Genomic DNA, 115,343 nt, shown 5'->3' on the forward strand with positions numbered 1-115,343 from the left:
GGTAGAGCTTATCAATGATAGGTTTGGGGGTGCCGGCAGGTGCGAATAGGCCGAACCAAGCGGTTACCTCAAAGTTGGGATAGCCTGATTGAATCATTGTGGGAACATCAGGCAACTCCGCAACGCGATTTTTGCTGGTAACCGCTAAAGCGCGTAATTTTCCAGCTTTAATGTATTGCATAGAGCTGGGTAGATTGTCTACCATCATACTAGTCTGGCCAGCCAGTAGATCTGCCAGTGCGGGGCCGGCTCCCTTATAGGGCACATGAATAATGTCAATGCCAGCCTGTGTTTTGAACAGCTCCCCGGACATATGGATTGACTGACCGCGGCCAGATGATGCAAACGAATACTTGCCGGGATTCGCTTTGGCTAATGCCACAAGCTCGGCTACCGTTTTAGCGGGAACCTCTGGATTAACTACCAATACATTTGGATTGGCAATCACAATCGTTATCGGCTCCATATCTTCCATTTTGTATGGGAGATTTTTATAGAGACTGTAGTTGATCGCATTTGGACCAATATTACCCATCGCTATCGTATAACCATCTGCTGGCGCGGAAAGTAGCGCTTGAATGCCAATAATGCCTGCTCCACCCGCTTTATTTTCCACAATCACGGTCTGACCAAGCTCTTTACCTAGAATATCAGACAGCGCACGCGAGGCAATGTCGGTCGTTCCGCCTGGAGCCGCAGTCACAATAATTTTGATCGGCTTATTAGGAAAGGGTTGGGCGAGGGCTGATTGACTCGCCAATAGGGGGGCTACAAATAAGGCAGCACTAAATAAACATGCACATCTAACAAAATTAAGTCTAAACATAGTCGTCTCCAACGCGGGTCGGTGTAATAGTAATAACGCGATCTTGAAAGCCCGCTAGCTCAATATTAAACACATATGGCTATTCATTCAATCCTCCTACAATATCTTTTCTAGGTGCGGCGGTAGAAAAATTACCTTAAGCACTATTGAGTCAGCGCTTCTCAGGCTGACTCAGTCCTCGCTGAAATGCATTATTTCCTAAAGATAGTTTTTGGACTGGCGACATTGTGGCATTGACCAATTCCATGTAATAAAACATATCTAGAATAGTTCAATCGTTGAGTGCTGTAATCTAGACCGCCGTTAAAACGCGTACCTAAGCAATAGGGAGGTTCATTGCTGGCAGAAAATCGATCATCCTAGAATTTTTGGGACTGGATTGGAAGATTTAATGGAGGCCTCAGAGGTAGTGCGTGCCAATGAACTACTATCCTCATTTAATGCTACGATTATTCTTTTTCATTTTAAATTCATGCGTAAATTATTTTGCACCTCTTTAATACTAGCAATTAATGTTTTGCTGGTGAGCCTTTCTTATGCGGCTGATATTCAGGTAATTACATCCGGTGCCTTTGCTGAAGCATTAAAAGATCTAGCCCCTGAATATGAAAAGCAATCCCCCAATAAAGTCATCATTTCATATGGGTCGTCAATGGGCGCTGCACCCGACTCAATTCCATCGAGACTGGCTAGAGGCGAGCAGTTTGATGTCTTAATTTTGGCTGCACCTGCATTGGATGGCTTTGTAAAGAGCGGGACTGTTCAATCGGGGACCAAGGCTGATTTAGTTGCTTCGGTCATGGGTGCGGTAGTCAAGGCAGGTGCACCAAAGCCTGATATCAGCACTATGAATGGATTGAAGTCGGCTCTATTAAACGCGAAGTCGGTTGCTTATTCAGCAAGTGCTAGCGGCGTTTATTTATCAACTGAACTTTTCCCAAAAATGGGAATCTCCGAGCAGATGGATAAAACTGCACGAAAAATTTATAGCGAGAGAGTTGCCTCAGTTGTAGCCAGAGGAGATGCTGACTTGGGCTTTCAGCAAGTAAGTGAGTTGCTGCCTATTCCTGGGGTAGACTTTATTGGTGAGTTGCCGCCAGAAGCGCAAAAGACAGTGCTATTTTCTGCAGGCATTACTAGCGATACACAGAATCTCGCTGCATCAAAAGACTTGATCAAGTATTTAGCTTCAAAAAAAGCAGTTGCAACGATTCAAAAGGCTGGATTAAAACCGGTGTTGCCAGCATTACCTTGGTAGGATAAGGATTATATAAATGAAGTGTTTTGCTAAAGCTGTTCTGATTACATTCTTATCTTTAGTATTTGGATCGGCGTTTGCTGCGGATCCTTGGCCTAATCACCCCATTAAATTTGTAGTTGGGTTTGGTCCTGGCGGTGCTAACGATACTGTTGCTAGAGTGGTTGCTGAGGCTGCATCTAAGCAACTAGGTCAACCAATCATCGTAGAAAATAAACCAGGCGCTGGATCTATATTGGGCGCAGATTTTGTTGCAAAGAGCGCGCCAGATGGCTATACCTTCTTTGTAAGTGCCGGTGGAATCGTTACTAACCCAATGATTAAGCCATCCATGCCATACAAGGAAGGCGATTTAGTGCCCGTTGGGATGCTTGCTATAAGCCCATCTATTATTGTCGTTTCAGCAGACTCCAAAATTAATAATATGAAGGATTTGCTGGTGCTGGCCAAAGATCCTAAGGGGCTTAACTTTTCGACTGCCGGTACCGGGAGTACCCCGCACTTCGTAGCGGAGATGTTGAAAGTAAAAGCAGGCGGTAAATATGAAATCATTCCTTACAAGAGCGGTTCCGAAGGAATGGTAGCCGTTATCTCCAATCAAGTTGATGCAACCTCAGAGGCAAGCGTTGTTGTCATTCCGCAGATTCAAGGCGGCAAATTAAAAGCAATTGCTTCCACCTGGAATAAAAGAATTGCTGCTCTGCCTGATGTTCCAACAACCAAAGAGCAGGGATACCCCGAGGTTCTGATTGGACACTGGGCGGGCGTCTTTGCTCCTAAGGGAACGTCTGATGCTATCTTGGAGAAAATGAATCAAGCAATTAATGCAGGCCTGAAGACCGCTGCTGTTCAAAGCCGTCTAACGCCACAGGGCATTGAACCGTCACCTGGAACTCGAGCTGCTTTTACTAAATTCCTCGCGGATGAAAAAGCTAGACTAGAGCCAATAGTAAAGCGCGCCAATATGAAAGAGGATTAAGCTAATTTTTTAAGGGCTTCTAAATACTTCTCTGGGTTGAGTGGCTGACCTTCACGCTGCGCCTCCCACATCACTTGCCCTAGGCATTCCATCATGACGTGTTGTGCTTCATGTACTGAGCCGAGTTTTTGCGATAGTTTGTCTGCGATTTCTTTGATTCCTGGCGGCTGATTTATTGAGATCTGCTCACTGATTGACAGATGCATTGATAGATGCAGGAATGGATTGGTTTCGCCTCGTTCTGGCGTGTAATCTTGGCTTAGGGCGCCTTCTGGATCGGCAAGTAAGTCGTGATATTCAGGATGCTCAACCATCCAATCGCTTGCCAATGTCTCCATGGGGTCAAGGATATGATTCTCGGTCTTCTTTATCCAGGTATCGCAGAAAAAGCGACGCACTTCTTCACGGGTTGGATTAAATATCGCCACGAACTTTTCCTTTGCCAGTTTTTTGTTTAAAGCCGCATAGTGGTTCTACTATGCATTGTGCGCAATCTGGGTTACGTGCCTTGCAGGTATATCGACCATGCAGAATTAGCCAGTGATGAGCATCTAATAAGTATTCTTTAGGTACACGCTTAAGTAATTGCTGCTCCACCTTGAGAACGTCCTTGCCTGGTGCTAGGCCAGTTCGGTTCGATACTCTAAAGATGTGGGTATCCACAGCCATGGCGATTTGTCCAAAGGCGGTGTTGAGGATGACGTTGGCTGTTTTTCTGCCAACACCTGGAAGAGCTTCTAATTCTTCACGTGTTTGAGGAACTTCTCCCCCATGTTTTTCTAGGAGCAGTCGACAGGTTTCCTGAATATGTTTGCCTTTAGAGTTAAACAAGCCAATATGCTGAATATAGGGCCTGACACCTTCTTCGCCAAGATCTAAAAGGGCTTGCGGGGTATTGGCCACCTTGTAGAGCTTGCGCGTTCCCTTGTTGACTGAGATATCGGTTGCTTGTGCTGATAGTAATACTGCAATTAATAACTCAAATGGCGAGTTGTATTCCAACTCCGTTTTTGGGCTGGGGTTGTTTGCTTTGAGTTGCTCAAAAAAAGCACGACGCTTTTCTAGATTCATCATTTCTTTTGTTGGGCTCGCGCAATTGCTGCTGCAATGATGGCACGCTTACGCTCTTGTTCTTTTAACTCATCAGCAGATGAAGGGCTTTCTGCATTGACTGCAGTTAGTTTCGCGGCAGCCTTTTTGGCCAGGCGACCATCATTATCTTTTTGTTCTCTATCTAGTCTGATTTCTCGATCGTGATAGCGCTGACGGGAAATATCTGCCAACTCTTGGGACCAAGCATCCCAGCCAGTTTTATTTTTGGTGACATCAATCATGCTGATGCAATCAACCGGGCAGGGCGGAATGCAAAGATCGCAACCAGTACACCACTCAGTTAGAACCACATGCATTTGTTTAGAGGCGCCAACGATCGCATCAACAGGGCATGCCTGAATGCAGAGTGTGCAGCCAATACACTTCTGCGGGTCTATAAAAGCAACTGGTCTGGGGCGCTCAACTCCACACTCTGGATCTATGGTTGGATGAAGCTCAAATGCATCTTGGGGGTATATGGGTATCAGAACCTTGCTCAGGCGCTCAATACCCTCAACCCCACCAGGCGGGCAGCGATTTGGGAGCGCTTCACCAGAGGCCATTGCCTGGGCATATCCACGGCAATCTGGATAGCCGCATTTAGTGCATTGGGTTTGCGGAAGAATATCCTCAAGTTGGTCGATGAGGTTATTGGCTTGGCTCATGGAAATGGCTGATTGCATTCTTCTTAAAATTAAAGGCTCCGAAGAGCCCTTAATTTATGCAGACTTGGTAGTCCGTGTAGCAGTTTTCTTCGTGTTTTGATGCTCACGAATAAACGTCTTAATCTTTGGATAAACCTTCTCACGCCAACGACGACCAGCAAAGATGCCATAGTGACCTGCACCCATCACTTCGTAGTGATCCTTATCCTGCTTTGGGATGCCTGCGCACAAAGCATGTGCAGAGCGCGTCTGACCACTTCCAGAGATGTCATCAAGCTCGCCTTCAATGGTGAGGAGGGCAGTTTTTTTAATATCTTGTGGTTTTACAAGCTCACCAGAAACTTCCCAAGTGCCATTCGGCAATGAGTAGTCTTGGAAAACAGTCTTAATAGTGTCGAGATAAAACTTAGAGTCCAAATCCAATACTGCGTTGTACTCGTCGTAAAAACGAATATGTGATTCCGCATCTTGTTCGTCGCCACGCACTAAGTTTTGGAAGTAATCCCAATGAGACTGTAAGTGGTTCTGTGGGTTCATGGCGATAAAGCCAGTGTGTTGCAAGAAGCCTGGGTAAACACGACGACCAGTGCCTGGATAGTTAGGAGGCACGTTATAAATCACGTGACTCTCAAACCACTCAAAGGACTTCTGATCCGCTAGGTTATTTACCGCAGTTGGTGACTTGCGTGCATCAATTGGGCCGCCCATCATGATCATGGAGGCTGGCGTTGCTTCACCAGCAGAAGCCATCAATGAGATTGCGCCTAAAGTTGGAACCGTAGGTTGGCAAACAGAAATCACATGTAAATCTTTAGCGCCGATGGTGCGAATGAATTCTTGCACGTAATGAACATAGTCATCAAGACCAAAGTCACCATCTTCAATCGGTACCAAACGAGCATCAATCCAATCGGTGATGTAAACCTTATGGTCTTGCAAGAGGGTGCGTACTGTGTCACGCAGCAAAGTGGCATGGTGACCAGACATTGGAGCAACAACTAGTACGGTTGGGTCTTCTTTGAGGCTCTTGATGGTTTCGACATCATCAGAAAAGCGCTTAAAACGAATCAGATTACAGAAAGGTTTTGCGATGATCGTTCTTTCATGAATCGCAACTTCGTGACCATGTGCTTTAACAGAGCGAATACCAAACTCCGGTTTTTTATAGTCCTTACCTAAGCGATAAAGGAGTTCATAGCTAGCAGCCAATCGGTCTGAACCTGGCACCTTAGAGGCGGGGTTGGAAGAATTAATAAAAGCTTCTGAAGCAGCACGTGCCCAGGAGCTCACTGGTTGAAGTAAGGCTTTTTGAAATTCGTGTAACTGATATAGCATGGTACCTCCGATAATTCAGTGTATCCGCTTATTACGCCAATACGCGGGCGATTGCTTTAGCCACTTTATCAATATTTTTGGTATTGAGGGCCGCAACACAAATGCGTCCAGTCGAGAGCGCATAAATGCCATCCTCTTTCTGTAAGCGATCAACTTGCTCAGCTGTTAAGCCTGAGTAAGAAAACATGCCACGTTGCTTCTCGATAAAAGCAAAATCTTGCTTCACACCAGCAGCAGCGAGTTTTTCAACCAGGCCATGACGCATCGCTTTAATACGATCACGCATTTCTGCCAACTCATCTTCCCAGAGCTTACGTAATTCTGGTGAATTCAAAACGGCGGCAGCAATTGCAGCGCCGTGAGTTGGGGGATTGGAATAGTTTGTGCGAATGACACGCTTTAATTGGGAAAGTACGCGAGTAGATTCATCTTTGCTTTGTGTCACGATAGACAGGGCACCAACACGCTCACCATAGAGCGAGAATGATTTGGAGAAAGAGCTTGATACAAAGAAAGACATCCCTGAATCAGCAAAGAGGCGAACTGCAATACCGTCTTTCTCAATCCCATCAGCAAAACCTTGGTAGGCCATATCCAAGAAGGGGATGAGACCTTTGTTCTTGCAGATATCAATCACTTGGCGCCATTGCGCTTCTGTAATATCTGCACCAGTTGGGTTGTGGCAGCAAGCGTGTAACAACACGGTTGTGTTCTTTGGGAAAGACTCTAAGGACTTCACCATACCGTCAAAATCTACGCCACGAGTTTTGCCGTCAAAGTAGGTGTACTCGACAACATCAAAACCAGCAGATTCAAAAATGCCGCGATGGTTTTCCCAAGTCGGGTTGCTAATCGCGCAAGGTGCATTGAGGTTCAAGCGCTTGATGAAGTCGGCGCCTACGCGCAATGCACCGGTACCGCCGAGACACTCAGCAGTGACAACGCGACCATCCTTAATGAGCGCAGAGTCAGCGCCAAACAATAAATTTTGCACTGCACTGTTATATGGGTTTGGTCCTTCGATTGGAATGTAGCTACGTGGCGAGTGCTTTGCAACAATCGCCTCTTCAGCTTTAATCACAGCCTTAAGAAGTGGCACCTTGCCTTCGTCCGTGTAATACACGCCAACACCTAAATTTACTTTGTCAGCGCGCTGGTCTGCAACGTAGGCTTCTGTGAGGCCAAAAATAGGATCTTTAGGGGCTAGCTGGACTGAGGCAAACAGGGTCATTTGAGGTCGAAAGTGATGGTTAGAGGGTAATTGGGGGCGGTTTTATGGGTTGTTGACGTTAAATTCAGTTTAATTGTCGGTTTTGAAGCCAGAATCAACTATTTCCTAAGAAAAACGGCAAAATCATTGTTTGTACAAAATTCGCTGTGAAGAAGTCTCACAGGTGAAATGATAGCCGAGATGCCCCCTAAGTTGCCCAAAACTGGTTCAAAAGCCGAAGTAAAAGAAGTGCCAAAAACCCCTGTGGCAGATCCCTTGGGTGAGGCTGGCCACGACCTCGATCCAGCCAAATTTGTAACCTTCCCAGACTCCCCTTATCAGCTCTATCAGCCCTTCCCGCCGGCTGGGGACCAACCCCAGGCTATTGATGCCCTGGTAGAGGGTATTGAAGACGGATTGACCTTCCAGACGCTTTTAGGGGTTACAGGGTCCGGAAAGACCTTCACGATGGCCAATGTCATCGCTAGAACGGGTCGTCCAGCCATCATTTTTGCCCCCAATAAGACCTTGGCCGCTCAGCTTTATAGCGAATTTAGGGAGTTTTTCCCAAGAAACGCTGTTGAGTACTTTGTTAGCTATTACGACTACTACCAGCCTGAGGCCTACGTTCCGCAGCGGGACCTCTTTATTGAAAAAGACTCCTCCATTAATGAACACATCGAGCAGATGCGTTTGTCGGCAACGAAGAGTTTGTTAGAGCGCCGTGACGTCATTATTGTTGCAACCGTTTCCGCAATTTACGGTATTGGTAATCCGGGCGACTATCACAGCATGGTGATGACATTACGTCCTGGTGACAAGATGAGTCAGCGCGATATTTTGATGCGACTGATCGCCATGCAGTACGACCGTAATGAAACCGATTTCAAGCGCGGCGTATTTCGAGTGCGTGGCGACACCATTGATATTTTCCCAGCTGAGCATAATGAGTTAGCAGTGCGCGTTGAACTCTTTGATGATGTGATTGAGAGTTTGCAATTTTTTGATCCGCTGACTGGAAAGATTCGCCAAAAGATTCCACGCTTTACTGTATACCCAAGCTCACATTACGTTACACCACGCGATACTGTTTTAAAGGCAATTGAAACCATCAAGACGGAGTTGCGTACTCGCTTAGATGAGTTTGTGAAGGATGGCAAACTGGTTGAGGCGCAACGCCTTGAGCAGCGCACGCGTTTTGATTTAGAGATGCTTAATGAGTTAGGTTTCTGCAAGGGCATTGAGAATTACTCTCGTCACCTCTCCGGAGCCGCTCCTGGCGAGGCACCGCCTACGTTAGTGGATTATCTGCCTAACGATGCTTTGATGTTCCTCGACGAGAGCCATGTACTGATTGGGCAGCTCAATGCCATGTATAACGGGGATAAATCTCGCAAACATACTTTGGTGGAATTTGGGTTCCGTTTGCCTTCGGCGATGGATAACCGTCCACTCAAATTTACTGAGTTTGAAACCAAAATGCGTCAAACCATTTTTGTTTCTGCAACGCCAGCTGATTATGAGAAAACACATCAAGGTCAAGTAGTCGAGCAAGTAGCAAGACCAACTGGTTTGGTTGATCCAGAAATTGAAGTATTACCAGCAAGTACACAGGTTGATGATTTGTTGGATCAAATTCATGCACGTGTCAAAGTACATGAGCGAGTTCTGGTTACCGTATTGACGAAACGAATGGCGGAGCAATTAACAGACTATCTTTCAGACAATGGCGTGAAGGTGCGTTATGTTCACTCCGATATCGATACTGTTGAGCGTGTAGAAATTTTGCGTGACTTACGTTTGGGCGTCTTTGATGTGCTGGTCGGCATTAACTTATTGCGCGAAGGTTTGGATATTCCTGAGGTATCTCTAGTGGCCATTTTGGATGCCGATAAAGAAGGCTTCTTACGTTCAGAGCGCAGTCTGATACAGACTATTGGTCGCGCTGCTCGTAATGTTCGTGGCAAGGCGATTTTGTATGCCGATCGGATTACCGACTCTATGAAACGCGCCATGGGGGAGACCGAAAGACGGCGAACCAAGCAAATTGCCTTCAATAAGCTTCATGGGATTGAGCCTAAGGGCGTCAAAAAGCGCATTAAGGACATTATTGATGGTGTCTATGACGTCAAAGAGAAGCGTCAGGAGATGCAGGTTGAGCAGGAGCGGGCTCATTATGAAGATATGGGTGAGAAGGACTTGGCGGCCGAAATTAAGCGCCTGGAGAAGCAAATGAACGCTGAAGCCAAGAATTTGGAGTTTGAAAAGGCTGCCAGCACCAGGGATAGACTCACTAAGGTTAAAGAAATGGCTTTTGGGGCCAGATCTAGGGACTCTGTCTAAAGATTGAGCAGTCAATTCCTGGCTTGCATTGAGGTTTTTTGGGATAATTCCCGAGCAATTTGATAGGGAATATGGTAAAGTTGAGTGGAATGGTCGGGTATTACCCGCCCGACTGTTAGCTGTCCATAACAATCCATTACCAAGGTGACATATGAGACTTACAACCAAAGGTCGTTTTGCAGTAACCGCAATGATTGATTTAGCCCTGCGTGAAACGCATGGCCCCGTAACTTTGGCCGGAATTAGCCAAAGACAAAAGATTTCCCTTTCTTACCTCGAGCAATTGTTCGGCAAATTACGCCGTTTCAATATCGTGGAGAGCACACGTGGTCCTGGTGGTGGTTACACCTTGGCACGTCCGTCCTCTGAGGTGAGTGTGGCTGACATTATTGTTGCTGTTGATGAACCTCTCGATGCAACCCAATGTGGTGGCAAAGGTAACTGTCATACCGACGAAGAAAATCATGGCCGTTGTATGACGCATGATCTCTGGAGCAATCTCAATTCCAAAATGGTTGAGTACCTGAGTTCGGTGAGCTTAAAAGATTTAGTTCATCAGCAAGAAGGGCGCGGCATTGTGATTCAAGATATGCGTCAAAAGAAAATTAAAGTTGAAAGCTCTAAAGCAGATAAGCCTGCTACAGCACTTGCAGCTAAAAAAGAAGTAGCGCCTAAAGCGCCATTAGTGAATTCCGTATTCAATTTGGCGCGCCAAAGTTAATAACGTATTACCTACCGATAAATAAACCATGAACGCACCACAAGACCTTCCGAAACAACCGGTTCCTATGTTTAGCCCTAAGCACTTTCCGGTGTATATGGACTATTCAGCTACAACGCCGATTGATCCGCGTGTGGTCGACAAAATGTTGCCTTATTTGCGCGAGCAGTTTGGTAATGCTGCTTCCCGTAGTCATGCTTATGGCTGGGCTGCAGAAGAAGCTGTTGAGTGGGCGCGTTCAGAGGTTGCTCAGTTGGTGCATGCTGACCCTAGAGAAATTGTCTTTACTAGCGGCGCCACTGAAAGTATTAACTTAGCATTAAAAGGCGCAGCGCATTTTTACAAAGATCGTGGCAATCACATTATCACTGTTAAAATCGAGCACAAGGCAACTTTAGATACTTGTCGTGAATTAGAGCGCGAAGGTTACGAAGTAACTTACTTGGATGTGTTGCCAAATGGTTTGATTGATTTTGCTCAACTTGAGGCTGCAATGAAGCCAGGTACGATTTTGGCTTCAGTCATGTATGTCAACAATGAGATTGGTGTTGTGCAAGATATTCCTGCCATTGGTGAGCTGTGCCGTTCACGTGGCGTGATTTTGCATGTAGATGCAGCGCAAGCAACTGGCAAAGTAGATATTGACCTAGAAAAGATCAAGGTGGACTTGATGAGCTTTTCTGCGCACAAGACTTATGGCCCTAAAGGTATTGGCGCCTTGTTTGTACGTCGTAAGCCACGTATTCGTATTGAGGCACAGATTCATGGCGGTGGTCATGAGCGCGGTATGCGTTCTGGAACCTTGGCTGTTCACCAAATCGTTGGCATGGGCGAAGCTTTCCGCATTGCTCGTGTTGAGATGATCGAAGAGAATAATCGTATTCGTGGACTGCGTGATCGCTTACTCAATGGTTTGAAAGATATTGAAGAAGTCTATGTCAACGGTGATATGGATGATCGTGTTCCGCATAACCTCAACATTAGTTTTAACTATGTTGAAGGCGAGTCCATGTTGATGGCGTTGAAAGATTTGGCAATCTCTTCTGGTTCAGCCTGTACCTCAGCATCCCTAGAGCCTTCTTATGTATTGCGTGCGCTGGGTCGCAACGATGAGTTGGCGCATAGTTCAATTCGCTTTACCTTGGGTCGCTTTACGACTGAAGAAGAAGTCGACTTCACTATCAAGTTAGTAAAAGAAAAGATTGCCAAGTTGCGTGAGTTATCTCCGCTCTGGGAAATGTATAAAGACGGAATCGATATCAGCACGATTCAATGGGCTGCACACTAAAAATATTTAAAGATAAAGAAATTTAAGAGGAAATACCATGGCATATAGCGAAAAGGTCATCGACCACTACGAAAATCCCCGCAACGTTGGCTCATTTGAGAAGGGCGACGACAGCGTAGGTACCGGCATGGTTGGAGCCCCAGCCTGCGGCGACGTAATGAAATTACAGATTCGCGTGAATGATCAAGGCGTGATCGAAGATGCAAAGTTTAAGACTTATGGTTGTGGTTCTGCGATCGCTTCATCTTCTCTGGTAACAGAGTGGGTTAAGGGTAAGACATTGGATCAAGCGCTAGAGATTAAGAATTCACTCATTGCTGAAGAGTTGGCTTTGCCTCCTGTAAAAATTCACTGTTCTATCTTGGCTGAAGATGCCATCAAGGCAGCGGTGGCGGATTACAAAGAAAAGCATCCAGCGAAGTAAGAGTAAAAAAGAAAAAGAAGTGGATAACTATGGCAATTACCTTAACTGATAAAGCAGCTGCGCACGTAAATCGCAACCTAGAAAAGCGCGGCAAAGGTTGTGGCTTGCGCTTGGGTGTGCGCACAACAGGTTGCTCCGGCTTGGCTTATCAACTTGAATATGTTGATGAACCTGCAGCTGAGGACCAGGTATTTGAGTCCAATGGCATTAAGGTATTTATAGATCCAAAAAGCTTGGCTTACTTGGACGGTACAGAGCTAGACTTTGTGCGTGAGGGTTTGAACGAGGGATTTAAGTTTCAAAATCCAAACGTAAAAGATGAGTGTGGTTGTGGCGAATCCTTCCGCGTCTGACGATTACTTCCGCTTCTTTGGTTTAAATCAGCAATTCAAAATCGATTTGCCTGCTCTAGAGCAGGCATACCTGGCGATTCAAAAAGAAGTGCACCCTGATCGCCATGCGCGTGGCAGTGATGCGGAGCAACGCCTTGCCATGCAGATGGCTACCCTTGCTAACACTGCTTTGCAAACATTGAAGAACCCAATCCAACGCGGCCTCTATATTTGCCAGCTTCATGGCGTGGATGCAAAATTAGAAACCAATACTGCAATGCCTGCCGCTTTTTTGATGAGGCAGATGGAGTGGCGTGAAAGTCTCGATGAACAAGCGGAAGATTTGCCCGCTTTAGAGGCTTTGATGGCCGAGGTAGAAGAATCAAAGGCAGATACCCTAGCTGAAATCGCCCAGGCTATTGATGGGGCTAAAAATTATCAGCGCGCAGCAGAATTGCTACGTGGTTTACTTTTCATTGATAAGTTTGCGGTTGAACTTGATGACACCATTGCGGCCTTAATCTAGTCTCAATCAAGCTAAACTCTATCTCCTATGGCCTTATTACAAATCTCTGAACCCGGTAAATCGTTAGCGCCCCATCAGCGCCGCATTGCCGTGGGCATTGATTTGGGAACTACGAATTCATTGGTAGCGATTGTGCGTGATGCCTTGCCTAAGGTCTTGCCAGATGCGCAGGGTAGAGAGCTACTTCCATCAGTCATCCGTTATCTGCCAAATGGCAGAACTCAAGCGGGCTTTGAGGCGCTTGAGAGCGTCGTAATTGATCCTAAGAACACGATTGTTTCCGTAAAGCGTTTCATGGGCCGTGGCTTGCTGGATGTGGAACATATTGAAAGTGCTCCCTATGACTTTGTTGATCAGCCAGGAATGCTTAAGCTGAGAACCGTTGCTGGCGATAAGAGTCCTATTGAAGTTTCCGCAGAAATTCTGGCGCGTTTACGTCAGTTGGCAGAAGATTCTGTCTCCGATGAAATCGTGGGAGCAGTAATTACTGTTCCCGCTTATTTTGATGATGCGCAACGTCAAGCCACAAAAGATGCTGCCAAGTTAGCAGGCATTGAAGTGCTGCGCTTACTGAATGAGCCTACAGCTGCCGCAATTGCTTATGGACTAGATAACGCCTCAGAAGGCGTCTATGCCGTCTATGACTTAGGTGGCGGAACATTTGATATCTCGATACTGCGTATGAGTCGCGGTGTCTTTGAAGTGCTTTCTACTGGTGGTGATTCCGCTTTAGGTGGTGATGACTTTGATCATCGTTTGTATTGTTGGGTAATTGAACAAGCCAAGCTTCCACCGCTATCGATTCATGATCATGCAACGCTCTTGCAGGCTTGTAAGCACGCCAAAGAGCAGTTGAGTCACAACCCTCTGGCGCGCGTTCATGAGACCCTTGCTGATGGCACGGTGGTCAATGTTGGCGTAAGCCAGGCACAGTTCTTTGAGATTACTCAGAATTTAGTAACCAAGACTTTGATGGCTTGTAAAAAAGCTTTGCGCGATGCAGGCTTAAAAGCCGAGGATGTTAAAGGCGTAGTAATGGTCGGTGGTTCAACACGTATGCCGAATGTACAGCGCGCAGTTGGTGAGCTCTTTGGCACACAGCCATTAAATAATTTAAATCCTGATCAGGTAGTCGCCTTAGGCGCTGCGATGCAAGCCGACCTGTTGGCCGGCAATCAAAGTAAAGATGATGAATGGTTGCTCTTGGACGTCATTCCGTTATCACTTGGTGTTGAAACCATGGGTGGCTTAGTAGAAAAAATCATTCCACGTAATACACCGATTCCAGTCGCTAGAGCACAGGATTTCACAACCTTTAAAGATGGTCAGACTGCGCTAGCAATACAAGTAGTCCAGGGTGAGCGTGAGTTGGCTCAAGACTGTCGGTCTTTAGGTAAGTTTGAGCTGCGCGGTATTCCGGCGATGGCCGCAGGTGCTGCGCGTATTCGAGTGACCTTCCAGGTGGATGCCGATGGATTGCTCTCAGTTAGCGCAACCGAGCAAGGCTCCGGCGTAAAAGCCTCGATTGATATCAAGCCTTCCTACGGTTTGACCGATGCCGAAATTACTCGCATGCTGCAAGATGGTTTTTCATCTGCAAAAGAAGATTTGCTTTCTAGATCATTGCGTGAAGAGCGGGTTAATGCACAGCGCCTTCTAGATGCGGTGCAGACCGCGCTTACAAGCGATCGTGCTTTATTGAGTGCAGATGAGCAGAAGGTCATTGATCAAGAGATGGCAACGCTTCAAAAGATCTTAAATGATGAAGCAGATAGCGCGGTGGTTCGTAAAGCAGTGGATCATGCAGCAAAAGCAACCGATGACTTTGCGCAAAAACGGATGAACGCTAGTATTCAGAAGGCTTTATCTGGCAAGAATGTTGCTGAGATTTAAAAATATATAACCCAAGAACGAATTCAAAAAATTCAAACTGAACCCAATAGAAAAGAATCATGACTCAAATCGTCGTACTACCGCATAGTGAGTATTGTCCTGAAGGCGCAGTGGTTGAGGTTGCTCCGGGCACGTCGATTTGTGAGGCTTTATTAGAGAATGACATTCCAATTGAACATGCTTGCGATATGGTGTGTGCTTGTACTACCTGCCACGTGATTGTGAAAGAGGGCTTTCAGAGTTTGAATCCTCCTGATGAGAATGAGGAAGATATGTTGGATCGTGCATGGGGGCTAAATCCTCAGTCTCGTTTGTCTTGCCAGGCTATTGTGGCAAAGCAGGATCTAGTGATTGAAATCCCCAAATACTCAATCAATCATGCCAAAGAGAACCATTAACGCACCAAAATGAAGCATTAATGCCTGCAATCATGCAAATGACACAAGTCAGAGGTTTCTAGAGGATTAATATGAATTCGTAGTTCATTCTTTAGGTAGTACCTCCAAAAAAATCTTTTAAGCCATCCTTCGGGGTGGCTTTTCTTTTTGGTAAATGAAAAGGCCCCGCATCGCGAGGCCTTTTGTTCCTTAATGCAGATTTAGCAATTACTGTGCTGTGGCCTCACGAATCATTCCGGCTGCCACTGTGTGATTGGTAGCTTCATCGATCAAGATAAAGGCACCAGTACGCTGGGATTGATCAAACAAGTCTGCAACAATTGGTTTTTGCAGAATGAAATCAACACGGCCAATCTCATTGGTGGAAAGTGCATGCACATCACTAGCTTGAGACAAGGTTTGAACATCTAAAACTTGTTGAATGTTCTTCACTTTTGCACTAACGGTATTGGTGGTGTGTCGTAAAGCATATTTACGACTCAATGAGAGTGGTTCGCTATCTAACCAGCATAAATCAGCAGAAAGTTGCTTGCTCAATACTGGTGGATGACTATCTTCAGCGCTAATAAATAAAGAGCCGCGCGATATATCAATATCTTCAGATAATTGAATAGCTACCGCTTGACCCGTTTCAGCAGATTCCACCGCATTGTTTCCATTGGTTTGCTTGTCGCTTGAGCGATTGCCTAAATAAATCTCGGTAACAGTTGCCTCAGAGCCGCTTGGCAGAACTTTAATCTTTTGGCCCTTGCGGATGCTGCCGGACTCTATTTCTCCAAGGTAGCCACGGAAGTCATCGGAAGCACTGCCATCTTGGCGTGCAACATACTGGACTGGGAAGCGGAGCGCTAGCTTTTCGGACTCGGGGCTGGTATCTAAACTCTCAAGCCACTCTAAAAGAGTAGGCCCTTTATACCAAGGTGTATTTTTGCTGGCAGTAACAACATTCGCGCCGAGCAAAGCTGAGATTGGAATCAAAGTTGGCTTTGGTAACCCAATTTTTTGAGTCAGATCTTCAATCGCAATCTTGATGGTATTGAAGACTTTCTCGTCAAACTCATATAAGTCCATCTTATTGACGGCAAATACCACATGACGCAGACCCAATAAATGCACAATCGCCGCATGACGTTTGGTTTGCGCCAATAGAGTGGCTGGAGTGGTGTTGAGATCAACGCGTGTTGCATCAACCAAAATGACTGCAACATCAGATTGAGATGCACCAGTTACTAAGTTGCGAGTGTATTGCTCGTGACCTGGAGCATCAGCAACAATAAATTTACGCTTTGGCGTAGAAAAGTAGCGGTAAGCCACATCAATCGTAATGCCTTGCTCGCGTTCAGCTTCTAAGCCATCGGTGAGGAGAGCCAAATCAACGCCTGCATCAGATGAGGTGACGCGTGCATGTTTCGTTTTGGAGAGTGACTCCAATTGGTCCACCAAAATGGATTTGGTGTCATAGAGTAAACGTCCAATTAAAGTGCTCTTGCCGTCATCTACGCTACCTGCAGTGATAAAGCGAACAACGTTTTGATTTTGATTGATAGTCATCAGAAGTAACCTTCTTTCTTGCGGCGCTCCATGGAGGCCTCATTAGTTTGGTCGTCCATACGGGTTGCACCGCGCTCAGTGATTTCGGTAATGGCGGTTTCGGCAATGATCTCTAGTGGAGTTGCAGCAGTGCTTAAGACTGGGCAGGTACAGCTGATATCACCAACGGTACGGAATCGAACACTCAGAACTTCACTAACATCCCCGGGTGCCTTAGGTGTTACATCCGTTACTGGAACGAGTAAGCTATTTTTCTTCACTACTTCACGCTGGTGTGTGTAGTAGATGCTTGGTAGCTCCAATTTCTCACGTGAGATGTATTGCCAGATATCGAGTTCTGTCCAGTTAGAAATTGGGAATACGCGCATGTTCTCGCCTTTGGCGATTCGGGCGTTATAGAGGTTCCAGAGTTCAGGGCGCTGAGCCTTAGGATCCCATTGGCCAAATTCATCGCGGAAGGAGAAGATACGCTCTTTAGCGCGGGCTTTTTCTTCATCGCGACGTGCACCACCCATCAGAGCATCAAATTCATGCTCTGCGATGGCTTCTAGCAAGGTAACGGCTTGAGCAGCATTGCGTGAATCTGTTTCTTTACGTAAACGTACAGTCCCCTTTTTGATGGAGTCTTCAACGTGACCCACAATCAACTTCACACCAGTTTTCTCTACAACAGCATCGCGATAGGCGATTACTTCTGGGTAGTTGTGGCCTGTATCAATATGCAAAATTGGGAAAGGCAATTTCACCGGGCGATCTCCAAATTGAAATGCCTTGCGCGCCAAATGGAACATCACAATGGAGTCTTTGCCGCCAGAAAACAGCATGGCCGGGTTAGAGCACTGGGCTACCACTTCACGAATGATGTAGATCGATTCGGCTTCAAGCCAATCTAAGTGATCATCAAGTAATTTTTGTTCTGACATTCTGTAAGTTATTTCTACTAAGTATTGATATTGAATTCGAATTATTTATTAACGTGCAAGCCACATTCTTTACTATCGCTTTGCAACCACCACCAGCGACCAGCGCGAATGTCCTCACCCTTCTTCACCTGACGGGTGCAGGGCTCGCAGCCAATGCTGGGGTAGCCCTTAAGGTGCAGAGGATGAATAGGAACGTTTTCTTGTTTGATATAGGCCCAGATATCAGCTTCAGTCCAATCGAACAGGGGGTTGAATTTGGCGATACCTCTTGCATCGTCCAACTCTTCTAAATTAAGTTCAGTGCGTGTAGTAGATTGTTCACGACGCTGGCCGGTGATCCATGCATCCGCACCAAGTAATGCGACATTAAGCGGTTTAATCTTGCGCGCGCCACAACAAGCCTTCTTGGGCTCTTCACCATCGTAAAAACCATTCATGCCATATTGCTCAATAAAAGCTTGAACATCGCCTTCTTGAGGGTAGACCTTTTCAATCGAAACGCTATAGCGATCTTCAGTGGTCTTCACCATATCTACAGTCTCTTGGTGTAAGCGACCGGTCGCTAATGTAAATAACTTAATCTTGGCGCCAGCCTTAGCAATAGCATCGGTAACCACCATGTCTTCTGCAGCGAGGCTGGTTGCAAAGCGAACATCAGAGAAGCGTGAGGAAATGTCAGCTAAACGCTGCTTTAAAACGGCAGACTTTTCGGCAAGCTCCGCAGGAGTAAGGGTGCTTAATGGAGTGGACCAAAATTCTGGAGTAATCATGATGAAACTAACTTGATTCCAACCAAAAATAGGGTTACGGCAAGGGTATTTCTAGTTGTTCGCTCTGAAAGAGTGCTTGAGAGTCTTGCGCCCAGCCAGATGGCGGGAACGGATCCCAGCAAGAGGCCAAAAAGCAAGTCAAAGTGAACATTACCAAGCCACCAATGCCCTATTCCAGCAAGAGCAGTAAGAGGAACGGCATAGGCAATATCGGTACCAGCCACTTCTGCAGGTTTGAGATGTGGATACAGAATCAATATCAAGGTTGCGCCAATTGCACCTGCACCGATTGAGGATACTGTTACTAGAACGCCAATTACAGCACCTACAACAATGGTTGCTGCTTTTAAGTTTGAGCCGCTGGGTAAAAAATTTGGGTTTGCTTGAACCCATTTCAAGATCTTTGCTCTAAACAGTAACGAAACAGCAGTTAATAGAACGGAAACGCCAATGGAGATGCTAATAAAGTGATTAAAGTTTTTTGAAACGGGGCCAATGATCTTTAGTGCCAATATAGAAATAATGGCAGTAGTAATGCTGCCAATGCAAAGTAATTTGACGATATCCCAGCGTACGTTCCCATGTAGGCGGTGTGCTGCAGTACCAAAGCCTTTTGTAATAGCAGCAAATGCCAAATCAGTTCCGACCGCCGTTTTTGGAGCGACGCCAAAAATAATTGTTAACAAAGGAGTCATCAACGATCCTCCGCCAACGCCTGTCATTCCAACCAGCAAACCCACTAAGGCGCCAGAAATAATAAATTGGGAAGAGTCTTGAAAAAATTGCAACATGATCTATATCCCTAATTAGGCGAATGACTGCTCAAACTCTTCGAGTTTGATGGCGTTCATGAGAAATAGAATTTGACGCTGAAAGCTTTTGCGCTCTGCGACCTTTTCGTGGGGGAGTCGGTCATGCTCACGCAATAATTGGGTGATTACAGGGTTGTAATGCTCTCGAACGGGGGACATCAAAATTCCTTGGTAAATATCTCGTTAAGGCGAATTTACCAAGCCGCCTATATATCCACAAGGAATATATAGCGATATCTAAATGACTTTTAGATATATAGAACTAAACTGATTATTTTTCTACGAATGCGCGTTCAAAGACATAGTCACCCATTTGACCAAGGCTTGGTGAGACTTTAAAGCCTTTGGCATCAAGCATCTCAGAGGTTTCTTTTAGCATAGAAGGGCTACCGCAAATCATGGCGCGATCCACTGCTGGATCAAGCGGTGGCAAGCCAATATCTTTAAAGAGTTGACCAGATTCAATCGCAGTAGTGAGGCGGCCTGTGTGTTTGAAAGCCTCACGTGTCACTGTTGGGTAATAGATGAGTTTTTCACGAATGAGCTCGCCCAAGAATTCATCTTGAGTGAGTTCATCGCGAATGTAATCTGCATAAGCTAACTCGCTTACTAGACGCACTCCATGAATCAACACAACCTTCTCGAACTTTTCATAAGTCTCTGGATCACGAATGATGCTCATAAAGGGGGCTAGGCCAGTACCGGTACTAAACAAGTAAAGATGCTTACCTGGATTTAAGTCATCCAACACCAGGGTGCCAACAGACTTCTCGCTGACGAGAATCGGATCGCCAACCTGAATCTTCTGTAGGCGTGAAGTTAAAGGACCATCTTGAACCTTGATACTTAAAAACTCGAGATGCTCTTCATAGTTTGGGCTGGCAACGCTATAAGCACGAACCAATGGCTTACCTTCAACTTCTAGACCAATCATCAAGAAGTGACCGCTACGAAAGCGTAAGCCTTTGTTGCGAGTAGTAGTAAAGCTAAATAGAGTGTCGTTCCAGTGGTGAACGGTGAGGACTGTTTCGGTGTTGTATGCGGCCATAAAAGCGTATTAATTAGGTGATAGCAAAAGGGTGATTATCCCATTCTTAGGGCGCTAAATTGAGGCTAATCCCTCAAAAAATAGGACTCTGTAGTGATATAGATCAGACTTTTAGTAATAAAGAAGCGACTTACTAGCTCAGTTATGCCTATTAGCTATCATCTAGATATGAAAAAAAGCCATTACTTACTTTTATCGCTTCTAAGCTTTGGCTTGGTGGCGTTTGCTGTTGTTCTTCAGCAGGTAGGGTATCAGGGGGTCAGTTTTTTGCCATGCCCACTCTGTGTTTTGCAAAGAGTGGGTTATTTAGGTGTCGCTATTTCATGTCTTTTAGCTGCCGGCATTCCTCCGTTGAGAAAGTGGTTTCATAGTCTGGCAATATTAGCTGCTGGATATGGGGTGGCAGTAGCCGGGCATCATGTTTGGCTTTTATCTCATCCAAGTGAATCTTGTGGAATAGACCCTTTAGAAACCTGGATTAATCAGTTTCAATTTGTACAAAACCTACCTTGGTTATTTAAGGCAGACGGCTTATGTTCTGCAAAGCTCCCAGCTATTTTGGGTCTGCAAGTTCCGGAATGGTCCTTGTTATGGTTTGTGGCGCTCACACTAGTATTGTTGGTAACCTTTTTTAAGAAACCCTAATCTATAGACGCTGAGATTGTTAGTAAATAACAATTACATCTTTTACAAGTCCCGCCTTAACCCATAAGATCTCTATCAAACCCATTTTTTGCACTAAGGAATATTGATGACTTACTTTGCTGATAACTCACTAACCATTGGTAAGACACCATTGGTGCGTCTTAACCGCGTAACCGACGGTGCAAAGGCGACCGTTCTGGCCAAGATTGAAGGCCGCAATCCTGCTTATTCGGTTAAGTGCCGTATTGGCGTTGCGATGATTAATGATGCTCAAGAAAAAGGGCTCTTAGGTCCTGGTAAAGAGCTTGTTGAGCCTACCAGTGGTAATACCGGTATTGCTTTGGCCTTCGTGGCGGCAACTCGTGGTATTCCGCTGACGCTCACCATGCCGGAGACTATGAGTATGGAGCGTCGTAAGTTACTCACGGCTTTGGGTGCCAAGATTGTGTTGACCGAAGGCCCCAAGGGTATGAATGGCGCAGTTGCTAAAGCGAAAGAGATAGCTGAATCTGACTCTAAATATGTTTTGCTTCAGCAATTTAGTAATCCATCCAATCCGGCGATTCATGAAAAGACAACTGGCCCAGAAATTTGGGAAGACACCGATGGCAAGATTGATGTGTTTGTTGCCGGCGTAGGAACTGGTGGAACAATCTCTGGTGTTGCTCGTTACATTAAGAACGTTAAGAAAAAGAATATTGAAGTGGTTGCGGTTGAGCCAACTACTAGTCCTGTGATCACACAGAAGTTAAATGGCGAAGAAATTAAACCTGCCCCACATAAGATTCAAGGTATTGGCGCTGGGTTTATTCCGGATAACCTCGATTTATCGGTGGTGGATAAGGTGGAGCAAGTCAGCAACGAAGAAGCAATTGAGTTTGCCCGCCGTATTGCCAAGGAAGAGGGTATTTTGGTGGGCATTTCCTGTGGTGCAGCTGCTGCAGTAGCGGTACGTCTGGCTAAGAAGCCTGAGTACGCTGGAAAAACCATCGTGGTGGTTCTACCTGATACTGCTGAGCGTTACTTGAGCTCTGCCTTATTCGAGGGAGTGTTCGATGAAAAAGGTTTGCCAGCATAAGCGCCGTTATAAGCACAGCTACTTTTAAATAGGTTGGCAATAAAAAAGGCACCCTAGGGTGCCTTTTGATATTTCGAGAATGCTTACTCTTCTTCGCGACGCAAATGCGGAAAGAGAATCACATCACGAATGTTGGGTGCATCAGTAAGTAGCATTACTAAGCGATCGATACCAATGCCGCAGCCGCCAGTTGGAGGCATGCCGTACTCGAGGGCGCGGATGAAGTCATGGTCAAAGTACATCGCTTCTTCGTCGCCCGCTTCTTTTTGCTCTACTTGCTTGCGGAAGCGATTTGCTTGGTCTTCCGCATCGTTTAATTCTGAGAAACCATTAGCGATTTCGCGACCGGTGATAAAGAGCTCAAAACGCTCAGTAATGCCTGGGCGGGTATCGGACTCTCTAGCGAGTGGGCTGACTTCGATTGGGTAATCAATGATGTAAGTTGGCTCCCACAGATGTTCTTCAGCAACCAATTCAAAGAGGGCGAGTTGGAGTGCACCAATGCCGGCATTCTTAAGGGTAGGGGCATCTGGATTTTCGCCGCCCTTTTTCAATTCAGCGCGAATGAAGTTGATGTCATCCAATTGAGCGGCTTCATAGTTCTTGCCTGACTGACCGCAGTACTTGAGGATTGCCTCCGTAATAGTCAAACGCTGGAATGGTTTGCTCAGATCGAGTTCGCGACCTTGATGTGTCAATACCGCAGTACCTTGGGCATCAATAGCTGCCGCACGAATCAAGCCTTCTGTGAAATCCATTAGCCAACGATAGTCTGTATATGCCGCATAAAACTCCATCATTGTGAATTCTGGATTGTGACGTGGGCTTACACCTTCGTTGCGGAAGTTGCGATTGATTTCAAAGACACGCTCAAAACCACCAACCACTAAACGCTTGAGATAGAGCTCAGGTGCAATACGCAAGAACATTTGCATATCAAGTGCGTTATGGTGAGTGATGAACGGCTTAGCTGCTGCGCCACCAGGAATCGGATGGAGCATCGGTGTTTCCACTTCCATGAAGTCGGCATCCAACATATGGCGACGTAAGGATGCGATTGCGTTACTACGTGCCTTGAAGGTATTGCGACTTTCTGGATTAACAATGAGGTCCACATAACGCTGGCGATACTTAGTCTCTAAGTCTGATAGACCGTGGAACTTATCTGGTAATGGGCGCAATGACTTACTAAGGAGGCGCAAGTTGCTGCACTCAACAGACAGCTCGCCTTTATTGGTCTTGAACAGGTTACCTTCAGCAGAGATAAAGTCACCCATATCCCAATGCTTAAAGGCGCCATGCACATCAGCACCGCTAAGTTCGTCATTGATGTAGAACTGAATCTGGCCACTACGGTCTTGAATGGTTGCGAAGCTTGCTTTACCCATCACACGCTTAAGTACCATACGTCCAGCTACTTTGACGTGAACTTTCTTGGCGGCTAATTCTTCTTTAGTAAGACTGTCATAGTGAGCATGTAAATCTGCTGCCAAATGTGTTGGCACAAAATCATTTGGGAATGCGACTCCGCCAGCACGAAGCTTGGCAAGTTTTTCACGGCGCTCTGCAATGATGTGATTCTCATCAACTACTTCAGTAGCTGGGGCTGTGTCTAAATTGGTTTTATCGTTCATATCTATAGTGACGCGGTAATGGGTGTTAGTTTTATACGCCTTGTTTCAGGCTAGCTTCAATAAAGGCATCGAGATCGCCATCCAATACTTTTTGGGTATTCGAAATCTCAACGTTAGTTCGTAAATCTTTAATACGGCTTTGATCCAATACATAGGAGCGGATTTGATGACCCCAGCCCACATCAGTCTTGCTGGCTTCTAGTTTGTCCTGCTCAGCGCGACGCTTTTGTATCTCGTGTTCGTAGAGACGTGACTTAAGCATGCTCATTGCTTCAGCGCGGTTACGGTGTTGACTGCGGTCATTCTGACACTGCACCACAATCCCAGTGGGGATGTGGGTTAAACGAACTGCAGAGTCGGTTTTATTAATGTGCTGACCACCCGCACCAGAGGCGCGGTAGGTGTCGGTGCGAATATCGGCTGGATTAACGTCGATCTCAATTGAGTCATCAATCTCTGGGTAGACGTAGATAGAGGCAAATGAAGTATGGCGTCCATTTGAAGAGTCAAAAGGTGATTTACGTACTAAGCGGTGCACACCAGTTTCTGAGCGGAGGTGGCCGTAAGCATATTCACCATCCACTTTAATGGTTGCACTCTTAATGCCAGCAACGTCACCATCAGATTCTTCAAGAATTTCAGTTTTATAGCCTTTGCGTTCGCAATACTTGAGGTATTGACGATAGAGCATGCTGGCCCAGTCGCAGGCTTCAGTACCGCCAGCGCCTGCTTGAATATCAATAAAGCAATTGCACGAGTCCATCTCATTGTGGAACATGCGGCGGAACTCGAGGTCGCCAACAATCTTGCTGTAGTTCTCAACATCCTGCTCGATAGCAGCGATTGTTTCAAAATCGCTTTCTTCTTTAGCCATGTCAAACAGCTCAAGAGCGCTAGTAATGTTGGTATTGAGATCAGTAAGAGTGGCAACTACGCCATCGAGCAATTTCTTTTCTTTGCCGAGTGCTTGTGCTTTCTTTTGATCATCCCAAATCGTGGGATCTTCCAGAATTGAATTAACTTCAGTAAGGCGACGTGACTTTACTTCGAAGTCAAAGATACCCCCGAAGAGCTTGCTCACGAGTGAGCAGGTCGGACAAGGTATTTGAAATAGTGTTTAGTTGTTCAGCTTCCATCCCCTAATTATAAGGGGGTTATTGTCCCGAACCCTTAGGCGATGCTCAGTTGCCAGGACCCTCATCATGGGCTTCAATCATCAGCTGCACGCGGGCTTGACCTTGGTAGCGGTCAGTCACGAGGCGGTAGGCCAGCCTGGCTTTGGCGGGCAGGCTTTGTGTGCGGTTAAACCAAACAGCGGTGATTGGTTTATTGCTCGCTTTGAGCTCAGAATCGCCGATCGGGCGGACCATGAGACGCAAATGCTTTTCTTTCATGAGGCTTTGCTGGGCAATCTCAAATTCCCCATAGAAAACCGGCTGAGGGAAGCCTTGGCCCCAGATTTCTTCGGCTAGTAAGTCACCAATTTCAGGGGTGAATTCAGAAAGCTCCAATGCGCCGTCATGTGCATGGCGACGTTCAAGTAATTCATCTGTGAGTAGACTGCTCGCTACTTCCTGAAAGCAGGTATCAAACTTTTCAAAATCACTTTTACGTATGGTTAAGCCTGCAGCCATTGCATGACCGCCAAATTTGAGAATGAGCCCAGGCTCACGTTTAGAAACAAGATCTAAAGCATCTCTCAAATGAAAGCCAGTGAGTGAACGACCGGAGCCCCGTAATTCTTCGCCCGTGCTGCCATCGGCAGGCGCAAACACAATCGCTGGACGATTGAAGCGTTCCTTTAAGCGTGAAGCAACAATACCAACGACTCCTTGATGCCACTCTGGATTCCATAAGCAAATACTGGTGCGCTCTGCCATAGTGCCCGCTAATTGATCTTCAGCAAGATGAGAGAGGGCGGTTTCCTGCATGCCTGTTTCAATTACACGGCGTTCGCGATTAATGCGGTCGAGTTCGTGAGCTAAATTTAAGGCTTCATCAGCGTTATCAGTAAGAAGTAAGCGAATACCTAAGGTCATATCCGCTAGACGCCCAGCAGCATTGAGTCTGGGGCCAATCGCAAAACCTAAATCAAATGTATTAGCCTTGCGTGGATCTCGGGTTGCCGCCTGAAACAGCGCTTGAATACCGGGCTGTGAGATACCTGCGCGAATGCGTTTTAAACCATTGGAAACTAATACGCGATTATTGCGATCAAGTTGAGCAACGTCCGCAACTGTTCCTAAAGCAACGAGGTCGAGAAGATTTTCTACCTTAGGCTGAGTCTCATTAGTAAATTTTCCGCGCTTACGAAGTTCTGCACGCAATGCAACGAGCATATAAAACATCACGCCAACACCAGCAAGTGCTTTACTAGGAAAGCTGCAGCCTGGTTGATTGGGATTAACGATTGCTAAAGCCTTGGGTAAGCTATCTCCGGGCAGGTGATGGTCGGTCACAATGACTTCCATTCCTAACTCACGGGCGCGATCAACACCAGCTTCACTGGCAATCCCGTTATCTACGGTAATGAGGTATTTCGGTTTTGGGTTTTGTTGTGCAGCTAGCTCCACTACCTCTGGCGTCAGACCATAGCCCATCGTGAAGCGGTTTGGAACTAGAAACTGAATTGGGGTCTCAGGCCCGCCCAGCATGCGTAAGCCCCGTACGCCAACGGCGCAGGCAGTCGCACCATCGCAGTCGTAGTCCGCAACGATGAGCATTGGCTCTTTTTTCTCCAGAATATCTGCAAGCAGTGTTGCCGTGCTGATGCAATTTTTGAGCTCAACAGGTGAAAGTAGTTGCTTTAAATCGAGCGAGAGTTCTTCAGGAGATTGCAGACCCCTTGCGGCATAGAGTCGAGCTAGTAATGGATGTAATCCACTCTGTGCTAACCAAGTGGCAGTGCGTTCTGAGAAAGGGCGTTGAGAAAATAGACTCATATAAAGCTCATGCACCACTCATAGCTGAGTAATTTCTTTCCAAGTTAGTAGCTCTGCTTTTTTCCAGAAGGCCCAAGATTTTTTGGAAAGGTTTTTAGCGGTAAATGTTCGCTCACGCACTTTACCTTTTGGAAAGTCGATGATGACTACTTCATCTAGCTGTTTATCAAGCAGGGCTGCGCTTAATTGTGGCCAAGCCAGTTGAGGCTGCTCCAGCCACGCAAAGGCGCCGACTAAGTTTTTCTCATCTAAAGTGATTTCATGGGGAAGGCTTAATAGCTTTGCCAGGCCAGCTAGCATAGGATGCGGGCCAAAGAGGCGCTGCGATTGCTTTAATGGTGTTGGCACTTGCACATCATTGAGTTTGCCAATGCCGCTAATCCAAAGTGAGTTAATGCTGGGCATTCCACGCTCTGCTCGTTCTTCATTAACCGAACCAATATGCCAAAGCATTTGGATTTCATTTTGAAGTTTTCGCCATCGTTTGGCGATACCTTCTTCTTTGGAATCGCGTGGCATCCACCAGTCAATATTACGACCATGGGCTTGATCAACGCTGTAACTTTCTAAGCTCGCAAAAGGTCCTGCAGGAATAAACCAATAGTGTTGATTCTGAAATAAAACAACACTCTGAAAATCTTCTTCGATAAAAGGAAGGGCTGCGTTAAGAAGTTCGGATGACTCTTTTTCCGTCAGATCAATCTGACTTTGTCCCATCAAAATGAGGTGATCACGTGTGGCATGCAGATGAACTGGCTGTAGGCAGGCAATTATTTCATTTGGGTTGACTGCTAGATTGGATTGCCCCAGAAGTAAAACGGGGGCAAGCGGCACCTTTTCTCCCAGCAGAAAACGTTCATGAGGAAGTCCTTGCTGAGGGCTATCTCTGGTTTCAAGCTCATCTAAGGCATCTTCCCCAGATAGCATCAGGGTAAAGCGGCGCGGCAAAGCTCTAGAAGGGGTGGAATTGACAGTCATTCCCCTGATTTTAGGTGGCATTTGGGTAATCCGCCCGCATGCCTGTGTGATTCACTAAACTGTGAGTATGTTGAGACTTCCTATTGAGCTAGAAATTGGCCTGCGCTACACCCGATCTAAGCGTCGCAAGACGGTAGGTAAGCGCGATGGCTTCCTTTCCTTTATTTCTGGTATTTCCACTGCGGGCATCGCTTTAGGCGTTGCCTCGCTAATTGTGGTGCTTTCTGTCATGAATGGCTTTCAGAAGGAGGTACGTGATCGCATGTTGTCCGTCCTTTCTCATGTGGAAATCATTTCTCCAGATGGGTTGGTAAATTGGGAGCCGCTGGCACTGAAAGTGGCGCAGCAACCACACGTCGTTGGTGTAGCACCAATGGTGAGTTCACAAGGTTTGTTAAGTCGCGACAACATGATGCGTGGCGTATCTATTCGGGGCATCTTACCAAGTGAGGAAGGCAGGGTTTCCGATCTGCCTAAACAATTTGTTGCGGGAAGTATTGAAGACTTAAAGCCTGGAAGCTTTGGTGTTGCCCTAGGAGCACAACTTGCTGCGATTGTTGGCGCACACGTTGGCGATCGCATTAACTTGATTGTTCCTGAAAGTGACTTAACGCCAGCGGGTGCAATGCCGCGTATGCGTACGCTTCAGGTAGTGGGCATTGTCGATAGCGGTCATTATGAATACGACAGTTCTTTAGCCATCATGCATTGGAAAGATGCTGCAGCCTTACTGCGCTTGCGTGACCCGTCTGGCCTACGTGTCAAGGTGGATGATATGCAGCGGGCCCCTGAGGTTGCTAATGAGTTAGCGGCAATTGTTCCTCAGGCACTTTGGGTGACTGATTGGTCAAGATCAAATCGCAATTGGTTTGCCGCTGTTCAGACCGAAAAGAAAATGATGTTCATCATTTTGACTTTGATTATTGCGGTGGCTGCTTTTAACTTGGTCTCTACCTTGGTGATGACAGTCAATGAGAAACAGGCTGACATAGCGATTCTGAGAACGATGGGTGCGAGCCCTGGACTCATTCAGAGAATATTTTTAATTCAGGGGCTGGCAATTGGTTTATTAGGCTCTTTAGCTGGAGTGCTGCTGGGTTTATTGATTGCACTCAACATTGATGTGATTGTTCCAGTGATTGAAGCGATCTTCCGTGTGCAGTTTTTGCCACGTGAGGTGTATTTCATTAGTGAGTTGCCATCCGACGTGAGGGCAAATGACGTGCTGACAGTGGGTTTAATGGCTTTTGGCCTCTCAGTATTAGCTACGCTGTATCCAAGTCGTCGTGCCGCCAAGGTGCAACCAGCGGAGGCCTTGCGCTATGAGTAACTTAGATACGAATAATTTAGATAAGTTAGTGCTTAAGGCCAGAGGCCTTGCTAAGACTTATGGTCAAGGACCTACTGCGGTTGAGGTTCTGAAAGCGATTGATTTGGATGTAGCTCCCTCAGAAAAGGTGGCTATTGTTGGGTCATCTGGATCCGGCAAGAGCACCTTACTTCATTTATTAGGCGGCCTAGATAGTCCAAGCGCTGGTTCAGTCATCTTGGCTGGCTCTAATTTGAGTGACTTGCCAGTCAAAAAATTGGATCAACTACGCAACCATATTCTTGGCTTTATTTATCAGTTTCATCACCTCTTGGATGAATTTAGTGCTGCAGAAAATGTAGCATTGCCTTTACGTATCCGTGGCCTTAGTAATGATGAGTCTATGGAGCGTGCTAGCAATATGCTTAAAGCAGTAGGCTTGGCTGCACGCGAGTTGCATACTCCTGGCGAGCTCTCCGGCGGAGAGCGTCAGCGTGTTGCGGTAGCCCGCGCCTTAGTTGGTAATCCAGCTTGCGTTCTAGCGGATGAGCCAACGGGTAACCTCGATACTGAAACTGCCGATGGTGTATTTGATTTGATGCTTGATATCGCTCGTGATCAAGGTACCGCCTTTGTGATCGTGACGCATGATCCAATTCGCGCTAAACGTTGTGATCGTATTTTGCATTTAGAGCGTGGAGTATTAAAGACATTTTCAGCATGAGTGGACATCCCATGTGGATCGATACCCATTGCCATCTAGATGCTCCTGAGTTTGAAGGCTCGCTGGATGCAGTTATCCAAAGAGCTTCAGATAAGTACGTCAAGGCTATTCTGTTGCCGGCTGTAAAAGCGGCAGACTGCGCTTCCGTCAAAGCACTATCTCATCAATACAGTCAGCAAATTCCTGGCCTGGTCTACACCCTCGGAATACATCCGCTATATACCAATCAAGCGCAAGAAGGTGACATCCAAATCCTGGAGAATCATATTGTTGATTCACTTTCTGACTCTCGCTTTGTTGGTGTTGGTGAAATTGGCCTAGATTATTTTGTAGAAGACTTAGATCCCCATCGGCAAGAATACTTTTTCAATGCGCAATTAGATTTGGCCCAGAAATACCAGCTACCCGTAATCTTGCATGTTCGTAGATCGCAAGATGCCATTCTGAAAGCGTTGCGTCGTCGTAATATCCCCAGTGGAATAGCGCATGCTTTTAATGGCAGCTTTCAGCAGGCAGAGCAATTTATCGAGCTTGGTTTTAAGTTAGGCTTTGGTGGTGCAGCGACTTATGAGCGTGCGCTGCAAATCCGTAGGCTACTTAAAGAGTTGCCGCTCGATAGCATCGTTACCGAAACAGATTCGCCGGATATCCCGCCAGCATGGCTCAGGGGAGAAGGCATTGTATTTAATGAGCCTGCTTTTCTACCTCGGGTTGTCAAGGAGCTTGCCTTAGTTCGAGGCATTAGTGATGCTGAGTTTGCTTCAGCCGTATGGCGTAACGCCATGCAAGTATTGCCGCGTTGGTCTGCATTATGCGCAGACATTCCTAGCCACAACCTAGCCCCTTAATTAATTGCGCTTAGCTATTGCGGCGTTTATCGCCGGGGGATCGCTCCTTTTCTTTTTGCCGAAAGTTCCCGAATATTGGTTATATGCCTGCATAGCTACAGCTGTAGTGTGTTTATTCACAATTTGTTTTTCTCGTAACTATGGCATTTCTAAAAAACTGGCAATCATTGGCTTGCTGTTTACGATGGGCTTTGCATGGAATGCGCGCTATGCCGAAAATCGCCTAGAGAATATTCTTCTTATAGACCTAGAGGGTAAAGAATTTTCTCTTGAGGGTAGGGTAGCTGCACTACCGCAAAGTAATTCATCTGGTGCCAAGTTTGCATTTGAGGTGGATCGTGCTAGCGCGGGTAGAGAAAATCTTGATCGCTTTCCAAAGCGTATTTATTTAAGTTGGCAGCCCGCCTGGAGAAATCCTCAAGACATTCCCGAAGTCATTCCTGGTCAGCGTTGGAGGTTTAAGGCAAAGCTCAAGCGACCCTATGGCTCTCTAAACCCTCATACGTTTGATTTTGAGCGCTGGTCTTTTCATCAAGACTTTGGCTCTAGTGGTTCAGTCCGATCGGGTGAGTTATTGATCGATAGAGATATTGCTTGGGATGAGTTTGAATTGCGTATGGAGCTTGCGCGCTGGCACTTGCGCAAAAAGATACGGTCAATGTTGTCGGAGGATGCGAGATATGTAGGTGTATTGATTGCATTGGTGATGGGGGATCAAAATGCGATTAATCAAGATGACTGGCAAGTATTTAATGCAACAGGAATTGGACATCTCATTTCAATATCGGGACTACATGTAACCATGTTGGCAGGTATTGGTGCTTCATTAGCTGCTTTTATTTGGCGTCGGCGTACATGGCCCCTCATTGCGCCAGTGAGCAAGGTAGCGGCGGTATCGGGATTTGCGACAGCATTTATTTATGCGTGGTTAGCGGGTTTTCAGATTCCGGCACAAAGAACAATGTATATGGTTGGCGTAGTGGCATTTGCATTGTGGACCGGCAGAAATCCAAGATCTTTTGATATTTGGTGGTGGGCCTTAGCTTTTGTATTGTTGATTGATCCAATGGCTCCCTATACACCAGGCTTTTGGTTATCTTTTGGCGCAGTGGCTGCCATCCTTTATGCCATGGGCGACTCCTCTGGCTTATTGGGCATCCCCAATGGGAAAGAGCTGGAAGTGCATTGGATGCAGCGCATGTCGCATGCTTTGCGAGAGGCATGCCGTGTACAAACCGTTGTTACATTGGCATTGTTACCGTTTACTTTATTTTGGTTTTATCAAGTCTCCATTGTTTCGCCATTGGCTAATGCATTTGCTATTCCGCTAGTGAGTTATATCGTGACGCCACTCGCAATCGCTGGAGCCTTGCTCCCTGAATTTATTGGACGTTGGTTGTTATTGCCGGCTCATGCATCCATGGAATATCTGGCTGCCATCCTGGAGTGGATGGCGGGCTGGAGTTGGTCGGTAATTTGGTCAAGGCAACCAGCGTGGTGGATGTTGGTGATATCTGGGTGTGGAATTGTGTATGCCATTCGCCCTGGTGATATTGGTGAAACATGGAAGTGGAGATTGCTTGCCATCACCTTATTAGTGCCTTTATTTGTTTGGCCAACTCAACTCAATTCAACTCTTAATCAAGGGGAATTTAGGGCGATTGTTTTGGATATTGGACAAGGCACTGCAGTACTTATTGAAACTGCCAATAGAAGATTGCTCTATGACACGGGGCCCATTCAAGGCAAGAAAGATGATGCAGGGCAACGAGTGATTCTTCCTTATTTACGTGGACGAGGAATCGATCGCATTGATCGCATGGTGATCAGTCATAGTGATAGCGATCACATTGGCGGTGCTGCAAGCTTGCTAAAACAGATTCAGTTTGATTCTATGATGGGTTCATTACCCAGTACCAATCCGCTGCTCCAGAATTTGCAAGCAAGGAAAATACCCGCTATCCCATGTCGTTTTGGTCAGCGCTGGGAGTGGGATGGTGTGGAATTTGTAATTTGGCATCCCCATGAAGAAACTATATTTGCCGATCAATACCCTGGTAAACCCAACGAGATGAGTTGCGTACTTGAGGTGCGCAATCAGCAAAGCTCCCTTTGGTTAACAGGCGATGTTGAGAGGCAGGGTGAAGCTGAAATTACTGAGCGCTTAGATGAAAAAATGTTGCAAGAAATTGGCGCCAGGGAGTTGATTTTTATGTCACCACATCATGGCAGCAAAACATCCTCTTCTTTGGCGCTTCTAAAGCAACTAGAGCCCAATCAGGCATTTGTCCAAAATGGCTATCGTAATCGCTATGGCCATCCACATCCAGATGTGACGGCACGTTATCGAGGTCTTGGAATTCCGTTTTATCAGACTCCAGAAACAGGTGCCCAGACTTGGTTGTTTAAAAATAACGCAAAGTCTTCGACACAGTTTTTGAGGCATGATATAAAACGACTATGGCATCGGTTGATGTGAAATTGAGGGAAAGGATTCTGCAAATGAATAAGCTACTTACTCTATGTACTCTGGTTGTCGCCATCACAGTTGGTTGCGCCGGTGCGAACGTGCGCCCCCTGGTGGACATGAAGGGTGTCAATGAGTCTGCATATGAAAAGGATTTAAGTGAGTGCCAGGCTTATGCCCAACAACAATCGGGTATGGGTGAGACTGCTGCTAAGGGTGCTGGTGCTGGAGCAGTGGTGGGTGGCTTGTTGGGACTTGTCACTGGCGGGAATAAAACGGGCATTGTGCAGGCCGCTGGTGCAGGTGCTGTGATTGGCGGTGCTGGCGGTGCTTTTACCGGTAATCAAGCACAAGAGGCTGTTGTAAAGAGGTGTTTGAGTGGTCGTGGATACAGGGTTTTGAACTAAACCCACTCGGAAATAGCTAAAAAGCCCGAGAAATCGGGCTTTTTTAATTCCCAGAAAAGCAAAAAGCCCTTAAAAATAAGGGCTTAGAGCATCAATCTTGGTTGCGGGGGCAGGATTTGAACCTACGACCTTCGGGTTATGAGCCCGACGAGCTGCCAGACTGCTCCACCCCGCGTCTGAAGCTGAAATTCTACCATTTTTTGGGGGTCTCTGTCGAGGTATTCATGCAAATAACGCATAAATAAGGCGTTTTATTGAAGAAATTCTCGTTTTAATGAGTGCCGGCAAGGAGTAACATATTGCCACGCAACATCACGTTAAGGCTTATTAATGTCAGTTAGCAATCCAGAGTTTTCAGAGTCATCCTTACTAAGGCCCGTAGAGATTTCTCGAGAGGACCATCCGCATAAGAAGGGTGCCTCTATCTCTCTTATGTTCGCGGCGATTGGCGTGGTCTTTGGCGATATTGGTACCAGCCCTCTATATGCATTAAAAGAATGTTTTAGCCCTGAGCATGGCATCCCCTTTTCTCCTGATGCAGTTTATGGCGTTATCTCAATGGTGTTTTGGGCTTTTGCGATTGTGGTTTCACTGAAGTATGTTTTATTCGTGATGCGCGCAAACAATCATGGCGAGGGCGGTATTTTGGCTCTGATGGCACTTGCATTAAGAACTGCGCCTGCAAATTCAAAGCGTTCCTTGTTGATCATCATGGCCGGTGTATTTGGCGCATGCATGTTCTACGGCGACGCAATCATCACCCCTGCGATTTCAGTTTTATCTGCGGTTGAAGGTCTTGAAGTGATATCAAGCGACTTAACCCGTTTTGTCATACCAATCACGATTTTTATTTTGGTGATTCTCTTTTTTATTCAGAAGACAGGCACCGATCTAGTGGGAAAGCTATTTGGTCCAATCATGATGGTCTGGTTTATTGCTATCGGGCTCATGGGCGTGCATCAAGTCATTCAGAACCCTGCTATTTTTGCAGCCATTAATCCACTGCATGCTATTCAATTCTTAATTGAACATTCCTTGCAGGGCTTTATTGTTTTGGGTGCAGTCTTCTTGGTATTGACTGGTGCTGAAGCTCTGTATGCTGATATGGGTCACTTTGGACTTAAGCCAATACGTATGGGTTGGTTTTTTATTGTGATGCCTTGTTTGCTCTTGAACTATTTCGGTCAGGGGGCAATGTTCTTAAGTAACCCTGAAACCATCACTAATCCATTCTTTTTGATGGTGCCCGAATTTTTAGTATTTCCTTTGGTTATATTGGCTACAGCGGCAACGGTTATTGCCTCTCAAGCAGTGATCTCAGGCGCTTTTTCAATGACGAGCCAAGCAATTTTGTTGGGCTTTGTACCGCGCATGAAGATTCGCCATACATCTGATAGAGAAATTGGCCAGATCTATATGCCGCTTGTGAATTGGGTGCTGTTGGTTCTCGTTATCGCCGTTGTTTTAGCATTTAAAAAGTCTGAGAACCTGGCGGCTGCCTACGGTATCGCGGTTACTACCACCATGATTGTGACTACATTCTTGGCGGCAATCGTCATGCGTGTGGTGTGGCGCTGGAATACTCTCTTTGTAACCTTAGTAATAAGCGCATTCTTGATTGTGGACTTGGCTTTCTTGACGGCTAATCTTTTAAAGATCATGGAAGGTGGATGGTTCCCATTACTTTTGGGTGCTGTTTGCTTCATGTTCTTAATGACTTGGTTCCAAGGGCGCAAGATACTGCGTCAAAATGCCATGAACAATGGTATTGAGCTAAAGAGTTTCATCGATTCATTGATGATGCATCCTCCGCATCGCGTAGAGGGCACAGCCATATTCTTGACGGCACACGTAGATTATTTGCCGGTCTCATTCCTGCACAACCTTAAACATAACCATGTACTGCATGAGAGGGTATTTTTCTTAAAGGTCAGTATTTGGGATGTGCCTTACGTAAAAGATAGTGAGCGTATTACTTTGCGTGACCTTGGTAATGGCATTTATGTAGTTCGTGCTGTGTATGGATTTAATGAAACCCCAGATATGGGACAGATTATTGAGTTGATTGAGAAGTCATCCGATCTAAAGTTTGATTTGATGAATACCTCATTCTTCTTATCGCGTGACACGATTGTTTCTACCGAGATTCCGGGGATGGCCTTGTGGCGTGAAAAATTATTCTGCTGGATGTATCAAAATGCTGGACGTCAGTCGGATTTCTTCAAGATTCCTGCAAATCGTTTGGTTGAATTAGGCGCAAAGGTCGAGATTTGAGAAATAGTCTCTCTCTTCGCTCAAAGATATTCATTTCAATATTTTTGTTGGTCACTTCCTTGAGTGGGGTTGCGTTAGCTACTCCCGCGGAAGAGGCTGAGCTCGAGCAATTAGATAGGATTGAGCAAGAGTTAGAGCTTCAGCGCGAGTGGTCTAAGTATCGCTGGGGTAAAGCATCTTCTGAGTGCTACCAAAATTATTGGGTTAATAGTTGTATTAAGGATGCGCGAGCCCAATATCGAAAAGAAATCGATCCTATTCGTGAGCAAGAGGTGGCTTTGCATGAAGTGCAGCGCAAACTACGTGAAAGCCTCAAGAATCAAGAAGATATTAAGCGTGCAGCCGAGCGTGCTTCACCAGAAAAAGCTGCTGAGCGAGAGGCTAACCAGCGAGAGTATGAGCAAAAGCAAAAAGATGCAGCAGCAAGAGCGGCAGACTTAGAGCAGCGTCGTAAGGATGCCCCTAAGCGCGCTCAAGAAAATAAAGCGGGCACACAGCTCGATTAATTTTTCTCCAATTTACTTTTTTATTTAATTAGGCAATCCTTGGCTAAAGTCAAAACGGTTTATATCTGCCAGTCATGTGGCGGCACTTCTGCTAAATGGCAGGGACAATGCCCATCTTGTCAGGCTTGGAATACCTTAGAAGAAGGTTTACCAGAAACCACTTCTAATTCTCGTTTTCAGGGTTTGGCGCAATCTCTACCAAGACAAAAGTTATCTGCGATTACTGCAGAGGATTTACCTAGATTTAGTACGGGTGTTGAAGAGTTTGATCGGGTGCTCGGCGGAGGCTTGGTGCCGGGTGGTGTTGTGTTACTCGGCGGCGATCCCGGCATTGGCAAATCCACATTGCTATTACAGGCCTTGGCTGAGATGAGTGCTGCTGGTATGAACGTGCTCTATAGCAGCGGTGAAGAGTCTGCTGCGCAAATTGCATTACGTGCAAAACGGATTGCACTGGATGCCCCGCAACTTGAAGTGCTAGCAGAGATCCAATTAGAAAAGCTCATTTCTATTATGGATACCGTCAAGCCACAAGTATTGGTGGTGGATTCGATCCAGACTTTGTATTCAGAAGTGTTGAGTTCCGCTCCAGGCTCAGTGGCTCAGGTGCGTGAATGTGCTGCGCAATTAACTAGAGCCGCAAAATCCAGTGGAATCTGCGTATTGATGGTCGGCCACGTCACTAAAGACGGACATTTGGCTGGCCCTCGAGTGCTCGAGCATATTGTGGATACCGTTTTGTATTTTGAGGGCGACACCCATTCTTCTTTCCGTCTAGTGCGCTCCATTAAGAATCGTTTTGGTGCAGTCAATGAGTTGGGTGTATTTGCGATGACCGAGAAGGGTCTTCGTGGCGTTACTAATCCTTCCGCAATATTCTTGTCGCAACACGAGCAAATGGTTCCAGGTGCCTGCGTATTGGTTACGCAAGAAGGCAGCAGACCTCTCTTGGTTGAAATTCAAGCGCTAGTTGATACGGCGCACGTGCCAAATCCACGTCGCTTAGCCGTTGGTTTGGAGCAGGCACGTCTAGCAATGCTCTTGGCTGTTTTGCACCGCCATGCTGGCGTCGCTTGTTTTGATCAAGATGTTTTCTTAAATGCTGTTGGTGGCGTCAAAATTTCTGAGCCTGCTGCTGACTTAGCTGTTTTGCTAGCCATACAGTCTTCAATTCGTAATCGTGCATTGCCAAAAGAGTTGATAGTCTTTGGTGAGGTTGGTTTGGCGGGAGAGATTCGTCCTTGTCCGCGCGGTCAAGAGCGCTTGAAAGAGGCGGCTAAGTTAGGCTTTACAGTAGCCATCATTCCGAAGGCAAATATGCCCAAGACCAAGATTCCAGGGTTGAAAGTAATTCCGGTGGAGCGAATTGATCAGGCAATCGCAGCTGCGGCCGAACTGAGTTAATTTCTTAGCTAAGTTTTCACTTGCTTAGCGCAAGTCTTCAGCTTGAATCAGCAAGACTTGCTCTTCGCCGGCAGATACTTCCATCCAGATTGCTGGAATTTGCGGGAAAGCCTTTTTGAAGTTCTCATACTCATTGCCAATCTCAAGCAAGATAGCGCCACGCTCGGATAGGTAGTCTGGCGCTGAAGCAATGATGCGTCTAATGATATCCATGCCATCGTCACCACCAGCCAAGGCAAGTTCTGGCTCAGCATGATATTCCGCTGGTAATGCATTCATTGAAGTGGCATTTACATATGGTGGGTTGCAGATGATGAGATCAAAGAGGTTATCTTCATTAGGTTCTGGCAATGCATCCCAAAGATCGCCATTCAATAGCTCAACTTGAGAGTTCAGGCTATGACGATCCACGTTGCGTGCCGCTACGGACAGTGCAGGCATGCTGATATCGCAAGCACTCACATGAATATCTGGACATGAAAGAGCTAGGAGAATAGCTAAGGAACCGTTGCCGGTACAAAGATCCAGTGCTTTGCCATCAGCTGGTAGCCAAGGCTCTAGCGAGCCATCAACAATAAGCTCTGCAATCCAAGAGCGAGGAACAATGCTTTGCTCGCTGCAGAAAAAAGGCACGCCCATGAGCCAGGCTTCACCTAGGATGTATGCAAGTGGCTTGCGAGTAGAGATTCTGATATCTGCAACGACTGCTGCTTGTTGTTGGAGCTCTGCTGAAATAGTGTCATCTAAGTGATCAAGAGCTTCTGTAGGGCTGAGATCAAGTTGTTTGCTGACAAGCCACAAGGCTTCGCTTTGCGCATCAATTGCCCCATGGCCGTAATGCAGATTAGCTGCGTCAAGCTTTTGTGCAATCTGATCGATGCACTGGTTAACTGTAATTTGTTGCTGAGGCTCAGGGTCCATGATGGAAGAGGTCTTTTGAGAAAAGGGCGGCACGCAATTAAGCGACTAGGCAACTAAGTGCTTAGGCAATTAACTGCTCGAGAGTCTTGCGATAGATATTTTTGAGTGGCACTACATCATTGACGATCACACACTCATCGATTTTGTGGCTAGTCGCATTAAGCGGCCCAAACTCCACAACTTCTTTGCAGATCTTGGCGATGAAGCGGCCATCACTCGTACCGCCAGTGGTGGAGAGCTCTGTATCAATCTTGGTTTCTGCTTTGATTGCTGTGCGGAGTGCACCAGCTAATGCGCCGTCGCCTGTAATGAATGGGCTGCCACCCAATACCCAGTCAATCTCAAAGTCGAGACCAGCATTTTTGAGGATGTCCTCAAGACGCTCGCGAAGCTGTTCTGGCTTGCTCTCGGTAGAGAAGCGAAAGTTAAAGTCAATTGTCAATTCACCAGGAATGACGTTATTCGCGCCAGTGCCAGCATGTACATTCGAAATCTGAAAGCTTGTAGGTTGGAAATATTCATTGCCTTTATCCCACTCGGTTTCTACTAATGCAGAAATTGCTGGTGCAGAAAGATGAATTGGGTTCTTGCCTAGGTGAGGGTAGGCGATATGCGCCTGAATACCTTTTACCTTGAGCTTGCCAGACAGAGATCCACGACGACCGTTTTTAATCATGTCGCCTAGTTGATCGACTGAAGTTGGTTCACCGATCACGCAGTAATCCAAGCGCTGACCTTGTTTTTGCAGGCGGTCGCACATGATCACTGTGCCATCGTTAGCGGGACCCTCTTCATCGCTAGTGATCAAGAATGCAATAGAGCCTTGATGATCTGGGTGCGTAGTGACGAATTCTTCTGTGGCAACCACAAAACCTGCGAGGGATGTTTTCATATCCGCTGCGCCACGACCATAGAGCATGCCGTCACGAATGGTTGGAGTAAAAGGATTGTTGGTCCACTTCTCTAATGGGCCTGTAGGCACCACATCGGTATGGCCTGCAAATACTAAGACTTTGCCTTGATCGCCGGACTTACCCTTTTTAATAGCCCACAAGTTGGTTACCTGGAAATTTTCAGGACCACTCACCACGCTCTCGGTATGAAAACCAATTGCTTGGAGACGTTTGGCAATTAAATCTTGGCAGCCACCATCAGCCGGCGTTACAGAATGGCAAGAGATGAGAGCTTCGGTTAGCTCAAGTGTGGCGCTCATAGATTTAATTTAGTCGCGAAGTAATTCGTTGATGGCAGTCTTAGCTCTGGTTTGAGCATCAACTTTCTTCACAATGATTGCGGCATACAAGCTGTATTTTCCGCAAGCAGAAGGAAGTGAGCCTGGAACAACTACTGAACCAGCTGGAACGCGACCATAGTGCACTTCTCCAGTTTCGCGATCATAGATCTTGGTGCTTTGACCAATGTAGACGCCCATGGATAAAACAGCGTTTTCTTCGATCACAACACCTTCAACCACCTCAGAGCGGGCGCCGATGAAGCAGTTATCTTCAATAATGACTGGACCGGCTTGGATTGGCTCCAAAACACCGCCAATACCAACGCCACCAGAAAGGTGTACGTTTTTACCAATTTGAGCGCAAGAACCAACGGTTGCCCAGGTATCTACCATTGTGCCTTCGCCTACATAAGCGCCAATATTGACGTAAGAAGGCATTAAAACGGCGTTTTTTCCGATAAATGAGCCACGGCGGGCTACTGCTGGGGGAACTACGCGGAAGCCACCAGCAGCAAAGTCGGCCGCGGTGTAGTTTTCAAACTTGCTAGGAACCTTGTCGTAGAACTGGGTATAGCCCCCAGCATTCATAGGTTTATTGTCTTCTAGGCGGAAAGAGAGCAAAACGGCCTTCTTAACCCATTGATTTACCTCCCACTTACCGACATCGCGGCGCTCAGCCACACGAATAGTGCCGGCATTAAGGCCTTCTAATACGGCATTTACGGCATTACGGACATCCCCAGGGGCGCTATCTGGAGAAAGGTTTGCGCGGTTTTCCCAGGCTTGTTCAATGATGTTTTGTGGTGATTGGCTCATGCTTTTTAGTTAACTATCAGATTGTTAAGGGATTTTGTCCCGGGAGGTAGATTTATCATTATATAGATGGGGCAAAAACGCGTCCAAGCAGGCTAGAGCTTGCTATCATCTTCCCACTTTAGCTTTAATTTTTTACCCCTTTATTTGAACCCCTTTTTTCCCTGCAAAGTACGCCGTGCAACTGAAATCCATCAAACTTTCCGGCTTTAAGTCTTTCGTAGACCCAACCCATTTTGAAATGCCTGGCCAACTCATTGGCGTTGTGGGTCCCAACGGTTGCGGAAAGTCGAACATTATTGACGCTGTCCGCTGGGTTTTGGGTGAGTCCCGCGCCAGCGAATTACGTGGTGAATCGATGCAGGACGTTATTTTTAATGGCTCTGGTTTACGTAAGCCATCTGGCCGCGCTAGTGTTGAACTCATTTTTGATAACACTGAAGGGCGTGCTCAAGGCCAGTGGAGTGCTTTTACAGAATTAGGTATCAAGCGCGTTTTAACTCGCGATGGAAATTCGAGTTACTACGTGAATAACCAAGTAGTACGTCGTAAGGACATTCAAGATATTTTCTTGGGCACTGGTATGGGTCCAAGAGGTTACGCCATTATTGGACAGGGCACAATCAACCGCATTTTGGAAGCAAAGCCTGAAGAGTTGCGAGTGTTCTTGGAAGAAGCTGCTGGTGTTTCCAAATATAAAGAGCGTCGCAAAGAAACGGCTTCACGTTTAGAAGACACAGTAGAAAATTTAACGCGTGTTGAAGATATCTTGCGAGAGCTTGATCAGCAGTTAACGCGCTTAGAAAAACAAGCGACTGTTGCTGAGCGTCATGCTGAGCTTTCTACACAGATGAAGTCTCAGCAACAACTGCTTTGGTTTGTACGCCAGACCGAGGCTGGTAAAGAGCAAGAGCGTCATGCCAATGGTATTCGCGATACTCAGGTTGGCCTGGAAGAACAGACTGCTAAGCTACGCCACGTCGAAGCCGAGCTAGAAACCATGCGTACAGAACAGTACGCATTACAAGATAAAGTTTCTCAAGCGCAAGGTGATTTGTATCAAACAAACTCTGACGTTAGTCAGGTTGAGTCACAGATTCTTTATGTGCAAGAGGCGCGTCAACGTTTGCAACAGCAAACTCAAGATTTGCAAGCACAGTTACAGCGCTGGACTGTGCAAGAAACGGATGCAGCACAAGCGCAGCGCACTACTGAGCATGAACTGTCTTTAGCAGCCGAAAAAGAACAAACACTCTTAGCGGATTTAAATGGTTTGCAAGAGCAAATGCCAAGTCGTGAAGAGGCTTATCAAAACGCTTCACGTGAACTGAATAGCGCGCGTGATTCAGTTGCTTCTATTGAGCAACGTTTAGCAAGTTTGGGTGAGCGCCTTCGTTCAATGTCAGCTCAGTCAGATGAGTTGAAAGGTCGCGAAACTCGCCTTGTTGGTGAATTCGATGGCTTACGCCGTCCTGATGCTGAGGCTTTGCAGACAGCAATAGATCGTCAGGTCATGGCTGCCCGTAAAGTTGAAGAAGCTAAACAGCGCGCTGTTGAAACGCAACAACGCGTTCCAGCTGCTGACGAAGCCCGTAATACTGCGCAACAACAGATTCAAGTTGCTAACCAAGACCTCGCTCAAACTGAAGCCAAGTTGACCGCATTGACTGCCTTGCAAGCCAGCGTTCAAGCCCAAGGCAAGATTGGACCTTGGCTTGAAAGCAAGGGGCTAAAAGAGAGCAAGCGCCTCTGGCAAGAACTTAAAGTAGAGAGCGGCTGGGAAACTGCGCTGGAATCCGTGCTGCGTGAGCGTTTAGCTGCTGTGACCGCAAAGAGTGCGCAAGAAACATTAGCTTTGGCTAATGATGCGCCTCCAAGCCGTTTAGCAATTTTGCTTACAGAAGAAATTGCGCCAGCGCATACCTCTGCTCCTGCGGACTTCACGCCATTATTGAGTCGTGTACAAAGTGCAGGCGCCCCAAGACTCACATCTGTATTGCAAGAATGGTTAGACAATATCTATATTGCTGGCAGCCTTGAGGATGCTTTGCATCGCCGTGAAAAATTACCTGCTGGTGGCGCATTCGTTACCCAGCAAGGTCATTTAGTGAGTCGTGTTGGTGTGCAATTGTATGCAGCCGATTCTGAGCAGGCCGGTATGTTGGCGCGTGCTCAAGAGATGGAAAGTCTCGAGAAGCAATTGCGCGCACAACAACTCATGCAAAGTGAGCTTAAGGGCGAGTTGGATCAATGTGTTGCTAACTATCAAGCGGCACACCAAGCGGCAGAACAAGCCCGTGAGAACGCAGAGCATGCTGTTCAAGAATCGCACGGCTTTGAAGTGGAAAGAATGCAGCTGACTCAAGCTGAAGAGCAATATAGTCAACGTGCAGCACAGATTCAGGGTGAGTTAAGCGAGTTGCGCCAACAGATGGAGCAAGTGAGTCAGACCCAAGAGCAGTCTGCTGCTGAATTACTGGAGTCTGAAGAGTCCAAAGAAGGCTTGCAAGAGGCTTTGCAAGTAGCGCAAGAAAAATTAGAGCGCTCTACTGAAGAGCGCGATCGTTTGCGTGAGTCACTCCGTGCCGCTGAAATGGCAGCTCAAGAAGCAGCTTTTGCAACGCGCTCATTGCAACAGCGCATCACTGATTTGCAGCGCGATCAAAGTACTGCTCGAACACAGATCATGGAGATTCAGGATAAGCATGATGCCGCTGCTCAAGAACTAGAAACGCTGAGCGACGAAGAGGCGCAAGATAAATTACAAGGTCTATTGCTAGCTCGCAGTGCGCGTGAAGCTGCATTGGCTAATGCACGTACTGAACAGGATGCTTTATTGCACCAACTGCGTGAAGCTGATGAGTCCCGCATGCAGGTAGAGCGCAGCTTACAGCCAATGCGTGACAAAGTGGTGGATTTGCAATTGCGTGAGCAGGCTGCTCGTTTGAACTTTGAGCAATTTGCCACATTGTTATCGGATGCAGAGGCTGATCTGACTGCACTTGAGGCAAGTTTCAGTACTGACTTAAAAGTTGGTGCCTTGCAGAGCGAAGTCAATCGCTTGAATACTGAAATTCAGTCTTTAGGTCCAGTCAATATGGCTGCCTTGGATGAGTTATCAAGCTCTCGTGAGCGTAAGCAGTTCCTGGATGCGCAGTCTGCCGACTTGAATGAAGCAATGCAGACCCTGACAGATGCGATCGCGAAGATCGATGCTGAAACACGTGACCTATTGCAGGGCACTTTTGACCAGGTTAATACCCACTTCGGAAAGCTCTTCCCTGAGTTGTTTGGTGGTGGCCATGCTGAATTGGTAATGACTGGCGAAGAGATTTTGGACTCTGGCGTACAGGTAATGGCTCAGCCTCCAGGCAAGAAAAACAGCTCTATTTACCTACTCTCTGGTGGTGAAAAAGCCCTGACCGCAATTGCTTTGGTGTTCTCGCTCTTCCTTTTGAACCCAGCCCCATTCTGCTTGCTCGATGAGGTGGACGCTCCATTGGATGATGCAAATACCTTGCGTTATGCAAATCTAGTGGCCAAAATGTCAGATAAGACACAGTTTTTGTTTATCTCTCATAACAAGATCACTATGGAAATCGCACATCAACTCATTGGTGTCACGATGCAAGAGCAGGGCGTATCCCGCATTGTTGCGGTGGATATTTCTTCTGCTGTTTCAATGGTGGAGGCCGCCTAAGTGTACGTAGAACAAATCATGACGATGTTGGGTTTGTCTGATTTGCAATTTGCGCTGGCTGTTATTGGTCTATTGATACTAATAGCAGTGGCGGTTTTGAATATCAAGTATGCTCGTGCCCGTCGTAAGGCAAAAGAGCAAATTGAATATTCCGTAGATGATCGCTTTGGAAAAGAGCCGAGTTTTGGTCAAGGTTTTGCTGAAAGTGATGTAGGGCGCACTGAGCCCAGCTTCGGCGAAGTAATCACAACCATTTCAGCCCCAGAAAAGTTTGCGATTGATCCGCGGATTGATTGTGTCATCACACTGCGCTTTGATGAGGCTATTAGTGGTTCGGAAATTCTGGCAGAAATTAATGCCTGGACGGACCTTGATGCTCAATCAACAGCACGCTGGATGTGCGAAGGCTTAAATGCCAACCTAGATGTTGCTGAAGACTGGGAAGAACTCCATCCTGACTCTACGTATTCTGATTTACAGCTAGCCATTCAGCTGGCGAGTCGCAAAGGTGCTATTGGCGTCCTAGAGTTATCCGACTTTTGCTCTCGCGCCCAAGCGCTTGCAGAAACCTTGGGCTCCCAAATCGATATGCCGAGCGTGAGCGCGATGTTGGAAAGTGCGAATGAATTAGATGTCATGGCTGCCGAGAGCGACATTCAATTGAGTATCAATGTGCTGTTTGATGAACCCTGTCCATGGGGTAACTTTGATGCGCTCATGCGTCAACGTGGCTTTAAGCTATCTCGCAGTGGACGTCAGTATGAGTATCAAAGCAAGGGTATAGTGCTTTTTAGTAGCTCTGATTTTGATCCAAATAAATCGGTAACTCAGGTAACCCTATTGCTTGAAGTTCCCTTGGTGCCACAAGAAGAGCGCGCATTTGAAAGAATGCTTTCCGAGGGTGTAGAGATTGCACAAGCTGCCCATGGCCGCTTAGTGGATGACAATGGTATTAATTTAAGTGAAGCTGCGGTCATCAGTATTCGTCAGCACCTTGATGTTCTTTATGCCAATCTTGAGAAATCCGGCGTTCCAGCTGGATCTTCTACAGCTAGTAGATTATTTAGCTAGGAAATCACTTTGTCGTCCACTAGTCCGACAAATTTAGCGGAGCGTTACGCATTCTTGCAGGCTGAGCTTGCTCGCTTAGAGCATGCCTATTACGTTTTAGATAATCCGCTTCTTCCTGATATTGAATACGACCGCCTTTATAGAGAGTTAATTGATATTGAAGTTGCTCATCCAGAATGGGTCACCCCAGAATCCTTGTCTCAGCGGGTAGGCGGAACAGCATTAAAAGAGTTTGATTCGGTTACCCATGCAGTACCAATGCTTTCTTTAAATAATGCATTTGAAGATGCTGAGCTGATTGCTTTTGATCGTCGTTGTCGCGAAGCCTTGCATACAGATCACGTAAGCTATGCCGGTGAACTCAAGTTTGATGGTCTAGCAATCTCACTTCGTTATGAAAACGGATCGCTGGTAACAGCAGCAACCCGGGGTGATGGTGCTAGCGGTGAGGATGTCACTGCCAACATTAAAACGATTCGTGCAATTCCACTCAAACTCACTGGAAAAAATATTCCGCAGGTCCTAGAAGTGCGCGGCGAAGTCTTTATGTACCTCAAAGACTTCGAGAAGATGAATCGACAAGCGGCAGAGTTGGGCGAGAAAGAATTCGCCAACCCTCGCAATGCTGCAGCAGGTAGTCTTCGTCAATTGGATTCGAAGATCACTGCTAAGCGGCCACTTTCCTTCTTTGCTTATGGCTTAGGTGCCTTAGAGCCAGCCTCTTGGTTACCTCAAACTCATGAAGAATTACTCAATGCTTATGCTGAGCTAGGCTTGCCAGTGTGCTCTGAGCACAGAGTGCTGCATTCTGTAGAAGAGATCTTGTCCTTCTATAACGAGATAGGTGCAAAAAGAGATTCATTGCCGTATGACATTGATGGTGTGGTCTATAAGGTGAACTCATTTGCTGAGCAAGCCAAGTTGGGATTTGTTTCAAGAGCTCCTAGATTTGCGCTCGCCCATAAGTACCCAGCACAAGAAGCTCTGACTACTGTTTTAGGTATCGATGTGCAAGTAGGGCGTACAGGGGCAATTACTCCAGTGGCGCGACTTGCTCCAGTAGAGGTTGGCGGTGTAACTGTTACCAATGCAACCTTACACAATGAAGATGAGGTCAAGCGTAAAGATGTGCGTATTGGCGATACCGTATCAGTGCGTAGAGCTGGTGATGTAATTCCTGAGGTGGTCTCAGTCATTAAGGATCGACGTCCAGCCGATGCAGCAGAATTTGTGATGCCCACAAACTGCCCAGTATGTGATTCTCATATTGAGCGCTTGGCGGATGAAGCAGTTGCGCGTTGTAGTGGCGGATTATTCTGTGGCGCGCAGCGCAAGCAGGCCTTGATTCACTTTGCCCACAGAAGGGCGCTTGATATTGAGGGCCTAGGTGAGAAAATTGTTGATCAGTTGGTTGATCACAATCTAGTGAGAACCCCGGCGGATCTCTACAGACTGGGATTCACAGCATTAGCTAACCTAGAGCGTATGGGCGAGAAGTCTGCAGATAACCTCATTCAGGCAATTAACCAATCCAGAAACACCACCTTGGCCAGATTTATATTTGCATTGGGTATCCGTCATGTGGGTGAGACTACCGCCAAGGATTTGGCGAATCACTATCAATCGATGCATGCCTTAATGGATGCAAATCTTGAGGATCTACTAACCGTTAAAGACGTAGGCCCCGTTGTTGCGGACTCCATCACCAGCTTCATGCAAGAAGCGCATAACCGCGAAGTCATTGAGCAACTCTTAGCTTCTGGAATGCAACTTACTGTAGAAGCAAAGGTTATTAGTGCAGCTGTTGCAGGTAAGACATTTGTCCTGACGGGTACATTTCCAACAATGACCAGAGATGAGGCAAAAGACCTGCTTGAAAAAGCCGGCGCTAAAGTAGCAGGCTCTGTCTCCAAGAAAACCGACTATGTGGTTGCCGGTGCAGATGCTGGCAGCAAGCTCACGAAAGCTGAAGAATTGGGTGTGCCGGTGATTGATGAGGCAGCAATGCTCGAGCTGCTTAAATAGTTTCTTTCGGCGTGAATATATTTTCTGAAATTGCCATTCGGGCGCGCAATACCATTCATGAGGCTCGGTGCAATATCATCCTGACCTCTTCTAGTCCATTTTCTCGGGCAACAACCCAGGGTCACATCACCGCCAGTGGCTTAGTCATCAAGGATGACAAGGCTTTGCTAATTTTTCATCCGTATATCAAGCGTTGGTTTCAGCCGGGTGGTCACATTGATGAGGGTGATTCGCCGATAGAGGCTGCAATTAGAGAGGTTTATGAAGAAACTGGTTATGTCTGCGAATCAGATCCTGATAGCCAAGATCCAATTGATATTGATTTTCACGAGATACCTGAAAACCCCAAAAAGGGCGAAGGGGCCCATCTACATATTGATTTGCTTTATCGCTTGAGAGTCTTGAGACAAGAGCAACCTGCAGAAGATATTGAATGTAGGTGGGTTGCTTTTAGAGATATCGAAAGCATTCGCATCCAACGTGCTTTGGCTAAATTGGCTTAAGCCCCTAGAGCCTCAAGCAATTCTGTCTCCAGCTGGATCTGTAGCTTTGGGTTCTTACCCAGGTTAGCCGCATCTAAAAGTAGAACGTCTTCCACTCTCTCGCCCAATGTATTAATTCTGGCAGTATGAATAGAGACCTGATGTTTCGCTAATACCCTGGAGATCGTGTAAAGCAAGCCAGTGCGGTCACTTGCTGAGAGAGCCAGTGTGTAATATCTGCCGCGGTCATCTGGAACCATGTGTACGCGTGGCTGAATTGGGAAAGTGCGCGACTGTCTTGAAAGACGGCCCATGCTTGGGTTAGGTAGTGGCTCCGCATTCGTTAAAGCCTCGGTCAACTCAAATTCAACGAGTTGGATAAGGTCGCGATAGCTGCCACCTTCATCTACCAGGTTGCTGCCGGAGATTTGGAAGGTATCTAGAGCATAGCCATGACGCGTCGTGTGAATACGGGCATCCCAAATTGAGAAGCCGTGTCTTTCAAAGTAAGCGCAGATTCTGGCAAAGAGATCTTCCTGGTCTTTAACGTAGACAGCCACTTGCAAGCCTTCGCCAATAGGCGACAGTCTTGCTCTCACAATGGGTTGATCGCTATTGACCTTGTTGTATAGATGACGTGTGAGCCAAGCAATGTCAGATGAGTCCTGTCTTAGGAAGAAGGCTACATCCAATTGCTTCCATAGATCCTCATATGATTCGTCATTAATGCCATACAGACGTAATTTGGCTTTGGACTCTTCTTGGTGTTGCGCCAATTCTGATGAGGCATCTGTCTTGGCTCCGCCGAGCACTCTTAAGGTCGCGCGATATAGATCCTCAAGTAGCTTGCCTTTCCAGGCATTCCAAACCTTAGGGCTGGTTCCACGTACATCAGCCACGGTTAATAAATAGAGCGCAGTAAGGTGACGCTCATCACCTACTTTTTTGGCAAACGCCTTCACGACATCGGGGTCGGTGATATCTTGTTTCTGAGCGGTTTGACTCATGTTGAGGTGCTCAGCAACCAACCATACCAATAGCTCAGTATCTTTCTTATCTAAGCCATGATCCTTGGCGAACTTACGCATGTCTGCTCTGCCCAATTGTGAGTGATCACCACCACGTCCTTTGGCAATGTCATGAAAGAGCGCGGCAATGACCAGCAACCAAGGTTTCTCAAAGTGAGCAATGAGGCTGCTGCAGAAGGGGAATTCATGGGTATGTTCAACCACCATAAAGCGGCGTACATTCCGCAGCACCATCAAGATGTGTTGGTCAACGGTATACACGTGAAATAAGTCATGCTGCATCTGCCCAACAATCTTGCGGAAGGCCGGGAGATAGCGACCTAGAACGCTACTGCGATTCATGAGATGGAAGGCACGACTGACGCCTTCGGGCTGCTTCAGTATTTCAATAAAAAGGGCTCTATTAATTGGGTCGGCGCGCCACTTGCTATCCATCTTGGTGCGAGCGTTATATAGAGCTCTAAAAATAGTTGCAGACAGGCTCTTTACATTTGAGGTTTGAGCAAATACCAAGAAGGTTCTTAGAATTTGTTCGGGATGCTTTTGAAAGAGCTGCGGGTCAGTGATATCCAATACCCCTTGACGCTCAATAAAGTGCTCGTTACCTTCACCTGGAATGGCGAGAATCGTTTTGGACTCTTGCGGAAAGAGCAAAGCTTCAATATTTTGCAAGAGAACGTCATTTAATTGGGTAACCGCTTTTGCTGCCCAGTAGTAGCGACGCATGATGGCTTCGCTGGCACGACGTGAGGATTCTTCTGTGATCCCCATGGATTCTGCAAGTGCTGCTTGCAAGTCAAATGCAAGAACATCTTGTCTGCGCCCTGCAAGTAAATGCAAATTAGCGCGCAGCGTTTCCAGGAAGCGTTGGTTACGATTAAGCTCAGTCAGTTCGCGCTGTGTGACCAGTCCAGCTTCGTTGAGATTCTTAAAGGTATCGCCCAACAACGCCGCTTTGCTTACCCAAGAAATCACCTGTAAGTCGCGTAAGCCCCCAGGGCTCTCTTTGCAATTAGGCTCTAAAGAGTAGGGAGTGTTCTGATATTTGTAATGACGCTGAATTTGTTCGGCTTGCTTGGCCTGAAAGAAGGCCTTTGGATCCATGGCCGCTTCAAAAGCTTTGGCGAAGTCTTTGAATAATTGTTTATTGCCGCAAATGAGGCGCGCCTCTAATAGAGATGTACGTACAGTAATGTCTTGCTCGGACTCTGACATACATTCAGCCACGCTTCTGACTGAAGAGCCTATTTCCAATCCTGTATCCCAACAGCTTGCAACAAATTGCTCAACTTGCTTTAAAAGAGCTCTAGCCTGTTCTTCGTCAGCAGGCAGCAGAATCAGAATATCAATATCGGAGTAAGGAAAAAGTGCACCTCTACCGAATCCGCCAACTGCGACTAGAGTGGCTTCATTATTTAAGCCGCAGTTAGTCCACAGATGGGAGAGGAGTTGATCGCTTAACTTAGAAAGTTGCTTAGTTAATTTACCAACAGACTGTGTTTTTCTAAACCCGTCGTAAGCAATCTCGCGCGCTGCACGCAGGCTAGCTGCATCAATAATGTTGCCGTCTGCCTGCGACTTGCTCATGGACTATGCGCTTGCTAATGTGGGTCTAAATGAAAGACCTTTAACGCAATCAGGAGGTGGGTTGCTACCTTCTGACCAAGTCAGCACCTCAACACCTGTTGGGGTAACCAACAGCGTATGTTCCCATTGGGCTGACAGGCTACGATCTTTTGTCTTCACGGTCCATTGATCGGGCATAGTGCGAATATCGCGTTTGCCCGCGTTGATCATGGGTTCGATCGTAAAGGTCATGCCGACTTCTAGTTTTTCACCAGTACCCGGTTTGCCGTAGTGAAGAATTTGTGGGTCTTGGTGAAACACTTTGCCAATACCGTGACCGCAGTACTCACGTACTACTGAGTAACCCGCTTTTTCTGCATGAGTTTGAATGACGTGACCAATGTCACCGAGTGATGCTCCAGGCTTTACTTGAGCTATGCCAAGCCACATACATTCAAAAGTAGTTTGCGTAAGGCGTTTAGCCATGACGGAAACTTCACCCACCATGAACATACGGCTGGTGTCACCGTAGTAGCCATCAGGAGTAATGACAGTGATGTCGAGGTTCACAACATCACCAGTTTTGAGAACTTTGTCTCCTGGAATGCCGTGGCAGATCACATCATTCACGGAAGTGCAAATGGATGCTGGAAAGGGTGGGTACCCAGGTGGCTGATAATTTAATGGGGCTGGAATAGTCTTCTGGACATCGCGCATGTATTCATAGCAAATCCGATCCAGTTCCCCAGTGGTAACCCCGGCCTTGACGTGAGGAGCCACATGATCCAAAACTTCGCTTGCTAGGCGGCCAGCTTCTCGCATCCCAAGGATGTCTTTTTCTGCAGTAAATACACTATTCATGCCTTGATTATCAACGACTTGGATAGTTTTAGCTTAGTCATATTGCCTAAATTTTAGGCAAATATCCCATTTTTGGGGCTTCTAGTGGCTATTTTGAGGGTTGGCCCCCTTTATTGTTTGGGGGTGAAGGTGGCTAGAGCATTGATATTTAAGCTATAATTTTGCACTCGGGTCCATTTTGGACTTGAAATCGCGAGTTGAGCCTTCCAGGGTGGCGTTTTTTAGCGCAGCTAGGACTCAACTTTAGAAACAACCCTTAGGAGAAGTTATGTCAGTAACTATGCGTCAAATGCTGGAAGCCGGTTGCCATTTTGGTCACCAAACCCGTTTCTGGTCCCCAAGAATGGCCCCTTACATTTTCGGCCATCGCAACAAAATCCACATCATCAACCTGGAAAAAACATTGCCAATGTTTCAGGACGCCCTGAAATTTGCAAAACAAGTTGCTTCTAATCGTGGCACTATTTTATTTGTTGGTACTAAGCGTCAATCACGCGAGATCATTGCTGAAGAAGCTGCTCGTGCTGGTATGCCTTACATCGACAGCCGTTGGTTGGGTGGCACACTCACCAACTTCAAAACTGTTAAAGGTTCCCTCAAGCGTTTGAAAGACATGGCAGTTGCTAAAGAAGCTGGCGACTGGGAAAAGCTTTCAAAGAAAGAGGCTTTGACTAACGACCGTGATCTCGACAAATTGCAAAAAGCACTTGGCGGTATTCAAGATTTGAACGGTGTTCCTGATGCGATTTTCGTAGTTGACGTTGGCTATCACAAGATTGCTATTACTGAAGCCAACAAGCTTGGTATTCCAGTGATCGCTGTTGTAGATACCAACCACTCACCAGAAGGTGTTGATTACATCATCCCTGGTAACGATGACTCCAGCAAAGCGGTTCTCCTTTATGCGCGTGGCATTGCTGACGCAATCCTCGAAGGCAAAGCTAACTCTGTTCAAGAAATCTTGACAGCAGTTAAAGAAGGCGAAGAAGAGTTTGTTGAAGAAGGGAAAGCTGAATAATGGCCGCTATTTCCGCTGCAATGGTTGGCGAGTTACGCGCCAAAACTGATGCTCCGATGATGGAGTGCAAAAAAGCTTTGACTGAGGCTGATGGTGATATGGCTCGTGCAGAAGAAATTCTGCGTGTAAAGCTGGGTAGCAAAGCTGGTAAAGCCGCTTCTCGTGTAACGGCTGAAGGTATCGTTGCTACTTCTATCAATGGCACTACCGGTGCTTTGTTGGAAGTGAACTGCGAAACTGACTTCGTTTCTAAGAATGATGATTTCTTGGCATTTGTAAATGACTGCGTGAAGTTGGTTGCTGAAAAGAACCCAGCTGACGTTGCTGCATTGTTAGCATTGCCATTGAATGGTCAAACTGTTGATGAAGTTCGTAGCGCATTGATCGGTAAGATCGGCGAGAACATCATGCCGCGTCGCTTCAAGCGTTTCGCTGGTAGCAACAAGTTGGTTTCCTACCTCCACGGCACCCGTATTGGTGTCATGGTTGAGTTCGAAGGTGACGAAACTGCTGCTAAAGACGTTGCAATGCACATTGCTGCAATGAAGCCAGTAGCTTTGTCGATGGCTGACGTTCCTGCAGAAGCAATTGCTGTAGAGCGTAGTGTTGCTGTTCAAAAAGCTGCTGAATCTGGTAAACCACCAGAAATCGTTGAAAAGATGGTTGAAGGTTCTATTCAGAAGTACCTCAAAGAGGTTTCTTTGTTGAACCAGACTTTCGTTAAAAACGACAAGCAAACTGTAGAGCAAATGCTCAAGGCTGCAAATACAACAATCAAGGGTTTCACCATGTTTGTTGTAGGCGAGGGCATTGAGAAGCGTCAAGACGACTTTGCAGCTGAAGTAGCTGCACAAGTGGCCGCCGCCTCTAAAGCAACAGCTTAATAGGTCAGTTTGGGGCTTGCCCCACTGCTTGGTAATACCCAAAAGGGCATAGAAACCTTAGTTTCTGTGCCCTTTTCTTTGATCCCTCCCAAGCCCTTTATAATTTGGCGGAGATATTAAAAAGTGCTTAAAGATCAATAAGCTAAGTAAGTTAATTACTTGGCAAATTACGGAAAATAAAAAACATGCCAGCCTACAAACGAGTCCTCCTAAAACTATCTGGTGAAGCCCTTATGGGCGATGATGCTTTTGGCATCAATCCAGTCACTATCGATTCCATGGTTAAAGAAATCGCCGATATTGTGAATATCGGAGTAGAGCTAGCGATTGTGATTGGTGGCGGAAATATTTTCCGTGGGGTTGCAGGTGGTGCCGCTGGTATGGATCGCGCAACTGCCGATTACATGGGTATGTTGGCAACCATGATGAATTCTTTAGCATTGCAAGATGCGTTGCGTCAAAAAGGTGTTGAAGCGCGCGTGCAATCCGCTCTTCGCATGGATCAAGTGGTTGAGCCTTACATTCGTCCACGTGCAATTCGCGCGATGGGTGAGGGGAAGGTCGTTATTTTCGCAGCGGGTACGGGCAATCCATTCTTCACTACTGATACTGCTGCCGCTCTGCGTGGGGCTGAGATGGGTGTTGAGATTATGCTCAAAGCAACCAAGGTGGATGGTATTTATAGTGCTGATCCAGTAAAAGATCCAACTGCCACTTTATATAAAACCATTACGTTTGACGAAGCGTTAATCAAGAATCTACAAGTCATGGATGCAACTGCATTTGCATTGTGCCGTGATCGCAAATTACCAATCAAAGTATTTTCAATTCTCAAGCCAGGCGCATTAATGCGTGTAGTGCAAGGTGAACCTGAAGGTACTTTAGTACACGTTTAAGGTACATGTTTAATAGGAGGCCTGATGTCTGCAGCAGAAATTAAAACCAATACTGATCAAAAGATGCAAAAGTCTATTGAGGCTTTGAAAACCAATTTAGCCAAGATTCGCTCTGGCCGTGCTAACCCAGGAATTCTGGAGCACATTCAGGTGGATTATTACGGTAACCCAACGCCATTAAGTCAGGTTGCTAGCCTAGGCTTAGCGGATGCACGCACCATTAACGTTCAACCATTTGAAAAAACGATGGTTGCGGTGATTGAAAAAGCAATTCGTGATTCTGATCTTGGCTTAAACCCAGCATCTCAAGGCACTGTAATCCGCGTACCAATGCCTGCCTTGACTGAAGAGCGCCGCCGCGACCTCACTAAGGTTGTGAAGAATGAAGGTGAAGAAACTAAGATTGCTGTTCGTAATTTGCGTCGCGACGCAAATGAGCATTTAAAGCGCCTTACTAAAGATAAAGAAATTTCCGAGGATGAAGAGCGCCGCGCTACTGATGACATTCAGAAGATGACGGATAAAGCAGTGATTGATGTTGATAAGATCGTTTCTGAAAAAGAAAAAGAGATCATGACGGTTTAAAACCGCCTTGAATTTTTAGCCTCTCATGACTCAACACTCTAGTTCAACCCTAGCTATCCCGGAGGTAAGTGCCATACCTCGCCATGTGGCGATCATCATGGATGGCAATGGGCGTTGGGCTAGCAAGCGGATGATGCCTCGCGTTGCGGGGCACTCAGAGGGTTTGAGCGCTGTACGGAAAATCGTTGAAGAATGCCGCAAGCTTGGTGTTGAATACCTCACAGTATTTGCCTTTAGTTCAGAGAACTGGCGTCGCCCACCAGAAGAGGTGGGTTTCTTGATGAAATTATTTCTGAAGTCACTCAAGGGTGAAGTATCTCGTTTGGCAGAAAACGATATTGCTTTGCGGTTGATTGGTGACTTGAGTCGTTTTGATTCTGCTATTCAAGAGATGGTGCAATTCTCTGAGCAAAAGACGGCTGGCTGCAAAGGCTTAACTTTTACGATTGCCGCTAACTATGGTGGTCGCTGGGATATCTTGCAGGCAATGCGCCAATGTCTTTCTGCTAATCCCAATTTAAAGCCAGAGCAGGTTACTGAAGAATTGCTTCAGCCTCATCTTTCAATGGCTTACGCACCAGAGCCAGATTTGTTTATCCGCACTGGTGGCGAGCAGCGCGTAAGTAATTTCTTGTTATGGCAACTGGCATACACTGAGTTGTACTTCACGGATGTTTTGTGGCCTGACTTTGATGAGAAAGAATTGCACAAGGCATTTGACTGGTTTAGCCAGCGCGAGCGCCGTTTTGGTCGTACCAGTGCTCAGCTTGCATCTCAAGCAATGAGTGATGCAGTTTGACGCTGCCAATTACTAAGCTCAATCCCTCATGTTAAAAACCCGAGTTATTACCGCCCTTGTTCTATTGGCGGTATTGCTGCCTATTCTGTTTTTACTCCCGGCAATGTATGTTGGTGTATTCTTTTTGGTGGCATTGTTGGCTGCCGCTTGGGAATGGAGTCGCTTATTGGCGCCTGAGGCTGGACGTGCTGCTTGGTTATACGCATTATTTTGCTTGGCCATTATTTTGTTTCTGTTGGGGATGCAAAATGCCTCCTGGCAATTTGCCTTATTGCTACTAGCTGTCATTTTCTGGTTCTTCGTAGCACCATTTATATTGGCTAAAGGCATGAATTTGTCGCTGGAAAAGCTACGACCTTTCTATGTTGTGCTCGGCTTAATTTTGTTGCCAGCCACTTGGTTTGCATTAGTGTTTTTGCGCGAGTTAGGGCTGATCTTTTTACTTAGCAGCATGGCTCTAGTATGGGTTGCCGATATTGGTGCTTACTTTGTCGGCAAGGCGTTTGGTAAACGTAAGCTTGCTGTGCAAATTAGTCCAGGTAAATCGATTGAAGGTGCTATTGGCGGTTTAATACTCTGCTATGTTTATGCGTTCTTATGCGTTTACTTCTTGCCCTTTGAATCGACTTTGTTTGGAGCATGGGCTATCCGCTTTGGTTGGGTTCCCATGTTCCTGATGGTGACCGTATTAACAGCCTTCAGTATTTTTGGGGACTTATTTGAATCTCAGTTAAAGCGTTTAGCTGGCGTTAAAGATTCCAGTCATTTATTACCAGGTCATGGCGGAGTGTTGGATCGGGTGGATGCCTTGATCCCAGCAATGCCCATCGCAGCGCTCTTAGCGGGATTTGTGTAATGTCAGTCAAGAAGGTCGCGATCCTAGGCTCAACTGGCTCCATTGGCGTTAACACGCTCGATGTGATTCGTGCCCACCCAGATCGCTTCAAGGTGGTTGCGCTTACCGCAGCAAAGCAGGTAGATTTACTGGCTGAGCAGTGTGCCGAATTTAAGCCAACCATTGCGGTAGTGGCGGATGCCGATGGTGCCGCTCGTTTAAGCAAGATTTTGCTCGAGAAAAAAATAAATACGCAGGTCTTGTATGGACCGCAAGCTTTAGTCAAGGCCGTTACTGAATCTGATTGCGATACTGTCATGGCTGCCATTGTGGGTGCTGCAGGATTAGTGCCCGCCTTAGCTGCTGCAAAAGCTGGCAAAAGAGTGCTACTCGCAAATAAAGAAGCCTTAGTAATGTCTGGCGATTTATTTATGCAGGCGATGAAGGTCGGTGGTGGCGAATTATTGCCAATCGATAGTGAGCACAATGCCATTTTTCAATGCCTACCTAGTCAATTTTCTAAAGCCCCCAATCCTAGCCTAGGGGTTGAAGAGCTATGGTTAACTGCTTCAGGAGGCCCATTCAGAAATACACCGCTTGATCAATTGGCTGACATTACTCCTGAACAAGCATGCGCACATCCTAACTGGGTGATGGGTAGAAAAATTTCAGTTGATTCTGCGACGATGATGAACAAAGGCCTTGAAGTGATTGAGGCGTTTTGGTTATTTGGTTTGCCTTTAGAAAAAATTAAAGTATTCATTCACCCGCAAAGCGTTGTGCATTCGATGGTGCGTTATCGTGATGGTTCTGTGCTTGCGCAATTGGGTCAGCCTGATATGCGAACCCCTATTGCTTACGGCCTGGCGTGGCCGGAGCGTATTGAGGCGGGTGTAGCTCCATTGAGTTTGACGCAGTTGGCGAATTTAAGTTTTGCTGATCCAGAGTTAGAGCGCTTTCCTTGTCTCTCGTTGGCGTTTGCTGCCGCTAAAGCAGGAGGTACTGCACCAGCAGTTCTGAACGCCGCCAATGAAGTTGCAGTAGCAGCCTTCTTAGATGAAGGCCTACCGTATTTGCAAATCCCCCATGTGGTGGAGAGTGTGTTGAGCACTATTTCTTCCGTTAATGCAGACTCGCTAGAGTTAATTTTGGATGTTGATGCTCGCGCTCGTCAAGCAGCGCAAGTAGTGGTGAAGGAAATTCTTTGCAGGCATTGATTACTCTTGCAGCTTTTTTGTTAACCCTGGGCGTGTTGGTTAGCTTTCATGAGTTTGGGCATTTCTTTGCTGCTCGTTGTTGTGGCGTTCGAGTCCTTCGCTTCGCAATTGGCTTTGGTAAACCGCTATTTACTTACCATGCCAAAAATAAAACAGAGTGGGTGTTAGCTGCAATTCCATTGGGCGGCTATGTGAAATTACTTGATGGTCGAGATCGTCAGCAAGTGATTACTGCGGCCGATGAATCTGAGGCGTTTGATAAAAAGCCGCTATGGCAGAGATCATTGATCGTGGCCGCGGGCCCATTAGCCAATTTCTTTTTAGCGATTGTCTTTTTTGCCCTGATCTATATTTCGGGCGCCCCACAATTACCTGCCGTTTTACAAAATCCCGCTGAAAATTCTGTCGCTGCCAAGCTGGGGGTAATAGCGGGTGATCGGGTGATTGGCTGGCAGAATTTGGGTTCCGAGGAGGGTGGTGCGCCCCTTTTAGGGGATTTTGACCCTGTACCGAGTTGGAATGCCTTGCGCTGGAATTTGATGGATGCACTTACTGGAGAGAGTGGATTCGCTCTAGAACTAGCCACAGCCACTGGTGGAAGCTCAATAAAGTCCTTTTATTCCAAGGATTTACCCAAAATCAGTCCTAATCAGGATCCGATGTTGGCTCTAGGTATTCTGCCGGTATTAACGCCCTTGGGGCAGTGGCAGGACCTGAAGTTGGGGCCAATAGATGCGCTCATTTTTGCCTCAAAGAGGGTGCGGGTAATTACCAAGGTTTCTGCAAGGTTAATGGCTGGTTTGTTTACCGGCAATACCTCCTTAAAACAGCTGGGCGGACCTCTCAGTATTGCGGACATGGCGGGTAAATCAGCTCAGGTAGGGTGGCAGCCATTTTTGGGCTTTTTGGCGCTTATGAGTATTAGCATTGGTTTGCTGAATTTACTCCCTTTTCCGATACTTGATGGGGGTCAGCTACTGTATGATGCATGGGAGTTGGTAGCCGGTAAGCGGATTTCGACATCAATGCAGGAGCGGCTCCAAAAAGTGGGCTTTATTTTGCTGATTTCTATGTCATTACTGGCCTTGTTTAACGATTTACAACGCTATATTTCGCCTTGAATCCTCTGACACATTCTTTCCGTATTTTTGCCCGTTTCATTACCCTTCTCTTGGTATTTTCTGCGCTTGGGTTGAGTTTGAATGCTTCTGCGGCCGAGTCTTTTGTAGTGAAAGATATTCGTGTTGAAGGTTTGCAGCGTGTAGAGCCTGGAACGGTATTTAGTTATTTACCTGTTCAAGTAGGCGACACCTTTAATGAAGAAAAGGGTGCGGAATCGATTAAGGCCTTGTATAGCACTGGGTTCTTCAGGGACGTGCAAATCCAAGAGCAGGGCAATGTTCTTATTGTGATTGTGGAAGAGCGCCCAACGATCTCTCGTATTGAGTTTACTGGGATGAAAGAGTTTGATCCTGAGGTTGTTCGCAAGTCCTTAAAAACAGTGGGCGTTGCTGAAGCGCGTTTTTATGACAAAGCACTCATTGATAAAGCAGAGCAAGAATTAAAGCGTCAATACGTTGGTAAGGGTATGTATGCAGCGGAGGTTGTTGCTACAGTGACCCCGGTTGAGCGCAACCAGGTAGCCGTCTATTTCAATATCGACGAGGGCCCTGTTGCTAAAATTCAAGAGATTAATTTCATTGGCAACGAAGTGTTCAGTGAAGGTACTTTAAAAAGCGAGATGCAGTTAAAAACTGGAGGTTGGCTATCTTGGTACAGTAAAGACAATCTTTATTCAAAGCAAAAACTCACTGCCGACTTAGAGTCCATTCGATCTTATTATCTCAATCGTGGTTATCTTGAGTTTGTGATTGAGTCCACTCAAGTATCGATTACCCCTGATAAAAAGGGTATCTACCTCACCATTAGCATTCGCGAAGGTAAAAAATTCACCGTCAAGGATGTGCGTTTAGCAGGTGAAACCTTAGGTAAAGAAGCTGAGTTAATGCAGTTGATTGTGTTGAAGCCTGGAGACACTTTCTCATCAGCGCGCTTGACTGAAAGCACCAAGGCAATTGCTGAGGTCCTGGGTTCTTATGGTTACGCATTTGCAACGATTAACCCTCAGCCAGATATCCGTCGTGACATAGCTGAGGTGGACCTTACCTTGGTTGTAGATCCTGGCCGTCGTATTTATGTGCGCCAAGTAGCTATTTCTGGAAATGCAAAAACTCGCGATATGGTGATTCGCCGCGAAATACGCCAGTTTGAAAGCTCTTGGTTTGATAGTGACAAGATCGATTTATCTAAAAAGCGTTTAGGTCGCTTGGGTTACTTTACTGAGACTGACATCACTACAGAGGATGTCCCTGGATCTCCTGACCAGGTTGATGTCAATGTCAAAGTAGCTGAGAAGCCAACAGGAGCAATTACCGTTGGTGCAGGTTTCTCCTCAACCGAGAAGTTGATTTTGTCTGCAGGTATTAATCAAGACAATGCCTTTGGTACCGGTACATCCGTTGGATTAAATGCCTCTCTCGGTAAGATCACTCAAAATCTAACCCTCTCTAACTATGACCCATACTTCACTGAAGATGGCATTAGTCGCTACACCGATCTGTACTATCGATCATCTAAGCCTTTGTACTACGCTGGCGACCCTGATTATCAGATCAAGTCTGTTGGATCGAATATTAAATTTGGTGTGCCGTATACAGAAGTGGATAGAGTATTTTTTGGAACCGGTCTAGAGGCCTTTCAAATTAAAACTTCTGTAAATACTCCAATACCATATCTAAATTATGCGATGAGTTATGGGGTGCCTTCACCAGGTTACCCTGGTACCGCAACAACTTATAACGTTCCTATAACTGTTGGTTGGGCGCGTGATGGTCGCGATAGCTCATTAATTCCTTCAACAGGTTCTTTGGAGCAACTCTCAGGCGAAGTTGGAACTCCTGTTGGAGATCTCACTTTTTACCGTATTTATGGCCAGTATCAGAAATACCATTCCTTTTCAAAAGGCAATATTTTGTCCTTTAATGGTGAGGTTGGTTATGGGCAGGCGTATGGCAACAATCCATTTCCAATTACTAAAAACTACTATGTAGGCGGTATTGGTTCCGTACGCGGTTATTCTCCTGGCTCTTTGGGTCCGCAGTACTACAACACATATATTGGCGCTTACCAGCCAACAGGCGGACAGTCTAAGATTGTTAGTAACGTGGAATACACCTTCCCCGTACCTGGCTCTGGGGTGGATAAAACCCTTCGCCTATTCACCTTCGTGGACGGCGGTAATGCATTTGGGCAAAACATCAATTTAGTTTTGAGATACTCCTACGGATTGGGTTTATCATGGATATCACCGCTTGGGCCATTGAAATTCAGCTATGGTATTCCGTATAAGTCACAACCAACGGACAATATCCAGCGTTTGCAGTTCCAAGTGGGCACGTCGTTTTAATTGTTTAAGGAAAGTTTTATGAAGCTTTATCAATCTACTAAATGGATTCGAGTTGGCCTGATTGCTGCTATGACAGTAATCGCAACTCCTCAAGTTTTTGCTCAAGATGCAGGAACGCGCGTTGCAGTTGTGAACTCTGAGAAAGTCTTCAATGAGTCCAACTTAGCAAAAGCAATGCAAACTCGCTTGCAGAACGAATTTACTAAGCGCCAAAACGATTTGCGTGACAGCGCTCAAAAAATTAAATCTGCTGCTGAAAAGTTAGATCGTGATGCTGCCGTGATGAACGAAGCTGAGCGTGTTCGTCGCCAACGTGAGTTGGCTGATCAAGATCGTGAACTGCAACGTAAGCAACGCGAATTTACTGAAGATCTCAATCAGCGTACTTTCGAAGAGCGCGCCAAGATTGCAGAGAAAGCAAATGCAGTGTTGAAGCAAATTGCAGAACAAAGAAAAATTGATGTCATTGTTCAAGAAGCAGCTTATGTCAGCCCTAAGGCAGATGTAACCGATGACGTTATCAAGGCTTTAAATAGCCAGAAGTAAGCTTTATGCCGACCGCCATTGAGCTGGCCGAACAGTTTCAAGCAAGCTTGGTGGGGGAGGCCTCCCACGGATTTACTGGCCTCGCTCCTTTGGAGCGAGCGCAGCCAGATCAGATCTCCTTCCTTTCCAATCCGCTTTATAGACAGCAAGCTAGTGATAGCGCTGCTGGAGCATTGATTGTCAGCAAGTCTGATTTAGAGTTTTTGCAGGCAAATCCTAGTGCACATTCCGCAAAGCGGGTGTACTTTGTTTCTAAAAATCCATACGCTACTTTTGCCAGAATGGCGCAACACTTTGCAAAAGCTAGTAGCCCAAGCTACATACCTGGAATGCATCCCAGTGCAGTAATTGATTCCACTGCGAGCGTTCCATCCTCCTGTCACATTGGTCCATTTGTGCAAATTGGTGCTGGTGTAAAGCTCGGTGAGCGCGTAACTGTTTTAGGAAACTCCAGCATTGCCGGGGGTAGTGTTATTGCAAGTGATACGCTGATCTATCCATCTGTTTCTATTTATTACAACACTCAGATTGGTGAGCGTTGCATTATTCATAGCGGCGCTGTCATCGGTGCCGATGGCTTTGGTTTTGCTCCAGACTTTTCTGCCACAGGTGGGGAGTGGGTCAAGATTCCCCAGACGGGGCGAGTAGTTATTGGCAATGATGTGGAGATTGGCGCCTCAACCACGATTGATCGTGGTGCAATGAGTGACACGGTTATAGGCACAGGAACGAAAATTGATAACCAGGTGCAAATAGCGCATAACGTTGTGATTGGTAATTGCTGCGTTGTTGCTGGATGTGCTGCTATATCTGGCAGCACTAAAATTGGCAATTTCTGCATCATTGGCGGCGCAGCTAACTTTGCGGGCCATCTCACGATTGCCGATAGAACAACGGTTTCTGGTAATACTTCTATTATTCGCTCTATTACAGAGCCTGGGCAGCATTTCACAGGCGTTTATCCATCAATGCTCCACGGCGCCTGGGAGAAAAATGCTGCCATTTTGCGTGGGCTAGATAAAATACGTCAGCGCTTGCGCTTGTTAGATAAAAACAAAACTACAGAGTCTTGAGATTCTGTAGAGCCAAAATTAATATTTACTTTTCAGCGGGTCATTTATGAGCACACCAATCGCAATCGACATCAATAAGATTCTTCAATTGCTACCGCATCGCTACCCATTCCTATTGGTAGATCGCGTATTAGAAATTACTCCGCGTGAAAGCATCACCGCATTAAAAAACGTCACCATGAATGAGCCTTTCTTTCAGGGGCATTTCCCCGATTTCCCAGTAATGCCTGGTGTGTTAATTATTGAGGCTTTAGCTCAAACGGCTGCTTTGCTAACATTCTCTGAAGAACGCGCAGAAGATGCAATCTATTACTTTGCCGGTATTGATGGTGCGCGCTTTAAAAAGCCCGTATTGCCCGGAGATCAACTTATCATGACTGCAAAGTTAGAGCGTGAGCGTGCAGGTATTTATAAGTTTTCAGTACACGCAACTGTTGATGGTGAGCTTGCTGCAGAGGCTAATATTACTTGTGCAGTTCGTTCGAAAGGCGCGTAATGACTCGGATTCATGCAACTGCTGTAGTAGACAGTAAGGCTGAGCTGGCTGGCGATGTTGAGGTTGGCCCGTATTCCGTCATTGGTCCTAACGTGAAGATTGGCGCTGGTACTAAAGTAGGCTCTCATACAGTGATTGAGGGTTACACCACAATCGGCGCGCAAAATAGCTTTGCCCACTTTGCAGCTATTGGTGGTCCTCCGCAGGATATGAAATACCGTGGCGAGCCAACCCAGTTGATTATTGGCGATCGCAATACTGTGCGTGAGTTCACGACGATTCATACTGGTACATCACAAGACGAAGGCATCACTCGCATCGGTAACGATAACTGGATCATGGCCTATGTTCACATTGCTCACGACTGCCAGGTTGGTAATCACACGATCTTTTCAAGCAATGCGCAAATCGCTGGCCATGTTCAGGTTGAAGATTGGGCCATCATGGGCGGCATGTCTGGCGTACATCAGTTCGTTCGCATTGGTCAACATGCCATGCTGGGTGGTGCATCCGCTTTAGTGCAAGATATTCCTCCATTTGTGATTGCTGCGGGTGATAAGGCTTCTCCTCATGGTATCAACGTTGAGGGTTTAAAGCGCCGCGGTTTCTCAAGCGAAACGATCTCTGCCTTACGTCAAGCCTATAAAGTGCTTTATAAGGATGGCCTGAGTTTTGAAGATGCGAAAGTAGAGATTCAGAAAATGGTTGTAGCTTCAGCGGCAGATGCAGCTACTGCTGAGAGGCTCGCGCAGTTCCATGACTTTATTGCCGCCTCTACACGCGGCATTATTCGGTAACGGAATTACTTTGCCAAAGTTAGCTTGTGTAGCTGGCGAACCTTCTGGCGATCTATTAGCAGCGCCAGTTCTTAGTGCGCTAAATCAAATTCCGGACATGGCTGGCCTTGAGGTTTATGGCATTGGCGGTCCTCGCATGCAAGCCGAGGGTATGCGCTCTGATTGGCCCATGGAAACCTTAAGTGTGCGAGGTTATGTAGAGGCTTTTAAGCAGCTTCCAGCTATTCTGAAACTGCGTAAAGAACTGATTCAAAACCTCCTGAATGAGGGTCGCCCAGACGTTTATCTGGGTATTGATGCCCCGGATTTTAATTTGGGTGTCGAACTGCAATTACGCAAAGCAGGTATCCCCACTTTGCATTTAGTCTCGCCTTCTATTTGGGCATGGCGAGCAGGACGCATCAAGAAGATCTCCCAAGCAGTGGAGCGCATGCTTTGTATCTTCCCTTTTGAAACGGAGATCTATGACAGAGCTGGTGTGGCATCTACTTATGTTGGTCATCCACTGGCTAGTGAAATTCCGCTTGAACCTAATATTGAGCAAGCGCGAGAAAAATTAAGTAAACACCTCAAAATTCCTACTACCTCCCTTGAAGGATTGGTAATTGCTGTCTTACCTGGAAGCCGTGGATCAGAGATTGAGCTCATAGCCCCCGTCTTTTTTGAAACCATGCAGATCCTATCGGAGAGATTAAAAGGTCAGAAGCTTCACTTTTTAATTCCAGTAGCGACACCACGATTACGTGAGCCTCTTGAGCAGCTTTTACTTAAGACAAAAAACACTAATCCAGATATCCAGATTCATCTGCTGGATGGCATGGCTGATGAAGTGCTAGAAGCATCGGATGTTGTACTAATTGCAAGTGGTACAGCCACTTTGCAAGCTGCCCTATGGAAAAAGCCGATGGTGATTTCTTATAAGGTGCCTTGGCTAACCGCTCAAATTATGAAACGCCAAGGCTACATGCCCTATGTAGGTTTGCCAAACATCTTATGCGGCGAGTTTGTTGTACCCGAACTCCTGCAAGATGATGCCACTCCAGAAAAATTGGCTAATGCCGTGCAAGCCTGGTTAGAGCATCCAGCTAAAGTTGCCAAACTCAAAGAACGCTTTGCGCAGATGCATGAAACTTTGCGTCGTCCTACGGGTTTATTAGTTGCGCAGGCGATAGCTCAGACGATCGCCAATAATCGCAAGAAGCAAGTAAGCGTATGAGTCTCATTTGGGTTTGCGGCGTAGATGAAGCAGGGCGTGGACCGTTGGTTGGTGCAGTGGTTGCTGGTGCCGTAGTGCTTGATCCCAATAATCCAATTGAAGGTTTAAAAGATTCTAAGAAGTTAACTGCTGTTCGTCGTGAATATCTCTACGAGCAGATTAAGGAAAAGGCAAAAGCCTGGGGCGTTGGCGAAGCCAGTCCAGCTGAGATTGACGAGATTAATATTTTGCAGGCTACGATGCTGGCAATGCGCAGGGCAATTGAAGATCTCACCACTCGCTTAGGCACTTGGCCTGATAAAGCATTGATTGATGGTAATCGTTGCCCGGAGTTACCAATTGCTGCAGAAGCAATTGTGAAGGGTGATGATAAGGAGCCTGCAATATCAGCGGCATCGATAGTTGCCAAAGTCACGCGTGACCGCCAAATGCAAATATTGCATGAGCGCCATCCAGAATATGGATTTGCGCAACATATGGGTTATCCAACGGAAGCCCATTTTGCTGCACTTAAACAATACGGCGCATGCGATCAACACAGAAGAAGCTTTTCACCAGTGCGCAAAGTTCTAGAAAATCAAAACCACTAATCTATGAACTTCGATCTCATCACCTCCAAAGAGAATCCTTTGTTTAAAGAGATTCGTAACCTACAGGCCACTGGATCTAAGGGGCAGAAGGCTAGGCTCGCTAGCGGCCAAGCATTATTGGAAGGTATTCATCTGGTTCAGACTTGGGTGGGTGATCCAGCCTTAAAGACATTGCTTACTTCAGAAATTGGTTTGAAGAATGCTGAAATCTCACAAGCCGTCTACGAACATCTCGAGATCTGTCCGGAAACTAAGGTAGTTCAGTTAGATAGTGTTCTCTGGGACTTGCTTTCTGATTTAGTGAATGCACCACATATTGCTGGTTTACTTGATCTTCCAAAATCTACGCTCGCAACGCCTCAATCCATTGCAAGCTTTGATGGTGACGTGGTGATACTGGACCGGGTACAAGATGCGGGTAACGTTGGCTCTATTCTGCGCACAGCAGCCGCTGCAGGCTTTACCCAAGTCATCGCTTTATCAGGCTGCGCCCATCTGTGGTCCACAAAAGTATTGCGCGCAGGTATGGGGGCTCACAAGCTGCTAGATTTATATGAAGGCTGGTCTAACCAGCAATTACTGAGTGCAGTCACGGCCCCGCTATTGGCAGCCACAGCAGACGCAGAACATGACCTCTACTCCCTGAAAAAAGACTTACTCCACCCAGTCGCCTGGGTAATGGGGAGCGAAGGGCAGGGCGTATCAGACGATTTGCTTGCTCAAGCCAAAGGAGTATCAATCCCGATTGATCCAAGAGTGGAATCTCTGAATGTTTCTACTGCAGCAGCGGTATGTCTATTTGAGACCCTGCGGATTAGGCGTACTTAAATCATGGGATTAAAACTTACCCCAGTATTGTTTTATCTGACTTGATTGCCTGCAGCACAGTAGTTGCAATCTCTTCAATGGATTTGCTGGTAGTAAGCACCCAAGGGATGGATTGCTTTTTCATCATTGCCGTTGCTTCATTGATTTCATAGCGACAGTTTTCTAACTTGGCGTAATTGCTACCGGGTCTGCGTTCATTGCGAATCTCCGAGAGTCTTTCAGCATCAATCATCAGGCCAAAGATTTTTTGGCGATATGGGACTAAATCCTTCGGAAGTTGTCCTCGTTCGAAATCTTCCGGTATCAGGGGGTAGTTAGCCGCCTTGAGTCCATATTGCATTGCCAGGTAGAGGCTGGTTGGCGTTTTGCCCACCCGGGAGATGCCAATCAGAATGACATCGGCTTCAGCCAGGTTTTGATTGGACTGGCCATCGTCATGGGCCAGGGAATAGTTGATGGCCTCAATCCGGTTCTTGTAGGCCTCGGTATCGGCATTATGGTGAAGGCGGTTCATGGCATGGGTGGATTTCATGCCTAAGGCCTCTTCCAGAGGGGCTACAAAGGTCTGGAACATGTCCAAAATCAGCCCATTCGCCTTGGCCACGATTGCATTGAGCTCAGAGTTCACCAAAGTAGTGAAAACGATGGGTTGCACCCCATATTTAGCAGCCGCCTGATTGACGCTGCTTACGGCATCGTGGGCCTTATCCACACTATCCACAAAAGGCACCCGAATATGCTTAAAAGTGGCCTCAAATTGGGCCAAAATCGACTGACTGAAGTTCTCGGCAGTAATGCCGGTGCCGTCAGAGACAATAAAAACAATGCGGGTTTCGTTAGACATGGATTTGGCTTAAAAGTCAGGGTCAGCACTACAATAGAATCATATTAAAGCATGCCCTCTTTAGGGTGGCCGCTACACCAGTTTCCTTATCTTTTGAGAGTATTTTATGTCCAACCAACAGCAACAAAATAGCAGTATGGCTGATGCCTATGTTTTGCCTTTTGAACAACTCCGCATGACTGATGTTGAATCAGTTGGCGGTAAGAATGCGTCATTAGGAGAGATGATTTCTCAGTTAGCCTCTACTGGGGTTCGAGTTCCTACAGGTTTTGCAACGACTTCGTTAGCATTCCGTGACTTTCTAAAGCACAACAATTTGACTGAGCGCATTCAACAGCGCTTGGAAGGTTTGAATATTGATGATGTGCGTGCATTGGCGCAAGCCGGTGCAGAAATTCGTGGCTGGATCGAAACCGCACCATTTCAGCCTAAGCTTGATGAAGAAATTCGTAAAGCATTTACAGTGTTGGACGATTCTGGCAAAGGCTCATTTGCGGTTCGTTCATCAGCGACTGCTGAAGACTTACCAGACGCTTCTTTTGCAGGTCAGCAAGAAACTTTCTTGAACGTCGAAGGTATTGATGATGTTCTGAAGAAGATTCGTGAAGTATTTGCTTCTTTGTATAACGATCGTGCGATCTCCTACCGTGTTCACAAAGGCTTCGCCCACGCTGAAGTAGCCTTATCTGCTGGTATTCAGCGCATGGTCCGCTCTGACTTGGGCGCTGCTGGCGTAATGTTTACTCTGGATACCGAGTCTGGATTTGAGGATGTTGTTTTCATTACCTCTAGCTATGGCTTGGGTGAGACTGTTGTTCAGGGCGCAGTGAACCCGGACGAGTTTTATGTATTCAAAACCACTTTGGCTCAAGATAAGAAGGCGATCATTCGCCGCTCCTTGGGTTCAAAGTTAATTCAAATGCAATTTGCCCCCAAAGGCTCTGCAGAAAAAGTACAAACTGTTGATGTCACCCCAGAAAAGCGTAACCGCTTCTCTTTGGAGGATGCCGATATCACTGAGTTGGCTAAATATGCAGTGATCATTGAGAAACACTACGGTCGTCCAATGGACATCGAGTGGGGTAAGGATGGTCAAGATGGTCGTATCTATATCTTGCAAGCCCGCCCTGAGACTGTAAAGAGTCAGGCTGCCGGCCAAGTAGAGATGCGCTACAAGTTGAAGGGCAGCTCAAAGGTATTGGCAAAAGGTCGTGCGATTGGTCAAAAGATTGGCGCTGGTCCTGTACGCATTATTCGTGACCCAAGCGAGATGGATCGAGTTCAACCAGGCGATGTCTTGGTTGCCGATATGACTGACCCGAACTGGGAACCAGTCATGAAGCGTGCTTCAGCGATTGTGACTAATCGTGGCGGACGTACCTGTCACGCAGCGATTATTGCCCGTGAATTAGGCGTACCTGCAGTGGTTGGTTGCGGCGATGCGACTGAGCATTTACAAGACGGCATGATGGTGACCGTTTCTTGCGCCGAAGGTGATGAAGGTCATATTTATGATGGCTTGATCGAAACTGAAGTCACTGAAGTATCCCGCGGTGTGTTGCCTGAGATTCCAGTGAAGATCACGATGAATATCGGCAATCCTCAGTTGGCATTTGATTTCTGTCAGATTCCAAATGCTGGCGTTGGCTTGGCTCGTCTTGAGTTCATCATCAATAACTACATTGGCGTGCATCCACGTGCTGTATTGGAATATCCAAATATTGATCCTGACCTCAAGCGCGCCGTAGAGAGTGTTGCTCGTGGCTATGCTAGCCCGCGTCAGTTCTATGAAGATAAGTTGGTTGAAGGTGTAGCAACGATTGCCGCTGCTTTCTATCCAAAACCAGTGATCGTTCGTTTGTCAGACTTCAAATCCAATGAATATAAGAAGTTAATTGGCGGTTCACGTTACGAGCCTGATGAAGAAAACCCAATGTTGGGCTTCCGCGGTGCATCACGTTATGTATCTGAAGATTTCGGCGAGGCTTTTGCTCTCGAGTGCGCTGCAATGAAGCGTGTTCGTGAAGATATGGGCTTGGACAACGTAGAAATCATGGTTCCATTTGTGCGCACTATCAATCAGGCTAAGCGCGTGATCGATATGATGGAGAAGTTTGGTCTCAAGCGTGGCGTAAATGGTTTGCGTCTGATCATGATGTGCGAGATCCCATCTAATGCGATTTTGGCTGATCAGTTCCTTGAGTACTTTGATGGTTTCTCAATCGGCTCAAACGATATGACTCAATTAACTTTGGGCCTAGATCGTGACTCCGGTATGGAATTGTTGGCTATCGACTTTGATGAGCGCGATCCAGCGGTTGAGTTCATGATTGCACGTTCAATTGATGCTTGCCGCAAGCAAAATAAATATGTCGGTATTTGCGGTCAAGGCCCTTCAGATCATCCGGACTTTGCTCGTTGGTTGGTTGAGAAGGGAATTACCTCAATCTCATTAAATCCAGATAGCGTAGTGGCTACTTGGGAGATGTTGGGTAAGAATTTAAAGGCCTAAACTAAAGCGGATAATGTTAAAGCAAAAGGCCTAGATTTTTTCTAGGCCTTTTTGTTTGTAAATCCATTCAGCACTTCATTATTGGAGGCTTATTTTTTCTTTGCAGTCGCCTTCTTCGGCAAAACTTTCTTTGCCGCCTTCTTTACGGGAGTCGCCTTAGTTGTGCTTTTGGCCTTTTGAGCTCTCGCCTTAGATGGCGGATGATTGATGGGAACAATCCCCATTTTTTTAGCAGGAGTGGAGATATCACTCGATTTATGAGCGCCGCTCCAACTGGGTTCCGCTATCGAATTAAAAGCCTCGCGTAGTTTCTCGCCCCATGCTTGATGGATCATTGCGAAATAGGGGTTTGCATCATCTAGAGTGACGAGCTTCGTGGCTTTCAGAGAATTTTTTTCATAAACCAGCATATCCAGAGGCAACCCAACAGAAATATTACTTTTCAGAGTGGAGTCCATCGAGATGAGGGCGCATTTGGTTGCCAGGTTAAGTGGCGTATTAAAATTCAGCACGCGATCCAAGATGGGCTTGCCGTACTTGGATTCACCAATCTGGAAATAGCAAGTCTCGGGCGTCGCCTCAATAAAGTTCCCTGCCGAGTAAATATTAAATAGGCGGGGTTTCTCGCCTTTCACTTGACCACCAAAAATCATATTGCAGTTAAATTCAAGCCCCGATTTTTCAAGTGCAGCATGATCGCGTTCATAGACTTGTTTAATGGCGTCACCCACAACAACTGCGGCTTCGTATGAGTTTTTGGCTATCCAAAGGTTCTTGCCCTTAAAAAGCTGTCCTTGAAGCAGGATTTCTTTAACGGACTGAGTAATGGCGAGATTGCCGGCACTCATTAATGTAAAGAAGCGATCCTTGTCTTGAAACAAAGACATCTTTCTAAAGGTGCCAACTTGGTCTACGCCGGCATTTGTCCGGGTATCGGATAAGAAAACAAGACCATCTTTTAGGCAAAGACCAACACAATACGTCATACACAGACCCTCTTCATTATTTCCTGGAATTATCTCTTAAATAACCCAGAGGGTTGCTATGGCAACTGTTGAATCGAAATATTGGCGCTGAGCTCTTCTCCGCCGCCGCCAGAGCGCACGCCTTTAACAGGGGCGGCAGAATAATAATCTCTACCAATGGCAAGGCGAATATGACGTGAGTCAACTAAGCAGGCATGGGTGATATCTACGCTGGTCCATATACCTTTATCGATATCGCTGCAGAAGTCGATCCAGGCATGGCTAGCAAGATTAGGGGACTCTTCTGCAAAGAAGTAGCCGCTGACATATCTTGCGGGTACGCCAGAAGCTCGACAAAGAGCTAACATGATGTGGGCATGGTCTTGGCATACGCCAGATTTCATGGCGAAGGATTGAGCTGCAGTCGTAGCAAAGTTCGTTTGACCAGGAGAGTACACAATCAAGCCTTGAACTGCCTCAGCGAGTTTTAGTACTTGATCAACTGAATTTTTCTTTGGAATGCCATAAGAGAAATAATCCAACATTTCATCTGTAGGTTCAGTGAGATTAGTTTGCTGTAAAAGATAGTAGGGCGAAACTGCTTTAGCCTCATCAATAAATTCAAATGCATCTTGCGTATGCACTTCGCCTTCTGCCTCAATCATCATCGAGGTGTAAGGACTCTCTTGGACGAATACGCTACAGGCATTACCGAATGTATCTATTGAATTCGAAGCTTTAATTGGGGTGCTGATCTTCCATTTATCAACCTGCTGTCCTGCAACGGTTGGCGGGGTCAAGCGCAATTCTTGTATGGAATAGCGCACCGGGGCTTCATAGCGATATTCTGTGCGATGGCGAATTTTAAGATGCATATAGTTGATTTCTTAGGCAACAGCTAGTGGTATGAGGTAAGCACTACTGAACTCATCAGCCACATGATTGATGCGCTCCAAGAAGCTCTCAATGAATTCTTCTAGGCCTTGTTCGAAAACCTCATCAATGTCTGAATAATCTAGGCTGGCCTTGAGTTTGCCAAGTAAACGTTCTATTTCCTTTGATTGTTGATTCTTTACTTCCGAAATAAGGGGAATGAGTTCATTGACGCAGCACACTAAGGATCGCGGCATCTGTTTATTGAAGATCAGTAGTTGTGCGACTTGTTTTGGTGTAACTTGATCAGAATAGATTTGACGATAGATTTCAAATGCGGAGACGGAGCGCAGTAAAGCCGCCCAGTGATAGAAATCAAAGAATTCACCATCAGTGCCATCTTCCGAGGATTTCTTGGCGCCAAGAACCCGCAGTGCTGCTGGGTCCTCATATTTAGTTTCCAGAATACGTGCGGTGTTGTCAGCGCGTTCTAGCAAGGTCCCCACGTTAATAAAGTAAAAAGCCTCATTCTTCAGCATCGTGCCATAGAGGACGCCTCTAAAAAGGTGGCAGCGGTGCTTTACCCATTCCAAAAGACGGCTGGGATCGGCTTGATGCCTTGCTTCTAGGATACGCTGCAGCTCAAGCCAAGTGGTGTTCTGGGTTTCCCAAACTTCGGAAGTGATCTTGCCGCGGATAACGCGCGCATTTTCTCGCGCAGCAAACAGGCAAGAAACGATGCTAGAAGGGTTGCTGGTTTCATAAATCATGAAGTCCAAAACATTCTCACGATTAACCACATCATATTTACTGAGGAAAGCTTCCTCTAGCTTAGAAATCGTGAGTAGTTTTTTCCAGCTCTGCTCTAAAAACTCTGCAGGCTGTGGAAGTAGGGATGTTTGATGGTTTACATCGAGCATGCGGGCAGTATTTTCTGCGCGCTCGGTATAACGGGCCATCCAATAAAGACAATCAGCGGTACGACTCAACATATTTTCTTATTCCCCATACTCTTCATTCACTCTTCCAATACCCAGGTATCTTTAGTTCCGCCACCTTGGGAGGAGTTCACTACTAAAGAACCTTCTTTGAGTGCAACCCTAGTCAATCCACCGGGAACCATCTTGATGGTTTTGCCTGAAAGAACAAAAGGCCTTAAGTCGATATGTCTTGGTGCAACGCCTGACTCAACAAAGGTGGGGCAGGTGGATAACGCTAATGTAGGTTGCGCGATATATTTATCTGGATTGGCGATAAGGTGAGTTCTAAATTCTTCAATCTCTGCTTTGGTTGATGCTGGACCGACTAACATGCCATAACCACCAGCACCATGGGTCAGCTTCACCACCAGCTTATCTAGATTAGCTAATGTGTAAGCTAAGTCATCTGCCTTACGGCACTGGAATGTAGGAACGTTATTGAGAATCGGTTTCTCACCAAGATAAAACTCAATCATCTCGGGAACGTATGGGTAGATGGATTTGTCGTCGGCAATACCGGTACCAATTGCATTTGCCAGTGTCACGTTACCAGCACGGTGTGCAGATAAGAGGCCCGCGACGCCTAAAGTGGAATCAGAGCGAAATGCCAATGGATCCAAGAAGTCATCATCAACGCGACGATAGATCACATCAACGCGCTCAGGTCCTTGAGTGGTGCGCATAAAGACTTGCTCATTCTTTACAAATAAGTCTTTGCCTTCTACCAACTCAACCCCCATCTGCTGCGCGAGGTAGCTGTGCTCAAAGTAAGCCGAGTTATACATACCAGGAGTCAACACAACAACGTTTGGTTTTTTAACGTCATCCGGCTTCACAGACTTGAGGCATTCCAATAAAAGATCTGGATAGTGCTCTACAGGAGCAATGCGATATTTCTGAAAGAGATCTGGAAAGAGTCGCATCATCATCTTGCGGTCTTCAACCATGTAAGACACGCCAGAAGGAACGCGCAAGTTATCTTCTAAAACGTAAAACTCACCTTCACCGGCGCGAACGATATCGATTCCAGCAATTTGCGCGTAGATGTCGCGCGGTATGTTGACGTTGCGCATCTCAGGGCGATATTGCGCATTGTTATAAATCTGTTCGGCTGGAACAATGCCTGCTTTAATAATGTCTTCATCGTGATACACGTCGTAGATAAAGCGATTGAGTGCTTTGACACGTTGACGTAATCCCGCTTCAAGTTGCTCCCATTCTTTGGCGGTAAAGATGCGCGGCACTTGATCAAATGGAATCGTTCTTTCCGACCCCAGGTCATCTCCGTAGACGGCAAAGGTAATGCCTACGCGCCTAAAGATCAGGTCTGCTTCAGCGCGCTTGAGACCCATGAGGGTGTCACTTTGCTGCTTCAGCCAGTTGTGAAAGATTTGGTAGTGGGGACGCGCTTTGCCTGCGGCGTCGAGCATTTCGTCAAAAGGCAATTTCATAGTTACCAAACTAATGCCTTTATAAAAGCTGGAAGGAACGATTTGAAGCGGCTTGGTGCTGAAATGCACCATTAAAGTGCATAAATGCTTAAATCTTTGCCCTAAGGCTAGTCTACCCCAGTTTTTATGGGATTAAGCGTTTAAATCGCCTCTGGCAATGCGACCTTTTTGCACTTCCCACTCACGTTCTTTAGTGGCTGCGCGTTTGTCATGCTGCTTTTTACCTCTAGCGAGGCCAATCTCGCATTTCACATTGCCTTTGGAGAAATGTAGGTTTAGCGGCACCAGGGTGTAGCCCTTTTGCTCTACTTTGCCAATGAGTTTTTTAATTTCGATCGCATTCAGAAGGAGCTTGCGAGTACGAGTACTGTCTGGAACGATATGGGTAGAGGCTGACAGCAGGGGGGTGATATGGCAGCCGATCAAAAATAGCTCCGCCTGGCGAATGACAACATACGCTTCTTTGACGTGCACGCGACCTGCGCGGATGGCTTTCACTTCCCAGCCTTCCAACACAAGCCCTGCCTCAAAGCGCTCCTCGATAAAATAATCAAAGAAGGCTTTTTTGTTATCGACGATACTCATATTTATTTAGCTCTCAAGAACGATTATGGCAGACGTCTACAAGACCGTTTTAATTGGCCAATCAGCCGACCGTATGTACGGCTTAGTGACCGATGTCGCCCGCTATCCTGAGTTCTTGCCTTGGTGTGGTGGCGTGGAAATTTTTGAGCAGACTGAAACAGTGCTCGACGCCAAAATCAATATTCATTTCAAAGGCATTACCCAGTATTTTCATACGCGGAATGTGAATCACCGCCCTGAAACGATTGATATGGTCTTTGTAGATGGCCCTTTTAAGCACTTTTCTGGGCAATGGAACTTTATCCCCTTGCGGGAAGATGCTTGTAAGGTGGAGTTCAAGCTGCACTGGGAGTTTAAGAGCGTCATTCTGGACAAGATTATTGGCCCAGTATTTGGCCATATAGCCGGCACCTTTGTGGATTGCTTTGTAAAACGTGCCGAAGATCTCTATGGCTGAGCGCTCACTTGATCTCATGCTCTGTGATGCCAGGCAGGGTGAGCCAGAGCTGAAGCCGTTCAAGCTCCTTCTGTCAGCGGACGAGTTGCCTACAGTTGGCCTAGCCCTCATTAGGGCTGGGATCGCAGTTGGCCCAGATGACCCTGTTTTGGCCAGAAAAGGCTGCTTTGGGGTCTTTGGCAAGCGTAAGGATTGGGATAGCCCCATTTATGCTGGGGATCGCCTAGAGCTCTATTCCTCGCTACTAATTGACCCTAAAACAGTTCGACGAAAAAAGGCTAATCAGAACCAGGATGCCAAATTCCAGGCTGCCGCAGCTAAAAGAAAGGCTAGGAGGCTATAATCTGTTTTTGCGACTAGGGGTTTTGCATGCGACTCATTCAAAAAGCACTCACTTTTGACGATGTGCTCCTCGTACCGGCTTATTCATCGGTACTTCCTCGAGATGCCAGCTTGGCAAGTAAGTTAACTCGAGATATTTCACTCAATACACCATTGGTGTCCGCAGCTATGGATACCGTCACTGAAGGTCGTTTGGCAATCGCCATGGCTAGTGAAGGTGGCATTGGCATCGTTCATAAAAACTTAAAGCCTGCTGAGCAAGCGCGTGAAGTGGCTAAAGTAAAACGGTATGAATCTGGCGTACTACGTGATCCAATCACGATTAGTCCAGATGTGACTTTGCGTCAGGTGATCCAACTTTCTCGTGAACATGGTTTCTCAGGATTCCCAGTGCTCGTTGGTAAAGAGGTTGTTGGCATTATTACGAATCGCGATTTGCGTTTCGAAGAAGACTTAGATGCTCCAGTAAAAACCAAGATGACTCCACGTGAGCGTTTGATTACTGTGAAAGAGGGTTGCTCATTAGATGAAGCAAAGCGCTTAATGAGTCATCATCGTTTAGAGCGCGTATTGGTTGTCAATGACAAGTTTGAGCTGCGTGGCCTCATTACCGTTAAAGATATTCTCAAGGCAACTGAACACCCGAATGCTTGTAAAGATAGCGAAGGTAAATTACGCGTTGGTGCCGCAGTAGGCGTTGGCCCTGATAACGATGAGCGCATTGAGTTATTGGTGCGCGCTGGTGTCGATGTGATCGTTGTAGATACTGCTCATGGCCATAGCCAAGGCGTATTAGATCGCGTGAAATGGGTTAAGAAAAACTACCCTCATGTGCAAGTGATTGGTGGCAATATTGCTACTGGTGATGCTGCTAAGGCATTGGCTGATCATGGCGCGGATGGTGTCAAGGTAGGTATTGGCCCTGGCTCAATCTGTACAACCCGTATTGTTGCTGGTGTAGGTGTCCCGCAAATCACTGCGATTGTGAATGTGGCAACTGCACTTAAGGGCACCGGTATTCCATTGATTGCTGATGGAGGCATACGTTACTCAGGTGACGTTGCAAAAGCATTGGCTGCTGGCGCTAGTTCGGTCATGATGGGCGGTATGTTTGCTGGCACTGAAGAAGCTCCAGGCGAAGTGTTCTTATACCAAGGACGTTCTTACAAGAGCTATCGCGGTATGGGTTCTTTGGGCGCGATGGCGGATGGCTCTGCTGATCGTTACTTCCAGAGCGATATTGTTGCGAATGCAGAAAAGTTAGTGCCGGAAGGTATTGAAGGTCAGGTGCCATACAAAGGTAGCGTGTTGGCAATCTTGCATCAACTCACTGGTGGTATTCGTTCTTCTATGGGCTATCTCGGTTGCAAGACCATTGATGAGCTCCATGAAAAAGCCAACTTCGTAGAAATCACTTCAGCTGGCGTGCGTGAGTCGCACGTTCATGATGTGAAGATTACTAAAGAAGCGCCAAATTACCATATTGATTAAGACTTAAATTAGGGCTGCTCCTTTCGTGCACGACAAAATACTGATTCTCGACTTTGGTTCGCAAGTAACTCAACTCATTGCTCGGCGTGTACGTGATGGACGCGTGTATTCAGAGATCCATCCCTACGATTGCGATCCTGAATTCATTCGTAAGTTTGTTCAGGAACAGGGTGGTAAAGGCATTATTCTTTCTGGCGGCCCAAGTTCCGTCACTGAAGACGGTAGTCCCCGTGCACCCCAAATCGTTTTTGAGCTTGGCGTGCCTGTTTTGGGGATTTGCTACGGCATGCAAACCATGGCTACCCAATTAGGTGGCACAGTTGCTTCCGCAGAGTCTTTGGGTAAAGCGCGTGAGTTTGGTTACTCCGAAGTGCGCGCTCATGGGCACACAAATTTGCTTAAAGGCATTCAGGACTTCTCCACCAGTGAAGGTCATGGGATTTTGAAGGTATGGATGAGTCATGGTGACTCAGTCACCTCAATGCCACCTACATTTAAGTTAATGGCCTCTACTGAGTCTTGCCCAATTGCCGGCATGGCGGATGAAGAGCGTCGCTTCTATGCATTTCAGTTTCATCCAGAAGTCACTCATACCATTCAAGGCACTGCAATCATTGAGCGCTTTGTGCACGAGATTTGCCAATGCAAACCGGACTGGGTAATGGGTGATTACATTGCAGAAGCGGTTGAGAATATTCGCAAGCAAGTAGGTGATGAAGAGGTCATACTTGGTTTATCTGGCGGCGTTGACTCTAGTGTTGCTGCGGCCTTAATTCATCGTGCGATTGGCGATCAGCTCACTTGCGTATTTGTGGATCATGGCCTGCTTCGTCTGAATGAAGGCGACATGGTGATGGAAATGTTCGCGCGGAATTTGGGTGTGAAGGTAATTCGTGTCGATGCTAAAGAGAAATTCATGGGTGAGTTGGCTGGTGTTGCTGATCCAGAAGCCAAGCGCAAGATCATCGGTAAAGAATTTGTAGAAATTTTTCAGACTGAGTCTGGGAAGATTCACAATGCCAAATGGCTAGCTCAAGGAACCATTTATCCGGACGTGATTGAGTCTGCTGGCAAGGGCAAGAAGGGCGCTCACACCATTAAGAGTCACCATAACGTTGGCGGCTTGCCTGAAGACATGCATCTCAAATTGCTCGAGCCCTTGCGTGAGCTCTTCAAGGATGAAGTTCGTGAACTTGGTGTAGCTTTAGGTCTCCCGCGTGAAATGGTGTATCGCCATCCGTTCCCAGGTCCAGGCCTTGGCGTACGTATCTTGGGTGAGGTCAAAGCGGAGTTTGCGAGCTTGCTGCAACGTGCTGACGCCATTTTCATTGAAGAGTTGCGCAATACGATTGATGAAGCTAGTCAAAAATCTTGGTATGACCTTACTAGTCAAGCGTTCGCTGTTTTTTTGCCAGTGAAGTCTGTCGGTGTCATGGGCGACGGCAGAACATATGAATATGTTGTTGCTCTCAGGGCGGTTCAAACCCAAGACTTTATGACTGCGCATTGGGCTCACTTGCCGCATGAGTTGTTAGGTAAGGTTTCCAACCGCATCATCAATGAAGTGCGCGGCATCAATCGAGTTGTATATGACATCAGCGGAAAACCGCCTGCAACGATTGAATGGGAATAAGGGGTAGGCGATTTAAGCCTGCCAATATTCATGCTTGAGTTACGCGAAGCTTCACTCGTAATCCTAGCAAGCACTGATGCACAAAACAAAGTAAGTCAGTTACTCGGTTTGTTTGATAGCTATCACAAACAACAAATTACTCTGGATATTGCCCATAAGATAGATGCTCAAGGCCTTTCTCTACCTGGGCGTCCGCTAAAGCCAGAATTGGTACTTCCTAAGCTAGTTCCCAAAAGAAGAATGGATACGCCTGAGGGAAGGGCGGGCTTATTACATTCGCTTGCCCATATTGAATTTAATGCGATGAACCTTGCACTAGATGCCATCTGGCGTTTCCCAGATATGCCTAAGGAATACTATGAGGACTGGTTAAAGGTTGCTAAAGAAGAGGCCTATCACTTCAGCCTGGTAAACGAACATTTGCATGTGCTTGGGTTTGCTTATGGAGATTTCCCTGCTCATAATAGTTTGTGGGAGATGGTCGAGAGAACAACGGATTCGGTGATTGCCAGAATGGCCTTGGTACCCAGAACAATGGAAGCAAGAGGCTTAGATGCGGTGCCAGCGATTCGAGATCGCTTCAAGCAAATTAAAGAAGTTCGTGCGGTGGAGATATTGGAAATTATTCTCAATGATGAAATTGGTCATGTGTTGATTGGCAATCGTTGGTTTAATTTCTTGTGCGCCCAAGATAATATTTCTCCAATCACTGCTTATCGAGAGTTGGCTGCCAAATATCGTGCGCCTGTTTTAAAGCCCCCATTCAATATGGAGGCCCGCAAGCAAGCTGGCTTTACAACTGAAGAGCTAGCTCTTCTTGGTTCATAGTAAATATGATGAAGGTATTAAGTCTCATTCCACCCATGACTCAGCTGAATACGCCATATCCTTCTACGGCTTATCTCACTGGGTTCTTGAGGTCTCGTAGTGTTGACGCTGTTCAAGAGGATCTTGCCTTAGCTTTGGTGCTCAGTTTCTTTACTCCAGGGGGTATGGCTGAGATTCATGCCGAAGCGCTCACTGTTCCTGAAGAGAGCCGCAGTGCGAGCGTTAATTTTTTCCTAGACTACTTTGATGCCTATCAATCCACTATTGCTCCTACCATTGGCTTCTTGCAGGGGCGCGATAGCACTTTAAGTCATCGTATCAATACCCGTGATTTTTTGCCTGAGGGGCCACGCTTTGCTTCTCTTGATGCATTTGATGACGAGGAGGCGGGTGATTCTTTGTCTTGGGCCTTTGGTGCTCTGGGGTCGCAAGACAGGGCGCGACATCTAGCCACCCTTTATCTCAATGATTTATCCGATGTATTGCGTGATGCTGTTGATGATCGCTTTGAATTCGTGCGCTATGCAGAATCCTTAGCAAGTAGTCAACCTACGTTTACGCCTTTGGCCGATGCGCTACAAGCTAAACCAACGCTTATGGATCAGCATTTACAAGTATTAGCTAGTAAAGCAATTGAGCATCACCAGCCAGACTTAGTGCTCCTATCTGTGCCTTTCCCAGGGGCAATGTATGCGGCCTTGCGTATCGCCCAGGTGATTAAAAAATCACATCCAGAAATCAAGATTGCTTTGGGTGGTGGTTATGTCAATACTGAGCTTCGAGAGCTATCTGATGCTCGTATTTTTGATTATGTAGATTTCATTACGCTAGATTCTGGCGAGAGGCCGTTGCTTGCCTTGCTTGAGCACCTTGGTGGCAAGCGTTCCGCGGAGAGGCTGATACGCACCTTTATTCGCAATTCCAAAAACCAAGTGCAATATCTGAATTGGCAAGAGCTTGATGTGCCTTTTGAAGAGGTTGGAACTGCTACTTGGGATGGATTACCGCTGGATTCTTATTTATCTCTTTTGGATATGCTTAATCCGATGCATCGCCTATGGAGTGACGGCCGCTGGAATAAGTTAACTGTTGCGCATGGCTGTTATTGGAAAAAGTGTAGCTTCTGCGATGTATCTCTTGATTACATCTCTCGTTATGAAACTGCGTCAGCCAGTTTATTGGTGGACCGCATTGAGCAAATTGTTCATGAGACTGGGCAGACAGGATTTCATTTTGTGGATGAAGCTGCGCCACCTAAGATATTAAAAGCACTGGCTGAGGAGCTCATTCGCCGTAAGATCGTGATCTCTTGGTGGGGTAATATTCGCTTTGAGAAAACCTTCACACCTGAATTGGCGGAGCTTTTAGCAAAAAGTGGATGTATTGCGATGTCTGGAGGTCTTGAAGTAGCCTCTGATCGTCTGCTCAATCTCATGAAAAAGGGTGTATCAGTAGAGCAGGTCGCTCAAGTTACCAAAGGTTTCTCGGATGCAGGAATCTTGGTTCATGCTTATTTAATGTATGGTTTCCCTACGCAAACCGTCCAGGAGACGGTGGATGCCCTGGAATATGTAAGGCAGCTTTTTGAGAATGGCTGTATACAAAGCGGCTTCTTTCATCGTTTTATCTGTACCGTGCATTCTCCTGTGGGTCTGAATCCGCAAGAGTACGGAATTGAACTCATTCCATTGCCGGAAATTACTTTCGCTAAGAATGATGTCGCCTTTATTGATCCAACCGGGGTTGATCATGATGTGCTCGGTCAAGGGCTAAAAAAGGCCATCTATAACTATATGCATGGCGTAGGCTTTGAGATCAAAACTAAGTCTTGGTTTGATGGTTTGGGCATTGCCGTACCAAAGACAACTATCCCTAAGAATTTCATACAAAACGCTTTATATCGCTAGCCCATGCCTATGTAGCCACTGGAATTACAGACTGGCTGGAATGAATTTTTTACAACCCAATACCAAGTGCCCGCATACCCCGATGGAAGTTACTAATGTGGGCTTAGTATGACTGCATCGCAATGGGAGCGGATTAATACCCCCGCTGGGCAATTTTTAGTGTTGCGGATTCATAGCGAAACACCGAATTTTGTAAGTAATGACTTATTTAGGGTTGGCAATCAACGGCAAGAGGGCTTGCGGTTTACGCCAGAAATCGGACGTTGGGTTATTCGGCGCAGTTCGGGGCGCTACATCACTGCTGGCGTTTATTGGGCTAATGCCTACTGGGAAGACTACCTGGAGTGGGAGTTAATCTCCTGGAAATAAGCAAAGCGCTTAAAATAGACTCATTGCTATGTATACCGTAAAAGAACTATTTCCCACACTCCAAGGCGAAGGCACCCACACTGGTAGGGCGGCCGTATTTTGTCGTTTTGCTGGATGCAATCTTTGGAGCGGTCGTGAAGAGGATCGCGCAACAGCTATTTGCCAGTTTTGCGATACCGATTTTGTAGGTAGCGATGGTGCTGGGGGTGGCAAGTTTGAAACTGCCGCTTTACTTGCTGATGCCATCGAGGCTTCATGGCGTAGCACCTTAGCCGGTCCCCAGCAGCGTTATGTGGTTTTCACGGGTGGAGAGCCACTCTTGCAATTAGACGAAGAGTTGATTGCAGCGCTTCATCAAAAAGGTTTTGAAGTGGCGATTGAAACGAACGGCACCATTAAAGTTCCCAAAGGAGTTGATTGGGTTTGTGTAAGCCCTAAAGCTGGCTCTGATCTGATTGTTCTTCAAGCGGATGAGTTAAAGCTAGTCATCCCACAAAATGACCATCAAGCCTTAGAAAAACTCATGGCCCGCTTTGAGGGAATGGATTATCGTAATCGTTTCTTGCAACCCATGGATGGGCAAAACCTCAAAAGTAATACTGAGTTAGCAGTAAGCTTATGTCAAAAGCGGCCCTTGTGGAGATTGAGTTTGCAATCTCATAAACTGATTGGGATTCGATAGTTGACTATGCTCAAATAGGATTAATTAAGTACCGAATGACAAATAAACAGCCTGCCATCTCTATTACCCGCCGCCTTGAGTTTGACTCCGGGCATCGTATTCCCAATCATGATGGTCAATGTCGGCATCTGCACGGACATCGCTATGCAATAGAAGTCACGCTGACTGGTGAGGTAGCCGATCATCCTGGTAAAGCAGATGATGGCATGGTGCTCGACTTTGGTGATATCAAGCGTTTAACAAACCAATACGTAGTGGATCTTTGGGACCATGCATTTTTAGTGGCCAAAGAGGACGAAGGTCTGGTTGCATTCTTATCAACCTTACCTGATCACAAGACGGTCATCATGGAGCATGTCCCAACTGTTGAGAACTTAGCTAACGCAGCTTTTGCAATCTTGAAACCCGTTTTCAGCAAAGCTTTTAGTGGCCGCTTAGAGCTCACTTCCATTCGTCTTTATGAGACGCCCAATTGCTGGGCTGATGTGCATCCTGTCTAAATGACGCAAACAGAGCTTGACCAGCAATATATGCTTATGGCAATTGAGCAAGCTCAGTTGGCAGCGCAATCAGGAGAAGTTCCTGTAGGCGCAGTGCTAGTTCGGGATGGCCAAGTCATCTCGAAGGCATTTAACAAGCCGATTGCAAACCATGATCCTAGCGCCCATGCTGAAATGCTAGCCTTGCGAGAAGCCGCGCTAGTCGATGAGAATTACCGTATCCCAGGTAGCACCTTATATGTCACTCTTGAGCCTTGTGCGATGTGCTCCGGTGCTATTCTCCATGCTAGGATTGATCGAGTGGTTTATGGGGCACAAGACCCCAAAACAGGTGCTGCTGGTAGCGTGCTAGATATATTTTCTTCAAAACAGATTAATCACCAGACCAGTGTTGAAGGTGGCATCATGAGTGAAGAGTGCGGTCAATTGCTGCGTGATTTTTTTAAGGGGCGACGTTGAAATCCATTCACCTCATTGCTCCTTCTGGGGCAAGCTTAGATAGTAAAAGTCCATTAGCTGGTATTGACTGGTTTGGACGTCAAGGTATTGCTATCCAAAACGCAGATTGCGTACATCGTGTCCATGAACGCTTCGCTGGCAACGATGATGAACGTCTTGCTGAGTTAAATGCCATATCCAAATTAGAACCTCAGACTGTAGTGATGTCTATGCGTGGGGGTTATGGTCTCCATCGCTTGCTACCTGGTATTGAGTGGCAAGCAATTGCAAAGGCTATTCAAAACGGCTTGCAAGTCTGTGGGCACAGTGATTTCACTGTCTTTCAGTTAGGATTGCTAGCAAAAACTGGCGCCATTTCTTTGGCTGGTCCGATGCTGAACTATGACTTTGGAAGGTTAGGTGATGATGGTGCGCCGGTAGTGCCGGATGAGTTTATGTGGAAGCATTTCCAGGCCGCAGTTCAAGACCGAAGGCTGGATTACCAAGTGTCGACCCCACAATCTTTCTTGGGTAAAAAAAATGCGCACTCAATCACAGGTTTATTGTGGGGCGGTAATTTAACGGTTCTGGCTGGTTTGGTGGGTACGCCATATCTTCCAAGCGCTCAGCAAACGCAAGGCGGGGTCTTATTTTTGGAAGACGTGAATGAGCATCCTTATCGAATTGAAAGAATGTTGATGCAGCTTTTAGATGCTGGCATCCTTGCAAACCAAGCAGCCATACTGTTGGGTGGATTCTCTGCCTATCGTCTTTATGACAACGACAAGGGGTATTCGCTCGAGCGGGCGATTGAGGCGATTCGTAAACGCTTGCCAAAAGATATTCCAATCTTAACTGGGCTGCCATTCGGACATCAGGCCAATAAATTAACTTTGCCTGTTGGTGCTCAAGCGGATTTAAATTGCAATTCAAATGGATTTGAACTTAAAGCGCAGTGGTAATGTTTACCGAGACCCGTGCGGGAAACTCTTTGTTTAAAAGTCTTTTAGTTTTCATTGCACTCACCCTTACAGGAGCAGTTATGGCAACCGAAGAGCCAAAATATGCTGTTCTCGAAAAAGAGTCACCTTTTGAAATCCGCTCTTATGCACCCATGATTATTGCTGAGGTACAAGTTGAGGGTGATTTAGATGAGGCCTCGAGCCAAGGATTTCGCTTGATTGCTGCTTATATTTTTGGTCAGAATCAAGTGAGCGAAAAAATTGCAATGACTGCGCCAGTGACAGTCGAAGATCAATCGGTGAAGAACGCAAAGATTGCAATGACTGCACCAGTGGGAATTGAGTCTAAAGCCGGCAAATGGACGGTGTCATTTGTCATGCCCGCTGAGTACAGCATGGAGACGATTCCCAAGCCAATTAATCCTCAAGTGCAATTACGCCAGATTCCCGCGGTAAAAAAGGCGGTGATTAGCTTTAGCGGTTTTTATAACACCCAGAAAGTGGCCGAGAAAACGCTGGAACTAGAACAGTGGATGAAGTCTCGTAATTTGCACAGTGTGGGAAGTCCTAATTTCGCGCGTTACAACCCGCCTTGGACTTTGCCCTTCATGCGTCGCAATGAAGTCATGCTCACTTTGCGTGACTAGTTCTTAGCTTCGAAGCTCTTCAATAAAAATTGGCCGCCGCCATTGATGCCTAAAGCCTTCGTCAAGGTCGGTAGTGCCTGCGCTAGATGTTTTTCTAGAGTCCATGGTGGGTTGATGATGAACATCCCGCTAGCTTGCAAACGGCGTTCGCCAGGCGCATTTTCAACGCGTAATTCTGCATGTAACCAAGAGCGTTTATGTGCGGTGGCAATTTTCTTTAGACGATCAGGCAGCGCCGCCGATTCTCTTCTGGGTAGTACCGGATACCAAATCGCATAGCAGCCAGTGGTAAAGCGTTGCAGCGCCTCTTCCATGGCGAGCTCAAGATAACGATAGTCTTGCTTGTCTTCGTAAGAAGGATCTATTAATACTAGGCCGCGTCGACTAGGAGGGGGTAGCAGTCCTTTGAGTCTGGCAAAGCTATCCTCAGCATAAATATCAATCTGTTTAGACTGTTTTAGTTCGCCAATATTGTGGCGCAGAATATCAATCTCTTTGGGATGAAGCTCAAATAGCTTGAGTCGATCTTGTGGACGCAGCAGGCGGGCCAGAATAAAGGGGGAGCCAGGATAGGTATTCAATTGCCCTTCAGTATTCTCGGCATCAATGCACTTCAGGTACTCTTGAATACTCCCGGGGATTGGAGTGTTTGCGTGATGGCAAGTTTCTACATATTGCTTGAGGCGGAAGATTCCACCATCAGCTTCTTTGCTCACTGTAGAAAAGCCATCTTGCAAGCTGTAGATACCGGCGCCTGCATGGGTATCAACAAAGGTAATTGCTACGGGCTTCTCTTGAAGATACTGAACTAAGTGAATTAAGGTTAGGTGCTTGAGGATGTCTGCGTGACTTCCAGCATGAAATGCATGTCGATAACTAAACATCTTGAATTATTCTGCCTTGCGAGGCGCTTGAGTAAATTGCGCCCTTACATAAAATACTAGGGTGAAAGCCACAATGGCAATGGAGAGATACTGCAATGGCAGATTTAACTCCAGATCCATGATTTGAGTAAGGTGGGCGTACATTGCGATAACGCCGCCAAGCGCAATGAGATGCGACCAGATTTTTCTTGGCCCCAGTTGGGTTTCTGGAAATTGATTAGCCGCTAGGGCCCCGAGCATTCCACACCAAATACCAACACCTGCACCACCTAAAACATCAGTGAGCCAATGAGCGCCAACAGCGCTACGTGATAAGCCCACTAAAGTGGCAAGCAAAAATAGTGGCATCAATGGAGCGCGTTTTTCTTTGGCTGCGGAAAAATACAAGGCGCTTGCAATGGCAAATGCAGTGAGAGTATGTCCAGACGGGAACGCTCTATAGAGTAACGCTTCACCAATGCGATAAAAGCTGCCATCGGTTAGAACACCTGCAGGTCTTGGCAAATCAAAGAAGCCTTTTAATACCGCGCTTGCTAATGCGGCTATCCCACCGGCAAAAATTCCAGCAGTCAGCATTCTTGGTGCAAGCAACAGCAATGGAAAGGCGAGCGCAAACACTCCCCAACCATTGCCTAAAAAAGTAAGCCAAGCCCAAAGGGTGTCTGGCAGTAATTGCGTAAAGCGGTTAATGAATAAAAAAGTACTACTTTGTAACTCGCCAAAGTAGATTGCGCAAGCGAGCGCAAGAGGAGCTAGCGGAATGAACCAAGCAAATGTAGGAATTGCCTTTTTGTTCATCCAGCTTAGCGAGCCTTTACCTTATCGGCGTCTTGCAATTGCTTAATCACTTTATCGAGCACTTGTGGAACGGTGATGGCCTGCATGCACACATTGTCCTGACAAGGGGTTTTACGGTGATTGGCAGCGCTCACGCAGGGCGAGCAAGCTAGGTTGGCGGTGATTGCGATGGAGTTACCAACTGATCCATAAAGGGCTGGAGTCTCAGGTCCAAAGAGGACAACTGTTCTCAGTGGCGTCACGGCTGAAAAGTGACCAGGACCAGAGTCGTTGGTAACCATGACGTCTGATAGTGTGTACAACGGTGGCAACTCAGCAAAGCCGACCTGCCCAGCAAAATTCAATGCATTTTTAACATTGGCAACAGCGCGAACTTTTTCAACATACACAAACTCAGCAGGTGAGCCGGTAATCAAGATGAGATCGCTGGGATATTGTTGATGGATTGCTTGAATCAACTCAGAGAAACGCTGTTGTGCCCAGCGGCGTTGTGGAAGTAGATCACTTGCATTCGGATTGATCAGAATGAGGCGGTCTTTCCCCGGGGTGTAATTAATGCGCGCCTCTTTAGCCATTTTTTCAATACGCTCGCGCACCTTTTCTAGCGCGCTTGGATTGATGATGGCTTGCTCTAGACGTACCTCAGAGTCCGGAATCTCAATCTTGCTAAATGGAACTTCAATTTTTTGGGCAAATGCCGCATGAATTAAAGATAGAAAATTCTTAGTAATGTGGATATGCGGGTTGTAGTGCACCTTGCGAGTGAGCATGAAGCCGCGCCACAATCCTTCACCATGAAAAATGTGATAACCGACGCGACGACGAGCACCACACATGCCAGTCAGTAGGGCGGTAAATCGAGAGAACAACTCTAGGTCAATGACAGTATCAATGCGGTGTTTGCGAGCAAGAATCAAAAAGCGCAGCGTATCCTTGATTAATCCTCCCAAGCTAGATGAGTCAATTGTGAAGATATTTTCTGGTTTAACGGTATTAAGTAAAGTCAGGCTAGCGCGATTACTTTTGAAAATCAAGAAAAATAATTCTGCTCCACGAGCTTTCGCATTACGCATTGCAGGGTCTACTAGAATGGCGCTTCCCATTTCCGAGAGTTCAATAAAGAGTAATTTTTTTGGAGTCTCTGGGCCGTGATTGAATATATTTTTTATGCGATCAATCAAAGCGATAAATGGGCTAACGATTGCACAAAGAGGTACGCCGACCCAATGATCAATCGCACGCATAGTGTTGACGCTAATAGTCATAGTTTGGCTCTAAAAAATTATTTTCGTTTTAATAAAAAATAGGCGCCTGGTAGCACCGATAAAACAGTAATTGCTCCGTAGCTAATAGAGGCTAATACTGTTAGCGAGGGGTTAACACCCCATAAGGCCAGGACCGATGAAAGGGTGGCTTCACGCAAGCCCCATCCCGAAATACTGATCGGTAACATGAGTAACAGGCTAAGTGCAGGTAAGCCAATCATTAAACCTTCGATAGGCGCATCTACACCGTAAGCCTTAAGGCAAAAGAGTAGCGTCAAAATAGTGAGGAAATGAATGCCAATCGCCAGGCATGCCTGAGCAATATTGTTAGGCCAAGCAAATGCTAGCTGGATACCAGGCATGGCGTTGTTCATATTGAAGCGTTCTAAGAGTTTTTGCAGGAGTTGCTTGCTAGGTCCCCACGCAAGGATAAGGGCAATTGCTACGCCAGCAAGCAGCATTACTGCCATTACTGCGTAGCCCAAATCTTGACCCCAGGCTGCGAGTGTAGCGCCGCCCAATATCAAGCCAATCCCGCCTAGTAAATTGTTGCCCGCTAAACCAAGAAGGCGATCTACCAACACCATCGAAAAACTTAAACGCAATTTAGGAGTGGCGTGCTCAAGGTCTACTGAGTGATGAAGTTCATCATCCAACTCTTTAGTTTCTGAGAGATTGCCGGTGCTGGTCAAATGCGTTGCAGTAATGGCGCGATAACTATCACCACCCAAGGTACTAGGTAGACCTTGGTTAATGAGACCGCCTGCAAAGTAGAGGCCGATATAAGAGCGAATACGGCGGGGAAATCCCACTCTTTGCATAAACAAGCCCCAGCGATATCCGCCACAAATAAATGCCAACATCATGCTTGCTAGAGCAGCCAAGAACCATAGAGGCTGCATCTGAATATGGGTATCAAATAGTGAGCGCCAATCAATTCCACTCGTTGCTTTCCAAAGCAGAGCAACGGAGAGTAGAACGCGAATAGTAGGCCAAGCCTTCTTGAGAATGGATTTCCACCCCGATTGGATCTTTGGGGTGGGTTGGGCTTGTGAACTCATAAGCGTAAGGATAATGCCTCGGGCGCCTAAGGTCTTGAATTTGGGGGAATTACTCCGCTTGACCAGGACCTTGCCAGTGACTGCAAAGGCTAAAGTCAAATTTAGATAGAACTCGGCCAAATCGTACGACTTCTAGGCTATCCAAGGGCTCGCAGGCTTGGAATGCTGATTTATTGCCCACAGGCAGAGGGTATGGCATTCCAGACCAGTTAATCAGGAGTACATTTGCCCCTTTTGGTAAATCCCCAAACCAGAGATCAAACTGATCCTGTCTCTGGTCTAAAACATAAACTGGCGCAGGTGAAGCGTACCAAGCGGCTCGACTTCCTAAGGTCCAGTTTTGAACAGCAATGCCATTGGCTTTAGTGGCCTTAGCAAGGTCTGCTGCTTTTTGACCCGCCACTTTCCAGCCATATAAATCAGCAATCGGATTGGATTTGATTGAGGCCGAACTAATGCCACCTGACAATACATACCCAAAGCCGATACAACATAAAGCAATTTGAATAAAAAATAAAATGCGAATCCAGTAACGATGTTGCGTAGCCCAAGCTTTTGCCAAACCAACTCCGGCAAATGGTGCGAGACAGAACCAGGCAGGCGAAGTCCAGTGAGGAAGTCCACCTCCGCCAGAGAGGCTGACAAAAATTGCAAATGGAATCAAAAAGAATCCAAAGAGCGCAAGTAATGACAGTTTTGTGGCATGCATGCAGTCTTTTAAAAACACAACAGAACCCAAGATGAAAAGAGGACCAAAGACCAGTATTTGAATACCGATATAAGCGCCCAGCCTACGCCAGAGCCATTCTCCACCGCCACCATGGGCAAGTTGGTATTTGAATGAAATCCAATCGTTAGCCCAATTCCAATACAGGACGGGGGTGATCAGCAGCAGGGCGCTTAGCGCAGCAATCCAAAAACCTACTTTCGTGACCCATGGTTTTCTTGGTGTACTCAAAAAGACCAATAGCAATGCAAGCGCGGTAAAAGCGGCTGTGTATTTACTTAAGCCAGCTAAGCCCAACAAGACGCCAGTAATAATCCAATCACCAATACTAAATTGATCTTTACTCAGCCAACGTAAAGCCATCCACATCAGACCAAGGCTTAATGGCGCAAGTAATGTATCTGGTAGTAAACCGATTGCCAGAATGTGCAACATGGGTGCAGCAATAACTGTTAAGACCGCCATTAGTCCGCATAAGTTTGCTGATGGCAGTGCACTGGTGAGATAGCCAGCGTTGCGCCCACGAATAAAGTGGTGCACTTCAACCGTAACTTCATAAACTAGGTAACAAGAGAGAATCCACAGCAACTCTGGAATGAGGCGAATGATGCCTTCCGAGGGGGTGAGCGTCACCAAGGGCCACTGAATCCAACCCACCAACGGTGGGTGATCAAAATAACTCCAGGCTAAATGTTGGGCATAGAGCGCGTAGTGGGCCTCATCAACTGAAAACTCTATTGAAAAGCCCAGAGCCAGGTGCACTACCGCGGCAATGAGGATGCAGATTGCAGCCCAGCTGGAAGGTGATTGTTGACGCATGTGATGATTTTAGACTCACAGAGACCATTCTTTGGGACAATTAAGACATGCTTAAGCAAGCCCTCCCACATTTAATCCTTGGCGCAGTCGTATTTTTGACTGGATGTGCTGGGCTGAGCGGAGAATCTGTGCAAAACGAGGCAGGACAGGCATTTAATGTCGATCAATTGCCAGCGCAAGAAGAGCTGCCCAAATTCTCAGCTGAAACAGCGCGTGCTGGCATGCCTAATGGTTGGAATTTTTACCGCATAGCACCCTTTAAAAAGAACACGGTATATCGCCTAGAAAATTATCAAGGCCGAACAGTCTTGAGTGCGAATTCAAAAACATCTGCCTCCGGGTTAGCTGTCAAGTTACGCCCTCGTCAGGCAAATAATTTGTGGCTGCAATGGGAGTGGAAGGCCATCAACCCAATTGTGAATGCTGATAATGCGGATGCTTACGCAGATGATGCTCCGCTACGTATCTTGGTTGCATTTGACGGCAATAAGTCAAAATTACCTTTAAAAGAAAAAATGACTTTTGAAATGGCTAATCTTATTAGTGGTCAAGAAATGCCATATGCCACATTGATGTACATCTGGTCTGGAAAGTCCCCTGTGGATGCCATCATTCCAAATGCGCATACCTCTCGCATCAAAATGATTGTCGTGGATTCTGGTTGGGATGGTTTGGATCAGTGGCACAAGCATCAGCGTGATTTAGCGGCCGACTATAAGCGTGCCTACGGTGAGAGCCCTGGCCAAGTCATTGGTATTGCCTTACTTACTGATACAGACAATACCAAATCAGAAGTGGGTGCGTATTACGGTGACATTGAACTCATTCGCAAGAAGCCAAAATAACTTACTTCCAAATAAGCAACAATCTGCAAGCAAGCAACGCTTGTTATGAATTAATGTGCAGGACGCCAGCGCTTGAGTAGTAGGGCGTTGCTAAGAACACAGAAGCTCGATAAGGCCATGGCGCTGCCAGCTAGCATGGGTGACAGATACCCCAGTGCTGCCAATGGAATCCCGGTGGCATTAAAGATAAAAGCCCAGAATAAATTTTGCTGAATCTTTTGCCAAGTCCGCTTGGAGATATCGATAGCATTCGCAACCAGAGTGGGATCGCCGCGCATTAAGGTAATGCCGGCAGCTTGCATGGCCACATCAGTACCGGTAGACATTGCCATACCCACATCTGCAGTTGCCAAAGCAGGCGCATCATTCACGCCATCTCCTACCATTGCAACAAATTGACGTTCACCATCTTTCGATTGGAGTTGGCGAATAATTTCTGCTTTATTACTAGGCATAATTTGTGCAAACACTTCTTGAATGCCAATAGTTTTGGCAACACGATTGGCGGCGGCAATATTGTCACCAGAAAGCATTACTGCGCGAATATGCAACTTATGTAGTGAAGTAACCGCCTCTTGAGTGTTATCTTTGAGTTCATCTCCAAAGGCAATGATCGCAATGGGCGAGGAAGGATTTTCATTGCTCATTAATACGGAGACAGTTTGACCGGCATCAAAACAGGCTTGTGCCTTTGCAAGTATTACGGAGTAGTGGGGATTGCCTTCTAACGATGCAATGCTTTGTAGGTTCAGACTAAGGCCCAGGAAAACGCCAGCGCTTGGCCTGCCGCTAATACCAATGCCAGGCAGGGCTTTGCTGTCTGTTGGTGTGATGGGATTTAAGCCTCTTTGTTTAGCGGTATCTAACAGTGCTTTTGCAAGAGGGTGCTCACTACCAAGTTGTAAACCTGCTGCACTTTCGAGAATGTCATCTAGCGCATACGAATCACCAAAAGGAATAATCTCTAGCAGTCTTGGTTTGCCAATAGTGAGGGTGCCTGTTTTATCGAAGGCCACTACGTTTAAGCGATGCGCCAACTCTAATACCTGTGGATCTTTAATGAGGATTCCAAAGCGTGCTGCAACGCCAGTGCCTGCCATGATGGCTGCAGGTGTTGCAAGACCCAGCGCACATGGACATGCAATAACGAGAACTGAGACTGCACGCAGTATGGCGACAGATGCAGAGTCTAAATAAAACCAGTTCGCTAATCCAGTAATGAATGCAATCACAATCACGCTAGGGACAAAAATTGCACTCACTTGATCAACTAATTTTTGTATAGGTGCTTTTTGGGTTTGCGCATCCTCTACTAAAGAAATAATTTTTGAGAGAACGCTCTCAACGCCTACTGCCTGAGCCTCAATCACCAGTAGGCCTTCACCATTAAGGGAGCCGCCAATGACCTTTTCACCAAGATGTTTTTTGACAGGATCGCTTTCTCCGGTGAGGAGGGATTCATCAACATGGCTATTGCCAAGTAAGATGATTCCATCTACCGGTATACGTTCACCTGGCAACACTAAGATGCGATCTTTAGGGAATACCTGATCTAGAGGAAGATCTCGAAATTGGTCTAATGCAGAGTCCTCACTGATCACAATATTGCGCTCAATGACTTTGGCATGCTCAGGCCATAGCTTTTGCAAGGCGAGTATTGCTTCACTAGTTTGTTGCTTGGCTCTGGCTTCCAGCCATTTACCAAGCATGACCATGCAGATAATGACGGCTGATCCTTCAAAATAGAGTTCATGACTTGCATGCGGTGATGCAATCATTTGATACACACTTAATCCGTAGGCTGCACTTGTGCCGAGCGCGACTAACAAATCCATATTGCCAACACCCGACATCAGAGATTTGAAGCCTGCTTTATAAAAGCGCCATCCTAAAAAGAATTGCACTGGAGTTGCAAGCAATAGTTGCCATGTCGGTGACAGTGACCAATGAATGCCAAAAGGCATGAGGAACATGGGCAGAAAGAGTGGGGCTGAAAGACTGAAACCTAGAATGACACGACCCAGACCATCAGTCCCCCAGAACAATTTAGAGGGGGCTAACTCTGGAATGCCGTGGGGCGCACTGATTTTGGCTGAATAACCTGTTTTTTGTACTAAAGCGATGATGTCATCGATTTTGACCCCGGAATCAGCATTTACGCGAATTTTGGCTTGTTCAGTTGCTAAATTCACACTGGCTGCTTCCACCCCTGGAATCTTGTCTAAAGCCTTTTCAACCCTGCCAACACAAGAGGCACAGGTCATCCCGCCGATATCTAGAGTAAATAGCTCTGAATTAGTGTCTTTTTGGGGATCCATATAGAAGATAATCTACTCTATACAAGCCATATTCACATCAAAAGGGCCAATATGTTGAGTTTAAAAGTTTCCGGAATGACCTGTGGGGGCTGTATTAATGCCGTCACTCGGGCAGTGCAGGCCCAAGATCCTCAGGCTAAAGTTCAGGCGGATTTGGCAAGTCAGACCATCACTCTCGAAACCACCCTATCTGCCGCGCAAGCGAGCCAGCTCATTACAGATGCCGGCTTTCCAGTTGTTCAATAGCAATTGTTTAGAATGTCGGCAAACCTAACAAATCCCCGTAGTTTTTGTTCCTAAAGGATCGTGATCTATGTTCTTCAGTAAGTTAATGCCTCACGATGGTAATTTCTTCGAGCTATTTAATGAGCACGCTAGCAATATCGTTTCCGCCTCCGAATCTTTTTTGAAGTTCGTTGAGTATTACGGCGATGAAGCATTACGCGCTAAATACACCCAAGAGGTTGATAAAGCAGAGCATGCATGTGACGATGTTGTGAAAGAAGTGCATCGTCGTTTGCATAAGACCTTCATCACACCTATCGATCGCGATCAAATTTTTTCACTCATCAATACGATGGATGACGTAGCTGATTTATTGCAAAACGGTACTGAAGCAATGCATTTGTATGACGTGAAGCAAATGACGCCAGAGATGTTGCAAATGGCAGAGCTTTGCAATCAGTGCTGCATCAGCATGAAGAACGCCGTTGCTACATTAAAAGACATCTCTGATCCAGAGGTAGCTAAAGCAGCGTTAAAGACTTGTGATGAAATTGATCACCTGGAGTCTGGGGCTGATCGCCTACTTTCTACCGCTATTACTAGGTTGTTCCGTGAAGACATCGAAGTGCGTGAGCTGATTAAGTGCCAGCGTATTTACGAATTGCTCGAGGAAGTTACCGATAAATGTGAAGACGTTGCCAACTTGGTTGAAGGCATTGTTCTTGAAAACTCTTAAGGCGAATTAAGTTGCCAGCGACAGAAGTAGCCTTTTGGGTTGTAGCGCTATTAGTAGTGCTAGCTCTTGCATTTGATTTCATGAACGGCTTTCATGATGCTGCCAACTCCATTGCGACGGTGGTTTCTACTGGCGTTTTAAAGCCGCAACAGGCGGTAGTGTTTGCTGCCTTCTTTAACTTTCTTGCCATCTTCATTTTTCATTTAAGTGTGGCTGCCACGGTTGGTAAAGGTATTGTTCATCCGGCCGCGGTTGATTTGCACGTGATCTTTGGTGCTTTGGTGGGGGCGATTATTTGGAATGTGGTTACTTGGTATTACGGCATCCCATCCAGTTCATCTCATGCTTTGATTGGCGGCTTAGTTGGGGCGGCGTTGCCAAAGGCCGGGGTGGATGGCTTGGTCTGGTCCGGCATCATCAAAACGGTTTCCTTTATTTTCATATCTCCGCTAGTGGGTTTCTTGCTGGGCTCACTGATGATGTTGTTAGTAGCCTGGGTTTGCAAAAACGCTAACCTAGCAAAAACGGATCGTTGGTTCCGTCGTCTGCAGCTAGTTTCTGCCAGTGCCTATAGTTTGGGTCACGGCGGCAATGATGCTCAGAAGACCATCGGCATTATTTGGCTCTTGCTCATCATCACGGGTTACGCAGAAGCTGGTGCCAAGATGCCTCCGACCTGGACCATTATTTGCTGCTATATCGCCATTGCGATGGGCACAATGTTTGGTGGCTGGCGGATTGTAAAAACCATGGGTCAAAAGCTGACAAAACTCAAACCAGTAGGAGGCTTTTGTGCTGAAACTGGTGGCGCCATTACTTTATTTGCAGCAACAGCCTTGGGTGTTCCTGTTTCGACTACCCACACAATTACTGGGGCTATTGTCGGTGTTGGCTCAACTCAGAGAGCCAGCGCGGTGCGCTGGGGTGTCGCTGGAAACATCGTTTGGGCCTGGATCTTCACCATCCCAGCCACGGCTTTGATGTCGATGGCAGTCTATTACCTGAGTTTGCTGATTTTCTAATGTGATAGATAGAAGGTGCTCAAGGGCGCTTTCAGCAAATATTGGCGGCTACGAGTAAGCTAGCGCTAATTAAGAAAATACTAAAAAACTTAGAAGTCCATTCTAAGGTTAACCATATTAGGAGAATGTAGTGTCGGTTACACCAGAGTTGGTACAAGCAGCGCTAAAAAACTTAGTTGATCCCAATACGAAGATTGATTTTGTCACGGCAAAGAATATTAAAAATCTCCGCGTAGAAGGCGGCGATATTTCTTTAGATATTGTGCTGGGGTATCCCGCTAAAAGCCAGTTCGACTCGATTCGTAAATCGGTAATCAATGCCTTGCGTGAATTATCAGGCGTCAAAAATGTGAGCGTCAACATCTCAAGTCAAATCGTTGCGCATGCAGTGCAACGTGGAGTGAAGTTATTGCCCGGCGTAAAAAATATTATTGCAGTGGCTAGCGGTAAGGGTGGAGTAGGGAAGTCCACAACAGCCGTGAATCTCGCCCTAGCTCTTGCTGCGGAGGGTGCACAGGTTGGTATTTTGGATGCGGATATTTATGGCCCAAGTCAGCCAATGATGTTGGGTATTACCGGTAGACCGGACTCTATTGAAGAAAATACAATTGAGCCAATGGAAGCCTATGGTTTACAGGCAAGCTCAATTGGTTTTTTGATTGATGACGACGCACCCATGGTGTGGCGTGGTCCAATGGTGACTTCAGCGTTGGAGCAGTTACTTCGCCAAACCCGCTGGCGTGATCTTGACTACCTGATCGTAGATATGCCGCCTGGCACGGGCGATATTCAATTGACCTTGGCGCAAAAGGTTCCTGTTACAGGATCAGTCATTGTTACCACACCTCAAGATATTGCTTTGCTAGATGCTCGTAAGGGCCTCAAGATGTTTGAGAAGGTGGGTGTACCCATCATTGGCATTATTGAAAACATGAGTACTTACGTTTGCACTAAATGTGGACACGAAGAGCACGTATTCGGTACTGGCGGCGGTGAAAAAATGTGTAAAGAGTACGCCGTAGATTTCTTGGGCTCCTTGCCCTTAAACCTTTCGATTCGTGAGCAGGCTGATGCCGGGCGCCCAACAGTAGTGGCTGATCCAGATGGCGCTATTAGTGCTATCTATAAAGGTATTGCTAGACAGGTAGCCATCCGTGTTGCTACTCTATCTAAAGATATGAGCAGTAAATTTCCGAACATTGTGGTTCAAAACACCTGAGGCCCTGAACATTTATGCGCTTTGCAGTACTAATGCGTAAACAGAATATTGATAACCCATGGGTCTCGTTCCGCTGGGTGCCTCAGGAAGTGTTGCCTGATTTTGGGCAATTCAATAGTCAACAAAGTAAATCCATTGCGGGTCAGTTTCTTGGGCGTGATGCCGATGGTGAATCCTGGTTATTCACAGGTTATGAACTTGATCTCTTTCCGGACGAGGCTGAGGGCTACTATCTCAATGTTTCTGCTACAACACCCGCATGGTTTGTTATGTGGCGCTTGGAAGAAGATATTGAGCGTTATATCGATGAGCAATCACTTCCCTTGGCAAAGTCTGAGACTTCGTTTGCAGTGCCCCATCGTATTTGTGTCAGTTATAACGAAGCCGCTCGATTGCTCGATGGTGGTGAGTCGGTTGATACGATACCGCTGAGTGAGCAGCATGCCTCATGGTTGCAAGAGTATGTCAATGACAACTATCGACCGGAACCCAAAAAACGCCATAAGCCTGCTTCATTTAAGGGTGCGCAACGCCCTATGGAGGAATAATGGCCGATGGATTTCTGGGGCGCTGGTCTAAGCGTAAAGCTGGTAAAGAAGATGTCTCGCCAGAAAAAAAAGTAGAGGTTCCTAAAGAGCCTGATCAGGCTCCGCTCGTTGAGGGCGCTCAAGAGGCTGCACCTCCGCCAGCTACCCTAGAAGATGTAGTCAAGATCGATCGTTTCGATCCAGACTTTTCTGCTTTTATGAAGCCGGATGTAGACCCCGCTGTTCAGCAGGCTGCCCTAAAGAAAATGTTTACCGATCCCCATTTCAACATCATGGATGGGTTGGATATTTATATTGATGACTACAGTAAACCGGATCCGCTGCCACCTGGAATGCTGGAGAGAATGGTGCAAAGCGATATGCTCAACCTTTTCCGTAAATCGAGCGAAGAGCTTGGTCCAGAATCCCAGCAAAGCATAAGCCCAAGACCTGATCCACGGCTTGAGGCCGACACATTGGCAGCCGAACAGCAAACTGATTTAACATCCACACAACAAAAACCTACAGATCAGTTGGAAGAAGTGCCCAATAAGGTATCAATAGAGTCTGTACAGAAAAAAACCTAAGAAGATAGCGCATGAGTCAAAAATTAGTCTGCAACTGTAATGGCACCATGCCTTTGGATGCAAAAGCTATCGGGGTTCCGATTCATCAATCCTTATGCAGGCAGGAGGTCGGATCTTTTTTAAAAGCGCTAGATGGCTCTGATTCCCTGGTGATAGCGTGTACACAAGAGGGTGCACTTTTTAGTGAGCTCGCTGACCAAGCTGAAAAGCCATTGGTTGCGCCACTGCGTTTTGTCAATATTCGTGAAGTAGCTGGTTGGACTCAAGAGGCTAAAACATCCGGACCTAAAATTGCTGCGTTGTTAGCTTTAGCTGACATGCCTGAGGCTGAACCTGTTCCTGTTGTGAATTACGAAAGCCAGGGTAGATTATTAATTATCGGCGCTGGGTCACAAGCCATCCCTTGGGCTGAAAAATTAAGCCCATCGCTAGATGTTTCAGTCTTATGTACGCAGCCTGGCGACTTGCCGTTGACTCGTAGCTACCCAATCTTTACTGGCGCAGTAACCAAGTTAGATGGTTACCTAGGAAACTTTTCAGTAAGTTGGGATTTGCAAAATCCGATTGACCCGGAGATGTGTACTCGCTGTGGGGCATGTGTTGAAGTGTGTCCGGAGGGCGCCATTGATCTTTCCTTCCAGATTGATTTAAGTAAATGCAAGTCCCATCGTGACTGCGTTACTGCATGTGCCAGCATTGGTGCCATTTCTTTTGATCGCAAAGAGCGTGAACGCAATTCAGAATTCGATTTAATTTTGGACCTACGTGTAGATCCCAAGATGCGCATGAGTCAAACGCCGCAGGGGTACTTCGCTCCTGGTGTTGATCCCCTTGAGCAGGCGCTGGCAGTTAATCAACTCTCCGAGATGGTGGGGGAGTTTGAAAAGCCCAAATATTTTGCCTATAACGAAAAAATTTGTGCTCATGGCCGCAATGGCAAAGTAGGTTGCAGCGCTTGTATTGATGTTTGTTCAACAGGCGCTATTGGTTCAATCTTTAAAAATGGCCAAGGTTCTGTAGAGGTCAATCCAAATCTTTGTATGGGTTGCGGAGCTTGCGCAACTGCATGCCCTTCCGGGGCAATGCGTTACAACTACCCAAGCGTTGCTCATCAAGGTAAAGAGCTCAAAACGGTAGCGAGCGTCTTTACTGCCGAAGCTAAAAAGATCAATCAGGCGATGGCTCCCAGCTTACTTTTGCATACCCTAAAAGCAGGTACGCAAATGATTGATGGCTTGGGCAGATCGGCGCATGTCATGCCAAAGCAATTCGAAGGTCTCCCTGCATTTGTGATTCCTTATGGCATTGAGCATATTGCCTCTACTGGTTTGGACTTATGGCTGGGTGCGCTGACGTATGGTTTTGCGGAAGTGACTTTGTTATTAAGTGGAGACGAGGATCCTGCATATCGCGCAGTACTTGAAGAACAGGTAGTTTTAGCAAACAGCATTCTGAATGCGTATGGCTTTGACGATCGCATTCATCTGATCTTGGCTAGTTCTGCTGAAGATATAGCGGCTGTATCTAAAGCAATGGGCGTATTACGTCAGCGTGGATCACTCGGCCCGATCTGTACTCCTGCAAGCATTGGCTTATCGAATCAGAAACGCGAAACGCTTGAGGCAGCTTTAGAGCATTTGCAAAAACAAGCGAAGACTCCATTGCCGGAGATGGGTGTTGTGCTTCCAAAGTCTTCATTGTTAGGTGGTCTGACAATAAATAAAGATGCTTGCACCTTGTGCATGTCTTGTGTCAGCGGCTGTCCTGAAGGTGCGCTTTTAGACAATCCTGACGAGCCTATTCTTTCGTTTATTGAGAAGCAGTGTGTACAGTGCGGCATCTGTGTGCAAACCTGTCCCGAGAAGGCTTTAACTCTTGCACCTCGTTTGCAAACAGTTGAGCAACGCAAGCAACGGACTACCCTGAATGAAACCCAGGCCTTCCATTGCATTAGTTGTGGCAAGCCTTTCGGAACACTCAAGATGGTTGATTTGATGCTCAGTAAGCTTGGATCGCATGGTGCTTTTGCTGGGGCTGCAATGGATCGATTGAAGATGTGTAGTGATTGTCGAGTGGTGGATATGGTGAAAAAAGAAACATGAGCGAAATTGCAAAAGAAGTGGCAAAAGAGAATCTATCCGCCGAGGTAGGCGATGTAGGCTTACCTGAGGATTTGGCTAGGGCGGATTTATATGGCTTGATTGCCCGCTTTTTTCAGATGCCGCCTGATCAAGAGCTTTTAGATCAAATTACCGCTACCGCTGATCAGCAAGATGCTGCAGATGAGGCGCCCTTGGCTAAGGTTTGGATGGATGTAGTGGAGGTTGCTAAAAATAACCCTGCCAAAGCTTGGCATGATGAGTTTGATTTGAATTTCATTAGCGTTGGTAAGCCAAATGTCGTTTTGAATGGCTCCTTTTACATGGCAGGCCATCTAAACGAAAAGCCTTTGGTAAATATTCGTAAGGCTTTAGAAGGGTTTGGACTTGAGGCAGCAGAAGAGGTCACTGAAACTGAAGACCATATCTCGGCCCTTTGCGAGGTTATGCGTTACCTCATTGCGGGAGATGATGTAGAGATCTCAAACCTTACAAATCAAAGGGTTTTTTTCAATGAGCATATTCGTCCCTGGTATGACGAATTGTGCGATGCAATAGAAGGCATTCCGGAGATGCATCTGTATCACCCAATCGCAGCGCTAACTAGAGAATTCCTGGCAATTGAAGGCCAAGGCTTCGACATGATTTGATGTTGCATCGCAATATGAATATTGTCCTAATAACTAATAGTTACACCAATATGTCAAAAATGCGATTTCCTATTACACTTGACGCAAATCAAGAATAATTCCAGAGGAGTATGCAATGACTACCAAATTCAAGGTTGCCTTAAGCGAAGAAAACAAGCCATCGCGCCGTAAGTTCTTTATTGGTGCAGGCGCTGCAGTTGGAGCTGTCGCTGTAGTGAGTCAAACCCCAGTTGGCAAGGCGGTCATCCAAGAAATCAGTGGTGCTAAAGCTGTGCAAGATGTTGGTCAAACGATGACTGCTCATATGCGTAAGTACTACGAATCCACTTTGATTTAACTATCTTCGTTTCACTATTGCTTTCACTGTTTCAACATAAATAAAAAAACTTTCTCAGGGACACCATATGAGTCTGACTCGTAAATCCAATACCCCACAAAGCAGTCGTTCCACATCGCGCCTGATTGGTAGTCTGTCACGCGGCTTAAAAGCCGCTGTTCCAACGATGGATCGCCGTACATTCCTCAAGCGCTCAGGCGTAGGAGTTGGTGCTGGTATCGCTGCTAGTCAATTAAGTTTTGTTCAAAAAGCATCTGCTGAGCAAAGCAAGGCAATGCTAGACGGCAAGGGCAAGATTGAAGTTAAGAGATCTATTTGTACTCACTGTTCCGTAGGCTGTGCAGTTGATGCCACGGTTGAGAATGGCGTATGGGTTCGTCAAGATCCAGTATTTGATTCTCCAATTAATATGGGTGCTCATTGCGCTAAAGGCGCTGCCTTGCGTGAGCACGGACACGGTGATTATCGTTTGCGTTACCCAATGAAGTTAGTTGATGGAAAGTACCAACGAATTTCTTGGGATCAAGCCTTAACTGAAATTACTGCACAGATGAAGAGTATTCGAGAGAAATATTCTCCGGATGCAATGTTCTTCATCGGCTCCTCCAAACACAATAATGAACAGTCCTACTTACTCCGTAAGTGGGTCTCTTTCTTTGGCACAAACAATACAGACCATCAGGCTCGTATTTGTCACTCCACAACAGTAGCGGGTGTTGCAAACACCTGGGGCTATGGTGCGATGACCAATAGTTACAACGACATGATGAATGCCAAGGCCGCTTTGTACATTGGTTCAAATGCTGCTGAAGCTCATCCAGTTTCAATGTTGATGTTGTTGCATGCAAAAGAAAATGGTTGCAAGGTTGTTGTAGTAGATCCGCGCTACACGCGTACTGCTGCTAAGTCAGACCAGTACATCCGCATTCGTTCTGGTACTGATATCCCTTTCTTATTCGGCATGCTGTATCACATCTTTAAAAATGGCTGGGAAGATAAGAAGTACATCAACGACCGTGTTTATGGCATGGAAGAGATTCGTAAAGAAGTGATGGAGAAGTGGACTCCTGCTGCAGTTGAGGAGGCTTGTGGTGTGCCTGAGGCTCAGGTTTACCAAGCTGCTAAAACTATGGCAATGAATCGTCCTAGTACCGTTGTTTGGTGTATGGGTCAAACCCAGCACACTATCGGTAATGCGATTGTGCGCGCCTCTTGTATTTTGCAATTAGCTTTAGGTAACGTAGGTAAGTCTGGTGGCGGTACCAACATTTTCCGCGGTCACGATAACGTTCAGGGCGCAACTGACGTTGGCCCTAACCCAGATTCATTGCCTGGTTACTATGGTTTGGCTGCTGGCTCATGGAAGCACTTCTCAACAGTTTGGGGTGTTGACTACGAGTGGATTAAAGGTCGTTATGCACCCGACATGATGGAGAAATCAGGTACTACTGTGTCTCGTTGGGTTGATGCTGTTCTCGAGAAGAATGACATGATCGACCAGCAGACTAACGTAAAAGGCTTGTTCTTCTGGGGTCATGCACCTAACTCACAAACGCGTGGCCTCGACATGAAGCGTGCGATGGATAAGTTGGATCTCTTGGTAGTCGTTGATCCATATCCAAGTGCTACTGCTGCAATGGCAGCAATGCCTGCTGCAGAAGGTCAAGCGGTAAATAAGAATCGCAATGTGTACTTATTGCCTGCTGCAACGCAGTTTGAAACTTGCGGTTCAGCGACAGCTTCCAATCGTTCATTACAGTGGCGTGAGAAAGTAATTGATCCATTGTTTGAATCTGTTCCTGACCACGTGATCATGCAAGCTTTTGCTGACCGCTTAGGTTTCGGCGAAGAGTTGTCTAAGAACTACAAAATGCTCAGTTCCAAATTTGCTGGTAAGCAATGGAAAGAGCCGCAAATTGAAGACATCCTGCGCGAGATTAATCGTTCTTGCTGGACAATTGGATACACAGGCCAAACACCTGAGCGCCTCAAGGCTCACATGAGAATGGTGGCAACCTTTGATCCGAAGACATTGAAGTCTCGCGGCGGTGTTGATCCAGTAACTGGATATGACACTACTGGTGACTACTATGGCTTGCCTTGGCCTTGCTACGGTACAGCAGCTATTAAACATCCAGGCTCACCAAATCTGTATGACACAAGCAAGAGCGTGATGGAGGGCGGTGGTAACTTCCGCGCCAACTTCGGCGTTGAGCGTGAAGGCGTCAGCTTGCTTGCTGCAGATGGATCTCACTCTAAGGGTGCCGCAATTACTACTGGCTACCCAGAGTTTGACCACGTGTTTGTGAAGAAATTAGGTTGGTGGGATCAGTTAACTGAAGACGAGAAAAAACTCGCTGAAGGTAAAAACTGGAAGACTGACTTATCTGGCGGTATTCAGCGCGTGGTAATGAAGAATGGCTGTCATCCGTTTGGTAACGCCAAAGCGCGTGCAGTGGTTTGGAACTTCCCAGACCCAGTTCCAATTCACCGTGAAGCGCTCTACAGTACAAACGCTCCAATGATGCGTAAGTACCCAACAGCTGCCGATAAGAAAAACTTCTGGCGCTTGCCAACCCTCTATAAGACGGTTCAAGATCAAAACTTGAATCAGAAGTTATATGAGAAGTTCCCAATCATTCTGACTTCAGGTCGTTTGGTTGAGTACGAGGGTGGTGGTGATGAGACTCGTTCCAACCCATGGTTAGCAGAACTCCAACAAGAAAACTTTGTGGAGATTAATCCTAAGGCTGCAGCAGATCGTGGCATTAAGAACTGGGATTACGTTTGGGTGAAGTCGCCAACAGGCGCCCAGATCAAAGTACGCGCATTAGTGACTGAGCGCGTAGATCAAGGAACTGCATTCGTGCCATTCCACTTTGCTGGCTGGTGGCAGGGCGAAAACATTCGGAAGTATTACCCAGAAGGTGCTGCCCCAGTAGTTCAGGGTGAGGCGGTTAACACTGCAACTACTTATGGTTATGACATGGTGACGATGATGCAAGAAACGAAAACCACAATGTGTCAAATCGAGAAATTTGCCTAAGTCAAAAAATAAGGTCAGGAGAACACAATGGCAAGAATGAAATTTATTTGCGACACGGAGCGATGCATTGAGTGCAACGGTTGTGTCACAGCCTGTAAGAACGAAAATGAAGTACCTTGGGGTGTTAATCGTCGTCGCGTTGTAACGGTGAATGACGGCATCATTGGTCAAGAAAAATCAGTTTCAGTTGCTTGTATGCACTGTAGCGATGCTCCTTGTATGGCCGTATGCCCAGTAGATTGTTTCTACCGCACGGACGAGGGCGTTGTTCTGCACGATAAAGATATCTGTATCGGTTGCGGTTACTGCTCTTTTGCATGCCCATTTGGCGCACCACAGTTCCTCAGCAAGGGTGCTTTTGGCTCCCGCAGCAAAATGGATAAGTGCACATTCTGTAGTGGTGGCCCAGAAGAAAACGGCAGCGTTGCAGAGTTTGAAAAGTATGGGCGCAATCGTTTGGCAGAAGGCAAGTTACCGCTTTGCGCTGAAATGTGTTCTACCAAGGCATTGATTGGCGGCGATAGTGATGTCATTAGCGGCATCTTTAATAATCGCGTTGCTACCCGTGAGAAGAATGGTAAGTACCCAGGATCCAAAGCCTTTGGTTGGAATACTGCTTACGGTGGACCAGATGCACCAGCACCTACACCAACGCCTGCTGCAAAAATTCCAGGAGCTAAATAATGAAAGTCAATTTCAAAACTCTCGGTCTGTGTTTTGCAGCAGCAGCTTTGTTGGGTGCTTGCTCTGAGCCTCCAGAAATTGCTGCTAAAGCTGCTAAGCGTCCAGATGTTGCTCCTTATATGGGTGCCAATAATGGGTTTATGACTAAGAATTGGACGCCAGGTAACCAGGCCAGCTGGACCGAGTCGATTGACAAGCGTAATCAAGGTCAAAACGAATACAGTCGCGTTAAGTGATCAACTAAATAACAATAAATAAAACGAAAACGTTTAAGGACATGTGTATGAAACGATCATTTTCTAAAGTTCTACGCACTTTGGTAGTGGCTGCAGGTTTGTCGCTAGCTCTTGCGAGTGGTATGAGCTTTGCTGAACGTGCACCGATGGCGCCTTTGCCTTCTCCTAGTGGAGTAGACGTGCCTCCTGCATCTATGCCGGCAAATCCAAACGCTTTGGCCAATGGCACTCAAGCGCAGGCTCAGCCAGCAAACCCATCCATTTTCATGGCGCCAAACAGTGATCCACAAAACTACGTCAGTATTCCTGATAAGCAAGCAGGTGTTTTGATCCAGCGTGCCGGTCAAGAATGGCGTGTAATTCGTAACGGCATCATTACCGTTTACGGTGGCTGGTTATTGGCGATTGCCTTCTTTGGCATTATTGCGATGTACACCATTAAAGGCTCAATCAAGCTGCATGAGCCATTGTCAGGCATTAAAGTGAAGCGTTTTAGTGCATTTGACCGCATCACTCACTGGGTGATGGCATTTAGTTTCTTGGCTCTTGCATTTACTGGTCTATTAATTCTGTACGGTAAATATTTTGCGATGCCTTTAATTGGGGGTGCTGCTTACGGATCTTTCCTGATGGTTTGTAAAAATATTCATAATTTCACTGGCCCATTATTTACTCTGAGCATCGTGATTTTCTTCTTACTCTTTGTTGGTAAAAATATTCCCGGAAAAGGCGACCTCAATTGGTTGTTAACTTTTGGTGGAATGTTTAGCGGCAAGCATGTGCCAGCTGGCTTCTTCAATATGGGTGAGAAATTTTGGTTCTGGTTTGGTATGACTTTCTTAGGCTTAGTAATTTCTGCCTCAGGATTCGTGCTCGACATGATCGTGCCGTTTATGCAGATAGAGTACCTCCGTGGCACGATGCAAATCGCCAACATCATTCATAGTAGTGCTGCAATCTTGATGACTACCATGGCTATGGGCCACATTTATATCGGCACCATTGGTATGCAGGGCTCAATCGACGGTATGAAGACCGGCTATGTAGATGCTACTTGGGCTAAAGAGCACCATGAGCTCTGGTATGACAAACTGAATAAATAAGGATAAGGCCATGAAAAGAATCATTGCTCTTACGTTTTGCGCATTTGCTGCCTCCTCGGTAATGGCGACATTGCCACCATTGAGCCCAGAGGCACAAGAAGCTGCTAATTTGGCTAAAGCAAAAACTGCCTACGGCGATAAGGTTGGTGCATATCAACTCTGTCAGGCTCAAAACCGGGTCGCTGATCGATTTAAGGTTTCTGGAACTGCTGCTCCAGCAGCCTGTACTGCACCACCACCATTTGTTCCACCAGTTGCAGCAGCTGCTCCTGCCGCTCCAGCGGCACCCGCTGCCAAGTAATTAGTCGGCGAGTAGCTCTTGTTGTAAGTAGCGTTTAGCTGCTGGTGTTTGAGGATTGTTAAAGAAGGGGCCTACGGGTCCCTTTTCTTTTATTTCCCCTTGGTCAATGAAGATAATGTGCTCAGCCAGTCTTTGCACTTGGGCAAGTTGATGGGATGAAAAAATCACATCTACTTCCTGTCGATCAAATTGACGGATCAACTCTTCAACCTGTTCGGTGGTCTGGGGGTCGAGATTGGCGGTCGGCTCATCCAGTAAAACCAAATTGGGTTTTTGAAGAATAGCTCTTCCAAGGCAAACCTTTTGTCTTTCACCTGCAGATAATTTATGCGCTGGGCTATTGGCAAGCCCGCTTAAACCTACTTGCTCAATCACTCGGTCTACATCAGCATTTTTAATGGACTCATCCGCATCACAAACCATTGCGATATTGGTTTTAGCTGATGCTTTGATCATCGGCGTGTGATGCAAAACCAAAGCCGTTTTTGTTTTAAACGAGTAATTCACTGTTCCGCTATCTGGCTTAACGAGCCCATCTAGAAGTTTTAGAAGAGTTGTTTTGCCAGCGCCATTAGGGCCAATACAGGCGGTAATTCTGTCTGCTGGAATGAGGGCGTGCGGGATATTCAGAATGGTTCTGCCATTGCTTTTGACAATGATGTCTTTGAGCTCAATGAACTTTTCAAAATTTTCCATTGCATTAACCATAGCGGTGCTCCGCAATTTGGCGAACTGCAAAGGTAAATAAATTGGCCAGAAGAACAATGGTAAGCAAGACGATGCCAAGGGCGAGAGCTAAAGGCAGGTCACCTTTGCTAGTCTCTAGCGCAATCGCCGTTGTCATTGTTCTGGTGGAATGATCAATATTACCGCCAACAATCATGACCGCTCCAACCTCGGATATGGCTCTAGCTAGGCCGGCAAGCACGGCAATAGTCAGCGAGAAGCGGCAATCCCATATCAGCCATTTAAAGCGGGAAAGGGGTGGCAATTTGAGGCTCAGAAAGGAATCGCGATGTATTTTCCAAGAGTCCTCCAGTATTTGGCGGCTAAGGGCGGCGATTAAGGGGGTTGTGAGCAATGTTTGAGCCACAATCATCCCTTTCACTGTAAATAGCCAGCCCCACATGCCAAGGGGCCCTGTACGTGACAGCATGAGGTATACCAGCACACCAACTATGACTGTAGGCACACCCATGAGGGTGTTCAGGGTCACAATGATGGTCCTTTTCCCTGCAAAACGTTCAGTGGCCAGAAGGGCGCCAATAGGTAGGCCCAAAAGCGTTCCAACTAGAAGGGCTGTAAGGCTGACCTGTAGAGAAACCCAGACAATCCCCATTACGCCGCCATCTAAGTGGGCGAGCAAGGAAAGGGCGTCTTGAAAAGCTTTTAACATGCGCTTGATTCTATCAAGGCAATGGCAAAATGACTGTAATGAGATTGATTCCCCTATTTTTGACCTATGGCTGAAGTGGTTTGCCTCTGCAATGAGGTCCTCGACGTGGATTTGCGCGAATATTTAGATGCCCACCCGATAGACTCGATTGATGAGTTACGGGAGCAGGCATCTATTTGCAATAAATGCATGCAGTGTCAAGATTTAGTCGAGGGTGAAATTTACTTAGCGCGCGTTCGACGCCAACGTGCTGCAGGTCAGTTTTGATGAGCTCTATTAAAACTGCTCGTTTCACAGTATTGAGTATGAATGTCCATAAAGGGTTATCTCCTTTGCATAGACATTCCACCATTTACCAACTGCGTGAAAAAATGCGCAGCCAACATCCAGATCTTCTTTTCTTGCAAGAACTACAACAGGAGCATCGGGGTAGAGTGCGTCGTTTTAGTCAATGGCCGTTAGCAGAGTTGACCCACTTCCTTTCGGAAGACTTTTGGTGCGATTGGCATTATGGAAAAAATGTCGAGTATCGCGATGGACATCATGGCAATGCCATTCTCTCTAAGCACTCCCAGCAAAAAGGAAGTAACTACGATATTTCAGCATACCGCTTTGAGAGTCGCGGCCTGCTACATAGCGTTACTACTTTGGATGGCATGGATCAACCCATTCATTGTTTCTGTGTACATTTGGCGCTTTTTGAACGTGGCAGAGAGAGGCAGTTGGAGGCCATCATTAAGCATATTCAGGATTTAACTCAAAATGGACCCACCATCGTGGCGGGCGACTTCAACGATTGGCGTAATCGGGTGAGCGCCCCCATGAAGGCTGCTGGTTTCGATGAGGTATTTGAATTACTGACCGGCTCCCCAGCAAAAACATTTCCCAGTGTGAAGCCCTTGCTTGCGATGGATAGAATTTATGTTCGCGGAATAAAAGTACATTCAGCTGAAATTTTGCATGAATGGTTAAATCTGTCAGATCACCTGGGCATTACTGCTGAATTGGAACTTAAATGAATCCCTTATTAAATATATTTCTGAATCAAACTTTTGAGTTTAATTTTAATTGGCTATTAGTCACTCATTTTTTATTGGTTACCTACTTTATTGGCGTCATCATTTCTGTGAGAAGGCCAGTAGGCGTTGCCTTTGCCTGGATTTTTATTGTGATGACTTTTCCGCTAATGGGAATTGCCCTTTACGTACTGATTGGAGAACGTCCGGTAGGTCGTAGTTTGACGCGAAAAATTAAACGTATGAATCTAGAGTATTCGCAAATTACCCAACAGTTATGTCAAGAGTTTGCAGGTGAGAGACAGAAGTTACCTATTGAGTCTAGAGCCATAAGTCTATTGGCTGAATCCAATAATGGCACTCCAGTAGTGGATGGAAACAAAGTGGAGCTGCATACAAATTCACTGGAAATTCTGCAGCTCTTAATTGATGAGATCAATCAGGCAAAAAAAAGCCTGAATCTAGAGTTCTATATTTGGGCTCTGGGTGGTGATGCCGATCGAGTGGGTGAGGCTGTCATTGCCGCCTCAAAGCGCGGTGTAGATTGTCGCGTTTTATTAGACTCTTTAGGTAGTAAGGACTGGTTTAAGTCATCCTGGCCTGCCCGGTTCCGAAACGCAGGCATTCAAGTGACTGAAGCATTGCCGATTCAGATTGGCCGCTTTCAGTTCCGCCGCGCAGATCTGCGCTTGCATCGAAAAATATTTGTAGTGGATGGTTCCGTGGTGTGGACTGGAAGTATGAATATGGTCGACCCTCGTACTTTTAAGCAGAACTCAGGAGTTGGGGAGTGGGTTGACGCAATGGTTCGTATTGAGGGGCCGGTTGCAGCGCAGTTCGAACTGACCTTTGCGTTCGACTGGAGTGTTGATAATCCTAAGATTACCCATTTTAATGATCGCTCACCTCCAGTGGCGCCAAGGGAGGGCGGGGTCATTGCCCAGGAATTTGCTTCTGGGCCGGTATATCGTGACGATATTTTGTATCAACTAATGCTTTCGGCCATTATCGATGCGCGGGAGGAACTTACTATAACCACCCCTTACTTTGGTCCGGACGATGGCCTGATGCAAGCATTGATGGCTTCTGCAAGGCGCGGCGTGAAGGTCACCTTGATTGTGCCAAAGCTGAATGACTCCACTTTGGTTGCGTGGAGTAGCAAAAGCTTCTATCAGGATTTATTAACTTCTGGAGTCAAGATTGCTGAGTTTAAGGGTGGCCTCTTACATACCAAGAGCTTGTTGATTGATCAGCGAGTTGCAATCTTTGGTTCAGTGAATTTTGATCAACGTAGTTTGCGGCTGAACTTTGAAATTAGCTTGATTGTGTATGACGATGATTTCTGCGCCAATCTTGAGAAGCTGATTCAGTCCTACTTAGCGCAATCAGATTATGTTGACCCCAAGGCCTGGGCGAAGCGCCCGCGCTGGCATCGCTATCTTGAAAACGCAGCACATCTCACTTCACCACTGCTTTAAATTGCGCCGCTTGCCCTCATGCCAGCAATATCAGACTCGCCTAGTCCCAATTCTTTAAGGATGGAGTCTGTATGGTCTCCTACCGCTGGGATGGGGTCCATGCGATAGTCATAGCTGCTATTTAAGCCGGGGGGCAGTAAGGCTGCAATTGCACCGTTGGGGGTATCCACCTCAGTCCAGCGATTACGCGCTTTAAGCTGCTCATGCTTCCAAAGACCCTCCATATCATTGAGGTGAGCATTTGCAATTTGCGCTTTTTCTAGTCTTGCAATTAATTGCTCAGAAGTCAGTTGCCCAAAGCAAGAGTCAATAATTTCTAAAAGTTCAGTGCGCTTTTTATTGCGCTTGAAGTTACGATCAAAGCGTTCATCTTGTGCAAGTGCAGGGTTTTCTAAGACGGTTTCGCAAAATTGCACCCACTCACGTTCATTCTGTAAGCCCAGCATGACCGTCTTACCATCACCCGCCTTAAAGGGGCCGTATGGATAGATGGTGGCATGAGAGGCGCCATTGCGTGGTGGCGGTTCTGCGCCTTTGTAGGCGTAGTACAGAGGAAAACTCATCCATTCAGTGAGGGACTCGAGCATAGAGATATCGATGACTGAGCCTTTACCTGTTTTTCCTCTTTGCAAGAGGGCCGCTAAGATATTGGTATAGGCATACATTCCAGCTGCAATATCAGCAATTGAGTTTCCAGCTTTGCTAGGGGTTTCCGGTGTGCCCGTGACCGATAAGAATCCAGCCTCACTCTGAATAAGTAAGTCGTAAGCTTTTTTATCACGATAAGGGCCGTCATTTCCATAGCCAGAGATATCGCACAGAATCAGCTTTGGATTGTCTTTCTGCAAAATCTCGGCTGTAAGTCCCATGCGAGCAGCTGCTCCTGGCGCGAGGTTTTGTACTAAGACATCTGCCGTCTTTAGTAATGTCTTGAGTGCTGCAATTGCTGATGGCTGCTTAAGATCTAAGGTCAAACTTTCCTTAGAGCGATTGACCCAAACGAAGTGAGAGCAAAGCCCATCTACCTGCGTGTCATACCCTCTAGCAAAGTCACCGCCACCAGGCCTCTCAACCTTAATGACTCTTGCCCCTAAGTCTGCTAATTGGCGTGTGCAGAAAGGTGCTGCTATAGCATGCTCTAAAGAAACAACGGTAATCCCATCCAGTGGACGAATGCTCATATTAATGTCTTCTTAGAAAGATCTTGGAAGGCCAAGAACATGTTCAGCAATGTAGGAATAAATTAAATTTGTTGAAATAGGCGCCACTTGATAGAGGCGAGTTTCCCTAAATTTACGCTCAACATCGTATTCATTAGCAAAGCCGAAGCCACCATGGGTTTGTAAGCAGACGTTTGCTGCTTCCCAAGATGCTTTAGCCGCCAGGTATTTGGCCATATTGGCCTCTGGACCACAGGGTTGGTGATTGTCAAATAACTCGCATGCTTTAAAGCGCATGAGATTTGCGGCTTCGGTTTCAATATAGCTATCAGCAATCGGAAATTGAATCCCTTGGTTTTTACCAATTGGGCGATCAAAAACGACTCGGTCATTGGCATAGCGGCGGGCGCGATCAATAAACCAGTAAGCATCACCAATACATTCAGCAGCAATCAAGACTCGCTCGGCATTTAAGCCATCCAAAATGTATTTAAATCCTTGACCTTCGGTGCCAATGAGATTCTCTGCGGGGATTTCTAAGTTATCAAAAAATACTTCGTTGGTTTCATGGTTCACCATATTGGCAATGGGCCGTACTTCCATGCCTTTGCCAATGGCATCAGCAAGATTGACGATAAAGATCGACATGCCTTCTGACTTGCGTTGTACTTCACTAAGTGGAGTGGTGCGCGCCAGCAAAATCATTAAGTCAGAGTGCTGAATTCTGGAGATCCATACCTTTTGACCATTCACTACGTACTTGTCACCTTTTTTAACTGCGGTGGTTTTCAGCTTGGTCGTATCTGTTCCGGTTGTTGGCTCAGTGACTGCCATACTTTGAAGTCGAAGTTCGCCCGTTGCAATTTTCGGGAGATACATTTTTTTCTGAGCTTCGGATCCATGACGCAATAAAGTACCCATGTTGTACATCTGGCCGTGGCACGAACCTGAGTTACCCCCAGAAAAATTAATCTCTTCCATGATTACGGAGGCTTCCGCTAGGCCCAAACCAGAGCCACCATATTCTTCTGGAATTAAGGCAGCCAACCAACCGGCTTTAGTCATGGCATCTACAAAAGCTTCTGGATAGCCTCGTTCGTGGTCAATCTTTTGCCAGTAGGCGGAATCAAAAGAGCCGCAGAGATCACGCAATGCTTCACGCATTTCTTGGTATTGGTCTGGCTTGGGAATAGGGTGATTCATGAAAGTCTCAATTTATAGGTTTTATGGTGTATTTACCGTTTCAGGCATTAGTTTAAGCAAGATTTGAAATTCATGGAGATTGGCCAAAACAAGGCAAAATAGGCTTGATGAGATCCAAAGAAATTCACTCGTATGACAGCACCTTAGAGGCCATGGCTTAATGGACCCGTTATTCGAGCACTTTTTTGGATGGTTTGAAATGCCTTCGGTTGGCTTGCCGGCGGTATTTATCAGTGCGTTTATTTCTGCAACATTAATACCGGCTGGTTCCGAACCTATTCTGTTTGGCTATATCACCCTGAACCCCCATTTATTTTGGGCAGCGATTGCCGTTGCCACTATTGGTAATACATTAGGGGGAATGCTAGATTGGTGGCTAGGATTGATAGCACGCAACCGCTTTAAGGTAATGGATGAACCCCGGAATACTCGCCTCAAGCGTTGGCTTGAAGAGTGGGGGCCTAAGTTGCTGCTGCTGTCTTGGTTACCTGGATTGGGAGACCCCTTGTGTCTAGCAGCAGGATGGTTAAAACTTCCATGGCAGCCATGCTTGATTTATATGTTTATTGGCAAGCTCTTGCGCTTTACTATGCTTACCTGGTTACTTACTTTGGTGCCAAACAGTTTTTGGCACCAGTTAGGTCACTGGCTACATCTCATCTAAACGGCGCAATACTTCTGCTGAATCTCATCATTGTTTAGGAGGTTCTGTGCAGTGTCATGAAACACAATTTCACCCTGATCCAAGATATAAGCCCGGTCAGAAATTTTCAGAGCTTGTTGAACGTTTTGCTCCACCAGCAGAATGGTTAGACCTTTTTGCTTTAGTTTGGCAAAAAGCTCAAACATCTCTTCAACCAAGACTGGCATGATACCTTCTGAAGGCTCATCAAGCAGAATGACTTTAGGTTTGCCAATCATTGCTCTGGCAATGGCAAGCATTTGTTGCTCACCTCCGGACATCGAGGTGCCATCTTGATGTAAGCGCTCTTTCAGTCTGGGGAAGGTTTCAGCGATTTCATCCACTAGGGCGCTCATATCACCAGAATTCTTCTTGGCGATCACCCCAAGCTCTAAGTTTTCTTTGACAGTTAGCCCAGGAACAATGCGACGATCCTCTGGAACATATGCCAGACCTAAATGAAAGCGTTCATGAGCGGGTAAATCTAAAAATGAAGTGCCATCAATGGATGCTTTACCTTGGCGTTTAGATAGCAGGCCCATTAGAGAGCGTAGGGTGGTGGTTTTTCCAGCGCCATTACGACCCATCAAAGTAACGATCTCTCCTTTATTCACCTCAAGTGAGACACCCTGTAATACGTGACTACGGTCATACCAAGCGTTTAAGTTTTCAACACGCAACATAGTTTGCTTTCTGTTTAACCTTGACCTAGGTACACACGACGTACCTCTGCATTATTTTGGATTTCTTCTGGAGTGCCTTCCGCCAAGAACTCGCCATGGTGCAGAACGATGATGCGCTTGCAAAGACCCATGATGAGTTTCATCTTGTGCTCAACCAAAATCACCGTCCGCTCGCTAGCGAGCGTGCGAATCAATTCCATCATGACCAAAGTTTCTTCTGGTGACATGCCAGCAGTGGGCTCATCTAGCAAAAGTAGGCTCGGGTTGCAGGCCAATGCCATCGCAATTTCAAGGGCGCGCTGCTGACCATGCGCTAGATCGCCCGTTTTTTTATTACGTAAGTGCTCTAGATTCACTCGATGCAGCAATTCATCGGCTATCTCAATTGGCTTTGGATAGCTTTGTGCATTTCGGAGGAAGTTATAACGCGCTGTTTCCATCTGTGCGGCCACCCGGACATTCTCATGAACGCTGAGTTGCTTAAACACATTGGTGATCTGAAAGCTTTTAGAGATTCCTATGCGAGCAAATTCATGCTGCTGCATACCAGTGATATCTTTGCCATTAAATAGAATTTGACCGCTCGATGGTGGGAACGCGCCACTCAAGACGTTAAAGAAGGTACTTTTGCCTGCGCCATTAGGGCCAATAATTGCCGTAAGTGTTCCAGGCATAAAGCTAGTGGATACGTCCTGTAATGCCTTGAACTTACCAAAGCTCTTGCTGACATGACGTGCTTCAAGAATAGGGGTTGTAGTTGCACTATTCATTATTTCGAATCCTGATTAATTTGTAGCTTGCTCAGAATGGTTCCCCAGATGCCTTTGGGGAAGAACAGCACAAAGAACATGAACACTAAACCAACGACAGCCATCCAATGCTTGGTGAAGGTGGTTACGACGTCTTCCAAGTAGAGCATGACTGCTGCGCCGATGAATGGGCCAAAGAAGGTGCCCATTCCACCGAGAATGCTCATCATGACTGCTTGGCCAGACTGTAGATAGTGCAGAGAATCAATTGGCACGATAGAGAGGTGGAGGGCACGTAATGAACCTGCTAAGCCACAAATCGCTGCTGATAATACAAAAACCAATAGTTTGGTACGGGCTACGTCAAATCCACAAGCTGCTGCGCGCTTCTCATTCTCACGGATTGCTTCCATCACGGCGCCTAAGGGTGAGCTTAGGATGCGGGAAATAAGCCAAATAGCAAT

The 115,343-nt window shown here is 46.5% G+C and carries 112 protein-coding genes and 1 tRNA gene (2 of these 113 running past the window's edge); 72 read left to right on the plus strand and 41 right to left on the minus strand.

All coding sequences use genetic code 11. The features are described from left to right. Positions 1-826, minus strand: partial view of a tripartite tricarboxylate transporter substrate binding protein gene (locus ICV90_RS02625; RefSeq protein WP_215359471.1) — the 5' portion only. 164 nt of this gene lie to the left of the window's left edge; 826 of the gene's 990 nt are visible here — the first part of the coding sequence; the start codon lies at positions 824-826; the stop codon falls past the left edge of the window. Between the two features lie 472 nt (positions 827-1,298). Here ICV90_RS02625 and ICV90_RS02630 point away from each other — a divergent pair, with 472 nt between their 5' ends. Next, on the plus strand, positions 1,299-2,084 hold the full coding sequence (locus ICV90_RS02630) for a substrate-binding domain-containing protein (RefSeq protein ID WP_215359473.1): 786 nt from the start codon (positions 1,299-1,301) through the stop codon (positions 2,082-2,084). A gap of 16 nt (positions 2,085-2,100) precedes the next feature. Further along, a complete protein-coding gene (locus ICV90_RS02635; RefSeq protein ID WP_215359475.1) occupies positions 2,101-3,063 on the plus strand; it encodes a tripartite tricarboxylate transporter substrate binding protein in 963 nt (320 codons plus the stop codon). Here the strand turns inward: ICV90_RS02635 and ICV90_RS02640 are convergent. The 5 genes from ICV90_RS02640 to ICV90_RS02660 are packed head-to-tail and all read right to left on the minus strand — an operon-like array spanning position 3,060 to position 7,386. Further along, positions 3,060-3,485, minus strand: coding sequence for a DUF1841 family protein (locus ICV90_RS02640; RefSeq protein WP_215360314.1), 426 nt, complete (start codon positions 3,483-3,485; stop codon positions 3,060-3,062). The genes ICV90_RS02635 and ICV90_RS02640 overlap by 4 nt on opposite strands. Then, the gene (gene nth, locus ICV90_RS02645; protein ID WP_215360312.1) at positions 3,478-4,134 is read right to left on the minus strand and encodes an endonuclease III; all 657 of its coding nucleotides are present in this window, start codon (positions 4,132-4,134) and stop codon (positions 3,478-3,480) included. Before nth ends, ICV90_RS02640 begins: the two co-directional genes overlap by 8 nt. Then, the gene (gene rsxB / locus ICV90_RS02650; protein WP_215360316.1) at positions 4,134-4,820 is read right to left on the minus strand and encodes an electron transport complex subunit RsxB; all 687 of its coding nucleotides are present in this window, start codon (positions 4,818-4,820) and stop codon (positions 4,134-4,136) included. Before rsxB ends, nth begins: the two co-directional genes overlap by 1 nt. Before the next feature lie 54 nt (positions 4,821-4,874). Next, positions 4,875-6,155, minus strand: a complete 1,281-nt coding sequence (locus tag ICV90_RS02655; protein WP_215359477.1) for a polyhydroxyalkanoate depolymerase — start codon at positions 6,153-6,155, stop codon at positions 4,875-4,877. A gap of 31 nt (positions 6,156-6,186) precedes the next feature. Then, a complete protein-coding gene (locus ICV90_RS02660) occupies positions 6,187-7,386 on the minus strand; it encodes an amino acid aminotransferase (protein WP_072583086.1) in 1,200 nt (399 codons plus the stop codon). A 168-nt stretch (positions 7,387-7,554) separates the two neighbouring features. On the opposite strand from ICV90_RS02660, the gene uvrB reads away from it, so the two are divergent. The 8 genes from uvrB (at position 7,555) to fdx (ending at position 15,290) form a co-directional block, all read left to right on the plus strand. Next, the gene (gene uvrB, locus ICV90_RS02665; protein ID WP_371743863.1) at positions 7,555-9,708 is read left to right on the plus strand and encodes an excinuclease ABC subunit UvrB; all 2,154 of its coding nucleotides are present in this window, start codon (positions 7,555-7,557) and stop codon (positions 9,706-9,708) included. Positions 9,709-9,859: 151 nt separating this feature from the next. Then, complete coding sequence (locus tag ICV90_RS02670; RefSeq protein WP_215321639.1) at positions 9,860-10,429, plus strand: Fe-S cluster assembly transcription factor; 570 nt, start codon at positions 9,860-9,862, stop codon at positions 10,427-10,429. 28 nt (positions 10,430-10,457) lie between these two features. Beyond that, positions 10,458-11,717 (plus strand): IscS subfamily cysteine desulfurase, encoded by a 1,260-nt coding sequence (locus ICV90_RS02675; RefSeq protein WP_371743864.1) that lies wholly within the window; start codon positions 10,458-10,460, stop codon positions 11,715-11,717. Positions 11,718-11,754: 37 nt separating this feature from the next. Then, positions 11,755-12,141 (plus strand): Fe-S cluster assembly scaffold IscU, encoded by a 387-nt coding sequence (gene iscU, locus ICV90_RS02680; protein ID WP_068322308.1) that lies wholly within the window; start codon positions 11,755-11,757, stop codon positions 12,139-12,141. A 29-nt stretch (positions 12,142-12,170) separates the two neighbouring features. Beyond that, positions 12,171-12,494: an iron-sulfur cluster assembly protein IscA gene (iscA, locus tag ICV90_RS02685; RefSeq protein WP_215359479.1), complete on the plus strand. Its 324-nt coding sequence runs from the start codon at positions 12,171-12,173 to the stop codon at positions 12,492-12,494. Continuing rightward, entirely contained in the window at positions 12,472-12,999 is a 528-nt protein-coding gene (gene hscB / locus ICV90_RS02690) for a Fe-S protein assembly co-chaperone HscB (RefSeq protein ID WP_323473302.1), read from the plus strand. The genes iscA and hscB overlap by 23 nt, the downstream gene beginning before the upstream one ends. A gap of 27 nt (positions 13,000-13,026) precedes the next feature. Then, on the plus strand, positions 13,027-14,892 hold the full coding sequence (gene hscA, locus ICV90_RS02695; protein ID WP_215359483.1) for a Fe-S protein assembly chaperone HscA: 1,866 nt from the start codon (positions 13,027-13,029) through the stop codon (positions 14,890-14,892). A gap of 59 nt (positions 14,893-14,951) precedes the next feature. Next, entirely contained in the window at positions 14,952-15,290 is a 339-nt protein-coding gene (gene fdx, locus ICV90_RS02700; RefSeq protein ID WP_215348652.1) for an ISC system 2Fe-2S type ferredoxin, read from the plus strand. Between the two features lie 207 nt (positions 15,291-15,497). Here the strand turns inward: fdx and ICV90_RS02705 are convergent, their stop codons facing one another. The 6 genes from ICV90_RS02705 to ICV90_RS02730 all read right to left on the minus strand — a co-directional run bounded on the left by ICV90_RS02705 (position 15,498) and on the right by ICV90_RS02730 (position 20,394). Continuing rightward, on the minus strand, positions 15,498-16,841 hold the full coding sequence (locus tag ICV90_RS02705) for a sulfate adenylyltransferase subunit 1 (protein WP_371743865.1): 1,344 nt from the start codon (positions 16,839-16,841) through the stop codon (positions 15,498-15,500). Continuing rightward, a complete protein-coding gene (cysD, locus tag ICV90_RS02710) occupies positions 16,841-17,764 on the minus strand; it encodes a sulfate adenylyltransferase subunit CysD (protein ID WP_215359485.1) in 924 nt (307 codons plus the stop codon). The genes ICV90_RS02705 and cysD overlap by 1 nt, the downstream gene beginning before the upstream one ends. A 41-nt stretch (positions 17,765-17,805) precedes the next feature. Beyond that, on the minus strand, positions 17,806-18,534 hold the full coding sequence (locus ICV90_RS02715) for a phosphoadenylyl-sulfate reductase (protein WP_215359487.1): 729 nt from the start codon (positions 18,532-18,534) through the stop codon (positions 17,806-17,808). Then, positions 18,531-19,325 (minus strand): sulfite exporter TauE/SafE family protein, encoded by a 795-nt coding sequence (locus ICV90_RS02720; RefSeq protein ID WP_215359489.1) that lies wholly within the window; start codon positions 19,323-19,325, stop codon positions 18,531-18,533. The genes ICV90_RS02715 and ICV90_RS02720 overlap by 4 nt, the downstream gene beginning before the upstream one ends. Before the next feature lie 15 nt (positions 19,326-19,340). Continuing rightward, positions 19,341-19,505: a hypothetical protein gene (locus tag ICV90_RS02725; protein WP_215360502.1), complete on the minus strand. Its 165-nt coding sequence runs from the start codon at positions 19,503-19,505 to the stop codon at positions 19,341-19,343. Positions 19,506-19,617: 112 nt separating this feature from the next. Further along, positions 19,618-20,394, minus strand: a complete 777-nt coding sequence (locus tag ICV90_RS02730) for a ferredoxin--NADP reductase (protein ID WP_215359491.1) — start codon at positions 20,392-20,394, stop codon at positions 19,618-19,620. A 168-nt stretch (positions 20,395-20,562) separates the two neighbouring features. Here ICV90_RS02730 and ICV90_RS02735 point away from each other — a divergent pair, with 168 nt between their 5' ends. Together ICV90_RS02735 and cysK are read left to right on the plus strand one after the other, a co-directional pair. Next, the gene (locus ICV90_RS02735; RefSeq protein WP_215359493.1) at positions 20,563-21,039 is read left to right on the plus strand and encodes a disulfide bond formation protein B; all 477 of its coding nucleotides are present in this window, start codon (positions 20,563-20,565) and stop codon (positions 21,037-21,039) included. Positions 21,040-21,145: 106 nt separating this feature from the next. Beyond that, on the plus strand, positions 21,146-22,117 hold the full coding sequence (cysK, locus tag ICV90_RS02740) for a cysteine synthase A (RefSeq protein WP_215359495.1): 972 nt from the start codon (positions 21,146-21,148) through the stop codon (positions 22,115-22,117). 83 nt (positions 22,118-22,200) lie between these two features. Here cysK and lysS read toward each other — a convergent pair whose 3' ends face one another. The 4 genes from lysS to ICV90_RS02760 form a co-directional block, all read right to left on the minus strand. After that, positions 22,201-23,751, minus strand: coding sequence for a lysine--tRNA ligase (lysS, locus tag ICV90_RS02745; protein WP_215359497.1), 1,551 nt, complete (start codon positions 23,749-23,751; stop codon positions 22,201-22,203). 31 nt (positions 23,752-23,782) lie between these two features. Next, positions 23,783-24,887, minus strand: a protein-coding gene (prfB, locus tag ICV90_RS02750; RefSeq protein WP_215359499.1) for a peptide chain release factor 2 whose coding sequence is annotated in 2 segments (ribosomal slippage) — positions 23,783-24,814 and positions 24,816-24,887 — 1,104 coding nt in all. Because the reading frame shifts where the segments join, the coding sequence is not laid out codon by codon here. 45 nt (positions 24,888-24,932) lie between these two features. Further along, positions 24,933-26,693 (minus strand): single-stranded-DNA-specific exonuclease RecJ, encoded by a 1,761-nt coding sequence (recJ, locus tag ICV90_RS02755; protein WP_215359500.1) that lies wholly within the window; start codon positions 26,691-26,693, stop codon positions 24,933-24,935. A gap of 18 nt (positions 26,694-26,711) precedes the next feature. After that, the gene (locus tag ICV90_RS02760) at positions 26,712-27,671 is read right to left on the minus strand and encodes a hypothetical protein (RefSeq protein WP_251367772.1); all 960 of its coding nucleotides are present in this window, start codon (positions 27,669-27,671) and stop codon (positions 26,712-26,714) included. Between the two features lie 67 nt (positions 27,672-27,738). On the opposite strand from ICV90_RS02760, the gene ICV90_RS02765 reads away from it, so the two are divergent. The 5 genes from ICV90_RS02765 to ICV90_RS02785 are packed head-to-tail and all read left to right on the plus strand — an operon-like array spanning position 27,739 to position 33,426. Next, a complete protein-coding gene (locus ICV90_RS02765; RefSeq protein ID WP_215359503.1) occupies positions 27,739-29,001 on the plus strand; it encodes a lipoprotein-releasing ABC transporter permease subunit in 1,263 nt (420 codons plus the stop codon). Then, positions 28,994-29,704, plus strand: a complete 711-nt coding sequence (locus ICV90_RS02770; RefSeq protein ID WP_215359505.1) for an ABC transporter ATP-binding protein — start codon at positions 28,994-28,996, stop codon at positions 29,702-29,704. The genes ICV90_RS02765 and ICV90_RS02770 overlap by 8 nt, the downstream gene beginning before the upstream one ends. A gap of 11 nt (positions 29,705-29,715) precedes the next feature. Next, on the plus strand, positions 29,716-30,552 hold the full coding sequence (locus ICV90_RS02775; RefSeq protein WP_215360324.1) for a TatD family hydrolase: 837 nt from the start codon (positions 29,716-29,718) through the stop codon (positions 30,550-30,552). A 55-nt stretch (positions 30,553-30,607) separates the two neighbouring features. Then, a complete protein-coding gene (locus ICV90_RS02780; RefSeq protein ID WP_215359506.1) occupies positions 30,608-33,031 on the plus strand; it encodes a DNA internalization-related competence protein ComEC/Rec2 in 2,424 nt (807 codons plus the stop codon). A gap of 23 nt (positions 33,032-33,054) precedes the next feature. Continuing rightward, positions 33,055-33,426 (plus strand): glycine zipper family protein, encoded by a 372-nt coding sequence (locus tag ICV90_RS02785; RefSeq protein ID WP_215359508.1) that lies wholly within the window; start codon positions 33,055-33,057, stop codon positions 33,424-33,426. 98 nt (positions 33,427-33,524) lie between these two features. On the opposite strand, the gene ICV90_RS02790 is transcribed toward ICV90_RS02785, so the two are convergent. Beyond that, positions 33,525-33,601: transfer RNA gene (locus tag ICV90_RS02790), tRNA-Met, on the minus strand. 155 nt (positions 33,602-33,756) lie between these two features. Here ICV90_RS02790 and ICV90_RS02795 point away from each other — a divergent pair. From ICV90_RS02795 to radA, 3 genes are read left to right on the plus strand one after another with little or no spacing between them, the layout of a single operon-like run. Further along, positions 33,757-35,700, plus strand: a complete 1,944-nt coding sequence (locus tag ICV90_RS02795) for a potassium transporter Kup (protein ID WP_215359510.1) — start codon at positions 33,757-33,759, stop codon at positions 35,698-35,700. Between the two features lie 44 nt (positions 35,701-35,744). Then, positions 35,745-36,206, plus strand: coding sequence for a hypothetical protein (locus ICV90_RS02800; RefSeq protein WP_251367773.1), 462 nt, complete (start codon positions 35,745-35,747; stop codon positions 36,204-36,206). 39 nt (positions 36,207-36,245) lie between these two features. Beyond that, positions 36,246-37,610 carry a DNA repair protein RadA gene (gene radA / locus ICV90_RS02805; RefSeq protein WP_215359514.1) on the plus strand — a complete coding sequence of 455 codons (1,365 nt, stop codon included), beginning with the start codon at positions 36,246-36,248 and terminating at the stop codon, positions 37,608-37,610. A 24-nt stretch (positions 37,611-37,634) separates the two neighbouring features. Here the strand turns inward: radA and prmB are convergent, their stop codons facing one another. From prmB to dapD, 3 genes are all read right to left on the minus strand, one after another. Beyond that, a complete protein-coding gene (gene prmB / locus ICV90_RS02810) occupies positions 37,635-38,531 on the minus strand; it encodes a 50S ribosomal protein L3 N(5)-glutamine methyltransferase (RefSeq protein WP_215359516.1) in 897 nt (298 codons plus the stop codon). A gap of 61 nt (positions 38,532-38,592) precedes the next feature. Beyond that, positions 38,593-39,744 (minus strand): succinyl-diaminopimelate desuccinylase, encoded by a 1,152-nt coding sequence (gene dapE, locus ICV90_RS02815; protein ID WP_215359518.1) that lies wholly within the window; start codon positions 39,742-39,744, stop codon positions 38,593-38,595. Positions 39,745-39,753: 9 nt separating this feature from the next. Beyond that, on the minus strand, positions 39,754-40,581 hold the full coding sequence (gene dapD / locus ICV90_RS02820; RefSeq protein ID WP_215359520.1) for a 2,3,4,5-tetrahydropyridine-2,6-dicarboxylate N-succinyltransferase: 828 nt from the start codon (positions 40,579-40,581) through the stop codon (positions 39,754-39,756). A gap of 175 nt (positions 40,582-40,756) precedes the next feature. Between dapD and smc the strand changes: the two genes are divergently transcribed. The 4 genes from smc to ICV90_RS02840 are packed head-to-tail and all read left to right on the plus strand — an operon-like array spanning position 40,757 to position 47,877. Further along, positions 40,757-44,278 carry a chromosome segregation protein SMC gene (gene smc, locus ICV90_RS02825; RefSeq protein WP_215359522.1) on the plus strand — a complete coding sequence of 1,174 codons (3,522 nt, stop codon included), beginning with the start codon at positions 40,757-40,759 and terminating at the stop codon, positions 44,276-44,278. Then, positions 44,279-45,349 (plus strand): cell division protein ZipA C-terminal FtsZ-binding domain-containing protein, encoded by a 1,071-nt coding sequence (locus ICV90_RS02830; protein WP_251367774.1) that lies wholly within the window; start codon positions 44,279-44,281, stop codon positions 45,347-45,349. It begins immediately after the preceding gene. Between the two features lie 9 nt (positions 45,350-45,358). Next, entirely contained in the window at positions 45,359-47,374 is a 2,016-nt protein-coding gene (gene ligA, locus ICV90_RS02835) for an NAD-dependent DNA ligase LigA (protein WP_215359524.1), read from the plus strand. 11 nt (positions 47,375-47,385) lie between these two features. Beyond that, positions 47,386-47,877 (plus strand): NUDIX hydrolase, encoded by a 492-nt coding sequence (locus ICV90_RS02840; protein WP_215359525.1) that lies wholly within the window; start codon positions 47,386-47,388, stop codon positions 47,875-47,877. On the opposite strand, the gene ICV90_RS02845 is transcribed toward ICV90_RS02840, so the two are convergent. After that, a complete protein-coding gene (locus ICV90_RS02845; protein ID WP_215359527.1) occupies positions 47,874-50,471 on the minus strand; it encodes a [protein-PII] uridylyltransferase in 2,598 nt (865 codons plus the stop codon). The two genes, ICV90_RS02840 and ICV90_RS02845, sit on opposite strands and share 4 nt — an antisense overlap. Before the next feature lie 3 nt (positions 50,472-50,474). Continuing rightward, complete coding sequence (gene map / locus ICV90_RS02850) at positions 50,475-51,311, minus strand: type I methionyl aminopeptidase (protein WP_215359529.1); 837 nt, start codon at positions 51,309-51,311, stop codon at positions 50,475-50,477. 268 nt (positions 51,312-51,579) lie between these two features. On the opposite strand from map, the gene rpsB reads away from it, so the two are divergent. The 16 genes from rpsB to ICV90_RS02930 all read left to right on the plus strand — a co-directional run bounded on the left by rpsB (position 51,580) and on the right by ICV90_RS02930 (position 66,557). Next, positions 51,580-52,329 (plus strand): 30S ribosomal protein S2, encoded by a 750-nt coding sequence (gene rpsB, locus ICV90_RS02855; protein ID WP_215359531.1) that lies wholly within the window; start codon positions 51,580-51,582, stop codon positions 52,327-52,329. Beyond that, complete coding sequence (gene tsf, locus ICV90_RS02860; protein ID WP_215359533.1) at positions 52,329-53,213, plus strand: translation elongation factor Ts; 885 nt, start codon at positions 52,329-52,331, stop codon at positions 53,211-53,213. The genes rpsB and tsf overlap by 1 nt, the downstream gene beginning before the upstream one ends. 185 nt (positions 53,214-53,398) lie before the next feature. Next, positions 53,399-54,109, plus strand: a complete 711-nt coding sequence (gene pyrH, locus ICV90_RS02865) for a UMP kinase (RefSeq protein WP_215359535.1) — start codon at positions 53,399-53,401, stop codon at positions 54,107-54,109. Positions 54,110-54,133: 24 nt separating this feature from the next. Continuing rightward, on the plus strand, positions 54,134-54,694 hold the full coding sequence (frr, locus tag ICV90_RS02870) for a ribosome recycling factor (RefSeq protein WP_215359537.1): 561 nt from the start codon (positions 54,134-54,136) through the stop codon (positions 54,692-54,694). Positions 54,695-54,719: 25 nt separating this feature from the next. After that, a complete protein-coding gene (locus ICV90_RS02875; RefSeq protein WP_215359539.1) occupies positions 54,720-55,493 on the plus strand; it encodes an isoprenyl transferase in 774 nt (257 codons plus the stop codon). A gap of 28 nt (positions 55,494-55,521) precedes the next feature. Then, on the plus strand, positions 55,522-56,349 hold the full coding sequence (locus ICV90_RS02880) for a phosphatidate cytidylyltransferase (protein WP_215359541.1): 828 nt from the start codon (positions 55,522-55,524) through the stop codon (positions 56,347-56,349). Beyond that, positions 56,349-57,545 (plus strand): 1-deoxy-D-xylulose-5-phosphate reductoisomerase, encoded by a 1,197-nt coding sequence (gene ispC / locus ICV90_RS02885; protein WP_215359543.1) that lies wholly within the window; start codon positions 56,349-56,351, stop codon positions 57,543-57,545. Before ICV90_RS02880 ends, ispC begins: the two co-directional genes overlap by 1 nt. Next, positions 57,533-58,666 carry an RIP metalloprotease gene (locus tag ICV90_RS02890; RefSeq protein ID WP_215359545.1) on the plus strand — a complete coding sequence of 378 codons (1,134 nt, stop codon included), beginning with the start codon at positions 57,533-57,535 and terminating at the stop codon, positions 58,664-58,666. The genes ispC and ICV90_RS02890 overlap by 13 nt, the downstream gene beginning before the upstream one ends. Then, positions 58,663-61,011 carry an outer membrane protein assembly factor BamA gene (gene bamA / locus ICV90_RS02895; protein WP_371743866.1) on the plus strand — a complete coding sequence of 783 codons (2,349 nt, stop codon included), beginning with the start codon at positions 58,663-58,665 and terminating at the stop codon, positions 61,009-61,011. Before ICV90_RS02890 ends, bamA begins: the two co-directional genes overlap by 4 nt. Positions 61,012-61,029: 18 nt before the next feature. Next, on the plus strand, positions 61,030-61,557 hold the full coding sequence (locus ICV90_RS02900) for an OmpH family outer membrane protein (protein ID WP_215359547.1): 528 nt from the start codon (positions 61,030-61,032) through the stop codon (positions 61,555-61,557). A gap of 5 nt (positions 61,558-61,562) precedes the next feature. After that, a complete protein-coding gene (gene lpxD, locus ICV90_RS02905) occupies positions 61,563-62,630 on the plus strand; it encodes a UDP-3-O-(3-hydroxymyristoyl)glucosamine N-acyltransferase (protein WP_215359549.1) in 1,068 nt (355 codons plus the stop codon). A 46-nt stretch (positions 62,631-62,676) separates the two neighbouring features. Continuing rightward, complete coding sequence (gene fabZ / locus ICV90_RS02910; protein ID WP_215359551.1) at positions 62,677-63,126, plus strand: 3-hydroxyacyl-ACP dehydratase FabZ; 450 nt, start codon at positions 62,677-62,679, stop codon at positions 63,124-63,126. Continuing rightward, complete coding sequence (lpxA, locus tag ICV90_RS02915) at positions 63,126-63,923, plus strand: acyl-ACP--UDP-N-acetylglucosamine O-acyltransferase (protein WP_215359553.1); 798 nt, start codon at positions 63,126-63,128, stop codon at positions 63,921-63,923. Before fabZ ends, lpxA begins: the two co-directional genes overlap by 1 nt. Continuing rightward, on the plus strand, positions 63,883-65,139 hold the full coding sequence (gene lpxB / locus ICV90_RS02920; protein ID WP_215359555.1) for a lipid-A-disaccharide synthase: 1,257 nt from the start codon (positions 63,883-63,885) through the stop codon (positions 65,137-65,139). The genes lpxA and lpxB overlap by 41 nt, the downstream gene beginning before the upstream one ends. Further along, positions 65,136-65,729, plus strand: coding sequence for a ribonuclease HII (gene rnhB, locus ICV90_RS02925; RefSeq protein ID WP_215359557.1), 594 nt, complete (start codon positions 65,136-65,138; stop codon positions 65,727-65,729). The genes lpxB and rnhB overlap by 4 nt, the downstream gene beginning before the upstream one ends. A gap of 3 nt (positions 65,730-65,732) precedes the next feature. Further along, positions 65,733-66,557: an RNA methyltransferase gene (locus tag ICV90_RS02930; RefSeq protein WP_215359559.1), complete on the plus strand. Its 825-nt coding sequence runs from the start codon at positions 65,733-65,735 to the stop codon at positions 66,555-66,557. A gap of 16 nt (positions 66,558-66,573) precedes the next feature. On the opposite strand, the gene ICV90_RS02935 is transcribed toward ICV90_RS02930, so the two are convergent. Then, positions 66,574-67,401, minus strand: coding sequence for a pyruvate, water dikinase regulatory protein (locus ICV90_RS02935; protein ID WP_072583021.1), 828 nt, complete (start codon positions 67,399-67,401; stop codon positions 66,574-66,576). A 106-nt stretch (positions 67,402-67,507) separates the two neighbouring features. Here ICV90_RS02935 and ppsA point away from each other — a divergent pair, with 106 nt between their 5' ends. Then, positions 67,508-69,913 (plus strand): phosphoenolpyruvate synthase, encoded by a 2,406-nt coding sequence (gene ppsA, locus ICV90_RS02940; RefSeq protein WP_251367775.1) that lies wholly within the window; start codon positions 67,508-67,510, stop codon positions 69,911-69,913. Positions 69,914-70,002: 89 nt separating this feature from the next. Here ppsA and ICV90_RS02945 read toward each other — a convergent pair whose 3' ends face one another. The 5 genes from ICV90_RS02945 to smpB all read right to left on the minus strand — a co-directional run bounded on the left by ICV90_RS02945 (position 70,003) and on the right by smpB (position 74,767). Next, on the minus strand, positions 70,003-70,899 hold the full coding sequence (locus tag ICV90_RS02945) for a peptidase (RefSeq protein WP_215359561.1): 897 nt from the start codon (positions 70,897-70,899) through the stop codon (positions 70,003-70,005). 56 nt (positions 70,900-70,955) lie between these two features. Then, positions 70,956-71,753: a transglutaminase family protein gene (locus tag ICV90_RS02950; protein WP_215359563.1), complete on the minus strand. Its 798-nt coding sequence runs from the start codon at positions 71,751-71,753 to the stop codon at positions 70,956-70,958. A 12-nt stretch (positions 71,754-71,765) separates the two neighbouring features. After that, positions 71,766-72,743 carry an alpha-E domain-containing protein gene (locus ICV90_RS02955; RefSeq protein WP_215359565.1) on the minus strand — a complete coding sequence of 326 codons (978 nt, stop codon included), beginning with the start codon at positions 72,741-72,743 and terminating at the stop codon, positions 71,766-71,768. A gap of 26 nt (positions 72,744-72,769) precedes the next feature. Next, entirely contained in the window at positions 72,770-74,182 is a 1,413-nt protein-coding gene (locus ICV90_RS02960; protein WP_215359567.1) for a circularly permuted type 2 ATP-grasp protein, read from the minus strand. A gap of 132 nt (positions 74,183-74,314) precedes the next feature. After that, positions 74,315-74,767, minus strand: coding sequence for an SsrA-binding protein SmpB (smpB, locus tag ICV90_RS02965; RefSeq protein WP_046330447.1), 453 nt, complete (start codon positions 74,765-74,767; stop codon positions 74,315-74,317). A gap of 25 nt (positions 74,768-74,792) precedes the next feature. On the opposite strand from smpB, the gene ICV90_RS02970 reads away from it, so the two are divergent. The 12 genes from ICV90_RS02970 (at position 74,793) to ICV90_RS03025 (ending at position 85,023) form a co-directional block, all read left to right on the plus strand. Continuing rightward, positions 74,793-75,224: a type II toxin-antitoxin system RatA family toxin gene (locus ICV90_RS02970; RefSeq protein ID WP_215359568.1), complete on the plus strand. Its 432-nt coding sequence runs from the start codon at positions 74,793-74,795 to the stop codon at positions 75,222-75,224. Beyond that, positions 75,217-75,567: an RnfH family protein gene (locus ICV90_RS02975; RefSeq protein WP_215359570.1), complete on the plus strand. Its 351-nt coding sequence runs from the start codon at positions 75,217-75,219 to the stop codon at positions 75,565-75,567. The genes ICV90_RS02970 and ICV90_RS02975 overlap by 8 nt, the downstream gene beginning before the upstream one ends. A 26-nt stretch (positions 75,568-75,593) precedes the next feature. Then, positions 75,594-77,057 carry an IMP dehydrogenase gene (gene guaB / locus ICV90_RS02980; RefSeq protein ID WP_215359572.1) on the plus strand — a complete coding sequence of 488 codons (1,464 nt, stop codon included), beginning with the start codon at positions 75,594-75,596 and terminating at the stop codon, positions 77,055-77,057. Positions 77,058-77,082: 25 nt separating this feature from the next. Then, the gene (guaA, locus tag ICV90_RS02985) at positions 77,083-78,690 is read left to right on the plus strand and encodes a glutamine-hydrolyzing GMP synthase (protein WP_215359574.1); all 1,608 of its coding nucleotides are present in this window, start codon (positions 77,083-77,085) and stop codon (positions 78,688-78,690) included. A gap of 30 nt (positions 78,691-78,720) precedes the next feature. Further along, a complete protein-coding gene (locus tag ICV90_RS02990; RefSeq protein WP_215359576.1) occupies positions 78,721-79,518 on the plus strand; it encodes a ferritin-like domain-containing protein in 798 nt (265 codons plus the stop codon). A gap of 35 nt (positions 79,519-79,553) precedes the next feature. Continuing rightward, on the plus strand, positions 79,554-81,425 hold the full coding sequence (locus ICV90_RS02995; protein WP_251367776.1) for a radical SAM protein: 1,872 nt from the start codon (positions 79,554-79,556) through the stop codon (positions 81,423-81,425). Between the two features lie 108 nt (positions 81,426-81,533). Then, complete coding sequence (locus ICV90_RS03000) at positions 81,534-81,794, plus strand: hypothetical protein (RefSeq protein ID WP_215359578.1); 261 nt, start codon at positions 81,534-81,536, stop codon at positions 81,792-81,794. A 28-nt stretch (positions 81,795-81,822) separates the two neighbouring features. Next, a complete protein-coding gene (gene queE / locus ICV90_RS03005; protein ID WP_215359580.1) occupies positions 81,823-82,476 on the plus strand; it encodes a 7-carboxy-7-deazaguanine synthase in 654 nt (217 codons plus the stop codon). Between the two features lie 35 nt (positions 82,477-82,511). Then, positions 82,512-82,976, plus strand: coding sequence for a 6-carboxytetrahydropterin synthase QueD (queD, locus tag ICV90_RS03010; protein WP_215359581.1), 465 nt, complete (start codon positions 82,512-82,514; stop codon positions 82,974-82,976). Next, positions 82,977-83,435, plus strand: a complete 459-nt coding sequence (gene tadA / locus ICV90_RS03015) for a tRNA adenosine(34) deaminase TadA (protein WP_215359583.1) — start codon at positions 82,977-82,979, stop codon at positions 83,433-83,435. It begins immediately after the preceding gene. Next, entirely contained in the window at positions 83,432-84,376 is a 945-nt protein-coding gene (locus ICV90_RS03020) for an LD-carboxypeptidase (RefSeq protein ID WP_215359585.1), read from the plus strand. Before tadA ends, ICV90_RS03020 begins: the two co-directional genes overlap by 4 nt. An 80-nt stretch (positions 84,377-84,456) precedes the next feature. Then, entirely contained in the window at positions 84,457-85,023 is a 567-nt protein-coding gene (locus tag ICV90_RS03025; RefSeq protein ID WP_215359586.1) for a heme-binding protein, read from the plus strand. Here ICV90_RS03025 and ICV90_RS03030 read toward each other — a convergent pair. From ICV90_RS03030 to ICV90_RS03050, 5 genes are read right to left on the minus strand one after another with little or no spacing between them, the layout of a single operon-like run. Further along, on the minus strand, positions 85,020-85,907 hold the full coding sequence (locus tag ICV90_RS03030; protein ID WP_215359588.1) for a 23S rRNA (adenine(2030)-N(6))-methyltransferase RlmJ: 888 nt from the start codon (positions 85,905-85,907) through the stop codon (positions 85,020-85,022). The genes ICV90_RS03025 and ICV90_RS03030 overlap by 4 nt on opposite strands. Before the next feature lie 6 nt (positions 85,908-85,913). Then, positions 85,914-86,705 carry a phosphatase PAP2 family protein gene (locus tag ICV90_RS03035; RefSeq protein WP_215359589.1) on the minus strand — a complete coding sequence of 264 codons (792 nt, stop codon included), beginning with the start codon at positions 86,703-86,705 and terminating at the stop codon, positions 85,914-85,916. A gap of 5 nt (positions 86,706-86,710) precedes the next feature. Beyond that, on the minus strand, positions 86,711-87,970 hold the full coding sequence (locus ICV90_RS03040; RefSeq protein WP_215359591.1) for a glycosyltransferase family 9 protein: 1,260 nt from the start codon (positions 87,968-87,970) through the stop codon (positions 86,711-86,713). 17 nt (positions 87,971-87,987) lie between these two features. Continuing rightward, positions 87,988-89,031 (minus strand): lysylphosphatidylglycerol synthase transmembrane domain-containing protein, encoded by a 1,044-nt coding sequence (locus tag ICV90_RS03045; RefSeq protein ID WP_215359593.1) that lies wholly within the window; start codon positions 89,029-89,031, stop codon positions 87,988-87,990. Between the two features lie 49 nt (positions 89,032-89,080). Beyond that, complete coding sequence (locus ICV90_RS03050; RefSeq protein WP_215359595.1) at positions 89,081-90,577, minus strand: glycosyltransferase family 39 protein; 1,497 nt, start codon at positions 90,575-90,577, stop codon at positions 89,081-89,083. 47 nt (positions 90,578-90,624) lie between these two features. Between ICV90_RS03050 and ICV90_RS03055 the strand changes: the two genes are divergently transcribed. Beyond that, the gene (locus ICV90_RS03055) at positions 90,625-91,422 is read left to right on the plus strand and encodes a DUF3047 domain-containing protein (RefSeq protein WP_215359597.1); all 798 of its coding nucleotides are present in this window, start codon (positions 90,625-90,627) and stop codon (positions 91,420-91,422) included. 50 nt (positions 91,423-91,472) lie between these two features. On the opposite strand, the gene ICV90_RS03060 is transcribed toward ICV90_RS03055, so the two are convergent. Beyond that, the gene (locus ICV90_RS03060; RefSeq protein WP_215359599.1) at positions 91,473-93,740 is read right to left on the minus strand and encodes a cation-translocating P-type ATPase; all 2,268 of its coding nucleotides are present in this window, start codon (positions 93,738-93,740) and stop codon (positions 91,473-91,475) included. 51 nt (positions 93,741-93,791) lie between these two features. Here ICV90_RS03060 and ICV90_RS03065 point away from each other — a divergent pair, with 51 nt between their 5' ends. The 14 genes from ICV90_RS03065 to ICV90_RS03130 all read left to right on the plus strand — a co-directional run bounded on the left by ICV90_RS03065 (position 93,792) and on the right by ICV90_RS03130 (position 106,512). Then, complete coding sequence (locus ICV90_RS03065; protein WP_215359601.1) at positions 93,792-93,986, plus strand: heavy-metal-associated domain-containing protein; 195 nt, start codon at positions 93,792-93,794, stop codon at positions 93,984-93,986. A gap of 67 nt (positions 93,987-94,053) precedes the next feature. Next, positions 94,054-94,701 (plus strand): DUF47 domain-containing protein, encoded by a 648-nt coding sequence (locus ICV90_RS03070; protein ID WP_215359603.1) that lies wholly within the window; start codon positions 94,054-94,056, stop codon positions 94,699-94,701. Between the two features lie 80 nt (positions 94,702-94,781). Further along, positions 94,782-95,723: an anion permease gene (locus ICV90_RS03075; RefSeq protein ID WP_371743885.1), complete on the plus strand. Its 942-nt coding sequence runs from the start codon at positions 94,782-94,784 to the stop codon at positions 95,721-95,723. Positions 95,724-95,853: 130 nt separating this feature from the next. After that, a complete protein-coding gene (gene apbC, locus ICV90_RS03080; protein WP_215359606.1) occupies positions 95,854-96,942 on the plus strand; it encodes an iron-sulfur cluster carrier protein ApbC in 1,089 nt (362 codons plus the stop codon). 32 nt (positions 96,943-96,974) lie between these two features. Then, complete coding sequence (locus ICV90_RS03085; RefSeq protein WP_251367778.1) at positions 96,975-97,490, plus strand: DUF3305 domain-containing protein; 516 nt, start codon at positions 96,975-96,977, stop codon at positions 97,488-97,490. Next, on the plus strand, positions 97,490-98,056 hold the full coding sequence (locus tag ICV90_RS03090) for a DUF3306 domain-containing protein (RefSeq protein ID WP_215359610.1): 567 nt from the start codon (positions 97,490-97,492) through the stop codon (positions 98,054-98,056). Before ICV90_RS03085 ends, ICV90_RS03090 begins: the two co-directional genes overlap by 1 nt. Before the next feature lie 11 nt (positions 98,057-98,067). Beyond that, the gene (locus ICV90_RS03095) at positions 98,068-100,158 is read left to right on the plus strand and encodes a 4Fe-4S binding protein (protein WP_215359612.1); all 2,091 of its coding nucleotides are present in this window, start codon (positions 98,068-98,070) and stop codon (positions 100,156-100,158) included. Further along, positions 100,155-100,805 (plus strand): molecular chaperone, encoded by a 651-nt coding sequence (locus ICV90_RS03100; protein ID WP_215359614.1) that lies wholly within the window; start codon positions 100,155-100,157, stop codon positions 100,803-100,805. Before ICV90_RS03095 ends, ICV90_RS03100 begins: the two co-directional genes overlap by 4 nt. Positions 100,806-100,920: 115 nt before the next feature. Further along, on the plus strand, positions 100,921-101,142 hold the full coding sequence (locus ICV90_RS03105) for a hypothetical protein (RefSeq protein ID WP_215359616.1): 222 nt from the start codon (positions 100,921-100,923) through the stop codon (positions 101,140-101,142). A 67-nt stretch (positions 101,143-101,209) separates the two neighbouring features. Then, positions 101,210-104,188, plus strand: coding sequence for a formate dehydrogenase subunit alpha (locus ICV90_RS03110; RefSeq protein WP_215359618.1), 2,979 nt, complete (start codon positions 101,210-101,212; stop codon positions 104,186-104,188). Between the two features lie 27 nt (positions 104,189-104,215). After that, positions 104,216-104,872: a formate dehydrogenase FDH3 subunit beta gene (gene fdh3B / locus ICV90_RS03115; RefSeq protein WP_215359620.1), complete on the plus strand. Its 657-nt coding sequence runs from the start codon at positions 104,216-104,218 to the stop codon at positions 104,870-104,872. After that, positions 104,872-105,108, plus strand: coding sequence for a hypothetical protein (locus ICV90_RS03120; protein ID WP_215359622.1), 237 nt, complete (start codon positions 104,872-104,874; stop codon positions 105,106-105,108). Before fdh3B ends, ICV90_RS03120 begins: the two co-directional genes overlap by 1 nt. Before the next feature lie 47 nt (positions 105,109-105,155). Next, on the plus strand, positions 105,156-106,211 hold the full coding sequence (locus tag ICV90_RS03125) for a formate dehydrogenase subunit gamma (protein ID WP_215359624.1): 1,056 nt from the start codon (positions 105,156-105,158) through the stop codon (positions 106,209-106,211). 10 nt (positions 106,212-106,221) lie between these two features. Then, on the plus strand, positions 106,222-106,512 hold the full coding sequence (locus ICV90_RS03130) for a hypothetical protein (protein ID WP_215359625.1): 291 nt from the start codon (positions 106,222-106,224) through the stop codon (positions 106,510-106,512). On the opposite strand, the gene ICV90_RS03135 is transcribed toward ICV90_RS03130, so the two are convergent. Together ICV90_RS03135 and ICV90_RS03140 are read right to left on the minus strand one after the other, a co-directional pair. Continuing rightward, a complete protein-coding gene (locus tag ICV90_RS03135; RefSeq protein WP_251367779.1) occupies positions 106,513-107,208 on the minus strand; it encodes an ATP-binding cassette domain-containing protein in 696 nt (231 codons plus the stop codon). 4 nt (positions 107,209-107,212) lie between these two features. After that, the gene (locus ICV90_RS03140) at positions 107,213-107,908 is read right to left on the minus strand and encodes an ABC transporter permease (protein ID WP_215359629.1); all 696 of its coding nucleotides are present in this window, start codon (positions 107,906-107,908) and stop codon (positions 107,213-107,215) included. 66 nt (positions 107,909-107,974) lie between these two features. Here ICV90_RS03140 and ICV90_RS03145 point away from each other — a divergent pair, with 66 nt between their 5' ends. Genes ICV90_RS03145 through cls form a run of 3 tightly spaced genes read left to right on the plus strand, consistent with a single transcriptional unit; the run spans position 107,975 to position 110,402 of the window. Then, on the plus strand, positions 107,975-108,175 hold the full coding sequence (locus ICV90_RS03145) for a (2Fe-2S)-binding protein (protein ID WP_215359631.1): 201 nt from the start codon (positions 107,975-107,977) through the stop codon (positions 108,173-108,175). Then, entirely contained in the window at positions 108,175-108,927 is a 753-nt protein-coding gene (locus ICV90_RS03150; RefSeq protein WP_215359634.1) for an endonuclease/exonuclease/phosphatase family protein, read from the plus strand. The genes ICV90_RS03145 and ICV90_RS03150 overlap by 1 nt, the downstream gene beginning before the upstream one ends. Continuing rightward, positions 108,924-110,402 (plus strand): cardiolipin synthase, encoded by a 1,479-nt coding sequence (cls, locus tag ICV90_RS03155; RefSeq protein ID WP_215359636.1) that lies wholly within the window; start codon positions 108,924-108,926, stop codon positions 110,400-110,402. Before ICV90_RS03150 ends, cls begins: the two co-directional genes overlap by 4 nt. Here the strand turns inward: cls and ICV90_RS03160 are convergent. Next, entirely contained in the window at positions 110,399-111,583 is a 1,185-nt protein-coding gene (locus tag ICV90_RS03160; RefSeq protein ID WP_215359638.1) for a CaiB/BaiF CoA-transferase family protein, read from the minus strand. The two genes, cls and ICV90_RS03160, sit on opposite strands and share 4 nt — an antisense overlap. Positions 111,584-111,595: 12 nt before the next feature. Next, positions 111,596-112,765 (minus strand): acyl-CoA dehydrogenase family protein, encoded by a 1,170-nt coding sequence (locus ICV90_RS03165; protein ID WP_215359640.1) that lies wholly within the window; start codon positions 112,763-112,765, stop codon positions 111,596-111,598. A 160-nt stretch (positions 112,766-112,925) separates the two neighbouring features. Here ICV90_RS03165 and ICV90_RS03170 point away from each other — a divergent pair, with 160 nt between their 5' ends. Further along, positions 112,926-113,429 carry a YqaA family protein gene (locus ICV90_RS03170; RefSeq protein ID WP_215359642.1) on the plus strand — a complete coding sequence of 168 codons (504 nt, stop codon included), beginning with the start codon at positions 112,926-112,928 and terminating at the stop codon, positions 113,427-113,429. Here ICV90_RS03170 and ICV90_RS03175 read toward each other — a convergent pair. The 3 genes in view from ICV90_RS03175 to ICV90_RS03185 are tightly spaced (at most 14 nt apart) and all read right to left on the minus strand, a layout consistent with a single transcriptional unit that may run on beyond the window. After that, positions 113,426-114,130, minus strand: coding sequence for an ABC transporter ATP-binding protein (locus tag ICV90_RS03175; protein ID WP_215359644.1), 705 nt, complete (start codon positions 114,128-114,130; stop codon positions 113,426-113,428). The genes ICV90_RS03170 and ICV90_RS03175 overlap by 4 nt on opposite strands. A 14-nt stretch (positions 114,131-114,144) precedes the next feature. Beyond that, positions 114,145-114,900 carry an ABC transporter ATP-binding protein gene (locus ICV90_RS03180; protein ID WP_215292728.1) on the minus strand — a complete coding sequence of 252 codons (756 nt, stop codon included), beginning with the start codon at positions 114,898-114,900 and terminating at the stop codon, positions 114,145-114,147. Beyond that, positions 114,900-115,343 carry the final stretch of a branched-chain amino acid ABC transporter permease gene (locus tag ICV90_RS03185; RefSeq protein ID WP_215359646.1) on the minus strand. The gene runs 516 nt beyond the window's last position, so only the last 444 of its 960 coding nucleotides appear in the window; its start codon lies off the right edge, out of view; it ends in the stop codon at positions 114,900-114,902. The genes ICV90_RS03180 and ICV90_RS03185 overlap by 1 nt, the downstream gene beginning before the upstream one ends.

Origin of the sequence: Polynucleobacter sp. JS-JIR-II-b4 (genome assembly GCF_018687815.1) — a bacterium.
In the GTDB taxonomy this organism is placed as follows: domain Bacteria; phylum Pseudomonadota; class Gammaproteobacteria; order Burkholderiales; family Burkholderiaceae; genus Polynucleobacter.

Excerpts from the sequence above, each read along its gene's own strand:
- ICV90_RS03055 (WP_215359597.1), top strand. The coding sequence starts at position 90,625 with ATGCTTAAGCAAGCCCTCCCACATTTAATCCTTGGCGCAGTCGTATTT.
- ICV90_RS02845 (WP_215359527.1), bottom strand. The coding sequence starts at position 50,471 with ATGAGCAAGTCGCAGGCAGACGGCAACATTATTGATGCAGCTAGCCTG.
- ICV90_RS02960 (WP_215359567.1), bottom strand. The coding sequence starts at position 74,182 with ATGAAATTGCCTTTTGACGAAATGCTCGACGCCGCAGGCAAAGCGCGT.
- cls (WP_215359636.1), top strand. The coding sequence starts at position 108,924 with ATGAATCCCTTATTAAATATATTTCTGAATCAAACTTTTGAGTTTAAT.
- ICV90_RS02880 (WP_215359541.1), top strand. The coding sequence starts at position 55,522 with ATGTTAAAAACCCGAGTTATTACCGCCCTTGTTCTATTGGCGGTATTG.
- ICV90_RS03130 (WP_215359625.1), top strand. The coding sequence starts at position 106,222 with ATGAAAAGAATCATTGCTCTTACGTTTTGCGCATTTGCTGCCTCCTCG.
- ICV90_RS02990 (WP_215359576.1), top strand. The coding sequence starts at position 78,721 with ATGCTTGAGTTACGCGAAGCTTCACTCGTAATCCTAGCAAGCACTGAT.
- ICV90_RS03150 (WP_215359634.1), top strand. The coding sequence starts at position 108,175 with ATGAGCTCTATTAAAACTGCTCGTTTCACAGTATTGAGTATGAATGTC.
- fdx (WP_215348652.1), top strand. The coding sequence starts at position 14,952 with ATGACTCAAATCGTCGTACTACCGCATAGTGAGTATTGTCCTGAAGGC.
- ICV90_RS03000 (WP_215359578.1), top strand. The coding sequence starts at position 81,534 with ATGACTGCATCGCAATGGGAGCGGATTAATACCCCCGCTGGGCAATTT.
- rnhB (WP_215359557.1), top strand. The coding sequence starts at position 65,136 with ATGAGTCTCATTTGGGTTTGCGGCGTAGATGAAGCAGGGCGTGGACCG.
- ICV90_RS02720 (WP_215359489.1), bottom strand. The coding sequence starts at position 19,325 with ATGTTGCAATTTTTTCAAGACTCTTCCCAATTTATTATTTCTGGCGCC.
- ICV90_RS03165 (WP_215359640.1), bottom strand. The coding sequence starts at position 112,765 with ATGAATCACCCTATTCCCAAGCCAGACCAATACCAAGAAATGCGTGAA.
- ICV90_RS03175 (WP_215359644.1), bottom strand. The coding sequence starts at position 114,130 with ATGTTGCGTGTTGAAAACTTAAACGCTTGGTATGACCGTAGTCACGTA.
- ICV90_RS03095 (WP_215359612.1), top strand. The coding sequence starts at position 98,068 with ATGAGTCAAAAATTAGTCTGCAACTGTAATGGCACCATGCCTTTGGAT.
- ICV90_RS02725 (WP_215360502.1), bottom strand. The coding sequence starts at position 19,505 with ATGTCCCCCGTTCGAGAGCATTACAACCCTGTAATCACCCAATTATTG.
- fabZ (WP_215359551.1), top strand. The coding sequence starts at position 62,677 with ATGAGCACACCAATCGCAATCGACATCAATAAGATTCTTCAATTGCTA.
- hscA (WP_215359483.1), top strand. The coding sequence starts at position 13,027 with ATGGCCTTATTACAAATCTCTGAACCCGGTAAATCGTTAGCGCCCCAT.
- tadA (WP_215359583.1), top strand. The coding sequence starts at position 82,977 with ATGACGCAAACAGAGCTTGACCAGCAATATATGCTTATGGCAATTGAG.
- ICV90_RS03180 (WP_215292728.1), bottom strand. The coding sequence starts at position 114,900 with ATGAATAGTGCAACTACAACCCCTATTCTTGAAGCACGTCATGTCAGC.
- cysD (WP_215359485.1), bottom strand. The coding sequence starts at position 17,764 with ATGTCAGAACAAAAATTACTTGATGATCACTTAGATTGGCTTGAAGCC.
- ICV90_RS03170 (WP_215359642.1), top strand. The coding sequence starts at position 112,926 with ATGGACCCGTTATTCGAGCACTTTTTTGGATGGTTTGAAATGCCTTCG.
- prmB (WP_215359516.1), bottom strand. The coding sequence starts at position 38,531 with ATGGACCCTGAGCCTCAGCAACAAATTACAGTTAACCAGTGCATCGAT.
- map (WP_215359529.1), bottom strand. The coding sequence starts at position 51,311 with ATGAATAGTGTATTTACTGCAGAAAAAGACATCCTTGGGATGCGAGAA.
- iscA (WP_215359479.1), top strand. The coding sequence starts at position 12,171 with ATGGCAATTACCTTAACTGATAAAGCAGCTGCGCACGTAAATCGCAAC.
- recJ (WP_215359500.1), bottom strand. The coding sequence starts at position 26,693 with ATGAGTCTATTTTCTCAACGCCCTTTCTCAGAACGCACTGCCACTTGG.
- ICV90_RS03085 (WP_251367778.1), top strand. The coding sequence starts at position 96,975 with ATGCGTAAACAGAATATTGATAACCCATGGGTCTCGTTCCGCTGGGTG.
- lpxD (WP_215359549.1), top strand. The coding sequence starts at position 61,563 with ATGCCGACCGCCATTGAGCTGGCCGAACAGTTTCAAGCAAGCTTGGTG.
- ICV90_RS03065 (WP_215359601.1), top strand. The coding sequence starts at position 93,792 with ATGTTGAGTTTAAAAGTTTCCGGAATGACCTGTGGGGGCTGTATTAAT.
- ICV90_RS03040 (WP_215359591.1), bottom strand. The coding sequence starts at position 87,970 with ATGACTATTAGCGTCAACACTATGCGTGCGATTGATCATTGGGTCGGC.
- ICV90_RS03160 (WP_215359638.1), bottom strand. The coding sequence starts at position 111,583 with ATGAGCATTCGTCCACTGGATGGGATTACCGTTGTTTCTTTAGAGCAT.
- ICV90_RS02945 (WP_215359561.1), bottom strand. The coding sequence starts at position 70,899 with ATGACGTATTGTGTTGGTCTTTGCCTAAAAGATGGTCTTGTTTTCTTA.
- ICV90_RS02655 (WP_215359477.1), bottom strand. The coding sequence starts at position 6,155 with ATGCTATATCAGTTACACGAATTTCAAAAAGCCTTACTTCAACCAGTG.
- ICV90_RS02630 (WP_215359473.1), top strand. The coding sequence starts at position 1,299 with ATGCGTAAATTATTTTGCACCTCTTTAATACTAGCAATTAATGTTTTG.
- ICV90_RS02950 (WP_215359563.1), bottom strand. The coding sequence starts at position 71,753 with ATGCATCTTAAAATTCGCCATCGCACAGAATATCGCTATGAAGCCCCG.
- ICV90_RS02900 (WP_215359547.1), top strand. The coding sequence starts at position 61,030 with ATGAAGCTTTATCAATCTACTAAATGGATTCGAGTTGGCCTGATTGCT.
- ICV90_RS03050 (WP_215359595.1), bottom strand. The coding sequence starts at position 90,577 with ATGCGTCAACAATCACCTTCCAGCTGGGCTGCAATCTGCATCCTCATT.
- ICV90_RS03070 (WP_215359603.1), top strand. The coding sequence starts at position 94,054 with ATGTTCTTCAGTAAGTTAATGCCTCACGATGGTAATTTCTTCGAGCTA.
- ICV90_RS03120 (WP_215359622.1), top strand. The coding sequence starts at position 104,872 with ATGAAAGTCAATTTCAAAACTCTCGGTCTGTGTTTTGCAGCAGCAGCT.
- ICV90_RS02970 (WP_215359568.1), top strand. The coding sequence starts at position 74,793 with ATGGCAGACGTCTACAAGACCGTTTTAATTGGCCAATCAGCCGACCGT.
- ICV90_RS02955 (WP_215359565.1), bottom strand. The coding sequence starts at position 72,743 with ATGTTGAGTCGTACCGCTGATTGTCTTTATTGGATGGCCCGTTATACC.
- fdh3B (WP_215359620.1), top strand. The coding sequence starts at position 104,216 with ATGGCAAGAATGAAATTTATTTGCGACACGGAGCGATGCATTGAGTGC.
- ICV90_RS03030 (WP_215359588.1), bottom strand. The coding sequence starts at position 85,907 with ATGTTTAGTTATCGACATGCATTTCATGCTGGAAGTCACGCAGACATC.
- ICV90_RS03060 (WP_215359599.1), bottom strand. The coding sequence starts at position 93,740 with ATGGATCCCCAAAAAGACACTAATTCAGAGCTATTTACTCTAGATATC.
- ICV90_RS03035 (WP_215359589.1), bottom strand. The coding sequence starts at position 86,705 with ATGAACAAAAAGGCAATTCCTACATTTGCTTGGTTCATTCCGCTAGCT.
- guaB (WP_215359572.1), top strand. The coding sequence starts at position 75,594 with ATGCGACTCATTCAAAAAGCACTCACTTTTGACGATGTGCTCCTCGTA.
- rpsB (WP_215359531.1), top strand. The coding sequence starts at position 51,580 with ATGTCAGTAACTATGCGTCAAATGCTGGAAGCCGGTTGCCATTTTGGT.
- frr (WP_215359537.1), top strand. The coding sequence starts at position 54,134 with ATGTCTGCAGCAGAAATTAAAACCAATACTGATCAAAAGATGCAAAAG.
- ICV90_RS03135 (WP_251367779.1), bottom strand. The coding sequence starts at position 107,208 with ATGGAAAATTTTGAAAAGTTCATTGAGCTCAAAGACATCATTGTCAAA.
- ICV90_RS03090 (WP_215359610.1), top strand. The coding sequence starts at position 97,490 with ATGGCCGATGGATTTCTGGGGCGCTGGTCTAAGCGTAAAGCTGGTAAA.
- iscU (WP_068322308.1), top strand. The coding sequence starts at position 11,755 with ATGGCATATAGCGAAAAGGTCATCGACCACTACGAAAATCCCCGCAAC.
- ICV90_RS02660 (WP_072583086.1), bottom strand. The coding sequence starts at position 7,386 with ATGACCCTGTTTGCCTCAGTCCAGCTAGCCCCTAAAGATCCTATTTTT.
- ICV90_RS02730 (WP_215359491.1), bottom strand. The coding sequence starts at position 20,394 with ATGGCCGCATACAACACCGAAACAGTCCTCACCGTTCACCACTGGAAC.
- ppsA (WP_251367775.1), top strand. The coding sequence starts at position 67,508 with ATGTCCAACCAACAGCAACAAAATAGCAGTATGGCTGATGCCTATGTT.
- ICV90_RS03145 (WP_215359631.1), top strand. The coding sequence starts at position 107,975 with ATGGCTGAAGTGGTTTGCCTCTGCAATGAGGTCCTCGACGTGGATTTG.
- tsf (WP_215359533.1), top strand. The coding sequence starts at position 52,329 with ATGGCCGCTATTTCCGCTGCAATGGTTGGCGAGTTACGCGCCAAAACT.
- ICV90_RS02765 (WP_215359503.1), top strand. The coding sequence starts at position 27,739 with ATGTTGAGACTTCCTATTGAGCTAGAAATTGGCCTGCGCTACACCCGA.
- ICV90_RS02770 (WP_215359505.1), top strand. The coding sequence starts at position 28,994 with ATGAGTAACTTAGATACGAATAATTTAGATAAGTTAGTGCTTAAGGCC.
- ICV90_RS02975 (WP_215359570.1), top strand. The coding sequence starts at position 75,217 with ATGGCTGAGCGCTCACTTGATCTCATGCTCTGTGATGCCAGGCAGGGT.
- ICV90_RS02875 (WP_215359539.1), top strand. The coding sequence starts at position 54,720 with ATGACTCAACACTCTAGTTCAACCCTAGCTATCCCGGAGGTAAGTGCC.
- ICV90_RS03110 (WP_215359618.1), top strand. The coding sequence starts at position 101,210 with ATGAGTCTGACTCGTAAATCCAATACCCCACAAAGCAGTCGTTCCACA.
- ICV90_RS03075 (WP_371743885.1), top strand. The coding sequence starts at position 94,782 with ATGAACGGCTTTCATGATGCTGCCAACTCCATTGCGACGGTGGTTTCT.
- ICV90_RS02705 (WP_371743865.1), bottom strand. The coding sequence starts at position 16,841 with ATGACTATCAATCAAAATCAAAACGTTGTTCGCTTTATCACTGCAGGT.
- ICV90_RS03045 (WP_215359593.1), bottom strand. The coding sequence starts at position 89,031 with ATGAGTTCACAAGCCCAACCCACCCCAAAGATCCAATCGGGGTGGAAA.
- ICV90_RS02760 (WP_251367772.1), bottom strand. The coding sequence starts at position 27,671 with ATGACTGTCAATTCCACCCCTTCTAGAGCTTTGCCGCGCCGCTTTACC.
- uvrB (WP_371743863.1), top strand. The coding sequence starts at position 7,555 with ATGATAGCCGAGATGCCCCCTAAGTTGCCCAAAACTGGTTCAAAAGCC.
- dapD (WP_215359520.1), bottom strand. The coding sequence starts at position 40,581 with ATGAGCCAATCACCACAAAACATCATTGAACAAGCCTGGGAAAACCGC.
- ICV90_RS02995 (WP_251367776.1), top strand. The coding sequence starts at position 79,554 with ATGACTCAGCTGAATACGCCATATCCTTCTACGGCTTATCTCACTGGG.
- ICV90_RS02775 (WP_215360324.1), top strand. The coding sequence starts at position 29,716 with ATGTGGATCGATACCCATTGCCATCTAGATGCTCCTGAGTTTGAAGGC.
- ICV90_RS03105 (WP_215359616.1), top strand. The coding sequence starts at position 100,921 with ATGACTACCAAATTCAAGGTTGCCTTAAGCGAAGAAAACAAGCCATCG.
- ICV90_RS03025 (WP_215359586.1), top strand. The coding sequence starts at position 84,457 with ATGGCAACCGAAGAGCCAAAATATGCTGTTCTCGAAAAAGAGTCACCT.
- smpB (WP_046330447.1), bottom strand. The coding sequence starts at position 74,767 with ATGAGTATCGTCGATAACAAAAAAGCCTTCTTTGATTATTTTATCGAG.
- ICV90_RS02935 (WP_072583021.1), bottom strand. The coding sequence starts at position 67,401 with ATGTCTAACGAAACCCGCATTGTTTTTATTGTCTCTGACGGCACCGGC.
- lysS (WP_215359497.1), bottom strand. The coding sequence starts at position 23,751 with ATGAACGATAAAACCAATTTAGACACAGCCCCAGCTACTGAAGTAGTT.
- ispC (WP_215359543.1), top strand. The coding sequence starts at position 56,349 with ATGTCAGTCAAGAAGGTCGCGATCCTAGGCTCAACTGGCTCCATTGGC.
- ICV90_RS02715 (WP_215359487.1), bottom strand. The coding sequence starts at position 18,534 with ATGATTACTCCAGAATTTTGGTCCACTCCATTAAGCACCCTTACTCCT.
- ICV90_RS02930 (WP_215359559.1), top strand. The coding sequence starts at position 65,733 with ATGAACTTCGATCTCATCACCTCCAAAGAGAATCCTTTGTTTAAAGAG.
- nth (WP_215360312.1), bottom strand. The coding sequence starts at position 4,134 with ATGAATCTAGAAAAGCGTCGTGCTTTTTTTGAGCAACTCAAAGCAAAC.
- queD (WP_215359581.1), top strand. The coding sequence starts at position 82,512 with ATGACAAATAAACAGCCTGCCATCTCTATTACCCGCCGCCTTGAGTTT.
- ICV90_RS02785 (WP_215359508.1), top strand. The coding sequence starts at position 33,055 with ATGAATAAGCTACTTACTCTATGTACTCTGGTTGTCGCCATCACAGTT.
- ICV90_RS02635 (WP_215359475.1), top strand. The coding sequence starts at position 2,101 with ATGAAGTGTTTTGCTAAAGCTGTTCTGATTACATTCTTATCTTTAGTA.
- pyrH (WP_215359535.1), top strand. The coding sequence starts at position 53,399 with ATGCCAGCCTACAAACGAGTCCTCCTAAAACTATCTGGTGAAGCCCTT.
- lpxA (WP_215359553.1), top strand. The coding sequence starts at position 63,126 with ATGACTCGGATTCATGCAACTGCTGTAGTAGACAGTAAGGCTGAGCTG.
- dapE (WP_215359518.1), bottom strand. The coding sequence starts at position 39,744 with ATGAGCGCCACACTTGAGCTAACCGAAGCTCTCATCTCTTGCCATTCT.
- ICV90_RS03125 (WP_215359624.1), top strand. The coding sequence starts at position 105,156 with ATGAAACGATCATTTTCTAAAGTTCTACGCACTTTGGTAGTGGCTGCA.
- queE (WP_215359580.1), top strand. The coding sequence starts at position 81,823 with ATGTATACCGTAAAAGAACTATTTCCCACACTCCAAGGCGAAGGCACC.
- lpxB (WP_215359555.1), top strand. The coding sequence starts at position 63,883 with ATGACTTTATTGCCGCCTCTACACGCGGCATTATTCGGTAACGGAATT.
- ICV90_RS02735 (WP_215359493.1), top strand. The coding sequence starts at position 20,563 with ATGAAAAAAAGCCATTACTTACTTTTATCGCTTCTAAGCTTTGGCTTG.
- ICV90_RS02795 (WP_215359510.1), top strand. The coding sequence starts at position 33,757 with ATGTCAGTTAGCAATCCAGAGTTTTCAGAGTCATCCTTACTAAGGCCC.
- ICV90_RS03140 (WP_215359629.1), bottom strand. The coding sequence starts at position 107,908 with ATGTTAAAAGCTTTTCAAGACGCCCTTTCCTTGCTCGCCCACTTAGAT.
- cysK (WP_215359495.1), top strand. The coding sequence starts at position 21,146 with ATGACTTACTTTGCTGATAACTCACTAACCATTGGTAAGACACCATTG.
- ICV90_RS02675 (WP_371743864.1), top strand. The coding sequence starts at position 10,458 with ATGAACGCACCACAAGACCTTCCGAAACAACCGGTTCCTATGTTTAGC.
- ICV90_RS02670 (WP_215321639.1), top strand. The coding sequence starts at position 9,860 with ATGAGACTTACAACCAAAGGTCGTTTTGCAGTAACCGCAATGATTGAT.
- ICV90_RS03100 (WP_215359614.1), top strand. The coding sequence starts at position 100,155 with ATGAGCGAAATTGCAAAAGAAGTGGCAAAAGAGAATCTATCCGCCGAG.
- rsxB (WP_215360316.1), bottom strand. The coding sequence starts at position 4,820 with ATGAGCCAAGCCAATAACCTCATCGACCAACTTGAGGATATTCTTCCG.